The organism is Pseudomonas sp. ASL9, assembly GCF_056680335.1.
In genome coordinates, this window is sequence record NZ_CM155277.1 from 5385979 (window position 1) to 5501321 (window position 115343).

At 55.3% G+C, this 115343-nt stretch carries 90 protein-coding genes and 4 pseudogenes (1 of these 94 running past the window's edge); 48 read left to right on the forward strand and 46 right to left on the reverse strand.

Translation table 11 applies throughout. The annotated features are described in order from the left end of the window. The first annotated feature begins 49 nt into the window (after positions 1–49). Positions 50–343 (forward strand): hypothetical protein, encoded by a 294-nt coding sequence (locus AC1ME2_RS24885; RefSeq protein ID WP_480437657.1) that lies wholly within the window; start codon positions 50–52, stop codon positions 341–343. 85 nt (positions 344–428) lie between these two features. Beyond that, complete coding sequence (locus AC1ME2_RS24890; RefSeq protein WP_480437658.1) at positions 429–1391, forward strand: L,D-transpeptidase family protein; 963 nt, start codon at positions 429–431, stop codon at positions 1389–1391. Positions 1392–1528: 137 nt separating this feature from the next. On the opposite strand, the gene AC1ME2_RS24895 is transcribed toward AC1ME2_RS24890, so the two are convergent. Beyond that, positions 1529–1780, reverse strand: a complete 252-nt coding sequence (locus AC1ME2_RS24895) for an Lpp/OprI family alanine-zipper lipoprotein (protein ID WP_480437659.1) — start codon at positions 1778–1780, stop codon at positions 1529–1531. 623 nt (positions 1781–2403) lie between these two features. On the opposite strand from AC1ME2_RS24895, the gene AC1ME2_RS24900 reads away from it, so the two are divergent. Further along, on the forward strand, positions 2404–2685 hold the full coding sequence (locus tag AC1ME2_RS24900) for a GNAT family N-acetyltransferase (RefSeq protein ID WP_480437661.1): 282 nt from the start codon (positions 2404–2406) through the stop codon (positions 2683–2685). Positions 2686–2747: 62 nt separating this feature from the next. Here AC1ME2_RS24900 and AC1ME2_RS24905 read toward each other — a convergent pair whose 3' ends face one another. After that, positions 2748–3824 carry a 3-deoxy-7-phosphoheptulonate synthase gene (locus tag AC1ME2_RS24905; RefSeq protein ID WP_480437663.1) on the reverse strand — a complete coding sequence of 359 codons (1077 nt, stop codon included), beginning with the start codon at positions 3822–3824 and terminating at the stop codon, positions 2748–2750. A gap of 262 nt (positions 3825–4086) precedes the next feature. Between AC1ME2_RS24905 and AC1ME2_RS24910 the strand changes: the two genes are divergently transcribed. The 5 genes from AC1ME2_RS24910 (at position 4087) to cysB (ending at position 8013) form a co-directional block, all read left to right on the forward strand. Then, positions 4087–4422 (forward strand): YbbN family protein, encoded by a 336-nt coding sequence (locus tag AC1ME2_RS24910; RefSeq protein ID WP_480437664.1) that lies wholly within the window; start codon positions 4087–4089, stop codon positions 4420–4422. Between the two features lie 15 nt (positions 4423–4437). Next, positions 4438–5391: a putative 2-dehydropantoate 2-reductase gene (locus tag AC1ME2_RS24915; protein ID WP_480437666.1), complete on the forward strand. Its 954-nt coding sequence runs from the start codon at positions 4438–4440 to the stop codon at positions 5389–5391. 21 nt (positions 5392–5412) lie between these two features. After that, positions 5413–6318, forward strand: coding sequence for a 5'-nucleotidase (locus AC1ME2_RS24920; protein ID WP_480437667.1), 906 nt, complete (start codon positions 5413–5415; stop codon positions 6316–6318). Between the two features lie 95 nt (positions 6319–6413). Next, positions 6414–6902 (forward strand): universal stress protein, encoded by a 489-nt coding sequence (locus tag AC1ME2_RS24925; protein WP_480437668.1) that lies wholly within the window; start codon positions 6414–6416, stop codon positions 6900–6902. Positions 6903–7038: 136 nt separating this feature from the next. Further along, positions 7039–8013: an HTH-type transcriptional regulator CysB gene (gene cysB / locus AC1ME2_RS24930; RefSeq protein ID WP_480437670.1), complete on the forward strand. Its 975-nt coding sequence runs from the start codon at positions 7039–7041 to the stop codon at positions 8011–8013. An 80-nt stretch (positions 8014–8093) separates the two neighbouring features. On the opposite strand, the gene AC1ME2_RS24935 is transcribed toward cysB, so the two are convergent. Then, a complete protein-coding gene (locus AC1ME2_RS24935) occupies positions 8094–8828 on the reverse strand; it encodes a phosphoadenylyl-sulfate reductase (protein ID WP_480437673.1) in 735 nt (244 codons plus the stop codon). Positions 8829–8993: 165 nt separating this feature from the next. On the opposite strand from AC1ME2_RS24935, the gene thrH reads away from it, so the two are divergent. After that, positions 8994–9611, forward strand: coding sequence for a bifunctional phosphoserine phosphatase/homoserine phosphotransferase ThrH (thrH, locus tag AC1ME2_RS24940; protein ID WP_480437674.1), 618 nt, complete (start codon positions 8994–8996; stop codon positions 9609–9611). 587 nt (positions 9612–10198) lie between these two features. Here the strand turns inward: thrH and pabB are convergent. Beyond that, the gene (pabB, locus tag AC1ME2_RS24945) at positions 10199–11542 is read right to left on the reverse strand and encodes an aminodeoxychorismate synthase component I (protein WP_480437675.1); all 1344 of its coding nucleotides are present in this window, start codon (positions 11540–11542) and stop codon (positions 10199–10201) included. A 279-nt stretch (positions 11543–11821) separates the two neighbouring features. On the opposite strand from pabB, the gene AC1ME2_RS24950 reads away from it, so the two are divergent. The 3 genes from AC1ME2_RS24950 to AC1ME2_RS24960 all read left to right on the forward strand — a co-directional run bounded on the left by AC1ME2_RS24950 (position 11822) and on the right by AC1ME2_RS24960 (position 17752). Beyond that, positions 11822–13837, forward strand: coding sequence for a hypothetical protein (locus tag AC1ME2_RS24950; protein WP_480437676.1), 2016 nt, complete (start codon positions 11822–11824; stop codon positions 13835–13837). A 193-nt stretch (positions 13838–14030) separates the two neighbouring features. Further along, complete coding sequence (locus AC1ME2_RS24955) at positions 14031–16226, forward strand: autotransporter outer membrane beta-barrel domain-containing protein (protein WP_480437677.1); 2196 nt, start codon at positions 14031–14033, stop codon at positions 16224–16226. Between the two features lie 56 nt (positions 16227–16282). Then, positions 16283–17752: a hypothetical protein gene (locus AC1ME2_RS24960; RefSeq protein ID WP_480437679.1), complete on the forward strand. Its 1470-nt coding sequence runs from the start codon at positions 16283–16285 to the stop codon at positions 17750–17752. Positions 17753–17866: 114 nt separating this feature from the next. Here AC1ME2_RS24960 and AC1ME2_RS24965 read toward each other — a convergent pair whose 3' ends face one another. From AC1ME2_RS24965 to rloA, 3 genes are read right to left on the reverse strand one after another with little or no spacing between them, the layout of a single operon-like run. After that, positions 17867–18835: an alpha-L-glutamate ligase-like protein gene (locus tag AC1ME2_RS24965; RefSeq protein WP_480442327.1), complete on the reverse strand. Its 969-nt coding sequence runs from the start codon at positions 18833–18835 to the stop codon at positions 17867–17869. Next, entirely contained in the window at positions 18835–20370 is a 1536-nt protein-coding gene (gene rloB / locus AC1ME2_RS24970) for an osmotic stress tolerance membrane protein RloB (protein WP_480437680.1), read from the reverse strand. The genes AC1ME2_RS24965 and rloB overlap by 1 nt, the downstream gene beginning before the upstream one ends. A gap of 5 nt (positions 20371–20375) precedes the next feature. Continuing rightward, the gene (gene rloA, locus AC1ME2_RS24975) at positions 20376–20912 is read right to left on the reverse strand and encodes a retropepsin-like aspartic peptidase RloA (RefSeq protein ID WP_480437681.1); all 537 of its coding nucleotides are present in this window, start codon (positions 20910–20912) and stop codon (positions 20376–20378) included. A gap of 455 nt (positions 20913–21367) precedes the next feature. On the opposite strand from rloA, the gene prpD reads away from it, so the two are divergent. Then, the gene (gene prpD, locus AC1ME2_RS24980) at positions 21368–22852 is read left to right on the forward strand and encodes a 2-methylcitrate dehydratase (protein WP_480437682.1); all 1485 of its coding nucleotides are present in this window, start codon (positions 21368–21370) and stop codon (positions 22850–22852) included. A 79-nt stretch (positions 22853–22931) separates the two neighbouring features. Here the strand turns inward: prpD and ppsR are convergent, their stop codons facing one another. Further along, on the reverse strand, positions 22932–23750 hold the full coding sequence (gene ppsR / locus AC1ME2_RS24985) for a posphoenolpyruvate synthetase regulatory kinase/phosphorylase PpsR (protein ID WP_480437684.1): 819 nt from the start codon (positions 23748–23750) through the stop codon (positions 22932–22934). A gap of 177 nt (positions 23751–23927) precedes the next feature. Between ppsR and ppsA the strand changes: the two genes are divergently transcribed. The 9 genes from ppsA (at position 23928) to AC1ME2_RS25030 (ending at position 32404) form a co-directional block, all read left to right on the forward strand. Then, entirely contained in the window at positions 23928–26303 is a 2376-nt protein-coding gene (ppsA, locus tag AC1ME2_RS24990) for a phosphoenolpyruvate synthase (protein ID WP_480437686.1), read from the forward strand. 101 nt (positions 26304–26404) lie between these two features. Further along, complete coding sequence (locus tag AC1ME2_RS24995; protein ID WP_480437688.1) at positions 26405–27403, forward strand: alpha/beta fold hydrolase; 999 nt, start codon at positions 26405–26407, stop codon at positions 27401–27403. A gap of 141 nt (positions 27404–27544) precedes the next feature. Then, positions 27545–27844 carry a Rieske (2Fe-2S) protein gene (locus tag AC1ME2_RS25000; protein ID WP_480437690.1) on the forward strand — a complete coding sequence of 100 codons (300 nt, stop codon included), beginning with the start codon at positions 27545–27547 and terminating at the stop codon, positions 27842–27844. Between the two features lie 126 nt (positions 27845–27970). Further along, entirely contained in the window at positions 27971–28459 is a 489-nt protein-coding gene (gene rraA, locus AC1ME2_RS25005; protein WP_480437691.1) for a ribonuclease E activity regulator RraA, read from the forward strand. 12 nt (positions 28460–28471) lie between these two features. Next, positions 28472–29467 (forward strand): zinc transporter ZntB, encoded by a 996-nt coding sequence (locus tag AC1ME2_RS25010; protein WP_480437694.1) that lies wholly within the window; start codon positions 28472–28474, stop codon positions 29465–29467. An 86-nt stretch (positions 29468–29553) separates the two neighbouring features. Beyond that, a complete protein-coding gene (locus tag AC1ME2_RS25015) occupies positions 29554–29802 on the forward strand; it encodes a CrfX protein (protein WP_480437696.1) in 249 nt (82 codons plus the stop codon). Positions 29803–29804: 2 nt separating this feature from the next. Further along, on the forward strand, positions 29805–30629 hold the full coding sequence (locus AC1ME2_RS25020) for a mechanosensitive ion channel family protein (RefSeq protein WP_480437699.1): 825 nt from the start codon (positions 29805–29807) through the stop codon (positions 30627–30629). Positions 30630–30719: 90 nt separating this feature from the next. After that, positions 30720–31310: an RNA polymerase sigma factor SigX gene (gene sigX / locus AC1ME2_RS25025; RefSeq protein ID WP_480437701.1), complete on the forward strand. Its 591-nt coding sequence runs from the start codon at positions 30720–30722 to the stop codon at positions 31308–31310. A gap of 107 nt (positions 31311–31417) precedes the next feature. Further along, positions 31418–32404, forward strand: coding sequence for an OmpA family protein (locus tag AC1ME2_RS25030; RefSeq protein WP_480437703.1), 987 nt, complete (start codon positions 31418–31420; stop codon positions 32402–32404). A gap of 81 nt (positions 32405–32485) precedes the next feature. Here AC1ME2_RS25030 and cobA read toward each other — a convergent pair whose 3' ends face one another. The 11 genes from cobA to AC1ME2_RS25085 all read right to left on the reverse strand — a co-directional run bounded on the left by cobA (position 32486) and on the right by AC1ME2_RS25085 (position 46929). Continuing rightward, positions 32486–33244, reverse strand: a complete 759-nt coding sequence (gene cobA, locus AC1ME2_RS25035; protein ID WP_480437704.1) for a uroporphyrinogen-III C-methyltransferase — start codon at positions 33242–33244, stop codon at positions 32486–32488. A gap of 13 nt (positions 33245–33257) precedes the next feature. Next, entirely contained in the window at positions 33258–35987 is a 2730-nt protein-coding gene (locus tag AC1ME2_RS25040; RefSeq protein ID WP_480437705.1) for a nitrate reductase, read from the reverse strand. Continuing rightward, entirely contained in the window at positions 35987–36304 is a 318-nt protein-coding gene (gene nirD / locus AC1ME2_RS25045; protein ID WP_219060220.1) for a nitrite reductase small subunit NirD, read from the reverse strand. Before nirD ends, AC1ME2_RS25040 begins: the two co-directional genes overlap by 1 nt. Beyond that, a complete protein-coding gene (gene nirB / locus AC1ME2_RS25050; protein ID WP_480437706.1) occupies positions 36301–38745 on the reverse strand; it encodes a nitrite reductase large subunit NirB in 2445 nt (814 codons plus the stop codon). Before nirB ends, nirD begins: the two co-directional genes overlap by 4 nt. 836 nt (positions 38746–39581) lie before the next feature. Next, entirely contained in the window at positions 39582–41240 is a 1659-nt protein-coding gene (locus AC1ME2_RS25055; protein ID WP_480442329.1) for a bifunctional protein-serine/threonine kinase/phosphatase, read from the reverse strand. An 8-nt stretch (positions 41241–41248) separates the two neighbouring features. Further along, entirely contained in the window at positions 41249–42460 is a 1212-nt protein-coding gene (locus tag AC1ME2_RS25060; RefSeq protein ID WP_480437709.1) for a nitrate/nitrite transporter, read from the reverse strand. Between the two features lie 204 nt (positions 42461–42664). Continuing rightward, entirely contained in the window at positions 42665–43240 is a 576-nt protein-coding gene (locus tag AC1ME2_RS25065) for an ANTAR domain-containing response regulator (RefSeq protein WP_480437711.1), read from the reverse strand. Positions 43241–43254: 14 nt separating this feature from the next. Beyond that, positions 43255–44466 carry a CmpA/NrtA family ABC transporter substrate-binding protein gene (locus tag AC1ME2_RS25070; protein WP_480437713.1) on the reverse strand — a complete coding sequence of 404 codons (1212 nt, stop codon included), beginning with the start codon at positions 44464–44466 and terminating at the stop codon, positions 43255–43257. A gap of 265 nt (positions 44467–44731) precedes the next feature. Then, positions 44732–44971, reverse strand: a complete 240-nt coding sequence (locus AC1ME2_RS25075) for a pyocin S6 family toxin immunity protein (RefSeq protein ID WP_480437714.1) — start codon at positions 44969–44971, stop codon at positions 44732–44734. Positions 44972–45062: 91 nt separating this feature from the next. Continuing rightward, complete coding sequence (locus AC1ME2_RS25080) at positions 45063–45293, reverse strand: DUF7683 domain-containing protein (protein WP_480437715.1); 231 nt, start codon at positions 45291–45293, stop codon at positions 45063–45065. A 505-nt stretch (positions 45294–45798) separates the two neighbouring features. Then, positions 45799–46929 carry an S-type pyocin domain-containing protein gene (locus tag AC1ME2_RS25085; protein ID WP_480437717.1) on the reverse strand — a complete coding sequence of 377 codons (1131 nt, stop codon included), beginning with the start codon at positions 46927–46929 and terminating at the stop codon, positions 45799–45801. Between the two features lie 220 nt (positions 46930–47149). Between AC1ME2_RS25085 and AC1ME2_RS25090 the strand changes: the two genes are divergently transcribed. Further along, the gene (locus AC1ME2_RS25090; protein WP_480437719.1) at positions 47150–48184 is read left to right on the forward strand and encodes a quinone-dependent dihydroorotate dehydrogenase; all 1035 of its coding nucleotides are present in this window, start codon (positions 47150–47152) and stop codon (positions 48182–48184) included. Positions 48185–48298: 114 nt separating this feature from the next. Here AC1ME2_RS25090 and rmf read toward each other — a convergent pair whose 3' ends face one another. Then, positions 48299–48514, reverse strand: coding sequence for a ribosome modulation factor (gene rmf / locus AC1ME2_RS25095; protein WP_080290409.1), 216 nt, complete (start codon positions 48512–48514; stop codon positions 48299–48301). 579 nt (positions 48515–49093) lie between these two features. On the opposite strand from rmf, the gene rlmKL reads away from it, so the two are divergent. Both rlmKL and AC1ME2_RS25105 read left to right on the forward strand, forming a co-directional pair. After that, on the forward strand, positions 49094–51364 hold the full coding sequence (gene rlmKL / locus AC1ME2_RS25100; RefSeq protein WP_480437721.1) for a bifunctional 23S rRNA (guanine(2069)-N(7))-methyltransferase RlmK/23S rRNA (guanine(2445)-N(2))-methyltransferase RlmL: 2271 nt from the start codon (positions 49094–49096) through the stop codon (positions 51362–51364). A 138-nt stretch (positions 51365–51502) separates the two neighbouring features. Then, positions 51503–53863 (forward strand): sensor domain-containing diguanylate cyclase, encoded by a 2361-nt coding sequence (locus AC1ME2_RS25105; RefSeq protein ID WP_480437722.1) that lies wholly within the window; start codon positions 51503–51505, stop codon positions 53861–53863. Positions 53864–54382: 519 nt separating this feature from the next. Here AC1ME2_RS25105 and AC1ME2_RS25110 read toward each other — a convergent pair. Next, positions 54383–55404: pseudogene (locus AC1ME2_RS25110) on the reverse strand (IS110 family RNA-guided transposase). A 518-nt stretch (positions 55405–55922) separates the two neighbouring features. Further along, a complete protein-coding gene (gene dacB, locus AC1ME2_RS25115; protein ID WP_480437723.1) occupies positions 55923–57389 on the reverse strand; it encodes a D-alanyl-D-alanine carboxypeptidase/D-alanyl-D-alanine endopeptidase in 1467 nt (488 codons plus the stop codon). Positions 57390–57731: 342 nt separating this feature from the next. On the opposite strand from dacB, the gene AC1ME2_RS25120 reads away from it, so the two are divergent. Beyond that, positions 57732–58076, forward strand: coding sequence for a YggL family protein (locus AC1ME2_RS25120; RefSeq protein ID WP_480437725.1), 345 nt, complete (start codon positions 57732–57734; stop codon positions 58074–58076). 189 nt (positions 58077–58265) lie between these two features. Here the strand turns inward: AC1ME2_RS25120 and AC1ME2_RS25125 are convergent, their stop codons facing one another. From AC1ME2_RS25125 to AC1ME2_RS25140, 4 genes and pseudogenes are all read right to left on the reverse strand, one after another. Beyond that, a complete protein-coding gene (locus tag AC1ME2_RS25125; RefSeq protein WP_480437726.1) occupies positions 58266–61901 on the reverse strand; it encodes a transporter substrate-binding domain-containing protein in 3636 nt (1211 codons plus the stop codon). An 8-nt stretch (positions 61902–61909) separates the two neighbouring features. Continuing rightward, on the reverse strand, positions 61910–62536 hold the full coding sequence (locus tag AC1ME2_RS25130) for a response regulator (RefSeq protein ID WP_480437727.1): 627 nt from the start codon (positions 62534–62536) through the stop codon (positions 61910–61912). A 307-nt stretch (positions 62537–62843) separates the two neighbouring features. After that, on the reverse strand, positions 62844–63248 hold the full coding sequence (locus tag AC1ME2_RS25135) for a response regulator (protein ID WP_480437728.1): 405 nt from the start codon (positions 63246–63248) through the stop codon (positions 62844–62846). A 324-nt stretch (positions 63249–63572) separates the two neighbouring features. After that, positions 63573–64289, reverse strand: a pseudogene (locus AC1ME2_RS25140) (deoxyguanosinetriphosphate triphosphohydrolase); the annotation flags it as partial. A 378-nt stretch (positions 64290–64667) separates the two neighbouring features. Here AC1ME2_RS25140 and AC1ME2_RS25145 point away from each other — a divergent pair. The 8 genes from AC1ME2_RS25145 (at position 64668) to AC1ME2_RS25180 (ending at position 73207) form a co-directional block, all read left to right on the forward strand. After that, complete coding sequence (locus AC1ME2_RS25145; RefSeq protein WP_480437729.1) at positions 64668–65912, forward strand: hypothetical protein; 1245 nt, start codon at positions 64668–64670, stop codon at positions 65910–65912. After that, positions 65909–66433, forward strand: coding sequence for a hypothetical protein (locus AC1ME2_RS25150; protein ID WP_480437730.1), 525 nt, complete (start codon positions 65909–65911; stop codon positions 66431–66433). Before AC1ME2_RS25145 ends, AC1ME2_RS25150 begins: the two co-directional genes overlap by 4 nt. Next, positions 66421–68385 carry an AAA family ATPase gene (locus tag AC1ME2_RS25155; protein WP_480437732.1) on the forward strand — a complete coding sequence of 655 codons (1965 nt, stop codon included), beginning with the start codon at positions 66421–66423 and terminating at the stop codon, positions 68383–68385. The genes AC1ME2_RS25150 and AC1ME2_RS25155 overlap by 13 nt, the downstream gene beginning before the upstream one ends. 127 nt (positions 68386–68512) lie before the next feature. Next, positions 68513–69874 carry a deoxyguanosinetriphosphate triphosphohydrolase gene (locus AC1ME2_RS25160; protein ID WP_480437734.1) on the forward strand — a complete coding sequence of 454 codons (1362 nt, stop codon included), beginning with the start codon at positions 68513–68515 and terminating at the stop codon, positions 69872–69874. 274 nt (positions 69875–70148) lie between these two features. Further along, a complete protein-coding gene (locus AC1ME2_RS25165) occupies positions 70149–70829 on the forward strand; it encodes a dual OB domain-containing protein (RefSeq protein ID WP_480437735.1) in 681 nt (226 codons plus the stop codon). Between the two features lie 10 nt (positions 70830–70839). Then, positions 70840–71283, forward strand: coding sequence for a DUF488 domain-containing protein (locus AC1ME2_RS25170; protein WP_480437737.1), 444 nt, complete (start codon positions 70840–70842; stop codon positions 71281–71283). Next, the gene (locus tag AC1ME2_RS25175) at positions 71280–71879 is read left to right on the forward strand and encodes a DUF4326 domain-containing protein (RefSeq protein WP_480437738.1); all 600 of its coding nucleotides are present in this window, start codon (positions 71280–71282) and stop codon (positions 71877–71879) included. The genes AC1ME2_RS25170 and AC1ME2_RS25175 overlap by 4 nt, the downstream gene beginning before the upstream one ends. A 326-nt stretch (positions 71880–72205) precedes the next feature. Then, complete coding sequence (locus tag AC1ME2_RS25180) at positions 72206–73207, forward strand: DUF4238 domain-containing protein (protein ID WP_480437739.1); 1002 nt, start codon at positions 72206–72208, stop codon at positions 73205–73207. Positions 73208–73546: 339 nt separating this feature from the next. On the opposite strand, the pseudogene dgt reads toward AC1ME2_RS25180, so the two are convergent. The 7 genes and pseudogenes from dgt to AC1ME2_RS25215 form a co-directional block, all read right to left on the reverse strand. Continuing rightward, positions 73547–74161, reverse strand: a pseudogene (dgt, locus tag AC1ME2_RS25185) (dGTP triphosphohydrolase); the annotation flags it as partial. A 57-nt stretch (positions 74162–74218) separates the two neighbouring features. Next, the gene (gene tnpC, locus AC1ME2_RS25190; protein WP_480437053.1) at positions 74219–75751 is read right to left on the reverse strand and encodes an IS66 family transposase; all 1533 of its coding nucleotides are present in this window, start codon (positions 75749–75751) and stop codon (positions 74219–74221) included. A gap of 17 nt (positions 75752–75768) precedes the next feature. Beyond that, positions 75769–76128: an IS66 family insertion sequence element accessory protein TnpB gene (tnpB, locus tag AC1ME2_RS25195; protein WP_323569419.1), complete on the reverse strand. Its 360-nt coding sequence runs from the start codon at positions 76126–76128 to the stop codon at positions 75769–75771. Between the two features lie 178 nt (positions 76129–76306). After that, positions 76307–77470, reverse strand: a complete 1164-nt coding sequence (locus tag AC1ME2_RS25200) for an EAL domain-containing protein (protein WP_480437741.1) — start codon at positions 77468–77470, stop codon at positions 76307–76309. 121 nt (positions 77471–77591) lie between these two features. Then, positions 77592–77933, reverse strand: coding sequence for a hypothetical protein (locus AC1ME2_RS25205; protein ID WP_480437743.1), 342 nt, complete (start codon positions 77931–77933; stop codon positions 77592–77594). After that, positions 77930–78322 (reverse strand): phage holin family protein, encoded by a 393-nt coding sequence (locus AC1ME2_RS25210; RefSeq protein WP_480437744.1) that lies wholly within the window; start codon positions 78320–78322, stop codon positions 77930–77932. Before AC1ME2_RS25210 ends, AC1ME2_RS25205 begins: the two co-directional genes overlap by 4 nt. Before the next feature lie 5 nt (positions 78323–78327). Then, on the reverse strand, positions 78328–78642 hold the full coding sequence (locus AC1ME2_RS25215; RefSeq protein ID WP_480437745.1) for an ElaB/YgaM/YqjD family protein: 315 nt from the start codon (positions 78640–78642) through the stop codon (positions 78328–78330). 374 nt (positions 78643–79016) lie between these two features. On the opposite strand from AC1ME2_RS25215, the gene AC1ME2_RS25220 reads away from it, so the two are divergent. From AC1ME2_RS25220 to AC1ME2_RS25255, 8 genes and pseudogenes are all read left to right on the forward strand, one after another. Continuing rightward, a complete protein-coding gene (locus AC1ME2_RS25220) occupies positions 79017–80225 on the forward strand; it encodes an ammonium transporter (RefSeq protein ID WP_480437746.1) in 1209 nt (402 codons plus the stop codon). A 91-nt stretch (positions 80226–80316) separates the two neighbouring features. After that, positions 80317–80553 (forward strand): glutaredoxin family protein, encoded by a 237-nt coding sequence (locus tag AC1ME2_RS25225; protein WP_480437748.1) that lies wholly within the window; start codon positions 80317–80319, stop codon positions 80551–80553. Positions 80554–80684: 131 nt separating this feature from the next. After that, positions 80685–80813 (forward strand): annotated as a pseudogene (locus tag AC1ME2_RS25230) (ATP-grasp domain-containing protein); the annotation flags it as partial. 96 nt (positions 80814–80909) lie between these two features. Further along, complete coding sequence (locus tag AC1ME2_RS25235) at positions 80910–82043, forward strand: phosphoribosyltransferase domain-containing protein (protein ID WP_480437750.1); 1134 nt, start codon at positions 80910–80912, stop codon at positions 82041–82043. After that, positions 82033–82791 carry an HAD family hydrolase gene (locus tag AC1ME2_RS25240; RefSeq protein ID WP_480437752.1) on the forward strand — a complete coding sequence of 253 codons (759 nt, stop codon included), beginning with the start codon at positions 82033–82035 and terminating at the stop codon, positions 82789–82791. The genes AC1ME2_RS25235 and AC1ME2_RS25240 overlap by 11 nt, the downstream gene beginning before the upstream one ends. Next, positions 82784–83881, forward strand: coding sequence for a cysteine protease StiP family protein (locus AC1ME2_RS25245; RefSeq protein ID WP_480437754.1), 1098 nt, complete (start codon positions 82784–82786; stop codon positions 83879–83881). The genes AC1ME2_RS25240 and AC1ME2_RS25245 overlap by 8 nt, the downstream gene beginning before the upstream one ends. 2 nt (positions 83882–83883) lie before the next feature. Further along, positions 83884–84828 carry an HpcH/HpaI aldolase/citrate lyase family protein gene (locus AC1ME2_RS25250; protein ID WP_480437758.1) on the forward strand — a complete coding sequence of 315 codons (945 nt, stop codon included), beginning with the start codon at positions 83884–83886 and terminating at the stop codon, positions 84826–84828. After that, complete coding sequence (locus AC1ME2_RS25255; RefSeq protein WP_480437761.1) at positions 84825–85490, forward strand: HAD-IB family hydrolase; 666 nt, start codon at positions 84825–84827, stop codon at positions 85488–85490. The genes AC1ME2_RS25250 and AC1ME2_RS25255 overlap by 4 nt, the downstream gene beginning before the upstream one ends. Positions 85491–85686: 196 nt before the next feature. Here the strand turns inward: AC1ME2_RS25255 and AC1ME2_RS25260 are convergent, their stop codons facing one another. The 7 genes from AC1ME2_RS25260 to AC1ME2_RS25290 all read right to left on the reverse strand — a co-directional run bounded on the left by AC1ME2_RS25260 (position 85687) and on the right by AC1ME2_RS25290 (position 90967). Further along, entirely contained in the window at positions 85687–86265 is a 579-nt protein-coding gene (locus AC1ME2_RS25260; RefSeq protein WP_480437764.1) for a TerD family protein, read from the reverse strand. Positions 86266–86298: 33 nt separating this feature from the next. Next, positions 86299–86874: a TerD family protein gene (locus tag AC1ME2_RS25265; protein ID WP_480437767.1), complete on the reverse strand. Its 576-nt coding sequence runs from the start codon at positions 86872–86874 to the stop codon at positions 86299–86301. Positions 86875–86907: 33 nt separating this feature from the next. Beyond that, positions 86908–87936 carry a TerC/Alx family metal homeostasis membrane protein gene (locus tag AC1ME2_RS25270; RefSeq protein ID WP_480437770.1) on the reverse strand — a complete coding sequence of 343 codons (1029 nt, stop codon included), beginning with the start codon at positions 87934–87936 and terminating at the stop codon, positions 86908–86910. A gap of 11 nt (positions 87937–87947) precedes the next feature. Then, positions 87948–88397, reverse strand: coding sequence for a tellurite resistance TerB family protein (locus AC1ME2_RS25275; RefSeq protein WP_480437773.1), 450 nt, complete (start codon positions 88395–88397; stop codon positions 87948–87950). Positions 88398–88448: 51 nt separating this feature from the next. After that, entirely contained in the window at positions 88449–89618 is a 1170-nt protein-coding gene (locus tag AC1ME2_RS25280) for a TerD family protein (protein ID WP_480437776.1), read from the reverse strand. Continuing rightward, a complete protein-coding gene (locus AC1ME2_RS25285; RefSeq protein ID WP_480437779.1) occupies positions 89615–90208 on the reverse strand; it encodes a TerD family protein in 594 nt (197 codons plus the stop codon). Before AC1ME2_RS25285 ends, AC1ME2_RS25280 begins: the two co-directional genes overlap by 4 nt. Positions 90209–90415: 207 nt before the next feature. Further along, positions 90416–90967, reverse strand: coding sequence for a DUF1523 family protein (locus AC1ME2_RS25290; protein WP_480437783.1), 552 nt, complete (start codon positions 90965–90967; stop codon positions 90416–90418). A gap of 627 nt (positions 90968–91594) precedes the next feature. On the opposite strand from AC1ME2_RS25290, the gene AC1ME2_RS25295 reads away from it, so the two are divergent. After that, entirely contained in the window at positions 91595–99190 is a 7596-nt protein-coding gene (locus AC1ME2_RS25295) for an SDR family NAD(P)-dependent oxidoreductase (RefSeq protein ID WP_480437786.1), read from the forward strand. Positions 99191–99199: 9 nt separating this feature from the next. Continuing rightward, on the forward strand, positions 99200–100549 hold the full coding sequence (locus AC1ME2_RS25300) for an aminotransferase class I/II-fold pyridoxal phosphate-dependent enzyme (protein WP_480437789.1): 1350 nt from the start codon (positions 99200–99202) through the stop codon (positions 100547–100549). Here AC1ME2_RS25300 and AC1ME2_RS25305 read toward each other — a convergent pair. Genes AC1ME2_RS25305 through AC1ME2_RS25325 form a run of 5 tightly spaced genes read right to left on the reverse strand, consistent with a single transcriptional unit; the run spans position 100536 to position 107514 of the window. Then, a complete protein-coding gene (locus AC1ME2_RS25305; protein WP_480437791.1) occupies positions 100536–101936 on the reverse strand; it encodes a capsular polysaccharide export protein, LipB/KpsS family in 1401 nt (466 codons plus the stop codon). The genes AC1ME2_RS25300 and AC1ME2_RS25305 overlap by 14 nt on opposite strands. Further along, the gene (locus AC1ME2_RS25310) at positions 101933–103453 is read right to left on the reverse strand and encodes an LTA synthase family protein (RefSeq protein WP_480437793.1); all 1521 of its coding nucleotides are present in this window, start codon (positions 103451–103453) and stop codon (positions 101933–101935) included. Before AC1ME2_RS25310 ends, AC1ME2_RS25305 begins: the two co-directional genes overlap by 4 nt. Positions 103454–103457: 4 nt before the next feature. After that, positions 103458–104234, reverse strand: a complete 777-nt coding sequence (locus AC1ME2_RS25315) for an SDR family NAD(P)-dependent oxidoreductase (protein ID WP_480437795.1) — start codon at positions 104232–104234, stop codon at positions 103458–103460. Next, a complete protein-coding gene (locus tag AC1ME2_RS25320; protein ID WP_480437798.1) occupies positions 104231–105550 on the reverse strand; it encodes a capsule biosynthesis protein in 1320 nt (439 codons plus the stop codon). Before AC1ME2_RS25320 ends, AC1ME2_RS25315 begins: the two co-directional genes overlap by 4 nt. Further along, on the reverse strand, positions 105487–107514 hold the full coding sequence (locus AC1ME2_RS25325; protein ID WP_480437800.1) for a capsular polysaccharide biosynthesis protein: 2028 nt from the start codon (positions 107512–107514) through the stop codon (positions 105487–105489). The genes AC1ME2_RS25320 and AC1ME2_RS25325 overlap by 64 nt, the downstream gene beginning before the upstream one ends. A 506-nt stretch (positions 107515–108020) precedes the next feature. Here AC1ME2_RS25325 and AC1ME2_RS25330 point away from each other — a divergent pair. The 4 genes from AC1ME2_RS25330 (at position 108021) to AC1ME2_RS25345 (ending at position 113138) form a co-directional block, all read left to right on the forward strand. Beyond that, positions 108021–108956 (forward strand): KpsF/GutQ family sugar-phosphate isomerase, encoded by a 936-nt coding sequence (locus AC1ME2_RS25330; protein ID WP_480437802.1) that lies wholly within the window; start codon positions 108021–108023, stop codon positions 108954–108956. A 328-nt stretch (positions 108957–109284) separates the two neighbouring features. Beyond that, entirely contained in the window at positions 109285–110226 is a 942-nt protein-coding gene (locus AC1ME2_RS25335; protein ID WP_480437805.1) for an aliphatic sulfonate ABC transporter substrate-binding protein, read from the forward strand. Positions 110227–110258: 32 nt separating this feature from the next. Continuing rightward, on the forward strand, positions 110259–111584 hold the full coding sequence (locus AC1ME2_RS25340; protein ID WP_480437807.1) for an LLM class flavin-dependent oxidoreductase: 1326 nt from the start codon (positions 110259–110261) through the stop codon (positions 111582–111584). A gap of 207 nt (positions 111585–111791) precedes the next feature. Further along, a complete protein-coding gene (locus AC1ME2_RS25345; RefSeq protein ID WP_480437809.1) occupies positions 111792–113138 on the forward strand; it encodes an OprD family porin in 1347 nt (448 codons plus the stop codon). A 278-nt stretch (positions 113139–113416) separates the two neighbouring features. On the opposite strand, the gene AC1ME2_RS25350 is transcribed toward AC1ME2_RS25345, so the two are convergent. Continuing rightward, positions 113417–115343 carry the 3' portion of an HAD family hydrolase gene (locus tag AC1ME2_RS25350; RefSeq protein ID WP_480437812.1) on the reverse strand. The gene runs 1511 nt beyond the window's last position, so 1927 of the gene's 3438 nt are visible here — the last part of the coding sequence; the start codon falls outside the window, past its right edge; the stop codon is at positions 113417–113419.

The following is a 115343-nucleotide window of genomic DNA, read 5'->3' on the forward strand; positions in this document are numbered from 1 at the left end:
TCTAGTGGCGGACTTTGGGCTAAGGTGTCGCCCCGATTTGGAGCCCCCAATGCAGCGTCCCGCCTGGTCATTATTTGCCTATCAACTGATCGAACCTGATGAGCAGCTCGACTTGTTCGCGTGTCAGGAAGTGCGGGTGCATTTGATCGCACGTCAGCTCGAGTTGGGCGGCTCGATCGACCGTACATTGTGTGGCACGTTGTTGCCCGCACAACCACGCTGGTCGAGCGTCAATTCAGCAAAACTGCGTGATGAACGCTTATGTTCGCTGTGTCGCGCGATTCTTGAGGCCCAAAAGCGAGGCACGCGTCCTATCTGGCCAGAGCTCCGATTCAGCCAGTAAATCGTTAGCCACCTCCCGATTTTATGGGCAGCAGTGTACAATTCCGTTACTTTATTTCACGTCGTTTATACCAAGGACTTCCCTGATGTTGTCGCGCATTCCCGCCGTCACCCGCTGTCTGTCGCTTGCTGCGCTCTGTGCGGCGGGCCCCGTTGCTGCATTGGAGTTTCCTCTGCCTCCTCCCGGCGAAGATATCGTCGGTCAGGTTCAGACCGTGACTGCTAAATATGAGGATACCTTCGCGGACTTGGGTACCCAGTACGATTTGGGTTATCTGGAGATGATCGCCGCTAACCCGGGTGTCGATCCATGGTTGCCGGGTGCTGGCACCCAGATCGTACTGCCGACGCGTTTCATTCTGCCGCCAGGCCCACGTGAAGGCATCGTGATCAACCTGGCTGAATACCGCCTCTACTATTACCCCAAAGGCCAGAGCGTGGTTTATACCTACCCGCTGGGGATCGGTCGTGAAGGTTGGGGCTCGCCAGTGGCGGTGACTAAAGTGACAGCCAAGACGCCGAATCCGACCTGGACACCGCCGGCTTCGGTCAAAGCCGAACATGCCGCTGACAATGATCCGCTGCCTAACGTGGTGCCAGCAGGTCCGGACAACCCACTGGGGCCGTTCAAGTTCGGTCTCGGTTTGCCGGGTTACCTGATCCACGGTTCGAACAAAAAGTTCGGTATCGGCATGCGCACCAGCCATGGCTGCTTCCGCCTGTACAACAACAACGTGCTGGAAATGGCTGGCATTGTGCCGGTCGGTACGCCTGTGCGGATCATGAATGAGCCTTACAAGTTTGGCGTCAGTGGCGGCAATGTCTACCTGGAAGCGCATACGCCTCTGGACGAAAAAGGCGATCCATCGGTAGTCGACAAGCACACTGCGGTGATCAATGCCTTGCTCAAGCGTGAGGATCTGGCCAACAACCTGCGAATGAACTGGGATGTCGTGCGGGATGTGGTCGCTGCCGAGGACGGTATGCCGGTAGAGATCGCTGTACCGAGCAGGTCCGTGGTGTCGAATACACCGCCAGATATGCAGTAATCACCTGCTGATGAGCCTGTGTGCCGTGCCTTGAATCAAGGCGCGGCACACAGGTTTTTTATTGCCTGAGATAAAACGAGGGGAATAAAAAAGCCGATCCAGAACTGGATCGGCTTATCAATAATCTCGAAAGACTATTACTTACGGCTTGCTTTGTCCAACATGCGCAGAGCGCGCTCATTGGCTTCGTCAGCAGTTTGCTGAGCTTTTTGAGCAGCAGCCAGAGCTTCATCAGCCTTGCGATAGGCTTCATCAGCGCGTGCTTGGGAGCGAGCTGCTGCGTCTTCGGTAGCAGTCAGACGAGCTTCAGTTTCTTTGGAAACGCTGCTGCAACCAGTGGCCAGAAGTGCAGCCAGAGCCAAAGCAGAAAATTTCAGAGCAATGTTCATTGTGTTCACCTTCCAAGGACTTTCTAATGAAATAGTCATCTCTCGAAAGTGAGAATATGACCGCCGTACATACTACCCATTGTTTGTAGTAAGTAAACGGACGAAGCGCAAGAAGCGGGTAAATTTTTCGAATTTCATAGTGTGACGCACAACTTCCCTGGCTTTTCGTATGAAAATTATCCAATCGCCGCGCATGCACTTGGTGATAGTCGCTCTAAATTCGCCAAGGCTCAAGCGCGCCATTGACCGGGAACGAAACAGAAAAACTGATGGGCAGGCTAGTGTATGGAGTCGCTCCATTGCCACTATTCCATGCCTGTCATGAGTTTGCCTTTTTACCCTGGTAAGGGGTGACTTCCTGCTCGCGAATTCGTCTCAATCTGCAGCATCCGGCAATATTCACTTCAACTGTCAGAGCCGCCGTCGAATTTTTCAGCGCTCCCCGTTGCAACAGCTTGAGCAAATACAGCAATGACGCCTACTATTTGAAGGTGCTCGTGTGTTGGAGAATAGCAACGCTGTTCTTGGTGTCCAAAACAGGCGCATGGGTGGCGTAGAGGTTCCTTCGCCGGGAAAACATCGGTAAGGTAGAGGTCTAATTTCAAGACCCGCGAGGAGTAGTGATGAGCGAGGCGTTGTCTATCCACCATGACCAGGCTGGTCACCAGTTCGAGACCAATGTGGACGGTCATCGTGCCTATCTGACCTACATGGACCTAGGTAAGCAGACCCTGGATATCTATCGGACTTTCGTGCCCAACGCACTGCGAGGTCGAGGTATCGCTGCGGCATTGACCGAGCAGGCGCTCGCCTATGCCGACAACATGGGCTATACCGTGATTCCGTCGTGCTCTTATGTCGAACGGTACATGGAACGCCATCAGCGTCATGCGGCGAAAATCTGATTCGCGTACAGGTACAATAAAAAACGCCAAGCATTCGCTTGGCGTTTTTGTATCCACAGCAATCAGCTACGTTGGCGCTTTGGCAGCACGTCCTTGAGTTTGGCGTGCATGCTGCGCAGGGTTTTTTCGGTGCTTTCCCAGTCGATGCAGGCATCGGTGACGGACACACCGTATTGCAGCTCTGCAAGGTCTTTAGGGATCGACTGGCTACCCCAGTTCAAGTGGCTTTCGACCATCAGGCCGATGATTGACTGGTTGCCTTCGAGGATCTGATTGGCGACGTTTTCCATCACCAGCGGTTGCAGAGCCGGGTCTTTGTTGGAGTTGGCGTGGCTGCAGTCGACCATGATATTGGGGCGAATGCCTGCCTTGTTCAGCGCTTGTTCGCACACCGCGACACTGACCGAGTCGTAGTTCGGCTTGCCATTGCCGCCGCGCAACACCACATGACCGTAGGCGTTGCCTTTGGTGGTGACGATGGACACGCCGCCTTCCTGGTTGATACCCAGGAATCGATGGGGGCTGGAGACTGACTGCAAGGCGTTGATGGCAACTGTCAAGCCGCCATCAGTGCCATTCTTGAATCCGACCGCTGAAGACAGGCCAGAAGCCATTTCTCGGTGGGTCTGCGATTCAGTGGTGCGTGCGCCGATGGCCGACCAACTGATCAGGTCCTGCAAGTACTGCGGAGAGATCGGGTCGAGGGCTTCGGTGGCTGCCGGCAGGCCCATTTCGGCCAAATCAAGCAGCAACTGACGACCAATGTGCAGGCCATCCTGGATTTTGAACGAGTCATCCAGGTACGGGTCGTTGACCAGGCCTTTCCAGCCGACGGTTGTGCGCGGTTTTTCGAAGTACACGCGCATCACCAGATACATGCTGTCAGACACCTCGGCAGCAAGGGCCTTGAGGCGATTGGCGTATTCGTGGGCAGCCTTGATGTCATGGATCGAGCACGGCCCGATCACGATGAACAGGCGGTGATCCTTGCCGTCGAGAATATTGCGGATCACTTCGCGGCCCTTTGTCACCGTGCGCAGAGCCGCGTCGGTGAGCGGGATTTCGCGCTTGAGCTGATCCGGTGTGATCAGGGTTTCGTTGGAAGCAACGTTGAGATCGTCAATCGGTAAATCAGCCATCGTGTTACTCGTCAGGTCACGGGTGCTGGCCGCCAACGATCCCCGTGCGGCGGAGCCCAGCACGATTGAGCACAGCGGGGACCGGAACCTTAGCGCGTTATCCGGTTGTTCGACAATGGGCAAACGCGGGTTTAGCCCGTGACGCAGATCAACTGCAGGCGCTGCCAAAGGCTGCAGGCGGCTACAGAGGGCCATCTCAAGGGAGTTTGCAAGCGAGGCCGTCGGGACGGATAGTGTGCAGCCTATCCTCAGGACGTCTTTTGTGAACGAATTGGAACTGACCGATTTCGATGTGGATCACCGTTTGCTGGAATTACCGGGCACCTCGCTGGTCATTTTTACTAGCATCGGATGTGCCAGTTGTCGCTGGGCCAGACAAGAACTGCCCGGCTTTGACCTGCCCATCGAGCGCGTGTGCTGGATTGATGCCGCAGAAAATGGGGGCGTGGTTCAGCGTTATCAGGTTTTTCATCTGCCAGCAGTGTTCGTGGTGCGCGACGGAGCGTTTTATGGGGCCTTGCACGCTCGACTGACCCTGCCTGAGCTCCGCGCGGGATTGAGTCGGGCGTTGAGCCTTGACGCTGATGAGTTGCCGTAATGAGGAGTTTTCAGGGTGAGTGAAGCGAAACGAGTACGGATCGGAATTATAGGGACCGGTGCGATCGGCGGATTTTACGGTTTGATGTTGGCCCGCGCCGGCTTTGATGTGCATTTTCTGCTGCGTAGCGAGTTCGCTGCGGTTGCACAAAACGGTCTGCAACTGGACAGTGCCGTTCATGGCACTCTGACATTGAGTCCGGTCCAGGCCTATTCCTCGGCAGCAGACATGCCACCTTGCGACTGGTTGCTGGTCGGCACCAAAACCACCAGCAACGCAGGCCTTGCTCCGGTCATCATTCAGGCGGCGGCACCTGGCGCGAAAGTGCTGTTGCTACAGAATGGTCTGGACGTCGAGGACGATCTGCGACCGTTGCTGCCGGAATCGCTTCACCTGTTAGGTGGCTTGTGCTTTGTCTGTGTCCACCGTACGGCACCGGGTGTTATCACGCATCAGGCGCTGGGCACGGTAAATCTGGGGTACCACAGCGGCCCGGCAACTGACTCGACCGCTCAGATGAGCATCGCTGAAGAGGGCGCCGAGTTGTTTCGCAAGGCCGGGCTGGAATCCCACGCGATGTCCAACGTGCATCAGGCGCGCTGGCAGAAGCTGGTCTGGAATATTCCCTATAACGGGCTGTCTGTCCTGTTGAGTGCGAGTACCACTCCGTTGATGGGCGATGTCAGTAGCCGGGCGTTGATTCAGGCTGTGATGAAAGAGGTGGTGCAGGGCGCCCAAGCCTGCGGGCATACCTTGCCCGAAGGTTACGCTGAGCATATGTTTGCCGTGACAGAAAAAATGCCGGATTACTGGCCAAGCATGTACCTTGATTATCGGGAAAAGCGACCACTGGAGCTGGATGCGATCTATGCCAAACCATTGGCTGCGGCGTTGAAAACCGGACATGACATGCCGAAAATTCGGGCGTTATATCAAGCATTGGCGTTTATCGATGCGTGTAACTGCTAACTCAGCCAGACAGGGAGTGATATGGCTACAGGTTTAGGAAACAAATTGGTCCTGGCGATTTCTTCGCGAGCATTGTTCGATTTGCGCGAAAGTCATGCGGTGTACGTGGCTGACGGCGTGGAGGCGTATCGCCAATACCAGATCGAGCACGAGGAAGAGATCCTCGAGCAGGGCGATGCCTACCTGTTGGTGGAAAAGCTGTTGAGCCTCAATGCCAGGCTTGAGGCGTCTCGGGTTGAAGTGATCCTGGTTTCGCGCAACAGTGCCGATACCGGCTTGCGGGTATTCAATTCGATTCAGCATTACGGTCTGGACATCACGCGTGCTGCTTTCGTTGGAGGGCGCAGTCCTTATCCCTATCTGGCGGCGTTTGGTTGCCATTTGTTTCTCTCGACCCACGCGGAGGATGTGCGCAGCGCTCTGGAGGCCGGTTTTGCCGCAGCGACCATTTTGTCAGGCGGCGCACACCGCGCGGCCAGCGCTGAATTGCGCATCGCGTTCGATGGTGACGCCGTGTTGTTTTCCGACGAATCCGAACGGGTCTATCAATCCGGTGGGTTAGAAGCGTTTCAGGCCAGTGAGCGTGAGTCAGCGCGGGAACCTTTACGCGGGGGGCCGTTCAAGCCCTTCCTGGCAGCATTGAACGTGTTACAGCGCGAGTTTCCCGAGGATGCTTGCCCGATTCGCACCGCGCTGGTCACCGCGCGCTCGGCGCCGGCTCATGAGCGGGTGATCCGTACATTGCGTGAGTGGGACATTCGCCTGGATGAGTCGTTGTTTCTGGGCGGTCTGGAGAAATCAGCCTTTCTTGAAGCCTTCGCGGCCGACGTGTTCTTCGATGATCAGCCGGGGCATTGCGAAAAGGCGCGCGACGTTGTCGCGACGGGCCATGTGCCACATGGCATCAGCAACGAAGTAAAACCTTGAGCCGTTGTCTTCTCGAGAGGCCGCTGCCGCCGCAGTCGCCAAGGCGCTGCTAAGCTGAATCAATCTCCGCCATTCTTGGCAGTTGAGGAGGTCGTATGATTCGTTCGATGCTGTATGCCACTGACCTCGGTCTTTATGCTCCCTATGTACTGCAGCATGCCTTGGCGCTGGCGCGAACCTTCAACGCCGAGCTGTATGTGATTCATGCGGTGGAGCCAATGGGGTTGTTCGCCGAGTCGGTGTTGCAGAGCTACCTTGATGAGGACGCGTTGAAAGAGTTGCACAGCCAAGGCTTGAACACGGTTATGGAAACAATCGAACAGCGCGTTCTGGACGGTTTTCGCGATGAGTTAGGGGAGGGTCATCAGGATCTTGCGTTGATTCGCACGGTGCGGGTGATGCAAGGGGATCCTTCCAATGTGATCCTTGAGCAGGCGCAAAAGCTGGCCGTTGATCTGTTGATCGTCGGCAGCCATAGCCGTGGCACAGAAGGCGACACGCCACTGGGTCGTACCGTAGCCAGGGTTCTGCAGTTGTCGGAGGTTCCTGTTTACATGGTGCCCATGCATCGAGGGCACGAATAAGTATGCTGGTCGTTGAAGCCAAGCGTGCGATTACTGTCTGGAAATGATAAAAAGATCTAGCTTTATTCTTCCAACCATTAATATAGTTATATACCGTCGCTGATGACCGTGGCGTCTACCGCTTTGAGGGATACATATGAAGCTTCAACAACTGCGCTACATCTGGGAAGTGGCGCACCACGACCTCAACGTTTCCGCTACGGCCCAGAGCCTGTATACCTCGCAACCAGGTATCAGTAAGCAGATCCGCTTGCTCGAAGACGAGCTGGGCGTCGAAGTTTTTGCTCGCAGTGGCAAGCACCTGACCCGCGTCACACCGGCCGGTGAACGAATCATCACCACTGCTGGCGAGATCCTGCGTAAGGTCGAGAGTATCAAGCAGATCGCCCAGGAGTTTTCCAACGAGAAAAAAGGCACGTTGTCGATTGCCACCACTCACACCCAGGCGCGTTATGCCTTGCCGCCGGTGATCAGCAGCTTCATCAAGCAATACCCGGACGTTGCGCTGCACATGCATCAGGGTTCGCCGATGCAGATTGCCGAAATGGCCGCCGATGGCACCGTGGATTTCGCTATCGCCACTGAAGCACTGGAGTTGTTCGGTGATCTGGTGATGATGCCGTGCTACCGCTGGAACCGTTGCGTCGTGGTGCCACAGGGACACCCACTGACCAAGGTGCCAAAGCTGACGCTGGAAGTGCTGGCTGAATACCCTATTGTGACTTACGTCTTCGGGTTCACCGGTCGATCAAAACTGGACGAGGCGTTCAGCCACCGTGGCCTAACCCCGAAAGTGGTGTTCACCGCCGCCGATGCGGACGTGATCAAAACCTACGTTCGTTTGGGCCTGGGCGTCGGTATCGTGGCGAAGATGGCCGTAGACGCCAAGCTTGACAGCGATCTGGTGGTGCTTGATGCCAGCGAACTGTTTGAAGCGAGCATCACCAAGATCGGCTTCCGTCGCGGTACCTTCCTGCGTGGTTTCATGTGCGACTTCATCGAGAAGTTCGCACCGCACCTGACCCGCGAAGTGATGGCCAAAGCCATCCAGTGCCATAACAAGCAAGAGCTTGAAGAGCTGTTCGACGGTGTCGAGTTGCCGGTGCACTGATCACTATATGTGCGGTGCCAGATACACCGAGTGAAGCCATTCGCAGCGGGACGTGTCCCGCTACGAATGCGGCGTCAGCCTTACACCTTGGCGATCAGATTCCCTGAGTGCAGTCCGCATTCTTTCTGCGTGGATTCTTCCCACCACCAGCGGCCTTCGCGTTCGTGCTGGTTCGGCAGCACGGGCCGTGTGCAAGGCTCGCAGCCGATGCTGATGAAGCCGCGCTCATGCAAGGTGTTGTAAGGCAACTCCAGCATGCGGATATAACCCCAGATCTCTTCGCTGGTCATTTGTGCCAACGGGTTGAACTTGTACAGCGTGCGCTCAGGGGTAGAGAACGCGCTGTCGACTTCCAGGACGGCAACCTCGCTACGCGTGCTGGGGCTCTGATCCCGACGTTGGCCGGTGGCCCAGGCAGTAACGCCTGCCAGCTTGCGACGCAATGGCTGGATCTTGCGGATGCCGCAGCATTCACCATGGCCATCCTTGTAGAAGCTGAACAGACCCTTTTCCTTGACGAACGGTTCGAGCACGCTCTGATCCGGAGAAATCAGTTCGATATCAATCTTGTAGTGCTCACGCGTCTGTTCGATGAAACGATAGGTTTCGGGGTGTAGGCGACCGGTGTCGAGGCTGAACACTTTGACGTTCTTGTTCAGCTTCCAGGCCATGTCCACCAGCACCACATCTTCGGCACCGCTGAATGAGATCCACAGTTCATCACCGAAATGCTCGAAGGCCAGTTTCAGGATGTCCTGTGCAGATTTGTTGGCGTAAGTCGCTGCGAGTTCGGCGACGTTAAAGGGTAGGCTCATCAGGCGGCTTCCTAACAGGTATGGCGCTTCGCGCTCGTAATGGTTGTAATAGTAACAAAATCTTTTGTGCAATTGCCGGTTGGCGTAAGGGCGCGCCGCTGGAAATAATTGATCAGACGACCTAAAGTGCCGCTTCTTTTTTGAAGTCCCCTCTAGGAGTGCTCTGTGGAAATTGCCTGTCTCGACCTGGAAGGCGTGCTGGTCCCGGAAATCTGGATCGCCTTTGCTGAAAAAACCGGTATCGAATCGCTGAGGGCGACCACCCGGGATATTCCCGATTACGACGTACTGATGAAGCAGCGCCTGCGGATTCTCGATGAACACGGCCTGAAGCTTTCGGACATTCAGGAAGTGATCGCGACCCTCAACCCGCTGGAGGGCGCCATTGAGTTCGTCAACTGGCTGCGCGAGCGTTTCCAGGTGGTGATTCTGTCGGACACCTTCTACGAATTTTCACAGCCACTGATGCGTCAACTGGGCTTTCCGACGTTGCTCTGCCATCGCTTGATCACCGACGAGACCGGCCGTGTCGCCAGCTATCAGTTGCGTCAAAAAGACCCTAAGCGTCAGTCGGTTTTGGCGTTCAAGAGCCTGTACTACCGTGTCATCGCCGCCGGTGACTCGTACAACGACACCACCATGCTTGGCGAAGCGGATGCAGGCATCCTGTTCCATGCGCCGGATAACGTGATCCGCGAATTCCCGCAGTTTCCGGCCGTGCACACCTTCGAGGACCTGAAGAAGGAATTCATCAAGGCGTCGAACCGCGAATTGAGTCTGTAAATGCGCTGGCGCTGATTCTGTGGGAGCAGGTCTGCGAAATGCCCCTTCGCAGGCAAGCCCGCTCTCATCAAAATGCTTTTTAATCCTTTAAAAACAATGATTTGGCGCTTTTCTTCGTGTGAATATCCGGCATATGTGGTTGCTGTGCTTATGGTTTCGCTTTTACAGCGAGGAACCTTTTACAAACGCCGGAATGCCGGACCACAAAAAGGTACCCCAAAACGCTTGCCCCGCCATACGGATCCTCGCTTAAGCTCGGATTTCCCTCGCTCCGGCGTTGCTCCGGGGGGCGCCGCAAGGGGCCATCCATGGCCCCGTGCGGCTAACTCGGCGTCCTTGCCTCGTTACCCCCTGCGCAACGCCTGCGCTCGGCCTTCTGGAAACGGGGCCTCGCCGTAATTCGGCAGTCAATTCACTCAAAAACCAAAGGCAAATCAAGATCCCGGTGGGAGCGAATTTATTCGCGAAGGCGTCTCATCTGACACGCCACCACTGATCACGACACACAAATCACAACCTAGTTTGCTGCGCGACAGCGCAGCGTTGAAGACGCGGCGAGGCCTCCCACAGGCTTGATCTGGTGCAAATTAAAGCGCCTGCAGCGTATCGAGCAGTACCCGCACCTTGGTGATCGATTCTTGATATTCGGCTTCGCACTCCGAGTCGGCGACAATGCCGCCGCCGCCCCAGCATGAAACCCGCCCATCTTTGACCAGCAGGCTGCGAATAGCGATCGAGCTGTCCATCTCGCCGCGTACGTCCAGGTACATCAGCGACCCGCAATACAAGGCCCTACGCGTAGGTTCAAGCTCGTCGATGATCTGCATGGCGCGGATTTTTGGCGCGCCAGTGATCGAGCCACCGGGGAAGCTGCCAGCGATCAAGTCCAGGGCATCTTTGCCCGCCGCCAGTTCGCCGGTCACGCTGCTGACCAAATGGTGCACGTTCGGGTAACTTTCCAGGCTGAACAGTTCCGGCACCTTCACCGAGCCAATCTTGCAGCTGCGCCCCAAATCATTTCGCAGCAGATCGACGATCATCAGATTCTCGGCCCGGTCCTTGGCGCTGGCCAACAGCTCAGCCGCATAGGCGGCGTCTGCTTCTGCATCTTGGCCGCGCGGGCGGGTGCCTTTGATCGGGCGGGTCTCCACCTGATGGCCACTGACCAGCACGAAGCGCTCCGGAGACAGGCTTAACACGGCGTCTCCGTCGGGCAAGGTTTGATAGCCTGAAAACGGCGTTGGGCAGGCAGCGCGCAGCGCGCAGTACGCCGCCCATGGATCACCCTGATAATCAGCCTGGAAGCGCTGGGCGAAATTGACCTGGTAACAATCACCGGCCTGGATATACGCCTGGATACGCATGAAGGCGTTGCGGTAATCAGCGGCGCTGAGGTTTGCCTTGAAGGTAGACGTCAGCGTGAAGGTCGCCGGATCAGCGTCCTGCTTCAGTGTGAACAGCGCCCGCAAACGTTGCCGCTCGCCGTCGGCCAAGGCAGGGTGGAACACCAATTGACTGGTGCCTTGCTGGTGATCGCTGATCATCGCCCAGGCATAAACCCCCAGCCGCGCATCGGGCAGTTGCAGATCGTCGATGGCGTAAGCGAGCTGGGGTTCCAGACGCCGGCCAAAATCGTAACCGAGGTAGCCGATCAGCCCGCCAGCGAAAGGCAGAGGACAGTCTTCGGGCAGTTGCGCGGTGCCTAGCTGCTCGAGACTTTGACGCAGACGTTGGAGGAAGCCGTTGCCGGTTTCCTCAGGCTGCACCAGCAACTGCTCTACAGGCCATGCGCTGAGCAGATCGAACCGCCCACGCTCGGCGCTCGGTCTGCCGCTGTCGAGCAGCACCGCCCCCGGAGCATGGCGAACTCTCGAAAAATATTCGGCGGGATTGGCGCAGTACGGTAGCGGGTATACGGAACAGGTCAGCATTCGCAGAAAATCGGTCATCGGCGTGAGGGCGGCGATTGTAATCCTCTACAGAGCGGTGTCCTAGGGGCATGTCACGGATGGCTCGGCGCCAAAACCCGCAGGCCCCTACCGTTCAGCGGAATGTGCTCGAAAAGATGGCCGACCTGTCATTTCTGACAGTATCCAGCGAGCGCAGTCGGCGTTCTAATTTCGATCAGGTCTTGACCGACTGGGCAGGTCGGTTTGATTGCAGTTGTCTCCGTTCTATCGCATTGCATCGCACAGCCATGGACTTATGGCATGGCTGAAATGGACTTGCTGGGAGCATTCAACATGGCACTTTCGAAAAAAAAACTAAACGCGGAAAAGGCACGCCGGGATTATTGGCAGAGCCGGGCTGAAACCAGGGCCGATCTTAAGGTGCCTGAGGTAAGTGGAATCATCGATCTCACGGACGGGACGTTGGATTCGAGCGTGCTTGGAGAAGATCTGGCGGTAAAAATCCCGATGTGGTTTGGTGGGGCTGAGGAACCTGCGGACGTCGACTATGTCACCTTGCAATGGGCTTATGTAGGCCTCGATGGCACTCCAGAGGCCTATATTGACGTTGCCACAAAACCTTTTCCGGGGCCATTGCTGGAAAGCGATTTCCCATTGACGGTATCAGTTCCGGTGCGATTTCTGGCAGATGGCCGTTATCAGCTCCGCTATCGACTTGAGTCCTGGAGTGGCACCATCAACTTCTCGGTTGTGCTCCCCTTGATCTGCGACAGGACAGCCCCCTATGGTGACGTCGAGCCTCCTTCTTTGATACTGCCGCTGGACACCATTACCGACGAGTACCTGGCGGCCCACGGCGATCAGGTCATCGGCACCGTGCCCGGCTATTCAAGCTGGCAACCCGGGGATACCGTTTCATTCTGGTGGGAAAAGTCACCTCTGCCCGAAGATCCGGATTTCCCACCCGTTGCTACCATTGCCGTGGTGGGGCCAGCAAATACCGCGCAAGCGGTTGTTTTTCCAGCGGAATATATCAAGGATAAGGGTGATGGCGAGGTAGTCGCCTTTTATTCGCTGCGCGATAAGGCCGGCAACCGGAGCCGTTATCCAAAGACACTCACCATCACGAGCGTTGCGCTCGGCCCTATACCGATCGACCTGCAAGATCCGGTGGTGCCCTTTGCAGGCGACGATGACCTGATAGATCTCAAGGATGCGATCGCGGGTGTGAAGGTGCAGATACCTGCGTTCACCGGCTACCATGTGGGTGGAGGCGACCAGATTGAGCTCACGTGGGGAGCGACAGTCGTGGCGCTTTATCCGGTCGGAGCTTCTCCTGCATTCCCTCTGGAGATCTCGGTACCTGCCCAAACGCTCAAGGCGGAATATGGTTCAGCCACCGACACGGTACCCACGAATGTCAGCTACCGGGTAATGCGCGGCACTCAGCCTAGCGCGGAAACAAAAAGCATCACAGTCGACGTCGACTTTTCAGCGATAGGTCCGGCAAGGCCTGCCCCGGATCCTGACTGGCCAAATCCGGTTAACACAAACCTTCCCGTGGCCGTCGTCAGAGGTAGAGTGTCAAATACCCCTGACCAACTGACAGAGTTGGACAAAAATCAACCTGCTGACCTCGAATTTAATTTTTATGGTCCATTGAACGAGGGCGAATACATTGAATTTTATTGGGACGCAGAGCGGGTCAGCGAAGCGACCTATACCGTTAAAGTTGACGATATAGCAGGCGAGTTTAAGAAGGTTGAAATTCCATGGTCTTACATCCTCCACGGCGGTAATAAACCTGTACCGGTGCACTACCGCATCGGCAGTCCGGATTCCACCAATGAACAACAGTCGAAAACTACGGTTGTCGACGTCTCTGCCGTTATATTCATTCCGGATGCACCCACGTTCATGGACCGTAACCCCACCAACGGGTTTCTCAATTGCACTTCATTGGATGGGCCAGATCATGCCGTACGGGTACAAGTCCCAGACCTGTCTGCCAGTTTGAAGACGGGCGATACGGTGACCATGACGTGGGAGCCATATTCAAAGCGAACTGATGGAGAGTTGATTGATACCGCGGTTAAAACAGAAGTGATCACACTCGACGATGTGACTGTCAAAGGTTTTATCTGGAGGATTCAGCCCTACGATGTCCATATTGAACCCATCGCTCTTATCGATGGTGCATCGGGTCTTGGCCGGACGAGGTATGAGTTCAAACTAAACGGGGTAGACGTCGTTTCGGAAACAGAAGAGGCCGTTGTCACTATGTTTGACGGAAGCGGTCTCTGCGAAATTCCCTAAACAGTCCTTCGGTGTTGGGATTAATAAGGCGCAATGAAGCGGCAGCAGAATCCTCCTACTTATCTATAGGAAGATTCCTACATTTATTTGGGATATTAAAATGTAGGCTCTGCGCCGCTGCAGTTCGACCTGGGTGGTTTTTATCGGGCTGGACTCTTTCGACGTCAATCATCAACTCTTGGGATGATCAATAATGCCACTCTCTACTCCATACACTCACACACCGCTGGCGCGCGCGCTGAAGGTGGTTTTTATTGCACCGTTTATAGTGATGAGCTCACAGGGCTTGGCGACACCGATTGTCAACGCTGATAAAATCATCGACAGTTCTTACGCCGTTGGAAGCTATGAGTTGAGTGCAGACTCCACCCTGACCGCCAACGGCGCAAATACCTACGCTATCACTGCGTTGAATTCGAAGGTTTACCTCAATGATTCTTTTGTAACGGCAACCGGTACCTTCGGCGTAACGCTGACTGCGAGTGAGGCCACTATTGTAGGCGGCAGTGTCAGCAGTACCGAAACGGGGTTACGTTTAGTTTCCGGTGGCTCGACAGCCGCTTCGGCAACCGTGAGCGGGAGCAAGATCACGGGGGGTGTATTGGGCGCGTCGATTGGTGAAGGCAACTCACTGACGTTGTTGAATGGCGCGCGGGTTACAGGCACCAACGCAAATAGCGTGGGCATACAAGTTATTGGCGCTACGCTCAATGCCGCCTCGAGTACGATTGTCGGCGGTACCAACGGAATGAGCTTCCGCTCTGTCTCCGCCAGTACCCCTGCCAGCACGGTGACGCTGGACGATACCAAGGTCGTGGGCCAGAACGGCTCGGCCATTTTTGTACGGGGTGATGCCGCAGGGGACGGAGCAGTCGCGAATATCACGGTGGGCAACGGTTCGAGCCTGACCGGTAGCAATGGCGTCATGCTGGATGTGCAACGCGGTGGCGTAGCAAACATGACTGTTAACAACAGCGCGCTGACCGGTGACGTGACCGCCGAGGCTGGCAGCACGGCAAATGTTGTGCTCAATAATCAGTCGGTCTTGACTGGACGGTTGGAGAACGTCGCCAGCCTGAGCGCAAACAGTAATGCCCAATGGGTAATGATTGGCGATGGCTCGGTGGCCAACGTGTCGATGAATGGCGGCTCGATCAAATTCGGCGATCCGACGGCGTTTCATACCTTGTCAGTGGGCACGTTGTCCGGCAGCGGTACGTTTTTGATGGATGCCAACTTTGCCACGGGTCAGGCTGACTTCCTGAACGTTACCGGTACCGCGTCGGGCAACCATAACCTGCTGATCGGCAGCAGCGGCACTGACCCGCTGAGCAACAACAGCCTGCATGTCGTTCATATCGCCGGTGGCGATGCACAGTTTTCATTGCTCAACGGCCCGGTTGATCTGGGTACGTTTTCCTACGGGTTGACACAGCGTGGCGATGATTGGTACCTCAATACCGACACTCGGACTATCAGCCCTGGCGCGCGCGCGGTGCTGGCATTGTTCAATGCCGCACCCACCGTCTGGTACGGCGAGCTCAGCACGCTGCGCAGCCGCATGGGCGAAGTGCGCATGGACGGTGACAAGGCGGGCGGCTGGATACGTGCCTACGGCAATAAATACAATGTCTCTACGTCTTCTGAAGTAGGTTACCAGCAGACTCAGCAGGGGATTTCCTTTGGTGCCGATGCGCCGTTGCCCGTGGGTGATGGTCAATGGTTGGCGGGTTTGATGGGCGGTTACAGTAAGTCCAATCTAGATTTGCAACGCGGTACCTCCGGCACGGTCGACAGTTACTACATGGGTGCCTACACCACCTGGCTCGATGAACAAAGCGGCTATTACTTCGATGGCGTGCTCAAGTTTAACCGCTTCCAAAATGACTCCAGCGCTGAGTTGAACGATGGCCTTCGAGCCAAGGGCGATTACGACAACAATGGCGTGGGTGCATCGCTTGAGTTGGGTCGGCATATCAAACTCGATAATGATTACTTCATCGAGCCCTATACCCAACTGTCCGGGTTGATCATTCAGGGCAAGGATTACACGTTGGACAATGGTCTGTCCGGGGACGGTGACCGTACGCGCTCACTGTTGGGTAAGTTGGGCTCGACAGTCGGGCGCAACATCGACATGGGTAAAGGTCAGGTAATCCAGCCCTATGTGCGTGCCGCCTATGTTCATGAGTTTTCCAGCAATAACAAAGTGCACATCAATGACAATGCTTTCAGCAATGACCTGTCTGGCTCGCGCGGTGAGTTGGGCACAGGCATTGCCGTATCGTTGGCCGACCGGTTGCAACTGCATGTCGATCTTGACTACAGCAAGGGTGAAAATTTTGAACAACCGTGGGGTGCCAACGTCGGGGTTCGTTATAGCTGGTAACGGATGAAGTCATGGAAGGCCATTTCGGCTTTCTGCTTAAGCAAGGAGTACAGGTAATGCATAGCTCCGATGGTCCAGGCGACGATAAGGCCCTTAAGCTCCCGAGCGTGGGGGCCATCCTTGATAATATTCCGGGTGGGCAAGAAAACCTGTTGCCCGTCAGCGCACTGAAAGACCCCCTGCGCGTGGATGTTCCCATGTGGTTGAACTCGGATCCGGCGCCCGGTGAGCCGGAACATCTTTACCTGTATTGGAATAACGAAAAGGTCGCCGAAAAAACCTGGACCGCACCCGTTCCGCCTGGCGATCTTTTCTTGATGGTTGAGCCGCGCTATTTGAGCGCAGCAGGCACGCATCGTCTGCACTACGAAGTAATGACCTTCAACGGCGCCTGGGCGCCTTCGGACCCACTGATGCTCACCATCGCCTCTCCTCCCGCCCTTGGCGGTGATGAGGGGCGGTTGTTGTTTGATTCGGAGGTCGTCAGCGGCGGGGTGACGGTTCACTACCTTGAGACGCACGGCGACAAAGTCCTGGCTGAAGTGCCCACTTACAGCAGGGCTTGGCCAGGCGATACCCTGAGCTGGTACTGGGATCAGAAACTCTACACTGACGAATGGGTCGACTCAAAAACACTGACGCAAGCCGATATCGGAAAGGCAATATTTCTCACGTTTGAAGGCAGGATGATTCGTGAGCGTGGCGAGGGTGATCGATTTGTGCATTATCGGGTAGAGGATCGGGCAGGGAATAACAGCGGGCACTCGCGCCCCGTCAACGTGGAGGTCGTTCCTGCTGCGCGTGATCTGCCCTGGCCTGTTGTCGAAGGCGCGACGGGTACCGGAAAGGACATCGTGCTGGACCCTTTCGATGCAGAGGAGGGTGCGACGGTGGCGATAGCGGATACGGTGGTCATCAAGCCGAACGAGCAGCTATGGGTGCAGTGGGGAGAGCCAGGCAGTTTGGGGGATTTTCGAACGACTTCACCCATCGTCGTGGGTACACGTCGTTATAAAATTCCAAAGAGAGAGGTTGCGCTAAACATCGGCAAGACGCTGCCGGTGTACTACGAAGTTGTGGGTCCCGATGGGCCGTTACGGTCCGAGATTTGCCAGCTGAAAGTAATGCCGCTCGATCCTGGGAAGCTTCCCGTCATTCAATGCAGTCACGTCGTCTACCAAAACGGCCAAGCCGTGCTGAACTGGCGGGATATTCCGCTCGAAGGCGTTAAGCTGACACTGAAACCCTGGCCCTTTATGATGCTGGATCAGCATATCGAGATCACGGTTGCTGGGTGGAGCCTTGCCACGGGTCCATGGGTTGCGGTCAATAAGCGCCCGCTCGTGGCCCAGGAGCTGATTGCAGGCGTCGGAGGGACAGACAACCTGACTGTGCCAAAGGATTGGTTGGAGCTTCTCAACTTTGATACAGGGATCTATATACATGTGTCCGTGAGTTTCGATTCAGGGATTACCTGGCCTGACCCGAACTTTCTAACGTTGCACATTGCGTTTTCTATCCCATAGTCTTGTATGGGGGCGCGTCCTGTGAGACGCGAGTTTGCTCGGCACAGCACCGGGGCGGCAGTTCTCGGATGGGCATCTCGACAGGGGCATTATGCGGAGGGGCGAGGGCAACGATTATTTTAAACCAAACAGTTCCTGTACAAAATGCACCCGCTCTTCCACGGTTTCTTGCTCGCCATTCAGCGCCAACTGCTTGAGGCGGGCTTCGACGGCATGGGCCCGGTGGGTCAGGCCGCAGTCGTTGGCGATCTGGATATTCAGGCCGGGGCGGGCGTTGAGTTCGAGAATCAGCGGGCCTTTGTCCTGATCCAGGACCATATCAACGCCGATGTAACCCAGCCCGCACAGGTCATAACAGCCAGCGGCGAGTTTCATGAAGCCGTCCCAGTTGGGCAACTGCACGCCGTCCACTGCGTTGGTGGTGTCCGGGTGTTTGCTGATGATGGTGTTCAGCCAGGTGCCGCGCAATGTTAAACCGGTCGCCAGGTCAACACCGACGCCGATGGCGCCCTGATGCAGGTTGGCCTTGCCATTGGACTGACGCGTGGGCAATCGCAGCATGGCCATGATCGGGTAGCCCATCAACACGATGACGCGGATGTCCGGTACGCCTTCGTAGCTGATGCTCTTGAAAATCTGGTCTGGCGTGACCCGGTATTCGATCAGCGCACGATCACGGTGTCCACCCAGTGAATACAAGCCGGTAAGGATGCTGGAGATTTGATGTTCGATCTCCTCGTGGCTGATGATTCTGCCCGAGACTGTACGAAACCGGTCTTCGAAGCGGTCAACGATCACCAAAATACCGTCGCCGCCCGCGCCTTGGGCCGGTTTAATCACGAAGTCGTTGCGCCCGCCGATGATCTCGTCGAGTTTCTCGATTTCCTTTTCGGTGGAAATGACCCCATACATCTCCGGCACATGGATGCCAGCTTGAATTGCCCGTTCCTTGGTGATGATCTTGTCATCGACGATCGGGTACAGGCCGCGCTTGTTGTACTTGAGCACGTAATCCGCATTGCGCCGGTTGATGCCCATGATGCCCTTGGCTTCCAGGGCCTTCCAGGTCTTCCAGAAGCCGATCATTTTGTCTCTTCCTGAAGGAACGCCTTGAAGCGCATCAGCTCAGTCAGGCGGTAGCCCCGATAACGTCCCATCGCCAGCATGAAGCCCACCAGAATCAGCAGCACGGCGGGGAAGGTGAAGACGAAATAGGTCAATTCCGGCACGCTCATGATGATGTGTGCCAAGGAGGCGGCAAACAGGGTGCCAATGGCGACTTTCATCGCATGGCCACTGCCTCGCTCTTCCCAGGTGATCGACAGGCGCTCGATGGTCATGGTCAGAATCACCATCGGGAACAGCGCCACCGACAGGCCGCGCTCAAGGCCAAGCTTGTGGCTGAACAGGCTGATGGCCGCAATCAGGACCACAACGAAGGTCAACACCACTGACAGTCGCGGCAGCATTTGCAGTTTCAAATGCTCTAGATAAGAGCGCAGCGACAGGCCGAGCGCGGTAATGATCGTGAACAGCGCGATGCCAAAGCCCAATTGCGTCTCTCGGAACGCCAAGGCGATCAGTACTGGGGTAAAGGTGCCCAGTGTCTCCAGACCGATCAGGTTGCGCAGGATCAGGATCACCAGCACGCCAATCGGGATCATCACCATGATCATGAACGTCTGCTGGGTTTGCAGCGGCAGCCCGTATAGCGAGTACCCTAGGAAGTGGTCGTCGGTGTTTGCGTCGGTCAGCTTGGCCAGGCGAATTGCATTCATTTCACTGTTGTTGAGGGTGAAGTTGACCGTGGCTTTTTTCCCACCTTCAACGCTCACCAGGTTTTCATCGCCGATCCACCACGTTAGCCGATCTGTCGGCAGACCTTGTTCGCCATTGTCCGGGTTGAAGTACAACCAGTCTTTGCCGTTAAAGCTGCGTAGCCACAGCTCAGGGGTCTGGGGTTGATCGGTCGTTAGGCGAATGGTGTGCAGTTTTTCGACCGGTACGTGGGCAATGGACAGTAATAGCTCAGTGATTCGTGCCTTGTTCGAGGTCGATGTATCGCCGGCCAGCAGCAGCTTTACATTGTCGTCGCTGAGATTGTTAACGCGCTTGATTGCTTCGGTGATGAAGGTTTCGACATCCGCCGAGTGCTGACGGATCGGCGCGAGCAGGGCGTCCGCGGCGATTTTTTCCGGGCCTTCGATGGCGATACTGTCGCGGAAAACAGGCCCTTTGATCTTGGGTTTGTCACCGCTGTAGCGTTTGGTCAGGACCAGTCGGTAATACAGGGTCTGATTGCCGGTGGCGCGTCGGGCCGACCAGGTGACCTTGCGGTTGCCATCGATGCGGTTAACGCTGACGCCGTAGTTATTGGAGATGAAGCTTTCGTTGAGGCTGACATAGTCGTGGCTCAGGGGCGGCACGAACATCTGGATCTTGACCGGGTCCTTGGCGCTGGCGACGAACTCGACTTTGGCGTCGATGTTCCACAGGTCGTCCGTTTCATCCTCGGTTACCGGAATGCCGAGAACGAAAATCTGATAGGCCGTGATCGCTATTCCCAGTGTCACCAGGGCAGTAATCAGGATTTTCAGATGGAGGGTAATAGAGCGCATGGGTATTACTCTGCGGTATGAGCGTCGGTGGCGCAGGCAGGTTTGCCCGCTGCGTATTTAAGACTCGGATCAACCAGCGCATCAAAGCGTTTGAGTGCTTCGGAGCCGATCAGAAGCGGGTATTGGAATGCACTTCGATCAGTCAAGTTCACTTCGATGCTGTGTATAGCGGTCCCCATGCACACATCCAGGCTGATGACCGGGCGCGCGGTGTACTTTTTTTCGTCGTCAGGGTCGTAGTCGTCGGCACGGCGCTTGATCTTGCTGACCCGGGCCAGCGGGCGCTCTATCGGGTGTGCGTGGGCGTCGTCGATGGCCAGATAGAAGCGCACCCAGGTTTCGCCATTACGTGTGAAGTGCTTGATGTCGCGGGCGCTGAGGGAGGCGGTTTTGGCGCCAGTGTCGAGTTTTGCCGCGACTTGCAGATCAATGTCGGAGAGTGTTGCGTATTCGTTCAGGCCATACACGGTCTTGTTAGCCGCAACGCTTACACCGGGTAAAAGGAACAAACAGAATAATGTGGGGAAAGGCTTGAGTCTCATAAGTCCTGGCGCGGTGAAAGGGCGATCTTCGGGGGCAAGGGCGGTTTCACATAGCGCGCAAGCTTCCTCGTGCGCCTGGCATGCAGGCAGACAGGCATTGGCATCGGTTCCAGTCGACAGATGCGCGCGGCATTCTAGCATGAAGGTTTTATGGTGCCAGTCATGTAGGTGGTCGTCAAAAGTTGTAGGAATAGTCCCTGGGCGTAAGGTGCCATGAGCAGCTTTCATTGGACGATTGTCGACAATATTGATTTTTGAATTGACTGAAATGGTGATTCTGGTTAACTATTGGGTTGATTTTTTTCAAGGTGTTGACAATGTGTTGAGTGTGATCGAGGTCACAGGCACTGCGCAAACCGATTTGGAGACCTTGTTCGAAAATGTGTTCCGGCGTACCCATTCGGCCCTCGAACAGCGTTAACTAATCCGTCTACTCATAGAGAAGCGAGACCACCATGAGTGCCAACGTTGATCTGAACAATCGCCCGGACTATGACAAGGTCCTGCAAGATATCGCTGACTACGTACTGAGTTTCAAGATCGAGTCCAGAGAAGCGCTGGACACTGCACGCAACTGCCTGATGGATACCTTGGGCTGTGGCCTGCTGGCGTTGCGTTTTCCAGAATGTACCAAGCATCTGGGGCCCATTGTCGAAGGGACCCTTGTGCCGTTCGGTGCGCGAGTGCCTGGCACCCGTTTCAGTCTGGACCCGGTAAAAGCGGCTTGGGATATTGGCTGTATCGTGCGCTGGCTCGATTACAACGACACTTGGCTGGCCGCCGAATGGGGTCACCCGTCCGATAACCTCGGCGGTATCCTTGCCGTGGCCGATCACCTGTCGCAAAAGCGCGTCGCCAATGGTGATACACCGTTGACAGTGCGCGCCGTGCTTGACGCCATGATCATGGCTCATGAAATCCAGGGTGTTATTGCGCTGGAAAACTCGTTCAATCGCGTAGGTCTCGACCACGTATTGTTGGTGAAAGTAGCGTCGACTGCCGTCACCGCCAAGCTGATGGGGGCTAACCGCGAACAGCTGCTGGCTGCGCTGTCCCATGCGTTCGTAGATGGCCAGGCGCTGCGTACCTACCGTCACGCGCCGAATGCCGGTTCTCGTAAGTCCTGGGCAGCGGGTGATGCGTCGAGCCGTGGTGTGCGTCTGGCCGATATCGCCATGCGCGGCGAGATGGGTATTCCCGGTGTATTGAGTGCACCGCAGTGGGGTTTCTACGACGTGCTGTTCAGTCACACCAACAAGGATCTGGCGCTCAAGCCAGAGGACAAGCGCGAATTCGCCCTATCCCAGCCGTACGGCACCTATGTAATGGAAAACGTGCTGTTCAAGATCAGCTTCCCGGCCGAGTTCCACGCGCAAACCGCGTGTGAAGCGGCTGTGACCCTGCATCCGCAGGTCAAGGATCGCCTGCACGAGATCGAAAAAATCGTCATCACGACCCATGAGTCGGCGATTCGGATCATTTCCAAGCAGGGCAAATTGGCCAACGCGGCAGATCGCGATCACTGCATCCAGTACATGACCGCTGTGCCCCTGGCGTTTGGCAACCTGGTTGCCGAGCAGTACGAAGACGACTTTCATGCCGCTAATCCGATCATCGATGAGCTGCGCGAGAAGATGGTGATCGTGGAAGACGCGCGCTACACCCGTGAATACCTAGAAGCCGACAAGCGATCCATCGCCAATGCGATCCAAGTGTTCTTCAGGGATGGTTCCAGCACTGAACAAGTGGTGGTCGAGTATCCGATCGGTCACCGTCGTCGTCGCGTCGACGGTATTCCATTGCTCGAAGACAAGTTCAAGGCCAACCTGGCAACCAAATTCACCGCCCAGCGCAGCAGCGAGATCTTCGCCCTCTGCAAGGATCAGGCGAAACTGGAGGCCACACCGGTTAGCCGCTTTGTTGATTTGTTCGTGATCTAGCAGTGCAAGCTGTGTGGGAGCGAATTCATTCACGAAGGGCTTGAGGCGGTGCGTCTGATCCACCGCCATCATGGGCCTGCTATTTGAATCGTCGTTCGACACCTTTTTCTACGAGTATTTTCGCTGAAATCTCTTCAACCGAAAAATGCGTGGAGTTGATGTGCGGGATGTTTTCGCGGCGGAGGAGGCTTTCGACTTCCCGGACTTCGAACTCGCACTGTGCATAGCTGGAGTAGCGGCTATTGGGCTTGCGTTCGTTGCGAATCGCCGTCAGTCGGTCCGGGTCGATGGTCAGGCCGAACAGCTTGCTCCGATGCTGCTTGAGCGCAGCCGGTAATTGCAAATGCTCCATGTCGTCTTCGGTGAGCGGGTAGTTGGCCGCACGAATGCCGAATTGCATAGCCATGTACAGACAGGTTGGGGTTTTGCCACAACGCGAGACCCCTACCAGAATCAGGTCGGCCTTGTCGTAGTAGTGCGTACGGGCGCCATCGTCATTGTCGAGCGCAAAGTTCACCGCCTCGATCCGTTCCATGTAGTTGGAGTTGTGCCCGATCGAGTGTGACTTTCCTACTGAATACGAGGAGTGTGAACTAAGCTCCAGCTCAAGAGGGGCAAGGAAGGACGAGAAAATATCGATCATGAAACCGTTTGAGGTCGCCAGGATTTCGCGAATGTCCTGGTTGACGATGGTGTCGAAAATGATCGGTCGTAGTTCGTCCTTATCGGCGGCGCTGTTGATTTGTTGTACCATTGCGCGCGCCTTTTCCTCGTTGTCGATGTACGGGCGCGTGAACTTGTTGAACGTAATATTTTCGAACTGCGCCAATAGGCTTTGGCCGAGTGTCTCGGCTGTGATGCCCGTGCCGTCGGAGATGAAGAAAGCAGATCGTTTCATTTGCGCCGTGGGCCTTAAGCTGGTGACGAATCTTGGATATGATAGGCCCGCTTGCGAACCTTGATGGCCAGCATTCTCACTTATTTTCCAGGTCCAGGCCACAAACGCTCGGAACCGCTCTTAATAGTTGTTTCAGCGCCCTGAGCTTTTCCCAACACAGTTAGTGGAGAGATCACCTTGGTAGAGTACGTAGTTTCCCTCGATAAGCTCGGCGTCCATGATGTGGAGCATGTGGGGGGCAAGAACGCATCCCTCGGCGAGATGATCAGTAACCTCGCGGGCGCCGGTGTTTCGGTCCCCGGTGGCTTTGCCACTACGGCTCAAGCGTATCGTGATTTTCTTGAGTTGAGCGGTTTGAACGATCAGATCCATGCCGCCCTTGACGCGCTTGATGTCGATGACATCAACGCTTTGGCCAAGACTGGCGCGCAAATCCGCGCCTGGATCATGGAGGCCGAGTTTCCCGAGAAACTCAACGCTGAAATTCGTACGGCTTTCGCCGAACTGTCTGCCGGCAATCCGAACCTGGCCGTTGCCGTGCGTTCTTCGGCCACAGCTGAAGACTTGCCTGACGCATCTTTCGCCGGCCAACAAGAAACCTTCCTGAATATTCGTGGCGTCGAAAACGTCATCCGCGCCGCCAAGGAAGTCTTCGCCTCGCTGTTCAATGACCGCGCTATTTCCTATCGCGTGCATCAGGGCTTTGATCACAAACTGGTGGCCTTGTCTGCCGGCGTGCAGCGCATGGTCCGCTCAGAAACCGGCACTGCTGGCGTGATGTTTACCCTGGACACCGAATCCGGTTTCCGTGGTGTGGTGTTTATCACGGGCGCTTACGGCCTGGGTGAAACCGTGGTTCAGGGCGCGGTCAACCCTGACGAGTTCTACGTCCACAAAGACACCCTTGCAGCCGGTCGCCCCGCGATCCTGCGCCGCAACCTGGGCAGCAAGGCCATCAAAATGATCTACGGCGACGAAGCCAAGGCCGGTAAGTCGGTCAAGGTCATCGACGTCGAGCCGGCTGATCGTGCGCGCTTCTGCCTGACTGATGCCGAAGTCAACGAGTTGGCCAAACAGGCGATGATCATCGAGCAGCACTATAAGTGCCCGATGGACATCGAATGGGCCAAAGACGGTGATGATGGCAAGCTGTACATCGTTCAGGCTCGCCCTGAAACAGTGAAAAGCCGTACCTCCTCCAATGTCATGGAGCGCTACCTGCTCAAGGAAACCGGCACCGTGCTGGTGGAAGGTCGTGCTATCGGTCAGCGTATCGGTGCCGGTAAGGTACGGATCATCAAAGATGTATCCGAGATGGATAAGGTGCAGCCGGGCGACGTGCTGGTTTCCGACATGACCGATCCGGACTGGGAACCCGTGATGAAGCGCGCCAGCGCCATCGTCACAAACCGTGGTGGACGTACCTGTCACGCGGCGATCATCGCTCGTGAGCTGGGTATCCCGGCCGTGGTCGGTTGCGGCAACGCCACCGAAGTGTTGCAAGAAGGGCAGGGCGTGACCGTTTCCTGTGCTGAAGGCGATACCGGTTACATTTTCGAAGGCGAACTGGGCTTCGACATCAAGAAGAACTCGGTCGACGCCATGCCTGATCTGCCGTTCAAGATCATGATGAACGTCGGTAACCCTGATCGCGCATTCGATTTTGCTCAGTTGCCCAATGCCGGTGTTGGTTTGGCGCGTCTGGAGTTCATCATCAACCGTATGATCGGCGTGCATCCCAAGGCACTGCTGAACTACGCCGGTCTGCCGCAGGACATCAAAGACAGCGTCGACAAGCGCATTGCTGGCTACGATGACCCGGTCGGCTTCTATGTCGAGAAACTGGTTGAAGGCATCAGCACTTTGGCTGCGGCGTTCACGCCGAAAAAAGTCATCGTGCGCCTGTCGGACTTCAAGTCCAACGAATACGCCAACCTGATCGGCGGCAAGCTGTACGAGCCGGAAGAAGAAAACCCGATGCTGGGCTTCCGCGGCGCTTCGCGTTATATCAGCGAAAACTTCCGTGACTGCTTCGAACTCGAATGCCGCGCCCTCAAGCGCGTGCGCAACGAGATGGGCCTGACCAATGTCGAAATCATGGTGCCGTTCGTGCGCACCCTGGGCGAAGCCAGTCAGGTCATTGACCTGCTCGCGGCCAACGGTCTGGTCCGTGGCGAGAACGGTTTGCGCATCATCATGATGTGCGAGTTGCCTTCCAACGCGATCCTGGCCGAGGAGTTCCTTGAATTCTTCGACGGCTTCTCGATTGGCTCCAACGACCTGACTCAGCTGACGCTGGGCCTGGATCGTGACTCCGGGATCATTGCTCACCTGTTCGACGAGCGTAACCCTGCGGTCAAAAAGCTGCTGTCGAATGCCATTCAGGCATGCAACAAGGCTGGCAAGTACATCGGTATCTGCGGTCAAGGCCCTTCCGATCATCCGGATCTGGCCAAGTGGCTGATGGAGCAGGGCATCGAAAGCGTTTCGTTGAACCCCGACTCCGTACTGGAAACCTGGTTCTTCTTGGCTGAAGCTCAGGCACCCGTCTGATGTGATGAGTGAAGCGTCGGTTTGCGTTGGCAGGCCGGCGCTTCGTCGCGTTTTCCCGGGCGGTTTTTTCAAAGATGCCGCCTTTTTTGTGCAAGAGCAATATGCAAAGCAGCAGCAATCTTTTTCCTGTGGCCTTGATCAGCGCTGAACGCCGTGGCGATCTGATCGAGGACGTGTACCGTTTGAAACCCGCCAACAGCCCGGATATCAGTGTCGAGCTGGCCGTGACCCGTCTGGGTCTGGTCGAATCGCCCGATTCACGCGGCGTTCCGGTGGTCCTGCTTCACGGTAGTTTCTCCAATCGACGCTTCTGGTATTCACCCAAGGGCATAGGTCTGGGCGCGTATCTGGCGCGTGCCGGTTTCGATGTGTGGATTCCGGAAATGCGCGGGCATGGTCTGTCTTCGCGAAATCAGGCTTACCGGCATAATCGCGTGGCCGATTACGCGCGCTATGACCTGCCAGCGATTGCCGCTTTTGTGCGTGAGCAGAGCGGCCAGGTTCCGCACTGGATTGGCCACTCTCTGGGCGGCATCACTCTTGCGGCAGCGCTTGGCGGTCATTACCTCGACTCGGAGGGCGCGGCCTCGGTCGCGTTGTTCGGCAGTCAGATCAGTCGCACGTACTGGCCATTGAAAATCCCCCCGGTGGAGTGGGGCGGGCGCTTGTTGCTCAGGCGCTTCGCGCATATTTCTGGTTCGCGTCTGAAGCGCGGACCGGAAGATGAGCCCATTGGCCTGGCGCTGGAAAGCATGCGGTGGTACGGACTGTTCCGCCGCTTTGGCGATGCCGAGCGAGATTGGTGGGCTGGGTTGAGTGAGGTTCAGGTGCCCGTGCTGGCGGTTGCCGCCGTGGGTGATAATCAAGACCCTGCGTGGGCGTGCCGTAAGCTATACGACCAGTTCGGTTCCGAGCAACGTCAGTTTGTCTGCCTCGGGCGCGATAAGGGTTTCACTGAAGATTTTGGTCATGTCGAAATGCTTGTGAGCAAAGGCGCACAAACTCAAGTCTGGCCGTTGGTAGCGAGTTGGTTGCGTACCCCATCGTTACCTCTGACCGATCAGGAGCAATCACGCTCTGGCGAGGGTGCCTTGATATAGGGCGGTCTAGGGTCTGTTGACGTTTGGTGGCGGTCGTCACCAAACGTCAACAGACCCTAACCGTTTCGTTGCGGGCGGGTTGGGGCTAAGCTATGCGACATTATGCCGTTTCAGTCATTTTCGGTTTGCGGGCCTGCATCTATGTTCGTGCCACTTGAGCGCCTGATCAATTTGAATGATGGCTACCGGCAGACGTTCAAGGTCGCCGGGCGCGATCTGTTGCTGTTGGTGATCGATAATCAGCCGCTGCTGCTGGAAGACAGCTGTCCGCATCAAGGCGCACCCTTGCACAGTGGCACGCTTATAGGTACGGTTTTGCGGTGCAAACGCCATGGTATTGAGTTCCAGTTGCCGAGCGGACGCCCTTTGCAGGCGTCATGTCCAGGCCTGAAGTTGTTTGCCCTGGCCTACGAAGGTGATCGGATCGGTGTCGATGTCTAGTCTGGTCAGCGTGACTAAGGCTAAGCATAGGCACTCGCTAGACGTTTTTTGTGTAGCCGTTGATTTGAAGCAGCCGAATTTCTCGTAACACCTGAGATCCTTTTTTTTACTGACAGGAGTTCACCCATGCATTACCTCACCCCCGATTTGTGCGATGCCTACCCAGAATTGGTGCAGGTCGTCGAGCCGATGTTCAGCAATTTCGGTGGCCGCGATTCCTTTGGTGGCGAAATCGTCACCATCAAGTGTTTCGAGGATAATTCGTTGGTCAAGGAGCAGGTTGACCTCGACGGTAAGGGCAAAGTGTTGGTGGTCGATGGCGGCGGTTCGCTGCGTCGGGCCTTGCTGGGTGACATGCTGGCCGAAAAAGCTTCAAAAAACGGCTGGGAAGGGCTGGTGATTTACGGCTGCATTCGTGATGTCGACGTCATAGCACAAACTGATCTGGGCGTGCAGGCACTGGCCGCCCACCCGATGAAAACTGACAAGCGCGGTATTGGCGACCTGAACGTAGCGGTGACGTTCGCTGGCGTGACCTTCCGTCCGGGCGAGTACGTGTACGCTGACAATAATGGCGTCATTATTTCGCCAAGCCCTCTTAAAATGCCGGAATAAACAGGAGACCGAATGTTCGACGAAGCTAACGCGCAATGGGGGCTGGTACATGCCCTGGTGCTGGATGGTGAAGGTGGGGCGCGTTTCATTGCTCGAACCGAATTGGATGTCCTTCAGTTGCAGCCACACGAAAGTGTCTGGCTGCATTGGGACCGCAGTCATCCGCAAACCCAGACCTGGTTGCGCTCTTCCAGTGGGTTGAGCGAGTTCAACTGCGATTTGCTGCTCGAGGAGAACACGCGACCACGCTGGGTGCCATTGCCCAACGCCGAATTGCTGCTGTTTCTGCGCGGCGTCAATCTCAATCCGGGGGCCGAGCCTGAGGACATGGTCTCGGTCCGTATCTTTGCCGCCGCTCAGCAGGTTATCTCCCTGCGTTTACGTCCCTTGCGTGCCACCGATGAGCTGATCGAACACCTGAATCAAGGCAACGGTCCGAAAACCACCTCTGAATTGATCCTTTATCTCGCTCAATACCTCACTGATAAGGTCCAGACGCTGGTCAGTGAGCTGTCGGAATTGGTCGACGAAGAGGAAGAAAAGATAGATGCCGATGAACGGTATGCTTCCGATCATGGTGACATGCTGCATATCCGTCGCCGCGCTGCCGGTTTGCGCCGGTTTTTGGCGCCGCAACGCGAAATTTACGCGCAATTGACTCGCAATAAACTGCCGTGGTTTGCCGATGACGATGCCAGTTACTGGAATGAGCTCAACAACAGCTTGACCCGTTATCTCGAAGAGCTGGAATTGACCCGCGAGCGTGTCGGGCTGGTCCTTGAGTCCGAGGATAGACGCCTGCGCGAGGGTATGAATCGGGTCATGTATCGCTTTGGGATTATCACCGGAGTCTTCCTGCCGATGAGCTTTCTGACCGGTTTACTGGGCGTCAACGTGGGAGGCGTGCCTGGTTCGAGCAATCCATACGGGTTTCTGATTGCTTGCTCGATAATGGCGGCAGTGGGACTGGGCCAGTGGTGGTTGTTCCGTCGCTTGCGCTGGGTGTAGGGGTAAAGGCTTTTTGCTACTAAATGACTCATTTGTGACTCGGACAATTCTTATCGCGTCTTTTAGTGACATTGCGTGAGGTGCCTATGCACGACCCGTTCGAAAAATCGCTGCGCGACATGCTCAACGCGTCACCCTCCAACCGGGATGACGACGCGTGCCTGGGCCGTGTACTGAAGACCGCGAACCGTCAGGTCGGTGCCGGGGACCTGTTCAGCTTGCTCGGGCGTTGGTCGCAAGCGTTGATGATTGGCCTGAACAATGGCTCGGCTCACATAGCACCCGTTTCACGTCACACTATTTCTTCTGCTCGTCCTGTCGATAAGGCTGATTGAACATGGAACTTAATCTCTGGACGCAGAGCCTTGTGGCCGCAATGACTGTGTTGTGGACCAAAGTTGCAAACTTCATTCCGAACCTGTTTGGCGCGCTCATTGTGGTGTTGCTGGGTTTTGTTGTTGCCAAATTACTTGACACACTGCTGTCCAAATTGTTGGCCAAACTGGGTCTGGATCGCCTCATGGGCGGCACCGGGCTGACCAAATTGATAGCGCGGGCGGGTGTCCAGGTCCCCATTTCGACTTTGGTCGGCAAAATCGTCTATTGGTTCGTGTTGCTGATTTTTCTGGTCTCTGCCGCTGAGTCCTTGGGGTTGGAGCGGGTTTCCGCCACCCTGGACATGCTGGCTCTGTACGTGCCGAAAGTATTTGGCGCGGCATTGGTGCTGCTCGTGGGTGTGCTGCTGGCGCAATTGGCCAATGGTTTGGTGCGCGGTGCTGCTGAAGGCGTAGGGCTCGATTATTCCGCTGGCCTGGGGCGAATCGCTCAAGGGCTGGTCATTATTATTAGTATTTCAGTCGCTATCAGCCAGTTGGAGGTCAAAACTGACCTACTCAACCACGTGATTGTGATTGGTTTGATTACCGTTGGTCTGGCTATTGCGTTGGCAATGGGGCTGGGAAGTCGTGAAATCGCCGGGCAAATTCTGGCGGGTATTTATGTGCGAGAGTTGTATCGGGTTGGGCAACAAGTGCGTGTGGGTGAGGTCGAAGGGCAGATCGAAGAAATTGGCACGGTGAAAACTATCCTGCTGACCGATGAGGGAGAGTTGGTATCATTGTCCAACCGAATCCTCCTCGAGCAGCGAGTGAGTAGCCGCTAACCCGGCGAACCCTGCTAATGTATGCCGCCACCAAATTGCCGGAAACGCGGGCAGTGGCGGACATTGACCTGACTGTCGGCACGACTTGTTTTGAATAAAACCCAATCGCTATCCACGCGCTACGACCCCCGCGAGCTCTCCGATGAGGAGCTGGTGGCGCGGGCGCACGTCGAGCTTTTTCATGTAACGCGCGCCTACCAAGAGCTGATGCGGCGCTATCAGAGGACTCTTTTTAACGTGTGCGCACGTTATTTAGGGAACGATCGCGATGCTGATGATGTCTGTCAGGAAGTGATGCTCAAAGTGCTGTACGGATTGAAGAATTTCGAGGGCAAATCGAAGTTTAAAACCTGGCTGTACAGCATCACTTACAACGAATGCATTACGCAGTACAGAAAGGAACGACGAAAGCGCCGCTTGATGGACGCTTTGAGTCTCGACCCCCTTGAGGAAGCGTCTGAAGAGAAGACGCCAACCCCTGAGGAGCAGGGCGGCCTTGATCGCTGGCTGGTGCATGTGAACCCGATTGATCGGGAAATTCTGGTGCTGCGATTTGTCGCAGAGCTTGAGTTTCAAGAGATTGCAGACATTATGCACATGGGCCTGAGCGCTACGAAAATGCGCTACAAACGGGCTCTTGATAAACTACGTGAGAAATTTGCAGGCGTGACTGAAACTTAAGTCGGGGCAAATATCTCTAACGTGCTGGCAAGTTCTGATAGACTTGTCGACGAGTTGTCCTTCGGTACGAAGGACTGCTTAACAATTACTAGATGGGGATTTAACGGATGAAACTGAAAAACACCTTGGGCATCGCCATTGGCTCTATTGTAGCCATGACTTCGTTCTGCGTTCTGGCACAAGGCCAAGGCGCGGTCGAGGGTGAGCTGTTCTACCAAAAGCACTTCAACCGTAGCGTCAACGACGTTGAAGATGGCTACAATCCTGGTGCTTCCATCGGCTACTTCCTGACCGATGACGTCGAAGTGATTTTGGGCTACGACAAAACCAATTACACGCGCTCGAACAACAATACCAACTGGCAGAAAATTCGCGGCGACGAAGCTTCTCTGACGGGTATGTACCACTTCGGTACTGTTGGTGACGCTATTCGTCCATACGTTTCCGGTGGTTTCGCTCACCAGAGCCTGACGAACGTGCAGGCTGATGGCCATTCGGGTCGTGACCAGTCCACATTCGCTACAATCGGTGGCGGTGCCAAGTGGTACATCACTGACAACTTGTACGCTCGTGCTGGCGTTGACGCTTCGTACAAACTGGACAACGGTAAGTGGGACTACGCTCCTACCATCGGTCTGGGTGTGAACTTCGGTGGCGGCTCCAAGCCAGCTCCAGCTCCAGCACCGGCTCCAGAGCCAGTTGCTGCTGAGCCAGCACCAGCAGTAGAACCTGCTGTTGCTGAAGTTGTACGTGTTGAGTTGGACGTCAAATTCGACTTCAACAAAGCTGTTGTCAAGCCTAACAGCTACGGCGATATCAAGAACCTCGCTGACTTCATGAAGCAGTACCCACAGACCCACACTACTGTTGAAGGTCACACTGACTCCGTCGGTCCTGACGCTTACAACCAAAAACTGTCTGAGAAGCGTGCAAGCGCTGTCAAACAGGTTCTGGTTAACCAGTACGGTGTTGGTGCTAACCGCGTGAACTCGATTGGCTACGGCAAATCCCGCCCAGTTGCTGATAACGCAACTGACGCTGGCCGCGCTATCAACCGTCGCGTAGAAGCTCAAGTAGAAGCTCAAGCTAAGTAATTAGCCCCCGCTTCAAGAGAAGCCCGGCTTTGGCCGGGCTTTTCTTTGTCTGCGATTTAACGCCTGGTTGTGTGCGGTAGGTCAAGCACAGTGCGTAAAGCCATTCGCCAACACATCGGCTCCCGCAGAGCCGTGGCTCGCCGCCACTTCTCCAATCACCAGAATCGCCGGGCTTTTCAGTTCGAAGGCAACGGCGTCCCGTTGCATGTCAGTCAGCGTGCTGCGGCATTCGCGTTGATGGGGGAGTGAGGCGTTTTCGATCATCGCCACGGGTGTGTTCGCAGCCAAGCCTCCAGCGAGCAGGTTGTCGCGAATTTCCGGTAGTTTGGCGACACCCATGTAGACCACTAACGTCGTGCCGCTCTGCGCCAACGCTTGCCAGTTGAGGCTGCTGTCATCCTGCGTGTGCGCGGTGACCAGGGTTACGCCACGACTCACGCCGCGCAAGGTCAACGAAATACCGCACTGTGTTGCCCCGGCCAAGCCAGCAGTGATGCCATTGACCAGCTCGACCTCCACCCCTTTTGCGCGCAGCCAATCGGCTTCTTCGCCACCGCGTCCGAAAATACACGGGTCGCCGCCCTTGAGCCGTACCACGCATTTGCCTTGGCGGACGAAGCGCAGCATAAGCCGGTGGATGAAGGCCTGTGGTGTCGATCGACAGCCGCCGCGCTTGCCGACGGCGATGATTCGAGCTGTAGGGCAGTGTTCCAGTATCGCGCTGTTGACCAGGTCATCGATCAACACCACCTGGGCTTCATGTAAGGCTCGAACGGCCTTGAGGGTAAGCAACTCAGGATCACCAGGGCCTGCGCCCACCAGCCAGACTTTTGCGCTCATGCTGCAGCCCTCATTAGCTAATTGCCATTGGCAGCGGGTTGGCCGCCAGCAGTCGTTTGATTTCCGGTACGCACGAGCCACATTGGCTACCGCAGCCCAGTTGTGTTTTCAGTTCAATCAGATCAAGCCCGCGACCAATCCCGGCCAGCACGGCGCTTTCGCTGACATTCATGCAGTTGCACAAGGTCTTGCTGCCGTGAGGCGAGGCCGCCGCGCTACCCGGCGGGGTGCTGATCGGTGCCAGCAGCCAGCGGCGCAGTTGTTCATCGGCGCGACCCTCCAGCCACAGGCTCTGCAACCAATGCCGGGCGATAGTTTCCCCTGCCAGGCGGATGGCGGTGATCCGGCCATTTTCGATGCGCACCCGCTTGCCAATAGAGCGGCGCGGGTCGTCATAGGACAGTACGGGGCCTTCATTCAGGCCAAGTAGCTGGTCGATCTGTGTAAGTAATTGATTGTCCGGCGCTTGGGCGCTGGCAGCGCGAATCAGCAGGGCAGGACGCTCGCGACCGGCCAGGCTGAGGCTGGCGTAGGCAAAGTTTTCGCACAGTGGGCGCAGGGCTTCGAGGTGGGCCTGTACGTCGCCTTCGACCAGCGCAAACAGTTGCCACGGCAACGTCACGGCCTCGATGCGTACACCTGCGTGCTTGAGCTCCGGTTGCTTGGACAGCGGGTCGAACGCCGGTTGCGTGAGGACGTTAACGCCACCCTTGAGAAAGCGATCACCCCAGTGCATGGGCAAGAACGCCTGGCCTGGTCGTACGCTGTCATCGCTGCTGACGGGCACGATCAAGCTACCGCGACGACTTTTCAGACTTACCAGATCGCCCGCTTGCAGACGATGACGGCGTAGCTCGTCCGGGTGCAGGCTCAATACGGCTTCGCTGACATGGCCGAACAACCGGGCAGCGGTCCCTGTACGGCTCATGCCGTGCCATTGATCGCGCAAGCGGCCTGTGTTCAGGGTTAGCGGGAAGCGTGCGTCACGCAGCTCCTTGGCCGCTCGGTAGGGCTCGGCAACGAAATTGGCGCGGCCCGACTCGGTGGGAAAAATACCATCGCCGTACAAGCGCGCTGTACCTGTCTGGGCACCGGTTGGGAACGGCCATTGTTGGGGGCCTTGTTGATCGAGCAAGGCATAGCTGATGCCCGACAGATCCAGGTCACGCTCACGCGTCAGTTGTTTGTACTCGTCGAACAGCGCTTTGGGTTGATCAAAAGCGAACAGGCTGGGTATGCCCGGACGTAGCCGTTGTTCCAGGCGTTGAGCGAAGTCCACGGTAATCGCCCAATCTGCACGTGCCTGGCCGGGGGCCGGTATCGCTTGGCGCACGTGAGAGATACGTCGTTCTGAGTTGGTGACCGTGCCTTCTTTTTCACCCCAACTGGCCGCAGGCAACAGCAGGTCGGCAAAGCGGCAGGTTTCGGTGGTGCGAAAGGCTTCCTGCAGGACCACAAAGGGGCAAGTGGTCAGCGCCTGCTGGATCTTTTGTTGGTCCGGCAACGACTGAGCCGGGTTAGTGCAGGCGATCCAAAGCGCCTTGATCTTGCCTGTCTGCAATTGCTCGAACAACTCGATGGCGGTCAGGCCGGTCGTGGCGGGTAGCGCATCGACCCCCCAATACGCGGCAACCTCTGCGCGGTGTGTGGCGTTGGCCGCTTCGCGATGGCCCGGCAGCAGATTGGACAAGCTTCCTGTTTCGCGGCCGCCCATGGCATTCGGCTGGCCAGTGAGAGAGAAGGGGCCTGCGCCGGGGCGGCCGATCTGCCCGGTGGCCAGATGCAGGTTGATCAGCGCGCTGTTCTTGGCGCTGCCCGCAGTGGACTGATTCAAGCCCATGCACCACAGCGACAGAAAGCTCGGGGCGGTGCCAATCCATTGCGCGCAGGCATGCAGTTGATCCACGGGAATGCCGCAGATCTCGGCGACCATTTGCGGGGTGTAATCGCGCACCAGGGTCTTTAACTCTGCGTAGCCCTGCGTGTGCTGGTCGATAAAGCTGCGATCGATCCAGTCCTCCCACAGCAGCAGGTGCAGGATGCCGTGAAACAGCGCGACATCGGTGCCGGGCTGGATCGCCAGGTGCAGGTCTGCCAGCTCGCAGGTGTCTGTGCGGCGCGGGTCGACCACGATTATTTTCATGTCCGGCCGTTGGCTTTTCGCTTCTTCCAGGCGGCGGAACAGCACCGGATGGGCGTAAGCCATGTTGCTGCCAACGATCAGCACGCAGTCGCTAAGCTCAATGTCTTCGTAGTTACACGGTGGGGCGTCGGCCCCCAGGCTGCGCTTGTAGCCAACCACCGCCGAAGACATGCACAGTCGCGAATTGCTGTCGATGTTGTTGGTGCCAACCAGTGCTCGGGCCAGTTTATTGAACGCGTAGTAGTCCTCGGTCAGCAGTTGCCCGGAGACGTAAAACGCAACGCTGTCCGGGCCGTGTTCGCGAATGGTGTCAGCGAACACGTTGGCAGCATGGTCAAGCGCTGTGTCCCAATCGGTGACGCTGCGCGCCAAGGATTTTCCCAGGCGCAGTTCCGGGTACAGCGCCCGAGCCGTCAAGTCGCCAGTCAGGTGCAGGCTTGATCCTTTGCTGCACAACTTGCCGAAGTTGGCCGGGTGCAGGGGATCGCCGCTGACGCCGAGAATGCGCTCATGGTCATGCTCGATCAGCACGCCACAGCCAACCCCGCAATAACAGCAGGTCGACGCGGTGATCTGCGTTGTAGCGGCGGGTGGGCGCATTATGCTGCTTCCTTCAATGCCAGTTGCACGCGGCCGTTTTCTACTCGGGCCAAGTGTTTGTGCGTACAGCCCACGTCCGGCGCCTGCGCCTCACCCGACTCCAGGTCGATCTGCCAGTTGTGCAGCGGGCACGCCACACGCTTGCCATAGATCAGCCCCTGAGACAGTGGACCGCCCTTGTGTGGGCAACGGTCGTCGAGGGCGAAGACTTCGTCGTCGCTGGTGCGGAAGATGGCGATGTCCCCCTTGGGCCCTTCGATGATGCGCGAGCCCAGCGGGTTGATGTCTTCCAGGGCGCAGATATCGAGCCAGTTCATGCCAGCACCTCCACAGGGATGCGTTCGAATTCTTTTTTCAGTAGCGGTTGTTCGATGCGCTCTTTCCACGGGTCCTGCTCGAATGACAGTGAAAACTGCAATTTCGCGTTCAGGGCCCGGCGGTTGTCGTGATCTTCCAGCACCGCTTTTTTGATGTGCTCCATACCGACCCGCTGCAGGTAGTGCACGGTGCGCTCCAGGTAGAAGGCTTCTTCGCGATACAGCTGCAGGAAAGCGCCGTTGTACTCGCGGACTTCTTCGGCGGTTTTCAGCTTGACGAAGAACTCGGCGACTTCAGTCTTGATCCCGCCATTACCACCGATGTACATCTCCCAGCCGGAGTCGACACCGATGATGCCGACGTCCTTGATCCCGGCTTCCGAGCAGTTACGTGGGCAGCCAGAGACGGCCAATTTGACCTTGTGCGGCGACCACATGTTGAACAGGTCGTGCTCCAGTTCGATGCCCAGTTGGGTCGAATTCTGTGTGCCGAAGCGGCAGAACTCACTGCCGACACAGGTCTTTACCGTGCGGATCGATTTGCCGTAGGCGTGGCCGGAAGGCATGTCGAGGTCTTTCCAGACACCCGGCAAATCCTGCTTCTTGATCCCCAGCAGGTCGATGCGTTGCCCGCCAGTGACCTTGACCATGGGCACGTTGTATTTGTCGGCGACATCGGCAATGCGTCGCAGCTCGGACGGGTTGGTCACGCCGCCCCACATCCTTGGTACCACCGAATAAGTACCGTCTTTCTGGATGTTGGCGTGAGCGCGCTCGTTGATCAGGCGCGATTGCGGATCGTCTTTCGCCTCGCCCGGCCAGGTGGAAATCAGGTAATAGTTCAGCGCCGGACGGCAGGTGGCGCAGCCGTTTGGGGTGCGCCAGTTCATGTAATTCATGGCGCCAGCGATGGTCAGCAGGTGCTGTTCGCGGATGGCCTTGCGGATTTGCCCGTGGTTCAGGTCGCTGCAACCGCAGATGGCTTTTTCGCTCTTCGGTTTGACGTCTGCTGCGCCACCCACGGTGTTGATCAGAATCTGTTCCACCAGACCGGCGCAAGAGCCACAGGAGCTGGCCGCCTTGGTGTGTTTTTTCACGTCATCGACGCTGAACAGCCCGTGTTCCTGAATCGCCTTGACGATGGTGCCTTTACAGACGCCATTGCAGCCGCAGACTTCGGCGCTGTCGGCCATGCCCATGGCTTTGTCCTGACCCTGATGGCCGACGTCGCCCAAGGCGTTTTCGCCGAACATCAGGTGGTCGCGGATTTCGTTGATCTGATGGTTTTCGCGGATCTGGCGGAAGTACCAGCCGCCGTCTGCGGTGTCGCCATACAAGCAGGCGCCGACCAGTACGTCGTCCTTGATCACCAGTTTTTTATAGACCCCGCCAATCGGGTCGGAAAGGGTGATGGTTTCAGTGCCTTCGCCGCCCATGAAGTCACCTGCGGAAAACAGGTCGATGCCGGTCACTTTCAACTTGGTCGAGGTCACCGAGCCCTGATAGCGCGCGAAGCCCAGTTGCGCCAGGTGGTTGGCGCAGACCTTGGCCTGTTCGAACAGCGGCGCCACCAGCCCGTAGGCAATACCGCGATGGCTGGCGCATTCGCCAATGGCATAAACACGCGGGTCGTAGGTTTGCAGGGTGTCGTTGACGAGAATCCCCCGGTTGCATGGGATGCCAGCCTGCTCGGCCAATTCGGTGGCGGGGCGGATACCGGCGGCCATAACCACCAGATCGGCAGGGATTACATCGCCGTTCTTGAATTGCACGGCTTTCACCCGGCCTTTGCCGTCGTCTAGCAGTGCCTGGGTTTGTTCTTTCAGGCGGAACGTCAGGCCGCGTTGTTCCAGTTCGGTTTGCAGCAACAGAGCGGAAGTCTTGTCCAGTTGACGTTCCAGTAGCCATTCGCCATTGTGCACCACGGTTACGTCCATACCACGTACCTTGAGGCCGTTGGCGGCTTCAAGGCCGAGTAGGCCGCCGCCGATGACCACGGCGTGGGTGTGGGTCTTGGCGGTGTTGATCATGATCTGGGTGTCGGCGATGTCGCGGTAGCCGATCACACCCTGCAGGTCGTTGCCGGGGATTGGCAAAATGAAGGGCGTAGAGCCGGTGGCGATCAGCAGACGATCATAGTGGGCTTCGGTGCCGTCGTCGGCGATCACCAGGCGCTTGGCGCGGTCGATCTTCACCACTTTGCGGTTGAGCAGCAGTTGGATGTTGTTTTCCAGGTACCAGCTCAAATCGTTGAGCACGATCTCGTCGAACGTTTGCTCACCGGCCAAAACGGGCGAGAGCAGAATGCGGTTGTAATTGGGGTGAGGCTCTGCGCCGAACACGGTGATGTCGTACAGGTCGGCGCTCAGTTTGAGCAGCTCTTCGAGGGTGCGAACGCCGGCCATGCCGTTGCCAATCATCACCAGTTTGAGTTTTTTCATAGTGCCTCCGAGAGACCACGAGGGGCGTGCTCGACAAATTCCGCGCAAACAAAAAAAGGCGTCCCGCTAGTCACCTAGCGAGGACGCCTTTGTCCAGTCCCGTTCTCTCGGGAAGCGCAGCTTTCGTCGTTGAAAGCTGGCACTTTATAAATTGCTTGATGAAGCTAGTGCAGGGGTTGTGCCAAGTTGGGGAAGGTTCGGTTTTACTGGGGGTTCTGGCGTTTCGGTCGTTTTTTCTGCACTGATTTGAAGCGGATTGCGCGGATCTGGTGCAAACACAGGTCTTATAGGAGGCCTCGCCCCGTCTGCGACGCCGCGCTGTCGCGCAGCAAACTGGTTTTGATTTGCGTGGCGTGATCGTTTAGTGGTGTGTCAGGCACGCATACTTCGCAGCGGGACGCGTAGTTGCAAGCTTGCTCCCACAGGTTTTTGATCTGTCGTTGAGATTTTGTGTGAATTGAGTATCGAATTACGGCAAGGCCCCGTTTCCAGGAGGCCGAGCGTAGGCGTTGCGCAGGGGGTAACGAGGCAGGACGCCGAGTTAGCCGCACGGGGCCATGGATGGCCCCTTGAGGCGACCCCCGGAGCAACGCCGGAGTGAGGGAAATCCGAGCCTAAGCGAGGATCCGTATGGCGGGGCATGCCTTTTGGCGGGACCTTTTCGGCGCCTGGAAAAGGTTCCTCGCTGTAAGAGCGAAACCGTAATTCCAGCACACCAAAATGCCGGATATACACATCAAGACCAGCGCCAACACATTGTTTTTAAAAGATTAAAAATCAGTTTGATGAGAGCGCGCTTGCCCGCGATCCAGTGCGAAGCGCTGGCAAAAGTATAGTTAGCCGTGCAGCACCCAGACAATGATCAGCAGATTCACCAGCAACGACGTCAGTGCCAGTGTTCGCCAGACCTTCAGCGGCTCCCGTTCCAATAGCGGCCTGGGCTTGACCTTGAGCGTGGTCAGCTCGGCCTGCTCCAGTTCCAGCAACCACTCTTCAGCCGTTTCGTAACGCTGGGTTGGGTCTGCGCTCAACGCTCGACTCAGGTTGCGCTCCAGCCAATCCGGTACGTCCGGTCGATAGCGGCTGGCCGGAACCGACACGCCAAAGTGCGGGTGCTGAAACGCTTCGATTTCGCCATAGGGATAGTGCCCGGTGAGCAGGTAGTGCAGGGTTACTCCTGCGCTGTATAAGTCCTGCTGCCCAGTAGGTTCGACGCCGTCAAAGGCTTCGGGGGCGATGTAGCTGGGTGTGCCGGGTAAGTCGTTGGCCGTGTCCACTGACAGGCCGGGGCAATAAGCCAGGCCGAAATCCAGCACCCGTAGCTCGCCATCCTCATCAAGCAACAGGTTCTCCGGCTTGATGTCGCGATGCACGATGTTGCGCCGATGCAATAGACCCAGGGCGCGCAGCAAGCGTATGGCCAAGTCCTGCCATTGTGGCAATGGCAGTGGGCCGTTTTCCTCGAACACCTCAGCCAAGGTCTGGCCGGGGTATTCGCGCATCACGTAATACAGATGTTGACGCTCGGGGATGGGGTGAACCTCAGGGAAAAACCGTCCGGCCACGCGTCGCAAAAACCACTCTTCCAGCAGCAGGCTTTGTCCGGCATTGCCTTCGGCATGACGACTCGCAGGCAGGGTTTTCAGTAGCCATGGCTGTTGCTGTCGATCACGCACCCGATACAGCAAGGACTGCCGCGACTGCCCGAGTAGCGCTTCCACCTGCCAGCCTTCAAACCCTTGGCCCTGTTTCAGCGCGGGAGGTAGTGGCCATTGCTGAAGCTGGATCAGGGTGTCGCCAAGGTTATCCTGCCCCAGTCCATCAACCTGAATCAGCAGGGCGCTGGCGTTGTCCTGACTGCCCGCCAGATGCGCGGCACTGACCAAGGTCTGCACCGCGTTGTCGAGAGTGTCCTGTTCGCGCAGGATTGAGGTGATGCTGGCTTCGCTGAGCGTTGCCCATACGCCATCACTGAGCAGCAGCCAACGTTCGCCCTCGCGCAATTCGCCGTCGAGATAGTCCATGACCACATATTGATCGAGCCCCAGCGCGCGCTTGAGTACGTGCTGCATGTCGGGTTGTTCCCAGACATGGTCCTCACTGACGCGCAACAGTTGACCGGCGTGCCAGCGGTAAACCCGACAATCGCCAACATGGGCCAGGGTGAAACGCCGCCCGCGCAATACGATGGCGCTCAGTGTGGTTAGCAGGCCGTTGGCCTGTAGCCAGCGATTTTGAGCCAGCAACAGGCGGTCTAGCGATTGCGCGACACCCCAGGTTTCCGGGGTGGCGTAGTAATCCAGCGCCAGTGCCTGCAAGGTCGAGCGGGCCGCCAGCCCGCCGTCGGCACAGTGGCTGACACCGTCGGCGAGGGCGAACAGGTAGCCTTTGCTCGCCGCCAGAGCCGGCATCGGCGTCACCAAGCGACCCGCGTCCTGATTTTCCGTGCGCGGACCACTGGCGCTGAAATGGGCGAAGCTCAGTTGCAAGCTCATCGGGGAGGTTAAACTCGCGCCGCCGTCACCGCTGCCGAACCCCATGTGGTTCTCCAGCGGCGTTTGACGTTATGCAGGCCGAACCAGGCTAATACGCCGAGGCTGGCGAACAGCCACAGACCCATTTGGTAGTCGCCAGTGTTCTGCTTGATCGCACCCAGGCCCGCTGCCAGCAGAAAACCGCCGACACCGCCGGCCATGCCGATCAAGCCGGTCATGACACCTATTTCCTGGCGAAAGCGCTGCGGCACCAGTTGGAACACCGCGCCGTTACCTGCACCAAGGCCAAGCATTGCCGAGACAAACAGCGCCAAGGCAGCCCAGGAACTGGGCAGGTTAAAACCGACGGCGGCAATGCCGACGGCTGCCACTGCGTACATCCCCGACAGGGTACGAATCCCGCCGAATCGGTCCGCGAGCGCGCCGCCGAGCGGACGCATCATGCTGCCACCGAATACACAGGCCGCCGTGTAATAGCCTGCAGTCACGGGGCTCAGGCCGTATTGGTCGTTGAAGTAGCCTGGCAGGGCGCTGGCCAAGCCAATAAAGCCGCCAAACGTTACAGCGTAGAAGAACATGAACCACCAGGTGTCGCGGTCACCCAAGGCTTTCATGTAGTCAGCCATGGATTTTGTTTTGGCCCGCTGCGGGGAATTGCGGGCCATCAATGTAAAAACGATCAGGGCCAGGATCAGCGGAATCAGGGCAAAACCGAACACGTTGGTCCAACCAAAGGCCAGGGCCAGTGCGGGGGCGATCAGGGCCGCGAACACGGTGCCGGAATTGCCTGCACCGGCGATGCCCATGGCCTTGCCTTGGTGCTCGGCCGGGTACCATTGCGAGGCCAGCGGCAGGGCAACTGCGAACGCGGCGCCTGCCATGCCCAGGAACACCCCGAGCAGCAAAGCTTGCTCATAGCTGTGGATGCCGAGCTGCCAGGCCGTCAACAACGCACCAATAACGACCACTTGACCGATGATGCCGGCCGTCTTGGGTGATAATTTGTCCGCGAGCAGGCCCATGAACACGCGCAGAAAAGCACCCGCCAGAATCGGCGTCGCTACCATCAATCCGCGCTGCTGGGTGGTCAGGTGCAGGTCGCCGGCGATCTGTACGGCCATTGGGCCGAGCAGGTACCAGACCATGAAACTCAGGTCGAAATACAGGAAGGCTGCGAACAGAGTCGGTTTATGGCCGGCTTTCCAGAAGCTTGTATTCATTGAACACCTCATCTGCAAAAAGAGTTGTGGCCTGAGGCCCGAATGCAAAAAAAAACGCCGCAACCCGATTCGCGTTTGCGAGAGGGGTATGCGACGTCTTTGTCGTAATGTGGGGCAACCGCCGTTGGCTGCCTGTGATGGATAAAGCAAAAGGCGGGCCATCAGGCGATGATTGCCCTCGCGCGGCGCGTCAGAGCAACCAAATCATCCCAGTAACTCACTCATGGCAATGATCTGCTCAGCCACCTGGATCAGCTTCTGCTGGCGGCTCATGGCTTGGCGACGCATCAGGGTGTAGGCCTCTTCTTCTTTGCAGTCCTTCATCTTCATCAACAGGCCCTTGGCCAATTCGATGCGTTTTCGCTCCACCAATTGCTGATCGCGTGCCTGTAATTGGGCACGCAGCGCTTGATCGCTCTCAAAACGGGCCATGGCCACGTCCAGAATCGGTTGCAGGCGTTGGGCATTAATACCTTCAACGATGTAGGCGCTCACTCCAGACTTGATGGCCTGGCGCATGACGAGCGGATCATGCTCATCGGTGAACATGACGATAGGGCGCGGCTGATCGCGGCTGACCAGCACCACTTGCTCCATCACGTCGCGGCCGGGGGATTCGGTGTCGATCAAAATGACGTCGGGGCGCACCGCTTCTACCCGTGCAGGTAAGTCTATGGTCAGCCCCGACTCATCGATTACCTCGAAACCGGCTTCGCTGAGTGCGGCCTTGAGGCGTCCGACTTTTTTCGCCGTGTCATTTATCAGCAGGATACGCAGCATGTTCGCGACTTCCTTCAGCGACTGACACGGGTGGGTATGGCATCGGCCAGCGCGTGCAACTTGAAGCTATGTGCATAGGCTGCGGGTTCGCTGCCGTCCCAGACTTTGCCATCAATCAGTTGGCTGCTGCGCATGGCAGACTCAGGGACTGCAACGCCGACAGAGGCCGCTGCCTGGCTATACAGCTTCAGTTGCTGCACTTGCGTGGCGATCCCAAGGTAGTCAGGGTCTTCGCGCAATAGGCCCCAGCGGCGGAACTGAGTCATGAACCACATGCCGTCGGACAGGTAGGGGAGGTTGACTTCACCCGCGCCGTGAAAGCGCACGGCGTGCGGGTCATGCCAGTGGTTACCGAGACCGTCGGCATAGTCGCCCATGAGCCGTGGTTCTATGCAGTCTACCGGCGTGTTGAGGTAATCGCTGCCGCTGAGCAATTGCGCGGTACTCCGGCGATTTTCGTCGTTTTGTTCGATGAAGCGGCTGGCTTCCAATACCGCCATGACCAGCGCCCGCGCGGTGTTGGGGTAGCTCTCGACAAACTCGCGGGTGCAACCGAGCACTTTTTCCGGGTGATCGGGCCAGATCGCCTGAGTCGTCGCCAAGGTAAAGCCAAGGCCCTGATTCACCGCGCTGGCGCACCACGGTTCGCCGACACAACAACCGTCAATACGCCCGGCTTGCAGGTGCGCGACCATTTGCGGCGGCGGCACGACCACGCTATTAACGTCGTTCAGCGGGTGAATGCCTTGGCTCGCGAGCCAGTAGTACAGCCACATGGCGTGTGTGCCGGTGGGAAAGGTCTGGGCAAACGTCAGTTTTGTACGGCTTTGGTGCACGTACCGATCCAGTGCCTCAGGATTGGTCACGTTCGCGTCCTGCAGCGCTTTGGATAAGTTGATGCTTTGCCCGTTTTGATTCAGCCCCATCAGCACCGCCATGTCGGTGCTCACGGAGCCGCTGATGCCCAGTTGCACGGCGTAGATCAGACCATAAAGGCTGTGAGCGGCGTCCAGTTCGCCACTGACCAACTTGTCGCGCAGATTGGCCCAGGACGACTGGCGTTTCAGGTTCAGCGTCAGGCCATAAGGCTGAGCAAACCCTTGGGTGGCGGCAACCACCAGCGGCGCGCAGTCGGTCAGGGCCATAAAGCCCAGGTCGATGGCATTTTTTTCTGGGGCGTCGCTGCCAGCAACCCAGGCCAGAGCATTGCTCGTAGGGGTGTTCATCGTGATACGCCATCCATAAAAAAGGCGTCGCGCAGTCGTTTGCAAATGCAAAGACGGTCGCGACGCCATTGTCCGATGCCTCGCTCCGCCGTTGGAACAAGTGTAGATAACGGTGGGATGTGCAAGGCATATGCCATCGCTTGCCGCGACACATAACCTATAGTGCGCCCTCGGCATCGAGGCGGAACTGAATAGCGCTCTAGGGTGGTGGCTTTGCCTAGACTGCGCACCTGTCTGGCTTGCCCTCGGGTGCCTAGTTGGTTGGCTAGGCTTCCACGCCGATGAATAGATCCAAGTCTCCAGGCAGGGGCTCATTGATCGCCGCCGCAATCTGGTGGGATTGGTCACCTGTTAGCAGCCACTCGCCGTCTGGGCTTTTTGCAACGCTTTGCCACCCCATTACCTCTAGTACCGCTGACTCAAACTGAGGCGGCACCTCTAGTTCATCTTTCAGCGAAGTATCTTCGACGTTTTCAGGCAGGAATCCACTGATACATAGATACATAAAAGCTCCTATTTCTCTACTTTTCGACCGAGCTTTGATGTAGTTCGTCCGTAATCATCAGGCCGATACACCTTACCGAGCACCACCAGGCTCAAACACTACAAGACAACTGAAAAATATAGTCCGGACTACTAAAGGTCTTGCCAGTCATGGTTTCAAGGCTGCCTATCTGCTCTGCCGATAGGTCGTACTCATATATCGCATCTTCTGGCTCACTCCAGGCCATTAGCTTCGCTAATTTATCGAACTGGTCGGCAGGGATCTCAATACGGAAAGCCAATTCCTCGGTTTTCTTGTCGAATGCAAGAATCTCATGTTGCATTTTTCGGACTCCTATCAAACTGATTTATAATCTTTTAAAAACAATGTGTTGGCGCTGGTCTTGATGTGTATATCCGGCATTTTGGTGTGCTGGAATTATGGTTTCGCTCTTACAGCGAGGAACCTTTTTCAAACGCCAAAAAGGTCCCGCCAAAAGGCTTGCCCCTCCATACGGATCCTCGCTTAGGCTCGGATTTCCCTCGCTCCGGCGTTGCTCCGGGGGCCGCCGCAAGGGGCCATCCATGGCCCCGTGCGGCTAACTCGGCGTCCTGCCTCGTTACCCCCTGCGCAACGCCTGCGCTCGGCCTTCTGGAAACGGGGCCTTGCCGTAATTCGAGAGTCAACTCACTCCAAATCCCAACAACAGATCAAAATCCTGTGGGAGCAGGCTTGCCTGCGAAGGCTGCGTGCTTGACACACAACTAAACGATCACACCACGCAAATCAAAACCAGTTTGCTGCGCGACAGCGCGGCGTAGCAGACGGGGCGACATCTCCTATTGAGATTATTTTGGTGTGGTTCGGCCTGGCTCGGCGTCCTTTGTGCGTTCTCCCGTGTCAGGGTTGAACTCTCCCAGATGCTTGCCTTGTTTGTCGTACAGCTCACCCCGGCCATTCTCATAATCCCACTCATAAATTCGACCCTTGCGATCTTTCCAGCGTTTACGTTTATGCCCGCCATCTTTGACTGAGCTCTTCGAGGGGCTGAGTGCTGCATCCGGAAAGGCTGTCAGCCCATTTGGGGCCGGGTGATAGCTGTGGTCGCCACCAATAGGTCGAGCAAACACCACATACAGCGAGTTCAGACCCGTATTCGCCGGAAACACCAGAATACAGTCATCAGTGGTGATGTCTTCGCCGGGAAGGCCTTCAATCTGTGAGTCTGTGCCGTCCGGGATCGGGTGGACCAGGATAGTGCCTAACTGTTCGCTATTGTTGTCGGGATAAACCAACGGCGGCATTTCTCCCAGTCGTCCGTGCTGCGGTGTCCACAGGATGGTGATGCCGTTGAGCTTGGCCTCCAACGCGGTTTTATCGGTGTTCCACGTGGCCTGCACCGTGCGTACCATGTCGTCGCCTGATGCGGAGGTGTGAATGCCGTAGACCTGTAGCGCGCCCTCGGCGTCGCGGCGGAACTGGAAGCGCACACGTGTGGGAGCGCGACTCATCATGCGCAACTGGTCGTCGGTGTAGAGTGTGCCGTCGCCCATTTTGGCCGGGAGCATCCCCAGTATGAAAATGCTGGCAGGCCCGCCCGCGCCGCGTATTGCCCAATTGAAGCCCCGCTGCATGATTCCGCCCCCGGCCATGCGACCCAGCGCCAGATCGGCACCGAGGGCCGTCGCTACAGCGGTGCTGGCAGATGGAATAAGCATGGCACCCGCCACCATCACGTTGCCGAAGTTGGAGGTGGGCTCTGTACCGGCGTTAGTGCGGCACCATTTGCCAGAAATGCAGGACTTGGCAAAGACCAGGTCTGTACGTTTCTTGGGGGGCGGCCATCGATCTTCCGCGATGTAAACCCGCTCTGGCTCAGAGGGTTTATTCCAGGCTGCCCACGAGCCACCACCGTTGGGAAGATTTCGATTAGAGGGCCTAAAGCGGTTGAAAGGATCTTTCGAGTCATCCTTGCTCATGACAAGTCCCTATATCACTTTATGTCGAGCCGGAGAGCTTGTTGCTCAGCCTGGTTTCGGTCAATTTGACTTGGTAACCTGACGTTTCAGACTCTCCAGCGCGCTTGCCGTTTCAGGAAGGGCACAGGGCAAGCGCGCTACAAGTTCTAACTCGCCTATGAGCCCCAGCCCGTCTATAATCGCGGCCCTAAATTCAACTGCTCACGAGCCAAGACCGCCCATGTATAACCTGGCCCGCCAGTTATTGTTCAAACTTTCCCCGGAAACGTCCCATGACCTGTCGCTGGATTTGATCGGTGCTGGGGGGCGTTTGGGGCTCAATGGTTTGTTGAGCAAGGCGCCTGCGCAGTTGCCGGTCACGGTCATGGGCCTGAACTTCCCCAACCCGGTCGGGTTGGCAGCCGGGCTGGACAAAAATGGGACGGCGATCGATGGCTTTGCGCAGCTAGGCTTTGGTTTTGTCGAAGTCGGCACCGTGACCCCACGTCCACAGCCGGGTAATCCGAAGCCGCGGATTTTTCGTCTGCCCCATGCCGAGGCAATCATCAATCGCATGGGTTTCAACAATCTGGGGGTCGATCATTTGATCAGCCGGGTACAGGCGGCTAAATACCGCGGCATCCTCGGGATCAACATCGGCAAGAATTTCGACACCCCGGTCGAGCGGGCCGTGGATGACTACCTGATCTGTCTGGATAAGGTCTACGCTCATGCCAGCTACGTGACCGTGAATGTCAGTTCGCCGAACACGCCAGGCTTGCGTAGCCTGCAATTTGGCGACTCACTCAAGCAATTGCTCGAAGCCCTGCGTCTGCGTCAGGAAGACCTGGCGCAAAAACACGGCAGGCGCGTGCCGCTGGCCATCAAGATCGCCCCTGACATGACCGATGAGGAGACCGTGCAGGTCGCCGTTGCACTGGTCGAATCGGGTATGGATGCGGTGATTGCCACCAACACCACGCTCAGTCGCAAGGGTGTCGAAGGTTTACCTCACGCCGACGAAGCCGGCGGTCTGTCGGGCGCGCCGGTTCGCGAAAAGAGTACGCATACGGTCAGGATACTGGCAGGCGAATTGGCGGGTCGGTTGCCGATCATTGCGGCGGGCGGGATCACCGAAGGCAAGCATGCGGCTGAGAAAATCGCCGCAGGTGCGAGTCTGGTGCAGATCTATTCGGGCTTCATCTATAAAGGGCCGGCGTTGATTCGTCAGTCGGTTGATGCGATAGCAGGAATGGCGCCTCCACGCAACGCATAAAAAAGGGGTTCCTTTACGGAACCCCTTGGGCTTTAGCCCGCCGCCCGGGTGAGGCGTGCATGGTTTAGGTCAAACGTTGAAAATTTTAAAAAAACTTGATCGGAATGTACCTGATTAGCCGACCGCGTGAAGTTCGTTGAGTCTGTGGATGCCCGCAGTGCCAGTCATACCGTCCCAATTGTCGCCGCGTCCTTCTCGCCAGCCATTGATCCAGGCTTGGCGTACCGACGGTAGAGTAAAGGGGCAAAGCTCACGGGATTTACCATGAACACCAAATTGATATCCGCGTAAAAATGCTCTTTCCAACGGATCACGCTTAAGTCTTCTCATAGGGTGTTGCCCTCGTTTGTTGACTGTAATGTCCCTGGAGACCTCATGTCGAGGTCGGGCAGAATCTTCTGCCTTTAGTACCCGCTGCCGGCGTCGCGGGCTTGGTGTTGTCATCGTTGCGGTGACAACCTGTATTGAGTTCTAACCAATGCGTCCGGCGCTGTGAATGATCGTTTTGTCATAAGAACGTAACTATCGATGTGGTATTGCCATAAGCAGGACGCTCATTCAGAGGAGTGTTTTTGCCGCAAGCCCCCTGACCCGAGGCTTTGGCTGAAGATCTGCTCGAGTTTTCAACGGTGAATGATGGCGGATTGCTCTTAACCGATAATAGACGAAGGGTCGGCATGTGACTTTTTATTACCGCGATCTTCAACGTAAATGGTCGCTGATCGAACGATCAATTGTCATTGGCCGCTAGGTTGATGGACTGACTGCTGCATCGCCGCAACGCGACGATGACGGTGGACCGGCACAATGTGTGTGCCACGCAGGCGTTCTCCAAGAAAGGCGCTTGTTTAAAATCTGGTCGGGCGATGCGTTGCCCCTCCGCTTATCGCTTAAGGCCCTGGATTACCCATGTCGGACCGTTACGAACTCTTTCTTACTTGCCCCAAAGGCCTCGAAGGTTTGCTCGCTGAGGAAGCCACCGGGCTTGGCCTCGAGGAGACCCGCGAGCACACGTCGGCCATTCGTGGCATGGGCGACATGGAGACGGCCTATCGGCTATGCCTCTGGTCGCGACTGGCCAACCGCGTATTGCTGGTGCTCAAGCGATTCCCGATGAAAGATGCCGAGGACCTGTACCACGGTGTACTCGATATCGAATGGGAAGATCACCTGGACGCTGAGGGCAGTCTCGCGGTGGAGTTCAGCGGTAACGGTTCGGGGATCGACAACACCCACTTTGGTGCGCTGAAGGTCAAGGATGCGATCGTCGACAAACTGCGTACCCCGTCGGGCCTGCGTCCTTCGGTCGATAAGCTCAACCCGGACTTGCGTGTTCACCTGCGCCTGGACCGTGGTGAGGCGATTCTGTCGCTGGACCTTTCCGGGCATAGCTTGCATCAGCGCGGTTACCGCTTGCAGCAGGGTGCGGCGCCGTTGAAAGAGAACCTGGCGGCAGCCATTCTGGTGCGTGCCGGTTGGCCGCGCATCGCGGCCCAAGGCGGCGCGCTGACAGACCCGATGTGTGGTGTCGGTACCTTCCTGGTGGAAGGCGCGATGATGGCCGCGGATATCGCGCCAAACCTCAAGCGTGAGCGCTGGGGTTTTTCAGCCTGGCTCGGGCACGTCCCGGCATTGTGGAATAAGTTGCACGACGAAGCCCAGGCGCGGGCGGACATCGGTCTGGCCAAGCCGCCGCTGTGGATTCGCGGTTATGAAGCCGACCCGCGTCTGATTCAGCCAGCACGCAACAACATCGAACGCGCCGGGATGAGCGAATGGGTCAAGGTTTATCAGGGCGAAGTCGCGACGTTTGAGCCACGCCCGGATCAGAACCAGAAAGGGTTGGTCATCTGTAACCCTCCTTACGGCGAACGTCTGGGTGATGAGGCAAGCTTGCTCTATCTCTATCAGAACCTTGGCGAACGTCTGCGTCAGGCGTGCCTGAACTGGGAAGCAGCGGTGTTCACCGGCGCGCCGGATCTGGGCAAGCGCATGGGTATTCGCAGCCACAAGCAATATGCCTTCTGGAACGGCGCCTTGCCGTGCAAATTGTTGCTGATCAAGGTTCAGCCGGATCAGTTCGTCACTGGCGAACGACGCACGCCTGAACAGCGTCAGGTGGAGCGTGAGCAGGTCGAGGCGGATGCATCGGTCGAAGTCGAAGTGCCTGGGAAGTACGAAAAGTACAACAAGAATGGCAATCCCATCCGCAAACCTGAACCGGTTATTGAGCAGGCGCGCTTGAGTGAAGGCGGGCAGATGTTTGCCAACCGCTTGCAGAAGAACCTCAAGTTGCTGGGCAAGTGGGTACGCCGTGAAGGGATCGACTGCTATCGGGTCTACGATGCCGATATGCCGGAATATTCGTTGGCCATCGATCTGTATCACGATTGGGTTCACGTTCAGGAATACGCAGCGCCCAAGACGATCGATCCGGAAAAGGCATCGGCCCGACTGTTCGATGCATTGGCCGCGATTCCCCAAGCGTTGAATATCGACAAGAGCCGTGTGGTGATCAAGCGCCGCGAACGCCAGAGCGGTACCAAACAGTATGAGCGCCAAAGCGCACAAGGACAGTTTCGGGAGGTCAATGAAGGCGGCGTCAAGCTGCTGGTTAACCTGACCGATTACCTGGATACGGGTCTGTTCCTCGATCACCGGCCAATGCGTATGCGCATTCAGCGTGAGGCGGCGGGCAAGCGTTTCCTGAACTTGTACGCCTACACGGGGACCGCGAGTGTGCATGCGGCAAAGGGTGGCGCACGTACAACCACCAGTGTGGATCTGTCTAAGACCTACCTGGATTGGGCGCGGCGCAATTTGTCGCTCAATGGTTTCTCTGACAAGAACCGTCTGGAGCAGGGCGATGTCATGGCCTGGCTGGAAGCGAGCCGCGATGAATACGACCTGATCTTCATCGACCCGCCGACGTTCTCCAACTCCAAGCGCATGGAAGGAATCTTCGACGTGCAACGCGATCAGGTACAGTTGCTTGACTTGGCGATGGCACGTCTGGCGCCGGGCGGCGTATTGTATTTCTCCAACAACTTCCGCAAGTTCCAGCTCGATGAAAACCTCAGCGAGCGTTATGCGGTCGAGGAAATCACTACGCAAACCGTGGATCCGGACTTCGCCCGCAACAGCAAAATCCACCGTGCATGGCGCATCACAGCCCGCTAAATTCGGGTCGCTCTACTCCCTGACCAAATTAGTTGGGGATAGAGCGTGAGTAGGACTATGCAAAATAGTGGCTAATAGCTATAACTGAGCCATAGCCAAGGTGACGCCGTAATACGCTGGCGTTATGAGTTTTTGCTTATGTCGCTCAATAACGTGCGCCCAAAGATTCTCGGCTTGATCAGCGAGAATGCCTGCCCGTGGTTTGTGGCTGTTCTTGCATGGGTGGCAGGTACTGCGTTGACCGTCATGCTTGTGGCGTCAAGCAACGAGGGGCATCAACGCCAACTTCATCAGCGCTTCAATCTGCTGGCCGGCGAACGGTTCAGTCGGATTCAGGAGCGTTTTGACGATCAAGTCCAGCGCCTGGACGGTCTTCGCCGTTTTTTTGTCTTCTCCGATGAGATCACTCAAGCTGAATTCGAGGGTTATACGGCACCCTTGCTGGTGTGGACGCAGGCCTATTCCTGGACGCCAAAGGTTGCTGGCGCGGAGCGTTCGCAATTCGAGCAGTCGGCGCGCTCGCTGGGATTGACGGGGTTTACCATTCTCGAGCAGGACGCAACCGGTGCACTCAAGCCTGCACTTGATCGCGCGGAATATTTTCCGGTGCTCTACACCCAATCACGAAGCACGATGCCGTTACCGCTGGGTTTTGATGTGGCCTCCGAAGGCGTGCGTCTAACCACGCTCGAGCGTGCGGCTCTATCGGGTCAGATGGTCGTCTCGCCTCTGATGGATCTGGTCGGGCTCGAACCGGCCATTGCCAGTGGGGTTTTGCTGGTGGCGCCAGTGCTATCGCTGGCGCACGAGAACAGTGCGCAGAAACCGGGACTGTCGGGGTACGTTATGGCAGTGATCAGCCTGCGTAAATTAATGTCCGAAGGGTTGCCTGAGCAGGCTCGCGATAACCTGGCGTTGCAGTTGTTCGACCTTTCTTTGCCAGGCCAGCCCGAGCTGCTCTACCAATCGGCCAACGAAGCGGTTGAAGGCGATCTGCGCATCAGTACGTTATTGAGCATGGCAGGCCGTGGATATTTGCTGGAAATTCGTCCGTCCGCCGCGTTTCTTGCGACCGACCAGTCGTCAGCAGTCAGCTTCATTGTGTTGGGGGAATTGCTCAGTCTGATCCTCAGCGCATTGCTGTATAGCCTGGTCAACCAGCGTCGGCGCGCCTTGCTGCTGGTCGAGCGGCGAACCACCGAATTGCGCAGCGTGCTGAACGCCGCGACTCAGGTGGCGATCATTGCGACTGACTTGTGTGGTGTTATCACTACCTTCAACGTCGGTGCGCAGCTGATGCTCGGCTATAGCAGTGATGAAGTGCAGGGGCGGTTTACGCTGGGGGATTTGCACCTTGCCACCGAGCTTAAGGCCCATAGGGAGCAGTTAAGTCAGCGTTATGGGCGCAATGTTCCCGCTGCCGAGGCGATGTTGGTTGAGGCGATTGAAGAGGGTGTCCGTCCGGCGCGGGAATGGACCCTCCTGCGCTGCGACGGTAGCTCATTGGTGGTCAATATGCTGGTGACGGCGGTACGCGATGAGCATCAACATTGGGTAGGTTACCTTGCAATCTGTGTCGATATCACTGAAGGCAGACGGGTCCATGAAGCCTTGGCTGCGCGCGATCAATTATTGGAAAAACTCAGTGCCCAAGTGCCAGGGGGGATCTATCAGTACCAACTGAACAGCGATGGCAGTTCCTGTTTCAACTACACCAGCAGCGGTTTGTGGCGGATCTACGAACTGCCTCCCGATGTGACGCCGCACGGTATTGAGGCAGTGTTTGATCGGATTCACCCCATGGATTTGCATCGAATCAGAAAGTCGATCTGCTTTTCCGCTGAGCACCTGACCCCTTGGCGTGAGGAATATCGCGTCGAGTTGCCTCTGCAGGGGCAGCGCTGGTTACGTGGTGAGGCCACGCCTGAGCGATTGCCCGACGGCGGGGTACTGTGGCACGGCTTCATCTCCGATATTTCTGACTTGAAGCGGGTCGAGGAGGAGTTGCGGGCGCTGTCAGTGACTGACGTGCTGACGGGTGTGTACAACCGTCGTTATTTCCAGGAACGGCTCAAGACCGAGTTGTCTCGCGTTCATCGGCATGGCGGAGAGTTGTCGGTAATCATGCTCGATATTGATCACTTCAAACGGATCAACGATAAATTCGGTCATGCCGTGGGCGACCAGGTGCTGCAAGGCCTCTGTCAGCGGATCAACCTGCGCCTACGGCGAGATGACGTATTTTGCCGTCTCGGTGGTGAGGAGTTCATGGTGTTATGCCCTGGCACCACGGTAGGAAGCGCTCATATGCTGGCGCTGGAATTGTGGAATGTACTGCGTAGCGAGCCCATCGATGGCGTGGGTGTGGTGACGGCGAGTTTCGGTATCGCCAGTTGGCGCGCTGCCGAGGGTGGCGATGCCTTGTTGTTGCGGGCAGACTCGGGGGTTTATGCGGCTAAACAGGCTGGGCGTGATCGGGTCGAACCTGAGTTGTCATGAGCTAAAATACTTCTGTCGCTGATACGCCGTTTTCGCCGGCAAGCGTGTTCCTACGCCCTGCGGACAGAATCGCAACCCCGTTTGCTGCGCGACAGCGCGGCGTTGCAGACGGGGCGAGGCCTCCTATCAAACTGATTTTTAATCGTTTAAAAACAATGTGTTGGCGCTGGTCTTGATGTGTATATCCGGCATTTTGGTGTGCTGGAATTACGGTTCCGCTCTTACAGCGTGTCACCTTTTACAAACGTCGGGACGCCGGACCACAAAAAGGTAACCGAATGTCTGGTCAGCCCACCTCCTGCAACCACGGGACGATGAGCGGTAAAGCAGGCTTGCACTAATGTATCCGGGCTCGTAATGGGCAGCTTTGCTGCCCGGCCCTTGATGAGTAGTCGCTCCTGCCTGTCCTTGAAAAACGCTTCAGCTTCGAAAGCTGTTTCGGTTACCAGGTTTTCAGGCGGGATTTGAGCTGTTTATCGTCATCATCGTTGTCGTCGCAAAAGCCGGTAGTGTGTTTGATCAAGCCAAGGATTGTGCGTTGTAGCTAGTTCCGCGAGTTAACACGGCCCATACGATTCTTGCCAGTTTGTTGGCCAAGGCGCAGGCGACTTTGTTCGGGTGCTTTCGTGTGAGCAGGTCTCTGCACCAACTCCCCAAAGCATCCGTACGCTTGTCTATACGCACCAGTACCGCCCGAGAGCCTTGAACCATCAGCTTTCGAAGGTATTTGTCACCTCGCTTGCTGATGTTCAGCAGCACCGTTTGGCCACCCGTTGAATACTGTCTCGGCACCAGTCCCAAAGACGCGGCGAAGTCTCGTGCTGAGCGAAAATTGGAAGCGTCCCCGATGTCGGCCAGCAGCGCGCTAGCGGTGATCGGGCCGATGCCGGGGATGCTCATCAGTCGTGATCCCGCATCATCAGCTACCACTTGGTCCTTGATGCTGCGGTCAATGGACTTAATCTCCCCTGTGATCCGATTAATGTCCTCCAGCAGATGCTCAATAAACAACTTCAACTGTTGAGGCAATTCAGCGGCAGGGTCATCCAGTATCTGATGAATCTGGTTCATGGCTGCTTTTGTCGCGGGCAACGCAATTCCAAACTCAAGAAGGAATCCATGAACGCGATTTATCGTTTGAGTTCGTTGGCACACTAACGCCTCTCGGAGGCGGTGCTGGGTCGACAGTACTTGCTGCTCCACAGTTTTGACGGCGACGTAGTGTGTTTTAGGGCGGGACGCAGCTTCACAGATCGCCTCAGCGTCTATGTAGTCGTTTTTGTTGCCCGTGACGTAGGGCTTCACATGCTGCGGTGCAATAAGTTTTGCCTGATGGCCGAAGAAATGAGCTTCCTGGCAAGCCAGTGTGAGCCACCACAGGACTCCATCACTATCGTGCAGGGCTTTAGCTGCGCAGCGAACTGAAGCAGGCGGTTGCGATTGAACTGCTTGCGCAGCACTTGATGGCCGCAGGCGTCGTGCCCTATGAGGTGAAAGGTATTTTTTCCAATATCAAGACCTAGCAACGTCAAGCTGTTCATGAGCGATCTCCTTCGAGAAAATGAGAACCCGGTAAGTTTAGATTTACCGGGGTTCCCGTGCTGGGCTGACCATCTCATTAACGCTTGCCCCTCCATACGGGTCTTCGCTAAGGCTCGGACTTCCCTCGCTCCGGCGTTGCTCCGGGGGTCGCCGCAAGGGGCCGTCCCTGGCCCCGTGCGGCTTACTCGGCATCCTTGCCTCGTACCTCCCCTGCGCAACGCCTGCGCTCGGCCTCCTGGAAAAGGGGCCTTGCCGTAATTCGAGAGTCAATTCACTTAAAAATCAAAGGCAAATCAAGACCCCGGTGGGAGCGAATTTATTCGCGAAGGCGTCTTATCTGACACACCGCCACCGATCACGGCACACAAATCGCAACCCAGCTTGCTACGCGACAGCGCAGCGTCGAAGACGCGGCGAGGGCTCCCACCAATGTCGTGATCAGTCCACAACCGTTGTGGCAGCAGGTTTGCCTGTGATGAAAGGGCCGGCGCGGCTTGCGTTCAGCCCCTCCCCAGGATCAAGGCTGCAGAGAAATGGCAGTACTGGCCAGTTTCGGTTGGCGATACAGATCGAGCAATACCTCATCCAGCACTGACGACGTACCGCCTACCCGTGAATCGTTGAGGATCGCGACTACCACCCAGGTATTGCCATTGCTGTCGCGGCTGAAACCGGCAATCGCGCGCACGGTATTCAGGGTGCCGGTCTTGATGTGCGCTTCGCCCCTCAATGGCGTGGTTTTGAGGCGTTTGCGCATGGTGCCGTCCATACCCGCCAGCGGTAGGGAACTCATGTACTCGGCGGCGTAGGGGCTGCGCCAAGCGGCTTGCAGCATCGTCGCCATTTCACGTGCACTGACCCGCTCGGCGCGAGAAAGACCAGAACCATTTTCCATCACCAGGTGCGGCGCGGTAATGCCTTTTTTTGCCAGCCACTGACGAATCACGCGCTGCGCGGCTTTGGCATCATCGCCGTCGGCTTCATTGCGAAACTTCGCGCCAAGGCTCAGGAACAGTTGCTGAGCCATGGTGTTGTTGCTGTATTTATTGATGTCACGAATGATCTCGGCCAGATCCGGGGAAAACGCCTTGGCCAGCAGCTTGGCATTGCCGGGTACAAGATCGGCCCGGTCCTTGCCCAAAATGGTGCCGCCCAGTTCCTGCCAAATTGCGCGTACTGCGCCTGCGGAATAGGTTGGATGGTCCAGTAGTGACAGGTAGGTTTGCGAGTTGCAGCCTTGTCCCAACTGACCGCTGACCACGACAGTCATGCCGCCATCGGCCTGGGTTATGGGGCTGTAACGCACGTCCCCGGTGCATTTATCTGAGGCCAGCGCCTTGACCTGATTGTCGATATGAATGCTGGCAATCGGTGGCTCGACAGACACCAGCACTTTGCCGGAGTCGTTGCGTGCGACAAAGCGCAGGGCTTTCAGGTTGATCATCAGCGAGTCGGGTTTGACCAGGAACGGTTTGTTCTCGTCATTGCCGTCGTCGTTGAACACGGGTAATTGCGGCTGGACGAAATAACTGCGGTCCAGGACCAGATCGCCGGTTACCTGTTGCACGCCATTGGCGCGCAGGTCACGCATCAGAAGCCAGAGTTTTTCCATGTTGAGCTTGGGATCGCCGCCACCCTTGAGGTAGAGGTTGCCATGCAACACGCCATTGCTCAGGGTGCCGTCGGTGAAAAATTCGGTTTTCCAGTGATGGTTCGGCCCGAGCATTTCCAGCGCCGCATAGGTGGTGACCAGTTTCATGGTCGATGCCGGGTTGACCGAAACATCGGCATTGAACACGGTCGCGGTGCCGGGGCCATTGAGTGGCAGCATCACCAGAGACAAGGCATCGTTCTGCAGCTTGCTGGCTTTGAGGGCTTGTTGAACCTTGGGCGGTAGAGCGGTGTTAATGGGGGCAGCGGCAACAGACATGGCCAGGGGCAAAAGAAGGCTGGCGAAAAACAATGGGCGTAAAGATTTGATCATGTGAAATAAAACCCTGCTGCTGAGGAGGGGGAGATGGAGGGCATGGATGGATTCCCTCGGTCATCGCAACGTCAATCAAAATGAAAATGGCGATTCAATACGACTGCTTTGCTGGCACTTGAATTGTCAGCAATTGAAACAGGGCCTGAATTGATCTCATTATGCCCGAAGCTCGGGTGACTTGCGCCGTGGCGTAGCCGTCCAATCAGCTATTTTTTGTCGCTGAAGGGCATTTTGCCGGGCTGTGCTCGGCCATACGCACGCAAACATTGGTACTGAGGCGGGCATTTAATGGCCCAAGCTGGTAAAGTGCCGCCCGTTATTACTTATGAGGATTGTTCCATGGCCACTAATCGTTCCCAACGTCTGCGCAAAAAACTCTGCGTGGATGAATTCCAGGAGCTGGGTTTTGAGCTGAACCTGGACTTCAAACAAGACCTGGACGATCAGGCTATTGATGCCTTCCTTGACGCTTTCCTCGCTGAAGCGATGGAAGCCAATGGTTTGAATTATGTTGGCGGTGATGATTTTGGTCTGGTTTGCCTGAGCAAACGCGGCTCGGTCAACGAAGAACAACGTGTCACGGTCGAAGCATGGCTCAAAGCCCGCGGCGAGCTGACAGAAGTGACTGTCAGCCCGTTGATCGACGTCTGGTATCCGGAAAAGCCGATCAACCCGGTAGCTTGATGGTTTGAGTAAAAAGCAGGTCGCCACGGCCTGCTTTTTTCGCCGAGCGCAATGCTCCGGCGCTGAGTCCCGATCTATCCACTCGCTCTCAATCTGGCTCTGGCCAACCTGCTGTTTTTGTCAGCGGCATGGCTGTGTTGCGGCTGTAGAAAATCAGAGGCGTATTGCTGATAGGGGAGTGCTGATAGGTCATTCATTGCTGGCCTGCTGCGCACGCAATGCCTGTTCAAGTTCAATCATTGCGGTGTCGATTGCCTTATGACGGGCGGCTATCACCTCGTCCAGCGTGGCTTCGTCGCAGGCATCCTCCAGTGCTTCGCAGTGCTCTATCACTTCGCTGGCCTGAATGATTCGCGCCACGCCTTTGATTTTATGAGCCATGTCGCGAATGCTCTGCCGATTGCCTGCTTCGATGGTTTCGGCAAGCTCCATGCGGTCGTCTTGACTGCTGCGTAGCAGCTGATCGAGCAAGCGCTGAATGAGTTCCGGACGCCCTCCGGTCAACATGTTCAAGCCGTCGACACTAAAGGCAGCAAAGACGTTTTTTGGCGGACGCTGGGGGAGAGGGATGATTTTCGCAAGTTCCTCATCGAGCGCCTTCAGGCTGATGGGCTTGAACAGGCAGGCGTCCATTCCAGCATTTCGGCAGCGATGGAGTTCCTCGGGTTGCGCATTGGCCGTGAACCCGAGAATGGTACAGCGAGGGCGTGAATGTGCCTGCTCATGGGCGCGGATCGCTCGGGTCAGGTCATAGCCATTCATCACGGGCATGTTGCAGTCGGCAATGATTAGGTCGAAATGACCGTCCAGCCAGACTTGCAAGCCTGCAGCGCCTTGTTCGGCTGCCTCATAGTAATGCCCTAGAAATCCGAGCTGTTGACACAGCAAGAGTCGATTTGCGGGGTGATCGTCGACTACCAGGATATTCAATGGGGTAATGGTGTCGGCGCGGGTTTCAGGCGGTTGTTCGATGACGTGTGTGGGCTCCAGCGTGGTCAGGGTTAACGTCACCTGAACGCGCGTGCCTTGTCCTTGCTGACTGCTCAAGGTCAAATGGCCGCCCATCATTTCACACAGACTGCGGCAGATGACCAGACCCAGCCCGGCCCCGCTTCGGGCCAGTTGGCCGGAGTTATCGGCTTGGGCAAAGGGTTCGAACAGTCGCTGCTGGTCCTCGTCACTGATGCCTATGCCGCTGTCCTGAATCCCCATATTCAAATGCAGTTGTTGCGGGTCTGGAGTGTCTTCAATGTGCAGGCTGATCTTGACCTGGCCCTGTTCGGTGAACTTGATTGCATTGCTGATCAGGTTGGAAAGAATCTGTTTGAAACGCAGCGGGTCGAGCAATACGTCGGCATTGATGCGACTGTCGAGGTCCAGTATCAAGGTCAGGCTTTTTTGCCGGGCCAGGCCATCGAAGACTCGCACCACTGACTCTACCAGCTCCCGTAAATTAGCCCGTTCCGGGCTCAGGCTAAGGCGGCCGGATTCGATTCTGGCGATATCGAGAATGTCGCCGATCAACTCCAGCAGGTCTCGGGCCGAGTGGTAGGCGACTTCGATGGCTGGACGATCCAGGTGTCCTTGGTCCGCACGTTTGAGGGCCAGTTCGAGCATGCCGATCACCGCGTTCATCGGTGTGCGGATTTCATGACTCATGGTCGCTAAAAATGTACTTTTGGCGCGGTTGGCATCATCGGCCTGGTCTTTAGCGGTATGCAAATCTTCGAGCAGTTGGCGTCGCTCACTGATGTCGATCCAGCCACCAATGATGCCTTGTACCTCACCCAGCGAGTCCCGGAAGGGCAGCGTCCAGTGATAGATGGTCAGATGACGGTCGCCGATCTGCAGCGCCCGATCAAGAATTCGCGGGATGCCCTCGGACATCACCTGTTGATAGTCAGCGGCATACTCCTGGGCTTCGAGCGTGCTGCTCAACACGCCGTCCAGGACACTTTTGCCGATGACGTCTTCGCGCCTGCACGAGAAGGCTGTCAGGTAGCTGTCATTACAGGTTTGCAGCAAGCCATCACGGTCGCGTACATAGATGGGGTGAGGGGTGCCATTGAGCAGCGTGCTCATGAACTCGAACTGGTCATTCAAGGCGCGTTCTGCCGTCTCGCGCTGTTTGATCTGGCGACGCATGTAGGCATTCCAGGCCAGCAAGCCCAGTAGCAATAGCCCGGCGCCGACGACGATCTGATAGATCAATTGATGGTAGTTGCGCCAGTAACCGGTACCTGGCGGGACATAGGTTCGCCAACGATTGTTGATTACGGCCAGGTCTTCCGGGGCGATGCTCGCCAATGCTTTGTCCAGAATCGAGCTCAGCTCCGTAGCATCGCGCGCGGTGGCCATGGAGATGCGTGCCTGATCGTCACCGACAGTGTCACTCATCTGCAGTTTGTCTTCGAACAGCTGCGAGGACAGGAAATAGTTGGCACTGGGTAATGAGGTGATAGCGCTTTGAACCTGCCCCTGAGCCAGCATGTCCAGTGCCAGGAAAGGGTTGTCCGTCTCCACCAGATTTATTTGCGGGAACTCGCGTTGAAGGAAGGGGATGGTCGGGCTGCTTTGGGTAACCGCCAGGCGTTTGCCCGCTAGCTGATCCAGATGGAGTGGGCCGGAAGGATCTTTGCTTGTCGCCAGGACAAAGGAGGTGTCCACATAAGGGCGGCTGAAGCTGAAGCGGCTTTCCAGTTCGTCACTGGGAATCATCGTGCTAATCAAGTCCGCCCGGCCCTCACTGACCTGCCTCATCATTTCGGCCATGCTCTGAACACGCTTGACCTCGAAATTCAGGCCTGTGCGCAGGCGGACCAGTTGGAGCACGTCGTCAGTAATCCCGCGAAAATTGCCGTTCGCGTCCAAAAACGTCAATGGCGCATACGCTTCATTGATAACGACGCGCACTACCGGATGCTGCGTAATCCAGCGCTCTTCGCGCTGGGTCAATTGTAATTTCTGATCGGTGAGCAGCAGGTCGCTGCCCGTACTCCAGCGTTTTGAAATGCTGACCCGCTCTTCAATCGGGATTGCCTTGAGTGTCTTGTTGACGACATCCAGCAGTTCGGTGTCATCGCTGCGTACGGCGAAGCTGAAGCCGTCGGCTTCATGCTTACCGAAATTGGCCATCTGCACGTTGTTGAGATAGCCCTTGTTGATCAGGTAATGGGTCGAGATGGTATCGCCGAGGAATACGTCGGACTGGTTGAACGCCACCGCGTTTATTGCGCTTTGAAAGGAGGGATACGTCTGAAGGATCGCGTTGGGGTAGAGCGCTTTGACCTCTTCCAGCGGCAGATAGTGGTAGACCATGCTCAAGCGCATGCCAGCCAACCCCTCGGTGAGTGGGCGTTTTTCTCCCACCCGGGTGACCAGCACGGGTTGATCCACGGCATAGGGCGAGGACAGTGTGATGTCCTTGCCCTTGGCCTCAAAACCATTGGCGCTGCCTAAGAGGTCGATTTGCCCCTCAGTCAGCGCTTGAATGGCCGCGGCCCGCGATTTGAAACGCTGGACCTTGATCGGCGTGTCGAGGGCGTAAGCGAGGATGCCTGCATAGTCAGCAGTAAATCCTTCGTAATCGCGACCCGTGATGGTCATATCAAACGGAGGGTAATCCGGGGCTGAAGTGCCCAGTATCAACTCGCGTTTGTTCTGCAACCACTGCCACTGACCTCTGTCCAGCCGGGTCTCCATGTGGCTGGGACTGGAGCGGCTGAGCAGCGTGTAGTTTTGTGACGCAAGCTCGGTTGCCTGCACATTCATGCTCAAGCAAACGCCGGCAACCAGCCGTAGATAATCCATTAAACGTTTCGACATCCGAGATCTCACACTAGCGCATTGCGTTTTGCCATCTCGATAAGTTCTACCAAGGTTTTTGTCTTGAGCTTCTGCATGAGGCGAGTTTTGTAGGTGCTCACCGTTTTATTGCTGAGAAACATGCCTTTGGCAATTTCTTTGTTGGTTCGGCCCTGGGCGAATAACTGTAACACCATCAGTTCGCGATCATTGACCAGCTTGAATAGTTCTATTTCAGAGGGCGGGCCATCTGCGCGAGAAACAGGATTCAAGGCTTGGCTTGGGAAGTAATTGTAGCCGGATAATACGGCTCTTACCGAACTGAGCAGTTCGCTGAGGTCTTCTTGTTTGCACACATAACCTGCTGCGCCCGATTGCATACAACGTATGGCGAACAGATCGGGGGTTTGAGCGGTCAGTACCAGAATTTTCGACGGCAAGTTCATCGCGTTGAAGCGGGCGAGTACTTCCAGGCCATCGAGCTTGGGGATGCTGATGTCGAGAATGATCAGGTCAGGCATGCATTCACGGACCATTTGCATGGCGTCTACGCCGTTGTCCGTTTCGCCAACGACGTCATAATTTTCATTTTCCAACAGCATGCGTACCGCGAGGCGAATAACGGGGTGGTCGTCGATGATAAAAACCGAGTTCATAATTCAATTCCATACAAGCAGCGAAGAAAGCGCGCACCTTAGCTTAGATGTTCATGCAGGCGCATGAGCCGACAGGGCTGCTAAGTGGATATAGGAAAGTTCCTACAGGAATTAACGTATTGGCGTACGTAAATGCCCCAGAACCATCAGGCGATGTTTAAAATGTCGGACAATTCAACTGTGTAGAATGGTTATGACTTTGTATGTTGGTTATAGCGTTTTGAAATTAATCTGTGGTGAGTTTATGTTTTTTTCGCGATTGAGGCGTGTTTGCTCGCCTTGTTTCAACAGGACGTTTATTCGGTGTTTAGGGGTGTTCGCAAAAACCTGTCATGGCCAGTAATACTTCCAGGGCCTCGACATGCAAGGGCTTGCTCAAGCATCCCAGGAGCGGCAGTTGACGCTGGATTGCGCTACGTTCCAACTCTTCCAGTTGTCCTTGGCTCAAACCGCTGAGCAGGACCGCCCGACTAATCAGGCCACGCTGGCTTGCCAGCTCTATCAAGTCCAGTCCCAGCAGATCGGGCAGGCATTGATCGCATAGCAAGAGGTCGAAAGGCTCTTCTGCCGATTCCATCGCTACCAGTGCTTCAGCAGCGGTCAGCACCGGGGTCAACAGGTAATAGTCTTGATTGTTCAGCAGTATTTGGGTGGCAATCAATTGGAAAGGGTGATCTTCCACCAACAAGATGCGCAGGTTGTTTTTTGACATCAGGATCTTCCGGGCAAAAGCGACGGCCCGCCACGTGCAAATCAAACCAGCCGGGCAGTCATCACGCTCACGCAAGAGAGCGTTCGACAGGAAACAGCCTGGACTTGAGTCGAACGTGTCGAGTGGCCTCAGGTTGATAAAAGGTCTTGCCGATAAGGGCCAAGAACAGGGCGAATTATTCGGCAGCCCGGCGTCCCAAGCGATAGGGCTTTTCTGTTCTGAGCGTAGGCCCTCTCTCTAATTACACTGCATGGCGGCACATTACAGGTCCGCCGGATGAGTGACAGCGTCTGGCTCACTCACCCGGTCATTAGGTCGCAGGCGTTAAACCGGGCTTGAGAGACCGGTCATTTCTCGCGCCATCTCGCTGGCGTAGCTGTCGGTCATGCCAGCGATGAAATCGATCATGCGCAGGAACGAGGTGTGCAGTGGCCAATGAGGGTCGGGAGCGTTATTGCCTAACAGATCGAGAATGCGCCGGTGCTTGAACGAGGGGGTTCGTCCGCCGAATTGCTCCAGTGCAGCACCGCAGAACGCATTGAGCAGCACTTCCAGGGTGGTGTAGGCGCCGATTTCATGCAGGGTCTTGCGTTTATCCTGAAATATTTTCTTGCGGGCCATGTCCTTGGCGTCGAGTACGCACCGTTTGGCGGGGCCGTGCATGTGCTCCACCAGGTCGCCACTCAGCGTGCCGGCCAGCAACGCGTCCTGCTGTTCGACAAAGGCACGAGCGGCGGCGTTAGTCAGGTGTTCGATAGCCTTGCCACGCAAAATGGCCAGTTTGCGTCGACGCGAATCATTGGGGCCCAACTGCCGATAGGTTTCAGGCAAGTCGTCGCCCACCAGGCCGAGGAGCAGGGATTCCACCTCGGCGTATTCAAGCAGGTCCATTTCCAGGCCGTCCTCAAGATCGATCAGGGCATAGCAGATGTCATCGGCTGCTTCCATCAGATAGACCAGCGGATGACGGGCCCAGCGCTGCTCCTCAAGCTGCGACAAACCAAGTTTTTGGGCGATCTGTTCGAGGATCGGCAGCCCACTACAGGCAATTCAGCAACCAAACTGAAATGTTTCTATCCAATTGATTTATATAGATAAAAGTCTGAATTTAAGGTTTTCTTCTCAAAGGCCTGCACCACATGGATAGGCAGCGTTAGCGGTAGGGAAGCTCTCTAGCTATGAGTAGAACGTCGTCGTCAGGTAACGAGGTATCTTGATGGTGGATAGACAAGGTGAGGTGCGTCAATGGCAACTTGGATGGACATGCTGGTAAGGCCGAGAGATCGTCTGCTCAAGGTCTTCGATTTACATGGCTTACGTAAGAAAAGGTCATGCAGATACAGGCAGATGGACATCACAACCAGCCTCGGTTAGGGTTCTGCCTACCGCTTGAACCTCAGTAACGGATTACACGTCGCTATGACGCAAATTATAAATCGTGATGCAGCCGATAAGACGAAAGGCTTCCGACTACAGAAGCTTCGTGCGGCAAGGCTACTTCTTGAAGCATCGAGCGAAAACTCACATGTGAATTTCTATTATGCCGCCATTGAAGTTGAAGAAGATGTAACAATAATAAAAACCACAGATTTCAGCACTGAACAAATAATTGAAGAAGATAAAAACTTCGACCCTGAAAGTAACTTTACTATTTTCTCAAGTGCGGTTCTCAATACACTTGTGAGTTTTTTCGATATATACATGGGGAAATGGCAAAAAAGTTATTCAACCTTATTTACGTTTAATTTTTACACGACAACAAATTTCGGTAAAGAGAGGAAGGATAAGCTTTCTGATGGAACCAGAATAGAACTCCCAAAGAAACCAATTCTTGAAACGCTTCAAAATAAGTCCGAAATTACCGACGAAGCAGCGAAACTTATCAAATCTATATTGGTTGACGAATATAAAGACCAATATGAAAGCATAGAAGGTAATGGACACCTGAAAGCACTAGAAGACATGCCTTTAGATGACTTTAAAAGTTTCTTAAATAAAATAACTTGGCTGTCAGGGCAAGAAGACGAGTCGGCTCTTCAAGAAATAACAGAAAAACTAATAAAGGAAAGTAATTATTATCAAATTAGCATGAGTGGAAAAGAGCAATTAATCCTTGCAAAACTATTAGATAAGATCGATGAAAAACAGCATTTCAAAGACTATGCAGAAAGATTCATAAATTCTGCGGAGGTGCAGCTTATTTTTAAGATGGCTGAATCTGAAATAAATGAATCGTTGCTTGACCCGATCTGGAAAGACCTTCAAGAACTGTCCTTAAAGATAACTGATAAACGAAATCTTGAGGAAAAAATATTGGATGTTTGCCCAGTTTATCCAAAGTCGAGAATTGGGACGCTAGCGAGGAAAGCTTGTAACTCAAAGACCGAGGAAGACGCAAGCAATAAAAGCTTCTTGTCATTGAAATACAGGGTATTTGAGGCATGTGAAGACTACTTTTTTGACCATCAAAAACTAGAAAAAGGCGTTGATCAAAACTCTATTGATATGACAATAAAGGTACTGCAAGAAAAAGCCGCCAGCTCAGTTGAAGAATTGAAGAAAGACTATACCTACTCCGTATCGAACAGAGAAACCGTAAATAGCATAGTCCTCAATCTAATAGACTCATGCTTTGTAAGCCTCGACGAGGAGACATCGAAATGAACGAGGCAGCTAAAAAGAATTTAATGTTCATCTCTTCGGACGATTTCTATCTTGTAACTTACTCAATTATTATCATTCTTGACTGCCTTGGATGCACCAAAGGAAAAGAATTCAAGGACTATAGAAAACTACCTTTTATAATCGAGTTAATAAACAACAAAAGAAACATTCTTACACTGGAAGCAACACCTCTAGAAAAGCTACACAAAAACGATAAAGACTTTTTGTTTCAAAGCTACACCAGTGGGCTAGCAAAAAGAAGTGAAACTTTAAAGATACTTTTTACCCTTGAAAAAAAGGGTTATGTAAGCCTGCAGCAGGGAAGCATAGAAACCTTAGTTAACATAACCCTAAATGTAGACAAGCTGCCAAAAGAATTTTTATCAAAAAAAGTATTCGGCACTGAGTACCAAAACTGTCAAAGATTCAAAACAATAATCCAGAGAAGCACTGCACTTACTCTTGATACTTTTCTCAGTAAAATATATAGAGATAGAGGCGTAAAAATATGGGAAATTTAAGAATCCAAAAGATAGTTTATCAAGGCACAAACTATCATTTTGAGTCCCCCATATTCGACGAAAACCTCATCCTTATAGAAGGTGACAATGGCACAGGGAAAACCACTTTTTGTAACCTGATTTACTATGGTCTCGGCGGAAGAGTGAATGAATTCAGCCGAAAAGAGAAAAAAGAGCAGCACAAAGAAATAACAAACGATAAAGACAATCGAGTTGAGCTTTATATAAAGATAAATGAAGAAAGCTTCAAGCTCACACGATACATAGAAGATAATGACATAACTATATCTTCAACATTAGAAGCAAGTGATATCCAGACAAAATCCCTTGCACTCATACATAATAGCGATATTGGTCCAATCATACTCCAAGTATTCCGCTCGCAAGAGTCTGAATATATATTTTCGGATTGGATTTTATCAAAACTAAAAATATCGGTCGTAGAGCTATATCAAGGTCATCGAAATTTTAAAATAAATTTTAACGACCTTTTGCGTCTTATTTATCATGACCAGCAACCAGACCCAAGAGGGGTTTACAAAAAGCTGGACACTCAAAACAACTTTATGAACGACTCCGAGCTCTTGAGGAAAGCTATCTTTGAGCTTTTGGTTGGCAAAACATACTCAGAGTATTATGACTCTCTTTCCAAATCAAAAGCACTAGAAAAGGAAAAAAGCATTGCTGCAGGACTTCTAAAAGAATACTCGCGGATCATAGAGGAATTATCAGGAAGTTCAGAGCCGCTAAACATTACTTTTCTACAAAAAGCCCTGCTGGAAAAAGAAAATCAATTAGAAAAACTACATAACTCCCGAAATAAGTTCAAAAGCAATAGAGATACGAAGAAGACAACGGTGGATTTTGCTTTAATAGACCTAAAGAACAAAATAACCGAAAAGCAACTCGCACTAAGCGAATTAAGTCAAACGTTAATTTCAACAATCGGAGAAAGACAGAAGCTAAACTCCGTAAAAGAAAGCACTCTAAGAGAAATATCCCAAATATCTAAAATAATTCATTCTCACGACCAGCTTAATTTATTTTCAGCAGACACTTGTCCGTATTGCTTGGGGAAAGTTGAGCGAATAGCCGGTCACTGTGTATGTGGCTCAGAAATCAGAGAGGAACAGTACCAGCGTTTTTTTTATACATCCAAAGAATACAAAGATATTTACAAGTCTAAAATAAAAACTACTCACACAATCGAAATAGCAATAACCGACTGCGAGCAAGAACTAAGCACTATCCAAAAAGCCATCATGCATTTTGAAACAGAAATTCCTGAGTTAATGCGAAAAATAGAACAGCGTGTTGACAACCTCGACTCACCAGTAGACCTTGATACGATAAATGACATTGATGACGAAATTTTAAATACCCGTCAAGACATAGAAACGATACGTCAACAAATGGAGGCGGAAAGTAAGAATGTTCGTCTGACAAACGACTACGAAAAGAAAAGAAGCGACCATGAAAAAGCAAAATTGTTGACAGACCAGCTTGAGGCTAATGCTAAAATAGACATACAAGATAAAGTAGGTAAACTGAGTGCAATATATAATAAACTCATGACCGACTCTCTTCCTGACTGTAATACCGCACGAATCAGCATAGAAGATTACTTGCCAATAGTTGGCGGCGGTGAATATAGAGAGGCCAGCTCAGCGGTATCAAAAAGACTGATGTATTACCTAGCACTTATGAACTTATCTCTCTCAGAAGAAAACGTCCCTTTCCCAAGATTCCTAATTATTGATACACCAGAAACATCAGGAATTGAGCTAGATAATCTTAAACGCTGCTTGGAAAAAATTGGAGAGCTTGACCACTATGGAAAGCCTTACCAAGTAATACTTACTACAGGTCTAAAAAAGTACCCTGACAATTTCATAAAGTACAGAAAAATATACCTGCCGGATAAACAGCATCGACTGCTTATTGAAAATTAGTAGAGGGTCAAGCAGATCGCTCTTACTTTCAGAAATTGGTGTCGTTCAATAACGCCAACGACATGTCTGAGCGGTAAGAAATCATCTTGCAGGTTATCAGATTCTGTACAAATATTTAGAGGTGAACATGGAAAGTATGAGTTGGGACGATTTGTTGAATAACACCCGTCTTGGCGGCCGGCCTCCTAAATCTGAGCTAGGCCGTTCACCTTTCCACTCAGACCATGACAAGGTTATTTTCTCCGGGGCTTTCAGACGCCTTGCAAGAAAGACTCAGGTTCATCCTCTTGCCACTAATGACCATGTGCATAATCGCCTCACGCATAGTTTAGAAGTGGCTTGTGTTGGTCGGACTCTGGGAGTGAGAGTAGGTCAAGAGCTTCTGAATGAAAGACTTATCCCTGAGCAACATTCAGCTTCTGATATTGGGGATATTGTCCAAACTGCTTGTCTCGCTCATGATATAGGCAACCCCCCCTTTGGACATACAGGTGAAGAAGCTATTCGTCACTGGTTCTCCAATGATGTTGGAGAAAAGTTGATTGAGCAATTACCATTCAATGAAGCTACTGACTTGCGTAGATTTGAAGGTAATGCCCAAGGATTTAGGGTTTTAACTAACTCAGAATATTATCCATATGAAGGGGGGATGCGTCTAACTTATGCGTCACTTGGGGCTTTCATTAAGTATCCTTGGCTGTCAGGTGATGCTATTAACAAGCAAAGGCCTATCCAGAATAAATACGGAATTTACTGCTCTGAGTTGGAGTTGTTCAATGAAGTCGCCGATGCGACTGGCTTGTTAAAGCTGGGTGATGGTTGGCGGTGTCGCCATCCACTGGCTAATCTGATGGAAGTCTCTGATGACTTCTGCTACGCCATTCTTGATTTAGAGGATGGTGTAGAGATGGGTATCCTTGAATGGGATAAGGTCTTTGAGATTTTGTGCATGGTTCTTAATGACCATCAAAAAAATCAGCTTATCAAAGAAATCCAAGGTATGAAAGTTGGCCGAAGGCTCTCTATGATTCGTGGAAAAGTAATTTCAGCTTTTGTAGATGCTGGGGCGACTGCTTTCATGAACAACCATAATGAAATTATGGGTGGAAAGGTCAATGGAATTCTCGATCTGTGCGACAAGAATGTTCGTGATTGTGTTTCGGCGGCAAAAGCTCTAGCCCGTGATGAAATTTTTCAGCATCCCCGTAAGGTTGAGCTAGAGATTGGAGCATACAGCACCATTTCTACTTTGCTAAATGTGAGTTGTGCGGCTGCCTTGGATTACGTCAGAAAAGGTCATGCTAATGACTCAAAGACTAGAAGGGTGGTTGACCTCCTTGGTCTAGATATAGCCCCGCTTAATCACACCAGCAGTGTGTCTAAGGAGTACGGAATCATCATGCAGGTGCTCGACTATGTGAGCGGCATGACCGACAACTATGCGATGCATTTGGCTCGTCAATTCAATGGGATGGGCATAGAGCGATGAGTCTGTTTGCGTAAGATTTTTTGTAGTTCATTCCCGAGTCTTGCTTATTCACTTGATAGCATTTTCGTTAAAATTCAATCAGTTATGATTACTGCGGCTATCGAGTGTTATCAGCCGCAGTGGTGGTTGAGCTAACCTAGAAATCGCCGTTTTTTTAAAATTAAGGCGGATAATACTCAGGAAATGTGGAGTTCTACCCAAGGGAGGGCTTGATAAGCTCCGCGAGTAAGGAGAGGATGGAGTTGGCATATCGCCATCATGGATGAGCTTGAAAATGACATACCAGTACCAGATTGTTTGTTTAGCAAACTCCAAAAAACCGGGCGGGAAATGTGTCGCGGGAAAAATTACCCAAGGGACTTATCAGAATAATTGGCTTCGTCCAGTAGCACCTCGGGAAAAACGAGCGATTACTCTTGACGACCAGAGATATGGAAATGGGCAATATGCCTCTCTTTTAGACGTGATAAACATCACGTATACCGGTGTCCAGCCAAACACCTATCAGCTAGAGAACCACGTCATTGACATAGACGTGAATTGGGAATTGGTAGGTACATTCGAGCGACAGAACCTGCATAACCTTGTTGATGGTCCCCCTAGGCTTTGGGCCGACTCCAAGGATGACGGTTACTCAGGAGTCAACGACCGTTTGCCGGGAAGCACCTTGATTGAACCAATCAGCACCCTTTACCTCATTCAACCTGAAGATGTCTCTATACGGGTGAAGGCTGAGGGAGCACCTTGGGGGAATTCTGAACTGAAGGTCCGAGCATTTTTTACCTATAACGGTATCAAATACGGCCTCATGGTCACAGATCCTATATACAAGGCCAGCTTTCTTCAGGCGGGTAGCGGTACATACGAAGCCCATGACGTAACTTTTTTCACAGTAAGCCTTGGTGAGGTTGACCAACGCGGTTATGCTTATAAGCTTGTAGCTGCTGTTTTCTAAAGGGAAAGAAATGAAAATTTTCACGATAGGATTCACAGAGAAAAAAGCAGAACGGTTTTTTTCACTCATTAAATTGTCTGGCACGAAACGAATTGTTGATGTTCGTCTCAATAACTCTTCGCAGCTTTCAGCTTTTGCCAAGAAAGATGATTTAAAGTATTTTTTGAAAGAGTTGTGCGATGTTAATTACATTCATTTGCCAGATTTAGCACCTACAAAAGAAATTCTTTCTCCGTATCAGAAGAAGCAAATCACTTGGTCTCAATATGAGGAAAAATTCCTCAATTTGATGTCAAAGCGAAATGTTGAGAAATACGTCAAGCCTGAGATAATTGATGAGGGTTGTTTGCTATGCAGCGAGCATTTACCCCACCAATGCCATAGGCGATTAGTGGTAGAATATCTTAAATCGTCATGGAATAAGCCTGATGCGGTTGTCAAAGACTTAACATGATTAACGATGCAAGAGTGTTAATCGCATACCCTAGTGATTTTCTTTCCTACGAAAAATTCGAAAGGAAGATCACTAAAATCATAAGCTCGATTCAAAAGGTCGAGCTCATTTGCGTGTCCGATGATAATAATTTTTGCCAGCGACTTAGCAGAGAGAAAAAAGTACCTTTTCTCGTTTTTGAGAATCAGGCTACTGCTCTTGAGGTCGTGACTCATGCTATTCTCTTTCAAGACGAAGAGAGGAATTGTTTTTTCACGCTTTACAATGAGCTAATGGATAGGGAAATTCCTATTCGTAAAATCAATCTGAAAATTACGAAGGTCTCAAATAAAGACCTCGGCCACTCCTATGACATCTATATAGGTCGTGGCACTCTATGGGGCAATCCATATCAGATTGGTGCTGAAGGCACTCGGGACGAGGTCATAGCTAAATATGCTTATGACTTTGAACGAAGATTCGTGAAGCTTCCTGAGCAATTCGACGAGAATATTGAAAAGCTTAGAGGTAAGACATTAGGCTGTCATTGTAAGCCAGCCGCCTGTCACGGTGATGTGATTGCTCATTACCTGAACTCTATGGATGACGGTGAATGAATCTCCAAAGTATGAAAAAGCCTCCTGTTGGGAGGCTTTTTTCATCCCCATTTCTAGCTAACCAATATTTAGGAAATTTTTGCTGCCTGAGCAGGCCTATTCCTTTCAATGCTCCAAAAGGAGCTATAGAGCCTGCGAAAAGATGGTGATACACCTCTAGTCGAGTATGACATGCACTCGAATGTATGTGTCTATTAAGTGGTCAGATTTGCTAAAGCCGAAACAAAGAGGGGTTGTAATATGAGGTATTCAACTCGAACGAATGCCAGCTAATTAAGCGTATTTACGAAAATTTCATTTTTTAGGCTGAATATGGTGGTGGCAGTATGGAGTTATATGATTTGACGAAATTAAACAATAAAAAACATCAGCATTACGTGCCGCAATTTTATCTCGAACTATGGATGTCTCATGACGGTTTCTTTGTTAGGAACAGTATAGGTGCAGTCCCTAAGATATATCCGAAAAAAACAACTGTTGATGTGGGTGAGGAAAACTACTTCTACAAAATTGAGATGGATGATGTGGTTTGGGATATGTTGTACTACCGATTCGGTGAGGAAGCTAAATCCAATGCTGTTGTTGCAAGGGTAATGCAGGATTTTTTTATGCTGAAGGCGATGGATGACGTCGTTGCCAGAGGGATCGGAATAGTAAATAATGACGAAGCCATGCGTGATAATGCGAGAGAGATACTGGAGTATTTGAAAAAGCATCATCTTGAGGATGCTTACTCTAATATTGAAGGTGCTGTTTCAGTCGAGATTGAGTCATTCAGTAAGTCGCAAAATTCAGATTTGTGGGTGCCGCCATCTGCTGAGACGTTCATGCATGTTTTGGTTTTTTTCTGTTTTCAATCGCTGCGAACAAAGCAGCGTATGCATAATCTAGACTTACAAATTTCTAAAATGTATCTGGAACGCGGCGAAGACTCTATCCAGCTTACTTCTGAGCAGAAAAAATCCGTCCTGAAATGCATGTTGTATACTTTATCTTACCAGTTGTGTCAGAAGCTTTATAACGCTGGTTGCAGTATGACTATCTCAAAAAATCATACAAAGCTTAACTATCTTACGTCTGACTGTCCTGCAATGTACTTCGATAAAACTAGCCTTAAGAATGGGATGAAGTCTTTTGGTGTTATGCCTCTTTCTCCTAAGTTGCTGGTTCATATCAGCGTGCCGGACGAAAGTGTGAGAGGCGAGCGGAGTATTAAAATGCTTGATGTTTATGATGTTGGTATCGTGAAGAAAAGTAACGAGCTGGTACAAGAATATTCGCATAATTTTGTATTTGCTAAGAAGAAAAAAGATTTGCGATGGGAATAGAGGTTTGTAATTTGAAAAATCCAAATCTCATGTGGTCGTATATTCTGTAGCGAAAAATGGCGAAGAATTGAGCGATCAGTACTTGATGGTTAGAAGCCGAATTCTATATGAGGCTTTGGAGCAGTGCCGCTGGAGTGATGAAGATGCAGTGGTTCAACACCTTGAGTTTGCCCCCAAACCAGCAGGAGAGGTGATGGAGCGGATCTATAATGCCTCTGCGAACATGATAAGGCTTATTCCTAGATCATGCGAATGGATGGTAAGCCTATTTCTACATGTTTCTATTTATAACTAATTGACTGTTGACACTGCAAAAATGTCGTTTTTGGTTGCAAGGCCTAAGTACAGTTCGCTCTGGTAACAACCGAACTTGTGTTTCTTGTAGCCTAGCGAGTCGGCGTGGCGAGCGGTCCAGGGGTATTTGAGGTAGGTGCCCAGGGTTGCATAGGTCAGCCGGGTACCCCCCTCAAACTGGTGATACTCAAGTTGCGTGAGTACCCGGAACCCTTGGGCATTGCCTTCGAAGTTGAGAAAATCATTGCGCTCGACGTCGCTCATTGCATCCAGCCAGCCACGTCCAGCGGCCTGGAGAAACCAGTGGCGAATCGCATCTTCACCCGAATGCCCGAACGGTGGGTTACCGATGTCATGGGCAAGGCATGCTGATTGGACGACCATTCCCAGATCGCTGGGCTCGCACCAATCCGGCAGGGCATCGCGAATGGTTTCACCGACCCGCATACCGAGCGATCGGCCCACGCAGCTGACTTCCAGGGAGTGGGTCAGTCGGGTGTGAATGTGATCATTGCTGGTTACCGGATGAACTTGAGTCTTGCGCCCCAGCCGGCGGAAAGCGCCGGAAAAGATAATGCGGTCATGATCTTTGTGGAAAGGGCTGCGCCCCAGTTCTTCAGGGCTGTGAATGGGTTTGCCAAGTCGTTCGCGGGTAAGCAGGGTTTGCCAATCGTAAGCGACCCATAAACCCCACGTACCGTTAGATGGGGTTTACGTTTACCTTGGCATCTCTGGCGAGCAGTTCCAAGGCAGCAAGGCTTCGAAGTCTTCTACCGACGAGGCTTGTGGCAGGCGTTCAAGTACGTGGCGCAGCCACGTATAGGGCTCCTGGCCGTTGGCTTTGGCAGTTTCGACCAGGCTGTAGATCTGGGCACTGGCGGTGGCGCCCTTGGGTGTGTCGCTGAACAGCCATGCCTTGCGACCTATCACAAACGGCTTTACTGCTCTTTCGGCGACGTTGTTGTCGATGGGTAAAAAGCCAGCCTCTGTGTAGCGCTCAAGCTTGCTCCAGTTGCTGGCCAGGTAACTGACGGCTCGGCCGAGCACGCTCTGCGGCGTAATCTGCGGATGTGTTTTCTCTAGCCAGCTTTTCAGTTGCGCCAAGACCGGCAAACTCTTTTCCTGCCGACCGACAAAACGTTGTTCATCGCTTACGTCTTTCAGTTCACGCTCGATACCGTACAGCTTGTTAATCATCGTCAGGGCTATATCGGCACGGCCAGTTTTGCCCTTGGGTTGCACTTTTTGCGCTTCGACGAACTTGCGTCGAACGTGCGCCAGGCAAGCCAGTCGCGTAACGCCCGGTTGCACACCCAAGGCGTTATAGCCGGCGTAATCGTCGGTCATCAGGTAACCCCGATAACCTTCAAGCAGGCGCAGCGGCACCTCCTGCGCACGGCTGGTCGTGTAGTCAAACAGCACTACTTTTCGATCCGGCGGCCCGCTGGCCTGCACCCACATCCAGGATTGGCTGGTCGGGTCTCGACCCGGCTCTTTCAGGACTTGCACCCGAGTTTCATCGCAGTGGACGACGGGGCTTTCCAGCAATCGGTCCCGCATTAAATTCAGCAGAGGCTGCAAGTGTTCGCCGCACTGGATAACCCAGCGCGCCAATGTCTGGCGCGGGATATCCACGCCGTGGCGGCTGAGTACTGTTTCGAAGCGATGCAGCGGCAGTCCGTCGACATACTTGGTGGTCAGCAGCATCGCGAGGACACTGGGGCTGGCCATGCTCTTTTCAATCAACTGCGCCGGTTTGTCAGCGGTGACCGGGGCGGTTTCACAGCCACGGCACCCGTAAATTTTGCGGATGTGTTTGATGACGCGGATCTGCATCGGCACGATCTCCAGCTGTTCGCTGGTTTCTTCACCGATGGTGTGTTTGCGGCAACCGCAGGCACAGGTCAGTTCGTGTTCGGGCAGCTCGTGGATGACTTCAATGCGCGGCAGGTCGGCAGGCAGTGGTTTGCGTTTGCCACGACGTTTGGTGGGGGCAACGACTTCTTCGTCAGACTCTTCACTGACCGGAATCACGATGCTTTCGGGCTCATTAAAGAGCGCGAGTTGCGGCGTCTGCGGATCGACTGTTTGCTCGGACTTGCGACCGAATAATCGGTCGCGCAACAACTTGATCTGCTCTTTCAGATCGACGATCTGGCCCTTGTCTACTTGACGCTCACCGAGCATCTGCACAAGCATTTGCTTGAGCAGAACCGGATCATCAGGAAGGTTATCAGGCATCAAATTCATGCCCGGATTATATCCGATCAGGCGACGAATCGAGGGGTTAAAACTTGATGTGGGCGGTTGCGCCAGAGGTCAAAACCATCCAGCAACCAGTTCAGTTCTTGAACGGTCAGCACGATGGCCTCGTCAGTGATGTCGGGCGATGTTTTGAAACGTTCGGACTCCAGGCGCTTAAGCCAGAGGCAAAAACCGTTGCGCTCCCAGTAGAGTATTTTCACTCGATTACGGGGGCGATTCAGGAAGACGAAGAGTACAGGGTCGAACACTGCGACTTTGATATCCAGTTCGACCAGAGCGGCCAGGCCGTCGATTGACTTTCGAAAGTCCACCGGCTTGGGGTAGAGATACACTTTTTCAACTTTGGCGTCGGGTCGCATCATGACGGTGCTGGCTCCAGAGAGAGATCGGGAGCACAGCGTCAGGCATTAGCCGACGGCTTGGAATGTGTGCTTTATGGCGCGCTTACTGCCAATCCAAGGCGTTCACTCCATCTATTGAATGCGCCTAGCTTCCCGGTTCAGTCCTCGGGCTGCAAGGTCCTTGATCGCGCCGTGGTGATTACAGCCCAGCGGCGTCGATATCGATCAGCACCAGGCGTTGTCCATTGTCGAAGAACTGTCCAGCGGTCAAGCAATGCTGGTTGCTGATGACATCGCGGTAGGTGTTGGAAAGGGTCAGGCGTCGTTGATCCCACCCTTCGGCCAGCAAATGGTAGAAATACGGGCGCCAGGACCAGTTGTGGCCCAGATAACTGGCGTCGGTCTGCCAGGCGCCATTGCGCCATTCCAGATTCGGCGTCAACTGGGTGCCATGACGATCACATTGATAGAAACGCAGCAGCCACGGGTAGTCGTGCGGTTGAGGTAATTGGCTCACGGGGGCTTGACCTTCTGCCCAGCTCAGGAGCAGGTCCATTAACTTGCTGAGCTGCAGGCGCAATGTCATCAAGCGTGCACGCTCGGCCACCTTTTTCAGCACGTATCGATCGCGCAATTGAGCGAAACGCTGGACGAAAGCGTCGGCGGCAAAGAACTCCAGCTCGCCCCGGGCGAACAAATAGCCCTGAACATAGCGCGAGCCGCACTCCAGGGCGAAATCCAGCTCGGCTTCTGTCTCCACGCCTTCGGCGATGATCGAACAGCCGGTCTTTTCCGCCATTTGCGCCAGTGCCTTGACCACCTCGCTGCTGGGGCCACCAAGGGCGGCGGCTTGAAACAAGCGCATGTCCAGTTTCAGAATGTCTGGTTGCAGCGCCAGCACCCGATCCAGTTGCGAATAGCCGGCACCGAAGTCATCGATAGCAATACGTGCCCCCGCTTCGCGGTAACGTGCCACGACATCGGTCAGACGCTGGTTGTCACCGCCCAGTTCAGTGATTTCAAAGACGATGCGCTGTGGCGCTACGCCATGGCGGTGCAGTTGCTTGAGGCTGGGCAGGGGTTGCCCGGGGCGTAAGCGACTGATCCAGCGCGGGGAAATATTCAAGCTTAAAAACCAGTCACCAGGCACTTCATGCAATCGGCTCAACGCATTGTCGCGAATAGCCCGATCCAGGCGGCGCAGGATGGCAGGAGACATCTTCGGGTCAGCGAATAAGGGGCCAACGGATAAAAGCTGGCCATCGCTCTGGCGTAGACGACCCAAGGCCTCAACGCCGGCAATGCGGCCAGTAGCGGTGTCGATGAATGGCTGAAAGCACGCAAGCGGTTGCCCATCGATCACAGAGCCTCCTTAATAGGTCTTGGAATTAACCTGCGGGTAGGCAGAACCTATCACCGCCATGGAGGACCATGGGGTGATAGGTTTTGTAACCGTCTGCAAGAATGCAGCCAAATGGTGCATATCAACGTCTAGGTGACGATCCTTGCAACGCCAGCTTTATCAGAGGGATCAAACTGGCGCCCAGTTTGATCAGGCGCGTGGCACTGCCGATGCCGCCGCCTTTGGCACCCTTGCCGCTGAGGAAACCCAGCAGTGTGATGATGCCGATGCCCCAAAGAGGCGCATGTTTGATGCCCAGAGTGCCTTGCCAATCCTGGGTCATGCTGCGTACACGACGCAGCGGTTGTAGCAGTTGACTTGACTCGTGACGAATCTCCTGGCGATGCATTTCCATGCGCAAGCGGATCAAAGCCTTGCGCAGTTCCAGTCGGGAGGTGGCTTGAGAGCGATCAGGCAGGCTCATGGCATCAGTCGCTCGCGGTCATTGGCCAGTTCCTGGAGGGTGGCATTAAAAGGCGACGACTCATCGAAGATCGCTGCTTTCAAGCGCAACCCACAGAACACGGCGGCCAGGGTATAGAAGATGCAAAGGCCAATGATGCCGGCCAGGCGATAGCTATCCCACACCACGATCAGCAACAAGGCTGACAATCCGATGAGCAACAGCAGGGTGAAAACAAGCGCCAATCCGGCAAACAACAGCAAGCTCAGTGTGCGGGATTTTTGTTCCTGCAATTCGATGCCGAAGAGTTCGACATGGCTATGCAACAGGCCCAGAAAAGCGGCACCCAGGCGGCGCGGTGAGGAGTTTTGGTCCGCTGATGACGAACCTGATTCAGTGCCTAGAGCCATGGCCGTCAGCGCCTTGTAGCCAGCAGGCCCAGAAGGAACCCGACCCCAGCGGCGATGCCCACAGACTGCCAGGGATTGCTTTGAACGTAATCTTCGGTGGCTGTTACCGCCGCTTTACCGCGTTCGCGCAGGGACTCTTCGGTCAATTGCAGCGTCTCCCGCGCCTTTAACAGGCTGTCGTGAATCTGCCCCCGCAACTCATCGGCCTGATCGCCCGCCAATGTAGCGGTGTGCTCGAGAAGTTTCTCCGTGTCGCTGACCAATGCCTGAAAGTCAGCCATCAATATTTCCTGAGCGTTCTGCGCTGTTTTGCGGGCCATGGTGTTCTCCGTTGAGTGGCTTGTGGGCCGTTTAATGGCTTATTGGGTTTCGAGTCTAAGCGATTACTGAAGGTTCATTTCAATCGGCGTGTGTATTTAATCTGCCAATTGGTACAGGTTTTGCTTCCAAATGGTGCGCCATGGAGGGCGGATGCGCTGAATAAGAGCGAAGGCAGTGGTGAATACGCCCAGACCTTACGCTCACTCCATAAAACTTGAGAAAAAGCTCAAGCAGCAATGTGTCCTCTAAGGTTCACCGCTCCAAATTGGGTCGTGCATTGCAGCTCTCTGCTGATGCGTAGCGCCAGTTCGGTGCGCCTCGGGACGGATTGACCCGCTTTGGTGCTTTTAGACGAATTGCAGGCCTGCCCTTCATGGAAAATTTTCAAAGCGCGGTGGACTCTCTGGTCCAAAGCTCAAATACGTTGTTCATATTGGCTGGCGCGGTGATGGTGTTGGCCATGCACGCCGGCTTTGCTTTTCTTGAAGTCGGTACGGTCCGACACAAGAACCAAGTGAACGCGCTGTCTAAGATCCTAAGCGATTTTGCAGTATCGACACTGGCGTATTTCTTTATAGGTTATTGGATTTCTTACGGGGTGAACTTTTTACAGCCGGCGGCCGTGCTCAGTGCGAATCACGGTTATGGGCTGGTGAAGTTCTTTTTCCTGCTGACCTTTGCGGCGGCGATCCCGGCGATTATCTCTGGCGGTATTGCCGAGCGTGCCCGGTTCGCGCCTCAGTTGTGCGCCACCGTGTTGATTGTGGCCTTCGTTTACCCTTTCTTCGAAGGCATCGTCTGGAATGGCAACTTCGGCCTGCAAGCCTGGTTGCTGGCCAGCTTTGGCGCCAGCTTTCATGATTTTGCCGGCTCCGTCGTCGTCCATGCCATGGGCGGCTGGCTGGCGTTGGCTGCCGTGCTGTTGCTGGGGCCGCGTTACGGGCGATACAGGGAAGGGCGGTTGGTTGCCTATCCACCTTCGAGCATCCCGTTCCTGGCGCTGGGTTCATGGATACTGATCGTTGGCTGGTTCGGCTTCAACGTCATGAGTGCCCAGACCCTGGAAGGTGTCAGCGGTCTGGTGGCGGTCAACTCATTGATGGCCATGGTCGGCGGTACGGTTGCCGCGCTGATTGTGGGGCGTAACGACCCTGGCTTTCTGCACAACGGTCCTCTGGCCGGCCTGGTGGCGATCTGCGCAGGGTCGGATCTGATGCACCCGGTGGGGGCCTTGATCACGGGCGTTATTGCTGGAGCTCTGTTTGTCTGGTGCTTCACTGCGGCCCAGGTGCGCTGGAAAATCGATGACGTGCTGGGTGTCTGGCCTCTACATGGCCTATGCGGCGTCTGGGGCGGGATCGCTTGCGGCGTCTTCGGTCAGGCCGCATTGGGTGGGATTGGCGGTGTCAGTCTCATCAGCCAATTGATCGGCACAGGGCTGGGTGTGGGTGTGGCCTTGGTCGGTGGGTTCCTGGTATACGGCGTACTCAAAATGGTCATTGGATTGCGCTTGAGTCAGGAGCAGGAGTATTACGGTGCCGACCTGTCGATCCACAAGATCGGCTCAGTCAGCCAGGACTAAGGCAGACGGATTCGGGCTCGACGCGGTCATCCGCGTCGGCCTAAAATAAAGCCACTCTTCATCCCCCACACGCCATGTTTAAGGTGTTTTCATGCCTCCTGAATGCCAGTTGTTCGGCACCCTTGGGTGTCATCTGTGCGAAGTGGCCGAAGCCGAACTGCTTCCAATGGTCGAGCATGGTCTGCTGGTCGAGCTGATCGATATCGGCGAAAGCGCTACGCTGGTGGACGATTACGGCCTGCGCATTCCCGTGCTGCGGCGCATCGACACCGGCGCCGAGCTGGACTGGCCGTTCGATGCTGAGCAGGTGGTGGTGTTCCTTCGATAGATGCCCGGATAAACGCCGAGCTGAAACTTCTCCCCCCGTCGTCGTCTGGCGTTAAGTCAGTGGGTCGGCGAATGTCCATTCGTTTTCTGTATGCCTACACGGTTAATCGAATAGCACAGCATGTCCCTCATACCGCCACGAATTTTCCGGGGATTTTCGCTGCCTGCCGTCTCGGCCTGCCAGAACCCGTTACAAATTGGCGCAATTCTGTTCGAGTAAAGGCAATCTCGGCTACTGTGCCAGTAACCCTTTATCACTAAGATGATCACGCTTCAGTGCGGGTGCTGTGTGCAGAAAATGAATGTTGCTTTGTAGGCGTCAGGGTCCCGGTCTGCGCAATTATCAGGATCAAATCGATGGAAATTGCAGGAACCCACACGCCATCGGTGATGAGTGCCGATCTTCTTCGCGGCCGCCTTGATGTAAATGTTGAATCCTCTTCTTTCCCCCCTGAGTCCCTTTTTGGATTTGCGGAACGACGTAATCCCAAGAGGGCGTTCCTTTTTGTATCGCGAGTTCTGGGCCGGCATATACCCGCCCGCCCATCCCTGATGGCGGAAAGTTTCGAGGACCTGGCTGCGAAAATCCCTGAGGGTCTACCGGGCCCAGTATTGGTTATCGGTATGGCGGAAACGGCCGTTGGCCTCGGTGCGGGTGTCCATCGAGCCTATAGCTCGACACGGTCGGACACCCTGTACATCGTCAGTACTCGTCACCCACTGGGCACTGAGCTGTTTGCTCGCTTCGAGGAGGAGCATAGCCACGCCAGTGCTCATCTGGTCCACCTTCCGGCCGACCCGGCTGTCCGTGAAATGATGCTCAACGCTCGTTCTGTGGTGCTGTGCGACGATGAAGCATCGACCGGGAAGACATTCGTCAATCTTCATCAAGCGCTTGTCGATGCTGGGCTGTCGAAGGTGGAGCGTGTTGTCACGTGCGTCCTTACCGACTGGTCGGCGGGATCGATGCGTAACGCAATGGGGCCGGCGGTAGAGCAGGTGTCTTTACTGCAAGGGTCTTACACCTTCACCGAGGATGAGAATGCCCCGTTGCCTGAGATGCCGGATGTCGGCGCAGTGGCGATCGGTGACTGGCCGCTCGTTCCTGCCAACGATTGGGGACGGCTTGGTGTTCGCAGCGTAGAGGACACCCTGGCTCAGGGTCTTCAGATCAAGCCAGGTGAACGCGTTCTGGTTGTAGGGACGAGTGAGTTCGTTTGGCGGCCATTTTTGCTGGCCGAACGACTGGAACAAGCCGGTGCGGATGTGCATTTCAGCTCGACCAGCCGCTCGCCTATTGCTTTGGGGCACGCTATCGAGCATGCGCTGAGCTTCTCGGACAATTACGGATTGGGCATTCCCAACTTCCTCTACAACGTGCGGCCTGGTCAGTTCGATCGCGTCCTCATCTGTGCCGAGACGCCTGCGCACTCTGTGCCCGCCGAGCTGATTCAAGCGCTTGGCGCAGAGGTGATTGTTGATGCGCAATAATCGCCCGCTGGTCTTTGCCGACCTGGATGACACGTTGTTCCAGACAGCTCGCAAAATGCCAGCGGGGGCCGAGCGTCACCCTGCAACGTACGACCTCCGCGGCGAGCCTAATGGTTACATGAGCTCGACGCAGAAGATGTTCCTCGATTGGCTGCTGACCACTGCCGATGTAGTGCCAGTAACGGCACGCAGTGTGGAAGCCTACAGCCGAGTCAGGCTTCCATTCGCCTCCGGGGCGATTTGCTCCCACGGCGGGGTCATCCTTGGTCAAACGGGTGATGTCGATCGAGACTGGCGCGCCCGCATGGCCGAAACCCTAAGCGACTTTCAGACCCGGCTTCCGCACCTGAGTGCCACAACATTGTCCGTCGGGCAGGAACTTGGGTTCTCATTACGCAGTTGGGTTGTGGATGAAGCTGATCTGCTGCACTACGTCGTGACCAAGCACAACGAGTCTGACGATGCCGTGCTGGCCAAGGTATGCGCTGAAGTCCAGGCACGCGGATTGTTGGAGGGCATGCACCTACATGGCAATGGCAACAACCTGGCGTTTCTTCCGAATGGGTTGGCCAAGCGGTTTGCTGTTGAAGAGTGGTTGCGCCGAGATCGAGTTATTCACGGTGAGCGACTGGTGATGGGGCTTGGTGACAGCATTACCGATCTGGGCTTCATGAAGGCTTGCCACTTTTGGGGTACTCCTGCACGCAGCCAGTTGGCCAAAGCGGTGGATGGGCTTATTCATGCATGACGCCATCAGCTCACTGGCAACGGTCGGTAGCGGGAGCTATGAATTGGGCGACGTCCATTTTCTGCTCAAGTCGGTGAATATTGAAGCGACCGACGTCCACGAAAAGGAACGTCTGATCCAGTCTCAACTCAAGCACTACTCTGAAATGATTAGCCACGAGAGTGCTCCTACTTCCCTGCATAAGGCCTTGTACGAGAAAGCTCTGCTGCAAAACGGCGCACGCATGGCGGGTGACGTCCAGGCATTGGCGCTGGCATTGAAGGGTGTGTACCCCGGCCCGACCATTGCTCTGGTCTCCTTTGTGCGAGCGGGGTTGCCACTGGGTGTGCTGCTACGCCGCGCTTTGCTGGATCAGGGCCGTGATGTGCACCATTACGGCATCAGCATCGTGCGCGACCGTGGCATCGACATGGCAGCCCTTGAGGCGATCATCCACGCCCACGGAGCCGAGAACATTGTCTTCGTTGACGGTTGGACGGGGAAAGGCGCCATTTCTGGCGAAATTCGTCGCAGTCTCGCCGGTGACGCACGCTTCCCTGATGATCCTCGATTGGTTGTTCTTGCCGATCCTTGTGGGCGGGCGTGGCTGGCAGCGTCTGCAGAAGATTGGGTCATCCCATCGGGGATTTTGGGTGCCACGGTGTCTGGTCTTGTCTCCAGATCAATCTGGCCGACTGATGGCGGGCTGCATGGCTGCGTTGTGTATGACCACCTGCACGCCCATGACGTCACCCGACCCTTCATTGAAGCGATCAACGATCTGCGCAAGAACGTTGATGTGGCACTCGCAGCATCGCCCTGGACATCCTCAGAGCAGAGCGCCCTGCAGGTCGCAGCGGCCGTCGTGGTGGACAGGCTCGCCCAACGATTCGATATCTCCAATCTAAATCGAGTGAAACCCGGGATTGCCGAGGCGACCCGGGCAGTACTTCGCCGTGTCCCTGACCATGTGCTGGTCCGGGATCGCAGTGACCAAGACGTGCAACTGTTATTGCACCTCACGGAGCGAGCGGGTGTTTCGGTTGAAGAGGTGGGAAGCGACCTAGGTCCCTACAGGGCGGTGACCATCATCCGGCGTGTGAGCGAGTGAAAATGATCTCTGCTTACGCCCTTGGCGCAACCCTCTACATGCCAGCAACACGCAGTGACATCCTGAATGTTGTGTTCCGCGAGAAGCTCCCCGATCTGCGTTCGCTGGTTGTTTGCCTTGAAGATGCAGTCGCGGACATTGACGTCGATCAGGCGCTTCAAAATCTGCATGTATTGCTTAGCCGTATCCACGAACGAGGAGGGCTGCCGGTAAATGCCCCGCTGCTTTTTGTCCGTCCGCGTGACGCTGAAATGGCGGCGATTCTCAACGACTGGCCTTTGATGCAGCACGTGAACGGTTTTGTTGTTCCCAAGTTGACGATGGGCAACCTGTTCGCGTGGGAGAGCGCCGTTACCAATCCCTCCATGCTCTTGATGCCAACCCTGGAGACGACTGATGTTTTCAACCCGAGCGCGATGGTCGAGCTTGGCCAGGCCCTGCATGAGTCCCTTCACAAGCGGATCATCGCCTTACGAATCGGTGGCAACGACTTAATGGGGTGTCTTGGCCTGCGCCGGAATCCGGTGACGACGCTTTACGCAACGCCCATGGGTTATGTCATCCCTATGCTTACGGGGGTTATGGGCTCCCTGGGCTTTGCGCTGACCGCCCCGGTTTTTGAGCAGTTGGCCACTCCGCAATTGCTCCGAGAGGAGTTGGGGTTGGATATCGCTCACGGATTGGTCGGGAAAACGGCCATTCATCCCAGCCAGATTACCCTTATTCAGGACGCCCTTCGTGTATCCCTTGAAGACCTGAACAGCGCTCGCTTGATCTGTAGCGATGTGGCTCCTGCGGTGTTCAAATACAACGATGTCATGTGTGAACCCGCGACCCACTACAAGTGGGCAACAAACATTTTGGAGCGTGCCGAATGGCATGGCGTCATGCCGCAGGTGAGCAGCGCCAGTGAAAGCCCTGTTCGGTGGGCTGAGTGTGTCAGATGAGCAGAGTCGTCGTTGCAGAAGATCACGGTTCGAATCGGAAGGTGTTATCGGTCTTTGACTTCGATGGCACGCTGACGCGGCATGACAGCTTTGTCCCTTTTCTGCGTTTTGCGTTCGGGCGAAGAGCGTTTGCGATGCGTCTGGCCAAATTGACGCTTTCAAGTCTGCTGTACGTTGGTCGGCGCATTTCTCGTGATGAGTTGAAAGCCAGGCTCGTGCGCGCGTTTCTCACGGGTGTTCAAACTGCGTGGGTTCAAACGAAGGCCGATGAATTTTGCACCCAGTTCTGGCCCCGGCTCATGCGGCCTGCTGGCTTGCACTGTGTGGCCATGGAAATCAGCGCTGGCGCGACAGTGACACTGTGCTCCGCTTCTCCGGCGTTAGTGCTGCAACCCTTCGCCAATCGACTTGGAGTGAGCTTGATAGCCACAGAGTTGGAGGAGGTGGACGGTTTTCTGACGGGCAACATTTTGGGAAACAACTGTCGGTGTGTGTTCAAGGTTATGCGCCTGGAGGAGAAGTACGGCCCATTAACCGCATTCAGAGTGCGAGCGTGGGGAGACACGAAGGGAGACCAAGAATTGCTCGCGGCCGCCCAGGATGCGCACTGGCGACAGTTCCACCCGGCTTGGCGCCGAGGACGTACCAAGCTCGGAAAATAACAAAAAATCATGATCGTTCCGGGTGGGTGTCTGAATATAAGCACGTCGGTTATCCGCATGGATCACGACTCGTGATGCCCTCATCTTTGGTCAATACGGAGACTTGCCGCAGCGCGCACCATTCACTGAGGCCCAGCTGACGCGGGTCGTGGCGGTGCTCGATGCGGCGAAGCCGAGCAGTATTTATCCGTTAGAGTCAGCCGATACTCACGCCATGCGCTTCAGCCAGTGGTTTCAATCCACCAACGAACCCTTGGCCAATGGCCTTGAACTTGAACGCCTCACCGCTGCGATACAGCTCACCAAAAATCATGGCGGTTTCGCTGGAGGCATCTTCAGACAGGTCGTAGCGAGCCAACTCTTTGCCATCGGCTTTGTTTACAACGCGAATATAGGCATTGGACACCTGACCAAAGCTTTGCTTACGTGCTTCAGCATCATGGATGGTGACTGCGAACACCAGCTTCTTGACTGCGGCAGCTAGACCATTGAGCTTAATGGTGGCTTGCTCGTCATCACCGTCGCCAGTACCTGAGCGGTTATCGCCCATGTGTTCGACTGAACCGTCGACCGTTTTTTTGTTGTTGTAGAAGATGAAACTCGCGTCGTCGAGCACTTTGCCACTTTCACCCACAATAAAAATGGAGGCGTCCAGGTCGAACTCTGTTCCGTCAGTGATGCGAGGATCCCAACCCAGACCCACGATGACTTCCGTTAGGCCTGGAGCCTCTTTGGAAAGCGAAACATTACCGCCTTTCTGCAGACTGACAGCCATGATTGAATCCTTGTGCTGATGCGTTTGAATAAATCAGAAATTCATGCCGTAGGAGTTGGCCAATGCTTTCAGGCCGCCGGCATAACCTTGACCCACTGCGCGGAACTTCCATTCACCATTGCTGCGGTACAACTCGGCGAAAACCATCGCGGTCTCGGTAGAGGCGTCTTCAGCCAGGTCATAGCGAACGATCTCGGCACCGGACAGCTCGTTGACGATACGGATGAAGGCTCCACCTACCTGGCCGAAGTTCTGTTTGCGTATCTCAGCGTCATGGATGGTAACGATGAACACCAACTTGTCGACGTCGACGGGTACACTGCTCAGGTCGACTTTGATGCTTTCGTCATCGCCATCACCGGCACCGGTACGGTTGTCTCCGGTGTGCTCAACCGAACCATCTGTTGATGTTGTTTGGTTGTAAAAAATGAAATCCGCTTCACTGCGAACTTTACCGCTTGCACCCACCAGCATCGCGCTGGCATCCAAGTCGAACTCCGTGCCATCGGTAGCACGAGGGTCCCAGCCAAGGCCAACCACAATCTTCGTCAACGACGGGTCGGTTTTGGAGAGGGAAAGATTGCCACCTTTTTGAAGTGTCAGTGCCATCGAGTTAATACTCCTTGTGGTAAGTGTTTTTGCTTAAGTTTTTTCAGGCTCTTCTTTGCCTGGGAACATCAGACTTGCAACGACACCGATTGCCAACACGACCATTACGATCAGGAGGCTGGTGTTGGGGTCGATGGTATAACCATGGTGGAACAGGTGATTGGTCGCGTTCAGGCCGAGTTTCGCGGCGATGAAGAACAGCAATGCAATGACCGATTTTTCCAGGTGAACGAGGTAACGTTTTAAGGCTTCGAGGACGAAGTACATGGTCCGCAGACCTAATATCGCAAACAGCATGGCCGAATAGACGATCAAGGGTTCGCGACTCACCGCAATAACGGCAGGCACCGAGTCGAACGCAAACAGGACATCGGAGATTTCAGTCACGACAACACACAAAAACAGTGGCGTGGCGAACAGCGCGCCTTTACCCACTAAGGTCATGCCTTTGTTTTCCGGCTTTTTAAGTTCGGTTTCCAACTCGGTACGGCGTACGAAGAATCGGTCGCCCTGCAACTTCGGCCACACAGGGAACAGTTTTTTGGCAAAGCGATAAGCATTGTGTTGGGAGTAATCCACTTCCTCCTCGTTATCACCGCCCGCTCTGAGCATCATGACTGCGGTCCAGGCCACAATCAGAGCAAACACCACCTCGACCCATGGGCCGAACGCAAGCAGGCCTGTGCCTATGGCAACAAAGATCAAACGGAATACGATGGCGCCCATAATGCCCCAATAGAGGACGCGGTGACGCAAACTGTCGGGGATTTTGAACCAGGCGAAAATAGCCATGAAGACGAACAGATTGTCCACACTCAAGACTTTTTCCAGTGCATAACCCGTCACGAACAGGGTCGCAATGTTTGGACCATGTTCGACGTAAAGGAAACCGGCAAAACCTAGCGATATTAATATCCAGAACACTGACCAGGCCGAGGCGTTGAGCAATGTAACGGGCTTGTTGCCGCGATGGGTCAGCATGTCGATGAGCATGGCACTGAGGGCCAACCCGACAAAAACCGCCATCGTCAGCGGGGGGAATCCAAGACTTGTAGTTTCCACGGTACCGTCCCTTAAAGATCGAAATTAGCCGGATTCAAACCCAGTTCATTACAAATGAGACGGCACATAGCCTGTTCCTTCTCGTCAAAACTACCGTCTGCTCCGCCGATTGCGCAGCAGACGCGGACCAGCAGGCGCGCGGCATCCTCTTTTTTACGAATTTTACCGATCGTTTTCAGCGCTTCTGCTTTGCCGATCTGGTAATCAAATTCAAACTTTGAACAAACATCCTGAAACGAATTGATGACATCCTTCAGGTCAAACACTTTCAGCTCCTGAGAGTTCTGGATATAACCGATCATCTTCAGTTTTTCTTCTGCACTGATATCGCCGTCGGCAGCAGAGACCAATGCACAGCCTGCGACAACCGCATCCAGAAACTCGCGGTTCTTGAATTTAGTGACTTCAGACGCGAGCTTGTCGCGGGCTGTTGCAGCATTAGTTTTCAACCAGCCAAGCATGACTATTTCCCTCAGAAGGCGAGGCTGAGCCAGCCTCGCAAGTAACATTGGTTATTTAGAACCGGCTGCCCAGCGCATGCCCCAGCCGTAGACCTTGTCCATCGCACTGTGGCCTTTGTGAAAATCCACACACCGGGTGACTTTGACGGCACCGTTTTCATTTTCGAGCAGCGCGATCGCGCACATCCCGTAGCGACCTCCTTCCTCGTTGAGGCGCACCTCAATCGGTGGTTGGTTCGGGATGGAGATGACCACGACACCGCCGGTTTCCTTCCAGTTTGGTGCGCCTTCGTAAATGAAGGCGTACACCAGAATGCGGCGCATCGCTTTCCACTGTTTGCCATTGATGTGCAGCCATTCGCCGTCGCTGACTGAGCCAGTGCGGTCATCGCCCATCAGTTGAATGAAAGGCTCACTGCCGAGACTGCCAAAAGAATTACCCAGCGCCTGAACCGCGCCTTTCTGGCCATTTTGCAATTCGTACAGACACCCCACATCAAGGTCGATAGCGCTACTTTTCTTCGAAAAAAACCCGCCACCAGGGGGCGCGTGATTCCAGTTCAGGTTGACTTTTATTTCGCCGAAATCACCACTGCCTTTTTCCAGGCTGATCGTCGATCGCGACTTGTCCAGAGTGATTTTGCTGAGGCTGACACTCGATTTTACGGAGGCTGGCGGCGCTGCCGGGGGAGGGGCGAAAACAGAAGTAGGCGTTGGGGCTGTGATCTCGACACCAAAGTTCTTGGCCAAAGGTTCCAGCCCACCCGCGAAACCTTGGGCTACGCAGCGAAACTTCCAGGCCCCCTGGCGACGATAAAACTCACCCAGAATCAGGGCGGTTTCTTTCATTCCGCTCGTTGGGATGACGACATCTACTCCACCGGTCACGCTTAGCGACAGATGTGACACGCTGTCAAAACTGGCTTTGTTTTCATAGAGGGTTGCGGTCAGCGCGATTTTCTCAACCACAAGGTCGAGACGGCTCAGGTCGAGCATAAAAACCGCGCGCCCGGACGAGGTGTCAGTTAGTTGCACTGCGCCCCCGTTAACGCTCTTCTGACCGTAAAAGCACATGTCCTGATCGCCGCGGACCTTACCGGTCGCATCGAGAACAAATGCCGAAAAATCGATGTCGGCAACCGACACTGCAGAGTAGTTAACCTCAACCGTCAACTGCCCTGTGGTCACTGACGTATTGGCACCAGGACCCAGATTGATCATGCGCACACCGCCCTGACGGCCAGATCGACGAGATCGTCAGCCGTGCGGCCGTTGGTTACCTCGCCAATAGCTGTGAAGATCCAGCCTGCGTCGGTGCGCGCAAGGCAGCCCATCACGATACCGGTATGGCGACCTTTCTCAGACAGGTTGAAGCGCGCCAGTTCTTTGTTGTTTCCGGCATCGACGATACGGCAGGTGGCGTTTTCGACCTTTTCAAAAGTCTGCCCAGTGAAGGAGTTCACCGTAAACACCAGAAACTTTGCCGCAGCCGGCAATTTGTCCAGTTTGACGTTGATGGTTTCATCATCGCCGTCTCCTTCGCCGGTACGGTTGTCGCCCGAGTGGGTAATCGAACCGTCTCTGGATTGGAGTTGACGGAACCACACCAGATCCATGGGCTTTTTGCTGGCGTCAAGCATGATGCAGGAAGCATCGAGATCGATTTCGTCACTGCCACCGCCCAGTAAACGCGCCATAAAGCCGCGAGTTTTCACGGGGTCCCAGCCCAAGCCGAGGCTGACATTTTTAAGGCTGCTGCCAGCGGTTTTTTCAAGAGAGATGGATTGGTTTTTTGCCAGCGTAAGTGTCATTTTTTGCGCTCCTTGTTCTCAAGTTGCTTGCATGCAGTGTTGCTTGGGAGTGTGTGTAAGGTCGCTGAATTGGGTCGCCACGAGTCTTGATCGAGCAATGCAGAATCCCCCAGCGAAGAACAGCTCTCGCGACTGACCTTTACCTTTCCGAATAACAAACCTCATCAATTCCATTTGCAGCCGATGAGGCTCCGAAGTTCACGCCCGCTACGAGTGTTTCGGAACCATGACCCGCGAATGGCGGCGTCGCAAAATCCCCCTGACAACCATGGCGAGCACTAGCGTTATCAGTGTAAGAGCGGTGAAGAAAAGGGTATTGAAGACGGGGAATGGCTCGGCTCTACTGTTCGTAGGCTCAATCGAGGTAATGTTTGGAAAAACCGAAAATATCTGGATACGCCAACCATAGGAGCGGATGAGAGACAATTGTTGGGAGTCGCGAGAGTAGCCTTGGGCTTTGGCTTGCACGTCGGCAGCATCAAATTTGAAATACCACGGAAAACTCAATCCCGTGTCCTCATTGCGATACACCACCACTTTTTTAGTGTCCGGGTTTTCGGTATTGATGAAGTAGACGTCCCGGGTAGGTCCATTGGACGTGTTCTCTGCGTTGATCACTCCATCAGCGTCCATACGCTTCACTTCAACACCCGTGACCAAGACGATGTCATGCTGCGGCAGTACGTAGTAAATCCCTAGCGCACCAACGCCGACCACTACAAACACAGCCCACGTCACGATCCGCTTAAGCCACTTCATGCTTTTCTTCCTGATTAATTTGCAAAGACTGCGCTATTTTTAATTCGGAGGCTTATCAAGTTTGTTGCAAGATTAGACAGGCAAGGAGTTTGGAAACATTAGGCATTGGTTTTCCACGGGGCAAACAAAGTGCCTTGAGTCACGCGAAGGATTAATGCCCTGTGTTTAAAGTCTTGACGGTCAGATTTAAAAAATCATTACAAGATGATACGAGAGTGCTGGCTTTCGCGTAGCGAAATAACCGTTAAAAAGTACGGGGATAGTAGGCGCTATAGTCGTATCGTGTGCGCTGGCGTGTGATAGGGGTATGGGTTGCATCGCGAATTTTCAAGGTCGGTAGCGAAATGCCCCCGCACTAATCACGCAGAGCTTGGCGTGGGTAAATGCAAGTGTTTCAGGGATTCCTCCTGCCTCGCAAGCAGCGTATCATTGCCGGCCAAAATGGTTTGAAGCATTTCAGATCATAAGGGGATGGGTGTTGGTTTTGTTTGTTACTCACTACTGTTTGGTTTTGACAGTTCGGTTTTATAAAAGATTGATATCTTCGATACTTGCCTTGATTGACAACACTTGTTTTTGCCCGAAGCATCGTGTTGCACGGGGGTATTTAAAGGAATGTGTTACAAGATGCATAGAAAAGTTGCAGTCATTGGATCTTCATTTCGCTTTCCTGGCGCCACGCGAGCCAATTTTTGGCAAAGTATGCTGGACGGGCGTAATTTCATTACCCATGTTGAGTCGTCCCGGTGGGTCCAGGAAGAATTCCTGCATCCAGACAAAGCTAACGGCGGAACCTCTTATACATTTGCTGCGGGTTCGCTGGGGGATGTCTCTACATTCGACGCCGGGTTCTTCAACATTTCTCCGCGTGAAGCCGCGATCATGGACCCACAACAACGCTTGTTACTGGAGCTGAGCTGGGAGGTGTTCGAAAACGCCGGTGTAAAACCTTCACATCTGCGTGGCAGCAATTGCGGGGTGTACCTGGGGATTGCCAGTGTCGATCATGCTTATCGCCTGGCCGACGACATGTCTGCCATCGATGCTGCCACGGCTACGGGTAATACCTCGAGTATTGCTGCCAACCGGCTGTCCTATTTTTTCGACCTGCACGGTCCGAGCATGGTCATCGACACGGCTTGTTCTTCTTCGCTCATCGCTTTTCACCAGGCATGCCAGGCTATCCAGAATGGTGATATCGACCACGCCATTACCGGTGGTATCAGCCTGCACCTGCATCCGTTCGGGTTTCTGATTTTTTCAAAGGCATCCATGCTTTCCCGGACGGGCCAGTGCCACGTGTTCGATGAGTCCAGCGATGGCTACGTGCGTTCGGAAGGGGGCGGCCTGTTCTATCTCAAGGATTACGACCAGGCAGTTGCCGATGGCAATCAAATACTGGCTGTTGTAGCGGGTAGTGCGGTCAATACCGATGGTCGCAAGTCAAGTCTGACCCTGCCGAACGCCGATGCTCAGATCGCCTTGATGAAACAGGCTTACGCCAAAGCAGGCATCGCACCGGGTGAGATTGATTACCTGGAAGCACACGGCACGGGTACTGCGGTCGGCGATCCGATCGAGGCGCGTGCCATCGGCGAAGCGCTTGGCCAGTTTCGGTCAGCAGATCGGCCGCTGCTGATGGGTTCGATCAAAAGCAACATGGGTCACCTGGAAGCAGCTTCAGGCGTCGCGGGCCTTATGAAGGCTCTTTTCTGTATCGTTGAGCGTCAGGTGCCTGCCACCATAGGCATCGAGAACCTGAACCCTGCTATTCCCTTTGCGGATCTCAATCTCAAGGTGGTCACTGAAAACCAGCCGCTCAAGCCTAGCGGCAAACTCGTGGTGGGAATCAACTCGTTCGGTTTCGGCGGGGCAAACGCCCATGTCATCCTGCAAAGTAACGAAGCTCAGCCGATGACTGATGCTCTGATACCACGCGAGAGAGCGGTGCCATTGATGATCACCGCCAAGGAGGGACAGGGATTGGCCGCCATGGCCGAGTGTGTCGCTGAACATTTGGCCGAACACCCGCATGTCAGCCTATACGATACCGCTTACCATGCCTTGTTCCGCCGTGATCTACATCCCCAACGGGTCGTGGTGATGAGTGCCGATGCGCAGCAGGCGGCCCAGGCGCTGGTAGATTTCGCGGCGGATCCTGCGGTCAGCGGGTTGGCTTCGGTGGTGGAAAGCGGACGCTCGCTGGATCAAGCCAACGGCCCGGTATTTGTCTTCTCCGGTAACGGTTCGCAATGGACTGGCATGGGTCGTTCACTGCTGGCCAATCCCGATTTTGTTGCCGCCGTGGCGGAGGTTGATGCGATTTTCCAACCGCTGGCCGGCTACTCCTTGCGCGCTGAATTGGCGCTGGAGAATGGCGACAGTCGTTATCACTTGACTGAAATCGCCCAGCCAGCACTGTTTGCGTTGCAGGTGGGGGTGACCCGTCTGCTGGAGCAACGCGGCATCCGGCCCGTCGCAGTGATGGGTCATAGTGTCGGTGAGGTCGCTGCAGCCTGGGCCAGTGGGGCGCTGAGCCTGCATGATGCGACTCATGTCATCTACCATCGCAGCCGTTTGCAAGGCCTGACCAGCGGAACCGGGCAGATGGCCGCCGTCGGTCTGTCGGGAGTCGACACGAGTGAACTGCTGAGCCAGCTCAACCTTGACCGTGAGTTGGTGGTCGCGGGTGAGAACAGCTTCAAGGGCGCTACGGTAGCGGGCTCGGTAGCTGCCCTGGAGCGCTTCGAGAACGTGTTGGGCGAGCGCCAGATTTTCGTGCGTCGACTGGACCTGAACTACGCGTTCCATTCGCCGGCGATGAACGTCATCTGTGAGCGAGTCAACCAGGCGCTGAGCCACATCATCCCGGTCGCTGGCCGTATCCCGCTTTATTCGACCGTGACGGGGGGCTTGCTCGCCGGAGAGCGTCTGGACGCCGAATACTGGTGGCAGAACATCCGTCACCCTGTGTTGTTCCAGTCCGCCAGCGAAGCGCTGGTGGAGCATGGCTACAACGTGTTCGTCGAAGTCGGCCCGCATCCAATCCTGCGCACCTATGTGGCCGATGCGTTATCGCGTCAGGACATGCAGGGTGTGGTTATCCCAACGTTGCTGCGCCGCGATGAAAGCCAGGTATTGATTGAGCGAACAGTGGCCAGGCTGATGATCGCTGGCATCGAACCCGCCCCGCTGTCCCTGTTTCCGCAACCAGGGCGTTTCGTACAGTTGCCCAATTACGCCTGGCAGCGTGAGCGGCACTGGCATACGGTGACGGCCGAGTCAGCAGGCACCTTGCATCGCGAGCGCGTGCATCCACTGTTGGGGTACACCCTGGCGGACCTGCCCCTGACGTGGGAGAACCGCCTGGACACCCAGTTGTTTCCAAGCCTGGGCGACCACAAGGTCGGTGATGCGGTGCTGTTTCCTGGGGCGGGCTTTGTCGAGCTGGCCCTGGCGGCTGCGTTGCACTATCAACCCGGTGCGTTCGTTGACATCGAAGCGCTGGAAATCCACAGCCCGTTGTTGCTAGGCCCGGACAGCACCAAGAAAGTCCGCGTCAGCATTGACGATGCTGATGGCACGCTGAGCATCAGCTCGCGTGGCGTCGGCCAGGTTGAGGCCTGGGTGAAGCATGTTGTCGCCCGACTGCCCGGCGAGGCACGCGGTACGCTGCTCGGCATCCAGGCCCCTGTGTTGCCGCAACGCGCACCGGACTTCACTGCAGAAACTCATCTGGCGCTGACCCACAGGGTTGGCCTTGACTATGGACCTGCCTATCAAACGGTCGAGGACGGTTGGATAGACGAAAACCGGATACTGGCTCGCCTGAGCGTGCCGGTTTCGATCAACGCCGAACTGCCTGCCCTGCACCTGCACCCGGCCATGCTGGATGGTGCGTTCCAGCTGATTGCGCATGTATTGAGCCAGGACGGCCGCGACCATAAGGGCCTGGCATTCATTCCGGTTAAGCTGGGGCGAATCGCTTTCGCTGCCGGCAGTCAGCCTCCCTGCCTGGTTGAGGTGCGCCTGGTACGTCGTTCCAAGCATTCCCTGTTGGTCGACTTCATCCTGTATGACGCCCAGGGCCACGCCATTATCCGGATTAAAGATGCACGTTTCCGCGGCGTGCGCCTGAACCGGGATCGTTCCGGTGATTTGAAGCTGGTTCGTTTCGAAGGTGTCGCCAAGCCGTATCCGGCGCTGCCTACTGCTCGACTTCAGGCCGAGTCGACATTGGCCCACGTCTTGCGCGGCAAGATGGCGAGTGTGGCGCAAAATCCGATTTTGTCGCGCTATGTCAACGAGGTCGATCCGCTGCTCGACCACCTTTGCAGCCGTTTTGTGCAGGACCTTATCGTCGGTCTCGGCGGTGAGCTGAGCGTGGATCAGCGCGCCGCCTGGAGCGCGGAGATTCCGGCACTGGCCCGCTATCTGGATCGGCTTATCCAGCAAGGGCTCGACGACGAAAGTCTGATCGTCGTCGGCGAAAACGCCTGGCGCATTAACGAACCGGTTGAAAGCCTGAGTGTGCAAGCGATTTGGCAAGAGCTGTTCTATAGCTACCCGGAACACTTCCAGATTATTCACTCGGCCGGCCGGGTGGGTACTCATCTGCTGGCGCTGCTCAAGGGTGAAATCACCCTCGCCGAGTTGTTGCCCAGAGAAACCTCTGCGGCCAATCTGGCTCGACAGGTGCTCGCTGCCCCTGGATATCACGCTTTGGTGGGTGCGCTTAAACAGCATATTGACCAACGCCTGGCCGTGTTACCCGCCGGTCAGCGCCTGCGCATCCTGGAACTGGGTTTCGACGGCGCGCCATTTGCGGCCAAGCTCTGCGCGGGTCTGGATTTCGACCGGATCGATTACCAATACTGCGCACAGAATCTGGATCAGGCTGAGCTCATGCGCGCCGATTTTCCGGACATCGAAATGCTCACCCTGAGTGATGCAGAACACACCGCAGCATGGCCAGGCAATCGGTTTGATCTGGTGCTGGCCCCCACTGATCTGGCACCGCTGGAAGCGGTCAGCCGTGGTCTGCGGCATGCAGTGGAGCGCTTGAATATCCGGGGCGAAGTGCTGTTGCTGGCGCAGTATCCCGCGCGCTGGGCCGATTTCATTTTTGGTGCCGAACCGTCCTGGTGGCTGGCCGCTCCTGAACAGCAGGCGTTGTCGGCTCAGCAGCGTCCGGGTTTCTGGCAGCAGGAACTACGGCGTCATGGGTTACAGGCTTGCGAACCTATGGCGTTCATGCCGGGTGCTTACTGTGGCAGTTACCTGTTGCTGGGAAGCGCCGACGCAGAGGCATCGATTGAGGCACCCGAGACGCTGGCGGCACAGCGTTGGCTGCTGCTGACCTCTGACGTCGGCCCCGAGTCTTCGCTGGCACACGCCTTGGCGACGGCCCTGCAAGCCTCCGGGCAGCAGGTCGATTTTTTCACACCTGGCTCCGCGTCAGAGTTGGCCTGCGAACTGATCCGGCGTCCAACCGCGCCGGACCATATCCTGCATATGGCGGGCCTGTTTTCCAGCGACGGGCTCGACGCTCAAGGCCAGCGCTGCCTGCTGGCCGCCGCGATTACCCAGGCCTGTGAAACCCACAACCTCAAGCCCGATTGCTGGCTGCTGACGTCGGGCGCGGCAACCCATTTGTTGCCTGCGGACCTACCGATGCCTGGCAACGTTGACGCGATTGCAGATGCCGCCTTGTGGGGCTTCGGCCGTACGCTGGCTAACGAGTCCGTCAGTTGCCGGATCCGCTTGCTCGACCTGGCACCCGGCGCGACAGTTGAAGCGCTGGTGAAGGCACTGCTGCACGCCGATCAAGAAACCGAACTGGCCATTAGCGCCGAAGGCGAACGCTACGTGCCACGCTTGCGTGTGCAGTCGAGCGAGACGCTGGACCGCGCCGAGCGGTCGGGGGCAGAGCAGGGGGCCGCTCAGGTACGGCTTGGCTTCGAGCTCCCTGGGCAGTTGCGCAACGTGCGTTGGGAGGTACAGACCCCTCAGGTGCCGGCCAGCGATCAGCTGGATATTGAAGTGCGGGCCACGGGTTTGAACTTTCGCGATGTCATGTTCGCCCTTGGCCTGCTGTCCGACGAGGCGATCGAGAATGGCTTCTCCGGACCTACACTGGGCTTCGAATTCGCCGGTGTGGTGCGTGGCAAGGGCCTTGATGTCGACGGTGATTTTCAGCCGGGTGATCGGGTGGTTGGCTTCGGTCCGTCGAGTTTCGCCAACCGGCTGGTCACCAATGCGAATGCCGTGGCGCGCATTCCTGAAGGAATGTCGTTCGAAGCAGCGGCCACGATTCCTAGCACCTTCTTCACTGTCTATTACGCCATCCACCATCTGGCACGACTGGAGCCCGGTGAGAAGATCCTCATACACGGTGCCGCAGGTGGCGTCGGTATTGCTGCGATCCAAATCGCAAAATGGTGTGGCGCTGAAATCTATGCCACCGCCGGCAGCGATGAGAAGCGCGACTTCCTGCATTTGCTGGGTGTCGAGCATGTGTTTGACTCGCGGTCGCTGGCATTCGCCGACGACATCCTCGCCATCACCGAGGGCCGGGGTGTCGATGTGGTGCTCAATTCCTTGGCCGGTGAAGCGATCAATCGCAACCTCGGTGTGCTCAAACCGTTCGGGCGTTTCCTGGAGTTGGGCAAACGCGATTTCTATCAAAATACCAAAATCGGGCTGCGTCCGTTTCGCAACAACATCAGCTATTTCGGTATCGATGCCGATCAGTTGATGAGTGAGCGTCCGGAACTTACCCGCCGTCTGTTCGCGCAGATGATGGCGCTGTTCAACGAGGGCGTGCTGAGCCCGTTGCCGTACCGTGAGTTCGATGCCAATGAAGTGATCGAAGCCTTCCGCTATATGCAGCAGGCGCGGCAAATCGGCAAGATCGTGGTCACGTACCGCAACCCGATCCATCACCTGTACACCGCGCCAGCCAGTCAACAAAATAGCCTCCAGCTCAAGGCCGGAGGAACCTACCTGGTCACTGGCGGGCTCGGCGGTTTTGGCCTGCGCACAGCGCAGTGGCTGGTAGAAAAGGGCGCTCGCCATTTAGTGCTGTTGGGGCGTCGCGGTGCCGCCACTCCCGATGTGCAACCCACTCTGAAGGCCTGGCGCGAACAAGGCATCGATGTGCAGGCGCTGGCCTGTGACATCACGGTCCGGGCCCAACTTGAAGCCGTGTTTGCCCACATCGAACAGGGGGAATATCCACTGCACGGTGTTGTGCATGCGGCCACCGTCATCGAAGACGGCCTGATCCGTAGCCTTGATGCAGCACAACTGCAAAGAGTGCTGGAGCCCAAGGCCAAGGGCGCGCAATACCTGGATGCGTTGACCAGACCTCTGCAACTGGACTTTTTCGTCCTGTTTTCTTCGGCCACCACGTTATTTGGCAATCCTGGCCAGGCCAGCTATGTGGCGGCTAATCATTGGCTCGAGGCCCTCGCTCGTCAGCGGCTGGCGTTGGGGCTTCCGGCCACCAGTGTGCTGTGGGGAGCCATCGACGACGCCGGATTCCTGGCCCGAAACCAGAACATCAAGGACTCGCTACAGGGGCGTATGGGCGGCGCTGCTCTCAAGGCTCAGGTTGCGCTGGATGTACTGGAAAAACTGCTGATCCAAAAACGTTCCGGGCAGGGTGTACTGGAGCTTGAGTGGAAAGCGTTGGCGCGGTTTCTGCCCACCGCGATGGAGCCCAAGTTCATCGAACTGGCAAGGCTGCATGGTGGCGAGCAGGACGAGGAAAGCGATGTAAGAGACATTCAGCGGCTGCTGGAGGAAATGAACGACGAAGAGCTTTCTGAACGCTTCGCGGAAATGCTCAAGCAGGAAATCAGCGAGATATTGCGTTTGCCGACCAATAAACTGGATGTTCAGCGTCCTTTGCAGGAGTTGGGGCTGGACTCGCTGATGAGTGTCGAACTGGTGGTGGCCGTTGAAGAGCGCTTCGGTATTCGCTTGCCGGTCATGGAACTGAGCGAAACCTCAAGCATCAACAAGCTGACGGCGCGCATTCTGGAATTGCTGCGAAGCAACGTCGACAAGGGGGCACCGGACCAGGCTGCAAGTGACAGGCAGGCATTGGCCGAGGGCACATTGGCTCGCCATGGCTCGGCGTTTACCGCCGAAGAAATTGCGCAGATGAGCCGTGAGCTCGACAGCCCCGACACCCTCACCACTCGTTTGATCAATTGATGGCTGAATATGACCGCTAAATCTTCATCAGGGCTGGGCTCTTCAATGAAAGACCAACTGATCCAGCAAGCATTGAAGCGCCGCATGCGTCAGGCCGGCAGCGAGGCACCGAGCGCCTCTCTGGAGGAGGCGCAAAATGCAGCGGCTGCTGTGCCGGAACAGTTTTACCGGTTCGAGCAGCACCCAGGCTACCAACAACTGCGGGTCATGCTGCACGGTGCGGCACGTGTTGGCCTGACCAATCCGTTTTTCAAGCTGCACCAAAGCCTGGCGGGCGCGCAGACCATGATCGGCGGTCTCTCGTACGTCAATTATGCCAGCTACAACTACCTGGGTTACTCGGGTCACCCTCAAGTGGCTGAAGCGGCCAAGGCGGCCATTGATCTTTATGGCACCTCGGTGTCAGCCAGTCGTGCAGTCTCTGGCGATCGTCCGCTGCACCGCGAACTGGAGCGCGAGCTGGCTGAGCTGTATGACGTGGATGACGCGATCACCTTTGTCAGTGGTCATGCCACCAACGTCACCTCGATCGGTTATCTGTTTGGACCGCGCGATCTGATCCTGCATGACGAGCTGATTCACAACAGTGTTCTGCAGGGTATTCAGTTGTCCGGCGCCCGTCGTCTGAGTTTCGCCCACAACGACTGGCAGGCACTTGACCGGCTATTAGGCGATCAGCGCCAGCATTTCGAGCGCGTATTGGTGGTGCTCGAAGGTATCTACAGCATGGACGGCGACTATCCGGACCTGCCGCGCTTTGTCGAGCTTAAACACAAACATCGGGTCTTTCTGATGGTCGATGAGGCCCACTCATTGGGGGTGATGGGGCGCACAGGTAAAGGTATCCGCGAGCACTTCGACCTGGCCGGTAGTGATGTGGACATCTGGATGGGCACGCTCAGCAAAACCCTGGCCAGCTGCGGGGGTTACATTGCTGGCAATACGGCGCTGGTGGAGCATCTGAAGTTTCTCGCTCCGGGTTTTCTCTATAGCGTTGGCATGCCGCCACCCGTGGCTGCGGCAGCTTTGGCCGCCTTGCGCTGCATGAAAGGAGATCAGGATCGAGTGCAATTGCTGCAGGCCAGGGGCAAGCAATTTCTGCACTTGGCCAAAGAGGCGGGCCTGGATGTGGCGACCAGCGCCGGTTTGGCGGTTATCCCGGTCATCACTGGCAGCTCGCTCAAAGCCGCGCAGCTGTCTAGCGCCCTGTTTCAGCGCGGGATCAATGCGCAGCCGATTCTTTACCCGGCAGTGCCAGAGAAAGCCGCCCGGTTACGCTTTTTCGTCTCGTGCGAGCACAGCGAGGAGCAGATCGCCGCGACCGTGGACGCTGTGGCTGAAGAGCTCAAACGTCTTTAAGGCTGCAAGACGGCTTGGAGTTGCGTCGCACAGGCCCTTCGATGCCGAGCATAATCGAGAGGTAATTGCGCAATGGCAGGCAGCGCGGATGAGGTTCGGGTGAGATACCCAGGCCAGACGAGCGCAGAAAACCGTCGTCAATGCGCCAAAGTGGCACATTGTGAGCTGTGGCTCGGGCCTGTAGGTCGATGGGTTCGCGGGCCGCCCAGACGGCCAGCTTGCCACCCTTGGCGGCAATGCGCGGTAAAAGCTCTGGATGATCGCTGGCGAAACTCAGGCGCCCCCAGCGACTGTGCAGAAAACGACGGACAGTGTGCTGTTTGTGACGCTTGACCCCCAGCACCGTTATCGGCCCGGCGAACGCAATGTCTTGAGCTTTCTGTCGCGCCAGATGGCGGGCGACGGTCATCACATCGGTGAGTTGGCCGGTCAACGGATCGACGTAGCGGCAGTAGCGGATATAGGCGGCCGCCACCAACTGCTCCAGGTTTGGATGTGCCTGTCGGCGTGGTACGGCAAGGCGATCATCGGTCAAACCCCAGCCCGCGTAGAAGGGCGCCCCGAAGCACGTCACCGGTATGCCCTGGATCAGCGCCTCCAGCCCGGCCTGGCTGGTGCCCACATAAACCCGCTGTGCGCGGCGAGCCAGAGAGGCCCAGGACAATGGCCGGCTTTCCAGTGGTACGCCACGTGTCCGCGCCACCTCCAGCAGGCAACTTTTTTTGTATCCGTTGACGCAATCAGGGTGGATACGCACACGTACATCCGCACCGGGGTTTTCGGTCAGCGCTGCATCGAGCATGCGGACGAAATCCGCCTCGCACAGTCCTCCACCGGAAATGGAAAAATCGCCGTAGGTCTGATCCACCACCAGCACCAGTGGGGTGCTTTTTCCCAGCGAATCCTCAGCATCCAGATCGGGGGCGTTGTTGTATTTGCCGATGCCGGTACTTCTCATCAGCGCGATCAGTTCATGGGCGGTCTGTAGCTCTGCCGCCGTCAATTGCGCAGGCCGTTGCAGCAGGTTTTCCAGCTGTGAAGGGCGATCGGCCAAATAGTGGATGCCGATAGGGTCCACCACCATCGACAGGGGGGCGTCGCCTTCGACGCCCAGCGAGGAAGAGCGTAAAAACCCGTCCTCCAGTGCGATATAGGGTAATTGCCAGCGCTCGCACAACATTCGTGCCTGGGCCGAGGAGTTTTTGTAGCCGATTCCGGCGATGGCTTTCAGGCCCTTGGGCGCCTTGAGACCACGGCGCCAGAGCCAGAAGGGACGTCCTTCCGGAGAAAGAAACGTGGGTAGATGCAACACTTTCCAGGCCACCCATTGGGACATAATGCCGACGCGGCCCGGACCGTCCACCAATGGCTCAGTGTGTAATGTCACGGACCGACTTCCTTGCAGGCTGTGTGAGAACTACTGCGCTCGACGAAGGCGCTGGCCAGATCTTCCACCGCCATGTCCTTGTGAACGCCATATCTGGTCGCCCGATTGGACCAAATGAAGTAATCGGTATCTCCATCGGGAGCGCTCAGCGCCTGATAGACGTCCGGCAGGATAGGCACATGGTCGCCGAAGAAACACAGGCCAGTGAGTCGTGGCTGTTTGAGCAGGGTGTCGCGTAATTGTCCGAGCATGCGGTCAGCGTTGGCGATATGGCGCAGGTAGGGTGCCAGGTCGCGCAAGCCCTCCGGCAGCGGACGATCGAACCAACGTGGTAATTCGTCCGGGGTAACGCTTTCCAGATGCAGCGGGCCGTGGTTCTCCATGGTCACTGCATGAATATAGAGGGGTTGGGTACGGAGTGGATCGTTCAGCAACGCTATGATTTTCTCGGCCACGGCGCAATCGCCGATAAAGGGCCCCGCTTTTTGCGAGTCGTCGAAGCTGCGGATATCGATGAACTCATCAAAGCCCAGCGCTGGCAGTACCTTGTCGCGGCCATAGAAACTGCCCGCGTACGGGTGGATGAAGACCGTGCGATAACCCTGGCGTTTTAAGTGTGCGGCAATGTTCGGTATGCCTTGGCGGGCCAGCAGCCGGTAGGGATTGAAGCGGTGTACCCCTAGACGATCACCGCCGATGCCCGTGAGAAAGCCAAACTCGGTGCGCACGGTATTGGCGCCCCAAGCCGCCACCTTTAGGCGCCCCTCGACCAACGCTTCACTTCGCAGCACATCGAAGTGACTGAGCACGTGCTTATGGATGCCCGGCCACAAACGACGGACATCGAAGAATGATTCGCTCTGCACTGAGACCAGATCCGGGCGCTCGGCTGTGGATGATGACGGCGCACTGGCAGGCGCAAAGGGAGAACGCAACGCATGGATGTCCACGTTACGGCGTGCCGCCCAGAAATAGGTCCACAGGCTGGCAACAAGGCCCCAGCGTTGAAGGTCTTGGCTGGCTTCAAAACTGGGACGCAACGGCTTGCAACTGCCCATACCCAACAGCACTACACCCGCCATTAACATCAGGCTGCAGGCGACCGTTGCACCGGAGGTCGCAGATTCGACATACAACCCGCCTACCAGGTAGGCGACAAACGCCAATCCCAGGCCGATGGCCTTGCCGATGCCAAAGAAGGGCAAGTACAGGCGCGGAAAACGCACGGCATCAGTGAAATACTCGAAATCGGCACACACGAAAGGCTCTCGCAGCGAGTGGTATTTCGAGTTACTCACTTGCACGATCAACATCCAGATACACAGCACGTTGATTGCGCTGAAATAGGGCCGCCCCGTCAGCCCATAGACCAGGGCCAGGGAAACACTCCAGATACCGGCGTGCAGCAGCCAGCCACGGATTGGCCGACGCAGTCGCGGACGGGGCACGAGCAGCGCTTCGATCAGGCAGGAAATCACAAAACCCAGCAGCAAAACCCAGTAAATAGGAGTATTCAACGTCTCAAACACCATAATCCAGCCATCGCAAAATCATTGACGACATGCATGGAGGAATCCCGCACAGGGCCCAGCATCCGAGGTTCAAGGGGAAGGGAAAACTGATACGCGCCTGGTTTGCCGCCAGGCCCTTTCGAATGCGCAGGGCGGCTTTTTCCGCTACCCATAAGAAGGGCTTGGGCCCAGGCATTTCGAAGCACATTTTTGATTCGACATAGCCAGGCATGATCACGTTGACCCTCACGCCTTCAGGGGCAAGCCAATCGCGAATGGCTTCGCCGTAAGCTCTGATCGCCGCCTTGCTCGCGCTGTAGCTAGGTGTGGAGGGCAGGCCACGCCAGCCAGCCAAGGAACTGAACAGCACAATCTGGCCGCTACGGCGTACGCGCATGGCGGGCAGTGCGGCATCCACTGTGGCCATGACCGCCAACACGTTGACTTCGATCAGGGCCTGGGTCGCGGTCCATTCTTCCGCCTCGCCGTTGGGCCCGATGGCCGTGTTCAGCCCGGCACCGATGATGATCAGGTCTGGCTGTTCGGTTTCACTGATCCGGGTAATCGCGGTGCGCAGGGCTGGCAGATCGCGGACATCCAGCGGTTCAAGCATCACCCTGGCACCTGCCGCGCGACACGCCAGGGCCATTTCCTCCAGACGATCAACACGGCGCCCTTGCAGGATCAATGTCACCCCAGGGGCTGCATATTCGGTTGCCAGCGCGCCTCCGATACCTCCTGTGGCTCCGGTAATAAGAACGCAGCGTGGCGGCGTGGAGCGTTTCATAGGAACTGTTCGATTCTTGAAGTTTTGGCCATGAGGACTTCCAGCGAATTGCTCACCGCCATGTCGATGCCACAGCGGGTGTAAAAACCGCCGTTGACCTGAGTGGTGTGGATGACCGTATTGCGAAAGCGCTGGAACAACGTTGAGTCGGGCGCTTGCGGCGTGCGCCAGAAGTCGTCAAGGCTGCCTTCGTGAGTCAGGCCTTTCATGGCATAGATCGGGTTGCTCAGGACAAAAGTCGGCCGGTTGTGCAGGAGAGACGAGGCGCCCACCGTGCTGTTGACCGTGACCACCCCGGCGACATGGGACAACAGCGTCGGCATATGCCCGCTCTCCAGGAAGTCGACCCGGTCGGCGATAGCGTACTGCCCGGCCATCACTCGCGTGATGCGGTGGTAGTCGACGAGGCCAGGCGTCAGCGGGTGGTTCTTGACCACCAGCCGGGCATCCCCAGGGGCATTGGCCGCAAACGAAGACAATACGTGATGCAGTACTTCGCTCATGTTGGCGAACTGAGAGTGATCACGGATCTGTGCATCGCTGTCCAGTTGCAGGGGCAGCAGGAACGTCGGGCGCGGGTTGCTCGTGACATGGCGGATGACATCGGCATCGCGAGCTTTGGCCTGGACCAGTCGTACGCCATGGCGGATGTAGCCACTGTACTCGACGGCGGCGTTGTAGGGCGCGTGCGTGCGGTAATGCGGGAAGCAGACTTTATTCAGTACGCCCCCCACGTGATACATCACATCGTGAAAGGCGCGGGAGGTAAAGGACAGACGGAACGCGTTGCCATTCTGGTAACGCGGAATGTGTTTGCCCACCTCCCGATACCATTCCGGATCCCGGGGCAGTCGAGAGTGGTTGTTCACCCCATCCCGCTCAAGGGTCACCCAGTAGGGTCTGAAATAACCCTCTTCGAACACATGCACACGAATGCCCAGACGCTTGGCCAGTTGTACCGCAGGCTGGTGCACCGGGCGCCGATCACCAAACAACACCAGATCGGTGACGCTGTGCTTGCGGAAACATTCGCTGTAAAAGTCCTTAAGCTGCTCCGGTCTGGATGAATAAAAGACGCGCGAGCCAGAACCATACAGGGTATCTCCTATATTGAAGTTGACCGACCTTACCTGTTGCCCTTCATTGCGCAACGCTTGGACCAGTCGGGCAAAGAATGGCGAACTCACGCCTTGCAAGAACAGAAACGAATTGCGCGGTTTCCTCAAATGGCGTGGAGCAAAGGCTTTGGACGTCAGTCGCTCGGCAGCGGTCTTTTCAAAAAGCTGCGGACTAAACGCTGAAATACTTTTCGCCATTCTCTTTGCTCTCCTTGCGCGGGCAGGTCATGCCAGTCTTGCAATTCCAGAAGTGTCTGTTCAGGGGTGGTAAAGCGTTGGGTAATGCGGCTTACATACGTGGGGTATCTGATCAGCGCGCTGGCCACCAGCTCGTCCAGGCTCAGGCGCCTTAGCCGACGAGCCTGGACGTTCGGATGAATATCGACATCAATGGTCAAACCCCAGCCGGCATAAAAAGGTTGCCCATAAGTCGTTACCGGCACTCCGCGTAGCAACGCCTCGAAGCCGGACTGGGAGGTCAGCACGTGCACCTCGTCCACCTCCGCAAGCAATTCATGAAAGGGTGAATTGCCCACCACCTGATCGCACCAGTCGACAGTGAGGTTTTCGTCTGCGCCTTGCGCTCGTGTCCCGGCCAATACCTCTGGGTGCGGCTTGTACAGCAACCAGGCTTTCGGATGGCGTTTGCGTACCGCTTGCAGCAGTTGCAAGTTGCTTCGGACCTGATTGGCACCGAGGCGGATCGAGGCGTCCGACTCGACTTGCCCCGTTACCAAGATGATGTGATTGACCCCCACAGGTCGTTTCCATTGGGTGCCGGGCAGGTTGTACTTGGTTATGCCCGCCTTACAGATGGCTTCCCTTAATGCAGTCGCGCGGCTGAGAAGCGCGGATTCGCAGGTCTGGTGTTGCAGCATGTATTCCAGTCGCGAAGTACGCGTCGCGTCGTAATAGATACCCAGATCATCGACCACCCAGGATAACGGGCGATTTTTCAACGCACCGAGGCCTACCGAGCGCAAAAAGCCGTCCTCGACCCGGCTTACCGGATGACCACGAACAAGCAGGTCGTCGTCATGCTTGCAACCCCAGCTCACCACGTGCTCGGAGTTATTCAATCGCCTGACCTTTTTGACGAAACGGATCGACGAGCCGTTGAAGAACTGCTGTGCCAGAGGCCGTTTCCACTGAGTAAAGCCCAGCATCTGAATCGTTTCGGGCAGGCTGCTGCGTTTGCATCGCTGGAGGCCCAACCAAGCCATTAGCACCTCCGGGGTACAAGGCTGCCCGGACTCCGGGCTGACATAACGCGGGTACTCCACCAGTGCGGCGTGGATCAGTTGCTCCAACGTCACGGGTTGCCGGCGGGCTGGGGCTGGCTGGGCATCGAGGGTCAAACCCCAGCCTGCATAAAACGGCATGCCGAACGTGTACACCGGCACATTCCAGAGCAATGCATCAAAACCCAGTTGTGAGGTCATCACATAAACGGCCCGCATCATAGGCAATAGCTCGGCGGGATGGATGTTCCGGGAAATCACCTGAACCCGTGGCTGATGCGCCAGCTCGGCGATGTCGAAGTGACCGCGCTTACGCCCGGCCACGACATCAGGATGCACCTTGAGCAACACCGTGCAGTCCGGGTGTTCATCCAAAGCCACGTGCAGCATGCGCTGGAAATCAGCGGCGCTTGCGCCCTGCAATGAGGCATCACCAAGCGTCTGATCGGCCACCAGTACGCAATGGGGTGGCAAGCTCAGCGTCTCGATACGCGCATCGTTGTACTTGGAAACCCGTTCCTGCTGCCAGCTCGTCTGTAAGGTCTGGGCACGTGCGGTCTCAGGCTCACTCAATGGGCGCGGGATCAGTGTTTCCAATCGGGATGGCAAGGTAGCGTCGTAATAAATACCCAGGTCATCGACCACCAAAGACAATGGCGATTCATCCGCACCCAGACCCACTGAGCGGAGAAAACCGTCTTCAACCGTCAGCACTGGCAGCCCCGATTTTTGCGCTTCACGTTGCGCCAACAGCGCGCTGGGCTTGCGACCCCAAGCCAATACCGCATCAGCCTTTTGAATATCGCGCACGGCACCGCAAAGCAGCCGGTAATCGGGTAACAATTGGGGGAGGGTAGTGATGCGGTGCGCGCCTTTCGACAAGATCAGCAAGCAGGGGCGCGGCGATAAATCGTCATCCATGGCTAAGAAGCGGACATTCCAATTGAGGGTAAATATAAAAAAACAGGTGCGCAATTGGAAGGTTGTTAGGGGCCTATCCATGCAGGCGCGAATAGTAATACACGTTATGAATTTCTCATCCCGTACTTTGTGAATAGATTGTTAGAAAATGTTGAAGGATCCTACAGATAGTGGCTTTTTTTGAAATGAGTACACAGACCAATATTCTCTGGCGTAACGGCAGTCGATCTTTTTTGCGGGTACTCAAAAAATGTCTCCTGCCGCAGGCAATGCCAGCGTGAGCCCCCCGTAACTGAAGGCCTTGCGGCGAGAGGAACAGATTCTTGCGCAGGTGATCCATGTGGCAAAAACAGCTCGGGCGTTTAAAATAAACACCGTAAATCAACATTGGCGCTCACGATGGAGGCGATTCCGGACTAGAAATGATAGCGACGTGCTAGTGGTTTCCGCATAGAGACAGAGTGGCTAACATGCGCCCTTATTAATCAAGGACCGATCGCTTTCCCATGAATCACCTTCCAATCGCTAAAGAAGCACTGACCACACAAGCTCAAGCCATCAGCCAGCTTGCCGAGCGTATCAATGGTGAGTTCCAGCGTGCCGTTGAAATGATCCTGGCGTGCAAAGGGCGTGCAGCAGTTTGCGGCATGGGCAAGTCAGGCCTGATCGGCCAGAAAATGGTCGCGACCTTTGCCTCCACCGGTACTCCGAGCCTGTTTCTGCACCCAGCCGAAGCTTTTCACGGTGACCTGGGCATGCTCAAGCCTATCGACGTGCTGATCATGATCTCCTACAGCGGTGAAACCGAAGAAGTCATTAAGCTGATCCCAAGCCTGAAATCCTTCGGTAACAAGATCATCGCCATGACCGGTAACGGCCAGTCGAGCCTGGCCAAGCATGCAGACGTCTGGCTGGACATCTCCGTAGACCGGGAAGTGTGCCCAAACAACCTGGCGCCCACGACCTCGACCCTGGCGACCATGGCGATGGGCGATGCACTGGCAGTGGCCCTGATCGAAGCGCTGGACTTCAAACCGGTGGACTTTGCGCGCTACCACCCCGGCGGTAGCCTGGGTCGTAAATTGCTGACGCGTGTCAGCGACGTGATGAAAACGGTCATACCTAACGTAGCGCTGGACACCCGCTTCCACGACTGCCTACTGGTCATGACCTCCAGTCGTCTGGGCCTGGCGGTGGTGATGCATGAGAACAAACTGGTTGGCATCGTCACCGATGGCGATTTGCGCCGTGCATTGCTGGTCAACCCCGGAGTGGTCAACTCGAACGTTGCCAGCTTCATGACGCCGAACCCGCACACCATTAAGGCCAATGCTCAATTCTCTGAAGCCGAAGCCTATATGCTCGATCACAAAATACGCGCGCTACCGGTGACGGCTGATGGCAGTGATGAAGTGGTGGGAGTTGTGGAGATTTTTGATTAGGGTTTCTGATAAAACGTAAACATAGACTGGCCAATAAATCCCGTTGAACCCTCGAAGGACAGTGGTGACTCAACGGGGTTTATTGCGCCAGCTTCAGCCTGCTGCCAACGGTACGCAGCGGCGTGGTCAAAATTGACCTGAAGAAGCCACCGGCCCGCTCGATTACTGCTCTGGAATAACCATAGAACTATATGGTTCTTTCATAATCATCAATCATTAATATAATCAATTTTGCTTTCAGGCCCGGCCCTCGATCCTCGCCAGACGCAACACCGCTGACTCCGTTATTTGCTCAGCCCCTACGACTTCTCTCACCCCAAGGCTTTTCATGAAGTTGAAACAACTTATCGTCGCCGCCAGTCTGCTCTTCGCCGCCGCGGGAGCTCATGCACAGCAAGCCATCGATATCAGTTACCAGCGGTCCTCGACGCTATGGATTTTGCTCAAGCAGAACGGCCAATTGGAAGAGCGTCTGAAACCCTTGGGCTTCACCGTCAACTGGCATGAATTCAGCACCGGTCTGCTCAGTTCTCTGAACGCTGGCAGTGTCGATCTGCATGCCGATGTGGCGGACGCCTTCGCGCTGTTTACCCAGGCTGCCGATGCACCGCTGACCTACTACGCGCAGGAGAATTCGTCGCCCAGCGCGCAGGCGATCATCGTCCAGGACAATTCACCGATCCATAGCGTCGCCGATCTGAAAGGCAAGACCGTTGCCGTCTCGAAAGGCTCGGGAAGTAACTATCTACTTATTTCGGCGCTGAAAAAAGCCGGACTGACGCTTGCCGATATCACGCCGCGCTACCTGGAAGCGCCGGATGGCGGGGCTGCGTTCGCCAGCGGCAATGTCGATGCCTGGGCCATCTGGGATCCGTTCCTGGCGACTCAACAGTTGGATCATCACGTGCGCGTGCTGGCTGATGGCAAGGGTGGAGTAGCCGATTACAACCGTTTCTATCTGGCAACGACGACGTTCGCCAAGGCCCATCCGGAGGTGTTGCAAGTGACCTTCGATACCCTGCGCGAGACCGGGCAGTGGGTCAAAGCGCACCCGAAAGAGGCCGCGCAGGCGCTCGGGCCGCTGTGGGGCAATATCCCGCCGACCACGGTCGAGTTGGCTAACTCCCGTCGCAGCTACGACATCGTACCGGTCAAGGTCAATGACCTGGCCGAGCAGCAACGTATCGCTGAAACCTATTACGCGACGAAGCTGATTCCCAAGCCGATTAAGGTTTCCGACATCACCGTCTGGGCCCCGAAGGCAAAGTAAGAAGATCACTTCTATTCCTTTGGAGAGTTGTTATGAGTCGTCAAATTCACCTGGCCGCGTTCTTGCTGACCGGACCGGTCATCCACAGTCACGCGGTGTGGCGTCACCCGGAAACTATCGGTAATTACCTCGACCCCGAGTACTACGCACGCGTCGCCAACGTGGTGGAGGAGGGGCTGTTCGACTTCCTGTTTTTCGCCGATCGCCTCGCGGTCGGCGACCAGATGGGTGGCTCCCGCGATCTGGCGTTGCGTTATGGTGCCCAAGACGCGACACGCCTGGACCCATTGCCGATCATGTCTTATCTGGTAGGGCAGACCCGTAAGCTGGGTCTGGGTGCAACCCGTTCCACCACGTATTACGAGCCCGCGCATATCGCCCGGGAATTCGCGACCCTGGATCACCTGTCCAAGGGGCGTGCTGCCTGGAACATCGTCACCTCGATGAACGACAGTGAAGGGCGTCTTTTCGGCAAGGATAAGCACCTTGAGCATGACCTGCGTTACGACCGCGCGGACGAATTCGTCGAAGTGGCGTTGAAGCTGTGGCGCAGCTGGGGGCCGGACGCGCTCAAGCTGGACCGGGAAAGTGGAGTGCTGGCCGATCCGTCGAAAATCCACTCAGTTCAGCACAGTGGCGAATGGTTCAAGGTTGAAGGACCGCTGAATATTCCGCGCACGCCGCAAGGGCGACCTGTGCTTATTCAGGCAGGCTCGTCCGGTCGAGGTCGGCGTTTCGGTGCGCGTTGGGCCGAGGCGATCTTCACCATTCATCCGCATTTGAGCGCGATGCGCGCTTTCCGCGACGACGTCCGTGCTCAGGTCGTGCAACAGGGTCGCGATGCCGACACCTGCAAGGTGCTGACGGCGGTCATGCCGTTCATTGGCGGCACCGAGGCCGAAGCGCGAGCCAAGCGTGACAAACACAACGCGCTGGCACGTCCCGAACTGGGTCTGGTAACGCTGGCCTCGCAACTGAATGTCGACCTGTCACCATTCCCGTTGTCCGCGACCCTGGCCGAAATCGTCCAGTCGCCGCTGATTCATCCCGCCGCTGCAGAAAAGCTGCTGATGCAGGGCCCGGAAACCACGCTGGAACAACTGGGTCGCATTTTTGCCAGCAGCGTTCGCGTGCCGCAACTGGTGGGTACCGGTGCGCAAATCGCCGATCAACTGGCCGACCTGTTCCTCGGCGACGGATGCGACGGCTTTGTGATCTCCCCAGGCTATCTGCCGGGATCATTCAGCGAATTCGCCGAAAGTGTGATTCCGCATCTGCAACGCAAAGGGCTATTCCGCCGAGCTTACGAAGGTTCGACCTTGCGTGAGCATCTGGGGCTTGCCGAGCTGAAGGACTGAGCGCCTCCATCAACGAAACAGGTGGCTGTTGTCGCCGTAAATGCTATTAAACTTTCGTCTGGTTTAATACTATAGTTGTACTAGGCGGTTTTAATGCATAAGTAGCTATCGTATAGGTCTTAGACATTATAAGTACGTAACGTCTAACATGCTGTTGCTGATAAGCAGCGCTCTCTACAAAAACCTATTAAGTAGTTAGGAATATTTATGTACAAGAAAACCTTGTCGGCGGCCGTCGCGCTCGCGGCATTATCCTTGGGGGCTCATGCGGATGACGTCTCGGAGCATGGCTTTCTGGAAGATAGCAAGGCCGACCTGAGACTACGTAACTTTTACATCAACCAAGACAACCGTGCTGCTTTGACGCCGAAAAATAATAACTATCAAGCTGAGTGGGGCCAAGGTTTCATACTCGACTTCAGGTCGGGCTACACTCAAGGTCCGGTTGGTTTTGGTGTCGATGCACTGGGTATGTTGGGCGTTAAATTGGACTCCAGCCCTGCGAAACACGGTAATTTGTCGGGTTCTGCCTCCGGCGGTATCGTTTTTCCAACGGAAGGCAGCCACGCTGTTGACGAATTTGCGTCCTTAGGTTTAACCGCCAAAGCTAAAATATCCAACACCGAACTGAAGCTGGGTACCTTGATGCCGAAACTACCGGTCATCGTGTCCAACGATGCTCGTCTGTTGCCGCAAACATGGCAGGGTGGCCAGATAACGTCTTCCGATATCGCCGACCTGACGTTGATTGGCGGTGAGATCGAAGAAGTGAAAGGCCGTAATTCCACCAACGATAAAAACTTGTCCATTAATGGCGCCAACAGCACGACAGCTACCGGAAGGAGTAGCAATAAATTCATCTATGCTGGCGGCGATTACGCGCTGACCAAAGACCTGACATTGCAGTACTACTACGGCGGTCTGGAAGACTTCTACACGCAGAACTTCCTGGGTCTGGTACACAATTTGACCATTGGTCCAGGCGTGCTGAAGAGCGACCTTCGTTACTTCAACAGCAAGGATGATGGTGCCAACAGTCACGATCCTTTGTACTTCACCACTGGTTTTTATGGTGGAAAAGTTGTCAAAGGCAAGGTCGACAACAACCTGTATAGCGGCCTGTTCCTGTACAGCGTTGCGGGTCACACTTTCGGGGGAGGGTATCAGGCCAGCAACGGCGACAGCGACTTTCCTTGGCTAAACCAGGGTGACGGCTCGTCCAATGGCACCATTACCGACGCGCAGATCCAGAAATTCGCTCGGGCCGGCGAGAAGACTTGGCAAGCTCGTTACGGCTATGACTTTGCTGCGGTCGGTCTGCCGGGTGCAACCGCCGCCGTTGTGTACCTGAAAGGCGACAGCATCGAGACGCCGACCACTCAAAGTGCCAGCGAATGGGAACGTGACCTCACCGTGGGTTATGTAGTGCCCGAAGGCACACTGAAAGGTTTCGGCGTGATGTGGAGAAACGCCATGTGGCGTAACAATATCCCTGGTCAAAACGAGCAAGATGAAAACCGCTTAATCCTTAGCTATACCCTGTCACTCCTGTAGCCAACGTAGCGCGAAAAGCGCTTGCTTGAGCTTCTGCCAGGGGGGCGCGAGCCGTTGTGCGCCAGGGAAGGCGAACTGTGCGTTGGAAATGTCGAGTGGTTGACGATAGGACCATCAGGTTCATGGAGGGCGTTCAGCGAACTCCGCGCCCCTCATGCCCCAAGCTTTGGTTGTCGGACACTTGCTGTCGCAGCACTTAGAGGAATAGTAAATACCTCGGGCGTTCCATTGAGACAGGGTCGTTTTTCTCGAAAATGATAATCGGTTGAGCGCCCTCCTCAATGATGGGGTTGGCGGTACATATAAATACTGCCCAGCAGTTTTACATGCGCCGATTTTGAATCGGCAAAGAATTTTTTGGGGGTGAATTCAAATTTTTTGAATTTGCTATCGTTCGAGGTTTTCCTCACCAGCCACCGGATAACAATATGCTCAACACGCGTTCCTTTTTGCTTATCTTTGATAGCGGTAACGCCCGTTTCTGACGATGATTTTGTTGTTTTTTTATTTCTTTTTAATACGTCGGCACCCGCTTTCCAGACGCAATTCGCTTCTAAATTATTCTCTTCTGGAAGAACTATCTTTAAACCCGCACCACCATAGGCATCCTCGAAAACGAGGCCTGTGAACATCCGAGCATCAACCGGATGCGGGTCTCTGAAGAATTTTTCCAGTACGCGTAGCGACTTAACGGGCTCGATATCCAGGGCTTTCAAGTGGTTGCCAAAGATGCGTGCTGCATCTTCAATAAAGCTGATTGCGCCTTTGTGGATACGGTGAACCACCTCCTCGCGTTTTGCTTCGCCGGCAAGGCGATCCATGAAGATCGGTGTCAGGTGGCCATTCCAGTCGCGATCCATGCGAACGAAGGACGTGTCCACACTGCTGAAGAGCGTTTCATAGAGTGGCACGTTGCGGCAGAACGGGTGGTGGGTGTCATGACGATCCACGAACTCACCCAAGTAACCTTTGATCGGCATGCCATAGGCATCTACGCGTTTCAGGGCCTGGCGGAAGGTCATCAGATAATAGCCACCGAACAGTTTCTGGCGATCAGTCAGCAGGTACAGAGATTCCTGCATGGTGCCGGCGTAGCCGATGTCCACCAAAGCAACCTCACCCTCATCAGGCAGCCCCGTGCCTTGAAGGTATTCGAGGTAGTTATCGCGCTCTGTACCCGCAGCACTGACAATCAACGGCAGAAGATCAAGGAACAGCGGCTTAAGTATCCCTTGATGTTTTTGGGTGACGATCGTTTCGAGGGTCAGATTATGTTTGGCGAGAATATCGACTGGGACACTTGCCGGATAAAGACCAAAGCGGGAGGAGAGCAGGTGCTGGACCGTGGTACGGGCAAAGTCCACATGCAGTAGGTCCATGACGCCATGTTCGTCGCGTACCTTGGCCAGATTCACCGCTCTGCGCGAGCAAAGCAGGTAGTGACTGCTTGGTGCGCCAGGATAGTGTTGGGCTATACGGTCGTATGCCTCCTTCATGATCAAGCCGTCGCGAGACAAGAAGTAAAGACGCTTTACACCGTCACGGATCGCTTTTTCCATCAGCCATTTGGTGTAGCCCAGGAGCATTGGACCTTGGCCGTAATAACCCAGGCGCCAAGGGTCGCCGCAGAACAGTGTCCCGCGTCGATGAGGCAGGTACGGGTTGTCATGGAATCGGTTGCCCGCAACCGCGAGAATCATTTTCCAATCGAGAGAGTGACGTTCCTCATCACGAGACCAAGGAGTCGTGAAGCTGTCGCACTCAGCGAAGACTTCTGAGGCTTTGACCAAGTGGAACGGTTTGATACCACGTTCTTTGGCTCGCACGACGTCGGCAGCGACGTTATCTCCCACGTGCAGAATCGTTTTCGGATCTACATTGAGGTCTTCAAGGACGTGATCGAACAGTCTACCGTTGTGTTTCTTGACTCGGGCTTCAGACGATACGTAAAAGCGCTCATAGCCTTCATAACCATTCTTTTTCAGGATGGCTTCCAGGAAGTCACGGGGCAGATACATGTCGGAAATAATGATGATGCGCTTGCCCAGGCTACGGGCTTCGTTGAATGCCTTGACGCCGGACAGCCTTGGATAAAGGATGTCCATTTCCATCTGCATTTCCAGTTGCTGGACGCGCTTTGCCACTGCCTGGCCTACGCCCGTTTGTTCTGCGAAAGCCTGGTAGATTTCATCGATCCGGGTCTCG

Bases quoted from the DNA above. Each gene is read 5' to 3' on its own strand.
- AC1ME2_RS25170 (WP_480437737.1), top strand. From the start codon at position 70,840: ATGAAAATTTTCACGATAGGATTCACAGAGAAAAAAGCAGAACGGTTT.
- AC1ME2_RS25255 (WP_480437761.1), top strand. From the start codon at position 84,825: ATGAGCAGAGTCGTCGTTGCAGAAGATCACGGTTCGAATCGGAAGGTG.
- AC1ME2_RS25040 (WP_480437705.1), bottom strand. From the start codon at position 35,987: ATGCGCCCACCCGCCGCTACAACGCAGATCACCGCGTCGACCTGCTGT.
- AC1ME2_RS24960 (WP_480437679.1), top strand. From the start codon at position 16,283: ATGCATAGCTCCGATGGTCCAGGCGACGATAAGGCCCTTAAGCTCCCG.
- AC1ME2_RS25260 (WP_480437764.1), bottom strand. From the start codon at position 86,265: ATGGCTGTCAGTCTGCAGAAAGGCGGTAATGTTTCGCTTTCCAAAGAG.
- AC1ME2_RS25285 (WP_480437779.1), bottom strand. From the start codon at position 90,208: ATGACACTTACGCTGGCAAAAAACCAATCCATCTCTCTTGAAAAAACC.
- AC1ME2_RS24950 (WP_480437676.1), top strand. From the start codon at position 11,822: ATGGCTGAAATGGACTTGCTGGGAGCATTCAACATGGCACTTTCGAAA.
- rloB (WP_480437680.1), bottom strand. From the start codon at position 20,370: ATGCGCTCTATTACCCTCCATCTGAAAATCCTGATTACTGCCCTGGTG.
- AC1ME2_RS24935 (WP_480437673.1), bottom strand. From the start codon at position 8,828: ATGAGCCTACCCTTTAACGTCGCCGAACTCGCAGCGACTTACGCCAAC.
- AC1ME2_RS25320 (WP_480437798.1), bottom strand. From the start codon at position 105,550: ATGGCGAAAAGTATTTCAGCGTTTAGTCCGCAGCTTTTTGAAAAGACC.
- AC1ME2_RS25080 (WP_480437715.1), bottom strand. From the start codon at position 45,293: ATGCAACATGAGATTCTTGCATTCGACAAGAAAACCGAGGAATTGGCT.
- AC1ME2_RS24890 (WP_480437658.1), top strand. From the start codon at position 429: ATGTTGTCGCGCATTCCCGCCGTCACCCGCTGTCTGTCGCTTGCTGCG.
- tnpC (WP_480437053.1), bottom strand. From the start codon at position 75,751: ATGAATTTGATGCCTGATAACCTTCCTGATGATCCGGTTCTGCTCAAG.
- nirB (WP_480437706.1), bottom strand. From the start codon at position 38,745: ATGAAAAAACTCAAACTGGTGATGATTGGCAACGGCATGGCCGGCGTT.
- AC1ME2_RS25220 (WP_480437746.1), top strand. From the start codon at position 79,017: ATGGAAAATTTTCAAAGCGCGGTGGACTCTCTGGTCCAAAGCTCAAAT.
- nirD (WP_219060220.1), bottom strand. From the start codon at position 36,304: ATGAACTGGCTCGATATCTGCGCCCTGGAAGACATCAACCCGCTGGGC.
- AC1ME2_RS25205 (WP_480437743.1), bottom strand. From the start codon at position 77,933: ATGAGCCTGCCTGATCGCTCTCAAGCCACCTCCCGACTGGAACTGCGC.
- AC1ME2_RS24905 (WP_480437663.1), bottom strand. From the start codon at position 3,824: ATGGCTGATTTACCGATTGACGATCTCAACGTTGCTTCCAACGAAACC.
- ppsR (WP_480437684.1), bottom strand. From the start codon at position 23,750: ATGAAACGATCTGCTTTCTTCATCTCCGACGGCACGGGCATCACAGCC.
- AC1ME2_RS25000 (WP_480437690.1), top strand. From the start codon at position 27,545: ATGTTCGTGCCACTTGAGCGCCTGATCAATTTGAATGATGGCTACCGG.
- AC1ME2_RS25010 (WP_480437694.1), top strand. From the start codon at position 28,472: ATGTTCGACGAAGCTAACGCGCAATGGGGGCTGGTACATGCCCTGGTG.
- tnpB (WP_323569419.1), bottom strand. From the start codon at position 76,128: ATGATGCGACCCGACGCCAAAGTTGAAAAAGTGTATCTCTACCCCAAG.
- AC1ME2_RS25160 (WP_480437734.1), top strand. From the start codon at position 68,513: ATGGAAAGTATGAGTTGGGACGATTTGTTGAATAACACCCGTCTTGGC.
- AC1ME2_RS25250 (WP_480437758.1), top strand. From the start codon at position 83,884: ATGATCTCTGCTTACGCCCTTGGCGCAACCCTCTACATGCCAGCAACA.
- AC1ME2_RS24895 (WP_480437659.1), bottom strand. From the start codon at position 1,780: ATGAACATTGCTCTGAAATTTTCTGCTTTGGCTCTGGCTGCACTTCTG.
- AC1ME2_RS25295 (WP_480437786.1), top strand. From the start codon at position 91,595: ATGCATAGAAAAGTTGCAGTCATTGGATCTTCATTTCGCTTTCCTGGC.
- AC1ME2_RS24955 (WP_480437677.1), top strand. From the start codon at position 14,031: ATGCCACTCTCTACTCCATACACTCACACACCGCTGGCGCGCGCGCTG.
- AC1ME2_RS25290 (WP_480437783.1), bottom strand. From the start codon at position 90,967: ATGAAGTGGCTTAAGCGGATCGTGACGTGGGCTGTGTTTGTAGTGGTC.
- AC1ME2_RS25275 (WP_480437773.1), bottom strand. From the start codon at position 88,397: ATGCTTGGCTGGTTGAAAACTAATGCTGCAACAGCCCGCGACAAGCTC.
- AC1ME2_RS25235 (WP_480437750.1), top strand. From the start codon at position 80,910: ATGGAAATTGCAGGAACCCACACGCCATCGGTGATGAGTGCCGATCTT.
- rmf (WP_080290409.1), bottom strand. From the start codon at position 48,514: ATGAGAAGACTTAAGCGTGATCCGTTGGAAAGAGCATTTTTACGCGGA.
- AC1ME2_RS25085 (WP_480437717.1), bottom strand. From the start codon at position 46,929: ATGAGCAAGGATGACTCGAAAGATCCTTTCAACCGCTTTAGGCCCTCT.
- AC1ME2_RS25330 (WP_480437802.1), top strand. From the start codon at position 108,021: ATGAATCACCTTCCAATCGCTAAAGAAGCACTGACCACACAAGCTCAA.
- rraA (WP_480437691.1), top strand. From the start codon at position 27,971: ATGCATTACCTCACCCCCGATTTGTGCGATGCCTACCCAGAATTGGTG.
- rloA (WP_480437681.1), bottom strand. From the start codon at position 20,912: ATGAGACTCAAGCCTTTCCCCACATTATTCTGTTTGTTCCTTTTACCC.
- AC1ME2_RS25315 (WP_480437795.1), bottom strand. From the start codon at position 104,234: ATGAAACGCTCCACGCCGCCACGCTGCGTTCTTATTACCGGAGCCACA.
- AC1ME2_RS25065 (WP_480437711.1), bottom strand. From the start codon at position 43,240: ATGCTGCGTATCCTGCTGATAAATGACACGGCGAAAAAAGTCGGACGC.
- AC1ME2_RS24995 (WP_480437688.1), top strand. From the start codon at position 26,405: ATGCAAAGCAGCAGCAATCTTTTTCCTGTGGCCTTGATCAGCGCTGAA.
- AC1ME2_RS25145 (WP_480437729.1), top strand. From the start codon at position 64,668: ATGACGCAAATTATAAATCGTGATGCAGCCGATAAGACGAAAGGCTTC.
- AC1ME2_RS25130 (WP_480437727.1), bottom strand. From the start codon at position 62,536: ATGAACTCGGTTTTTATCATCGACGACCACCCCGTTATTCGCCTCGCG.
- AC1ME2_RS25135 (WP_480437728.1), bottom strand. From the start codon at position 63,248: ATGTCAAAAAACAACCTGCGCATCTTGTTGGTGGAAGATCACCCTTTC.
- AC1ME2_RS25325 (WP_480437800.1), bottom strand. From the start codon at position 107,514: ATGGATGACGATTTATCGCCGCGCCCCTGCTTGCTGATCTTGTCGAAA.
- AC1ME2_RS25165 (WP_480437735.1), top strand. From the start codon at position 70,149: ATGACATACCAGTACCAGATTGTTTGTTTAGCAAACTCCAAAAAACCG.
- prpD (WP_480437682.1), top strand. From the start codon at position 21,368: ATGAGTGCCAACGTTGATCTGAACAATCGCCCGGACTATGACAAGGTC.
- AC1ME2_RS24900 (WP_480437661.1), top strand. From the start codon at position 2,404: ATGAGCGAGGCGTTGTCTATCCACCATGACCAGGCTGGTCACCAGTTC.
- AC1ME2_RS25180 (WP_480437739.1), top strand. From the start codon at position 72,206: ATGGAGTTATATGATTTGACGAAATTAAACAATAAAAAACATCAGCAT.
- AC1ME2_RS25125 (WP_480437726.1), bottom strand. From the start codon at position 61,901: ATGTCGAAACGTTTAATGGATTATCTACGGCTGGTTGCCGGCGTTTGC.
- AC1ME2_RS25070 (WP_480437713.1), bottom strand. From the start codon at position 44,466: ATGAACACCCCTACGAGCAATGCTCTGGCCTGGGTTGCTGGCAGCGAC.
- AC1ME2_RS24920 (WP_480437667.1), top strand. From the start codon at position 5,413: ATGGCTACAGGTTTAGGAAACAAATTGGTCCTGGCGATTTCTTCGCGA.
- AC1ME2_RS25335 (WP_480437805.1), top strand. From the start codon at position 109,285: ATGAAGTTGAAACAACTTATCGTCGCCGCCAGTCTGCTCTTCGCCGCC.
- AC1ME2_RS25075 (WP_480437714.1), bottom strand. From the start codon at position 44,971: ATGTATCTATGTATCAGTGGATTCCTGCCTGAAAACGTCGAAGATACT.
- AC1ME2_RS25240 (WP_480437752.1), top strand. From the start codon at position 82,033: ATGCGCAATAATCGCCCGCTGGTCTTTGCCGACCTGGATGACACGTTG.
- AC1ME2_RS25055 (WP_480442329.1), bottom strand. From the start codon at position 41,240: ATGAGCTTGCAACTGAGCTTCGCCCATTTCAGCGCCAGTGGTCCGCGC.
- AC1ME2_RS25225 (WP_480437748.1), top strand. From the start codon at position 80,317: ATGCCTCCTGAATGCCAGTTGTTCGGCACCCTTGGGTGTCATCTGTGC.
- AC1ME2_RS25245 (WP_480437754.1), top strand. From the start codon at position 82,784: ATGCATGACGCCATCAGCTCACTGGCAACGGTCGGTAGCGGGAGCTAT.
- AC1ME2_RS25150 (WP_480437730.1), top strand. From the start codon at position 65,909: ATGAACGAGGCAGCTAAAAAGAATTTAATGTTCATCTCTTCGGACGAT.
- dacB (WP_480437723.1), bottom strand. From the start codon at position 57,389: ATGATCAAATCTTTACGCCCATTGTTTTTCGCCAGCCTTCTTTTGCCC.
- AC1ME2_RS25090 (WP_480437719.1), top strand. From the start codon at position 47,150: ATGTATAACCTGGCCCGCCAGTTATTGTTCAAACTTTCCCCGGAAACG.
- AC1ME2_RS24925 (WP_480437668.1), top strand. From the start codon at position 6,414: ATGATTCGTTCGATGCTGTATGCCACTGACCTCGGTCTTTATGCTCCC.
- AC1ME2_RS25155 (WP_480437732.1), top strand. From the start codon at position 66,421: ATGGGAAATTTAAGAATCCAAAAGATAGTTTATCAAGGCACAAACTAT.
- AC1ME2_RS25020 (WP_480437699.1), top strand. From the start codon at position 29,805: ATGGAACTTAATCTCTGGACGCAGAGCCTTGTGGCCGCAATGACTGTG.
- rlmKL (WP_480437721.1), top strand. From the start codon at position 49,094: ATGTCGGACCGTTACGAACTCTTTCTTACTTGCCCCAAAGGCCTCGAA.
- cysB (WP_480437670.1), top strand. From the start codon at position 7,039: ATGAAGCTTCAACAACTGCGCTACATCTGGGAAGTGGCGCACCACGAC.
- AC1ME2_RS25060 (WP_480437709.1), bottom strand. From the start codon at position 42,460: ATGAATACAAGCTTCTGGAAAGCCGGCCATAAACCGACTCTGTTCGCA.
- cobA (WP_480437704.1), bottom strand. From the start codon at position 33,244: ATGAGCGCAAAAGTCTGGCTGGTGGGCGCAGGCCCTGGTGATCCTGAG.
- AC1ME2_RS25265 (WP_480437767.1), bottom strand. From the start codon at position 86,874: ATGGCACTGACACTTCAAAAAGGTGGCAATCTTTCCCTCTCCAAAACC.
- AC1ME2_RS25210 (WP_480437744.1), bottom strand. From the start codon at position 78,322: ATGGCTCTAGGCACTGAATCAGGTTCGTCATCAGCGGACCAAAACTCC.
- AC1ME2_RS25030 (WP_480437703.1), top strand. From the start codon at position 31,418: ATGAAACTGAAAAACACCTTGGGCATCGCCATTGGCTCTATTGTAGCC.
- AC1ME2_RS25015 (WP_480437696.1), top strand. From the start codon at position 29,554: ATGCACGACCCGTTCGAAAAATCGCTGCGCGACATGCTCAACGCGTCA.
- AC1ME2_RS24885 (WP_480437657.1), top strand. From the start codon at position 50: ATGCAGCGTCCCGCCTGGTCATTATTTGCCTATCAACTGATCGAACCT.
- AC1ME2_RS25215 (WP_480437745.1), bottom strand. From the start codon at position 78,642: ATGGCCCGCAAAACAGCGCAGAACGCTCAGGAAATATTGATGGCTGAC.
- pabB (WP_480437675.1), bottom strand. From the start codon at position 11,542: ATGCTGACCTGTTCCGTATACCCGCTACCGTACTGCGCCAATCCCGCC.
- AC1ME2_RS25300 (WP_480437789.1), top strand. From the start codon at position 99,200: ATGACCGCTAAATCTTCATCAGGGCTGGGCTCTTCAATGAAAGACCAA.
- AC1ME2_RS25340 (WP_480437807.1), top strand. From the start codon at position 110,259: ATGAGTCGTCAAATTCACCTGGCCGCGTTCTTGCTGACCGGACCGGTC.
- AC1ME2_RS25175 (WP_480437738.1), top strand. From the start codon at position 71,280: ATGATTAACGATGCAAGAGTGTTAATCGCATACCCTAGTGATTTTCTT.
- AC1ME2_RS25280 (WP_480437776.1), bottom strand. From the start codon at position 89,618: ATGATCAATCTGGGTCCTGGTGCCAATACGTCAGTGACCACAGGGCAG.
- AC1ME2_RS25105 (WP_480437722.1), top strand. From the start codon at position 51,503: ATGTCGCTCAATAACGTGCGCCCAAAGATTCTCGGCTTGATCAGCGAG.
- AC1ME2_RS25120 (WP_480437725.1), top strand. From the start codon at position 57,732: ATGGCCACTAATCGTTCCCAACGTCTGCGCAAAAAACTCTGCGTGGAT.
- AC1ME2_RS25345 (WP_480437809.1), top strand. From the start codon at position 111,792: ATGTACAAGAAAACCTTGTCGGCGGCCGTCGCGCTCGCGGCATTATCC.